Here is a 102,920-nt window from a genome sequence, read left to right as displayed (position 1 = left end):
CCGAGCTGCTTGCCCATGGCGGCCGCGAGGTCGGGGTCGATGCCCGCCGTCTGGCCGGACTTGTCCTTGAACTCGACGGGCGCATACGCGATGTCCGAACCGACCGTGATGACACCCTTGTCGCGGATCTCCTTGGGGAGCTTGTCCGCGAGGGGGGCGCCCTTGGTGGAGTCGGCGGGCGCGCTCTTGTCCTTGGTCTGGTCACCGCAGCCCGACAGCAGCAGAGTGCCGGCGACCGCGATCGCGCCGACCACGGCAATCCGGGACTTCGCGGACTTCGCAGCGGTCGAACGACGGGTGGTGCTTGCGGTCATTTCTGGTTCCTCCGGCAGGGTGAGGGAGTAGCCGATGCAGAGATCGGGCACACACCTTCGAGTGTCGCGACCTCGTGTGATTACGGCATCTTGCCATTCGGACCCGGCCGTTCAGGGTCCCTGCTATGTCAAAATCGGATAACGGGTTACCCCCGTACCGCTCCCGGACCCCGACAGGCCGGTACATCGCGCCAACGGGTGAGCGAACATCTGCGGTGAGGCCGCCGTCCGGCCGGAAGATCTGCGGCTCCATGGGTCATGTCTCACCATGTGAGCGACCCTCCACCGGCTTTGAGCCCGGCTTGAGGTCCGGCCCCTAATATCCGGATCCTCGGCTATGAGTCATGTCACCGCGCTGTGATCGATCACAAATGGACTCGTCCGGGGTGGCGTCCGTCAGGTAAGAAGGTTCTTTACACCCCTCATCCGGGGCCCAGGGCGCGCGTGCGGCGCGCCCGTCGCGTACCGACCCGTGTACGAGTGCAAGACACCCGACATATGGGTCATACGCGGTGCCCGCCCGTTCCTCAACCAGGAGCGGACCCACCCTCAACTGATGATTAAGACCTAAGGGGTAATACAAGTGGCAGCGGAGATCGTCAATCCTCGCAGCGACGCCGGTTCCGGCCAGGCCAGTGCGGGCCCGGCGCATACCGGCAACGAAAGCACCGAAGAGCCCTTCGATCCGGCCTTCGCGCTGCACCGCGGCGGCAAAATGGCCGTGCAGGCCACCGTGCCGGTCCGCAACAAGGACGACCTGTCCCTGGCGTACACGCCGGGCGTCGCGAAGGTGTGCTCCGCGATCGCGGAGAACCCCGAGCTCGTCCACGACTACACGTGGAAGTCGTCCGTCGTGGCCGTCGTCACCGACGGCACCGCGGTGCTCGGCCTCGGAGACATCGGTCCCGAGGCGTCCCTCCCGGTGATGGAGGGCAAAGCGATCCTGTTCAAGCAGTTCGGCGGCGTCGACGCGGTGCCGATCGCGCTCGGCACGACCGACACCGACGAGATCATCGAGACCGTCGTCCGGCTCGCTCCCTCGTTCGGCGGTGTGAACCTCGAGGACATCTCGGCGCCGCGCTGCTTCGAGATCGAGCGCAGGCTCCAGGAGCGGCTCGACATCCCGGTCTTCCACGACGACCAGCACGGCACCGCCGTGGTCACGCTGGCCGCGCTGAAGAACGCGGCCAAGCTCAGCGGGCGCACGCTCGGCGAGCTGCGCGCCGTGATCTCGGGAGCCGGCGCGGCCGGTGTCGCCATCGCCAAGTTCCTCCTCGAGGCGGGGCTCGGCGACGTGGCGGTCGCGGACCGCAAGGGCATCGTCAGCCGGGACCGCGAGGACCTCACGGACGTCAAGCGCGAGCTGGCCGAGCTCACGAACAAGGCCAACATCACCGGCTCGCTGGAGACGGCGCTCGCCGGCGCGGACGTTTTCATCGGCGTCTCCGGCGGTACGGTCCCGGAGCCCGCGGTCGCCTCGATGGCGCCCGGCGCCTTCGTCTTCGCGATGGCCAACCCGAACCCCGAGGTCCACCCCGACGTGGCGCACAAGTACGCGGCGGTCGTCGCGACGGGGCGCTCCGACTACCCGAACCAGATCAACAACGTCCTCGCCTTCCCCGGCATCTTCGCCGGTGCGCTCCAGGTGCGGGCGTCGCGGATCACCGAGGGCATGAAGATCGCGGCGGCCGACGCGCTCGCCGACGTGGTCGGTGACGACCTGGACGCCGGGTACGTCATCCCCTCGCCGTTCGACGAGCGGGTCGCTCCCGCGGTGACCGCGGCCGTCGCCGCCGCCGCGCGGGCCGAGGGCGTCGCCCGACGCTGACCACGCCGCAGGCCCCGACCGCGCCCCGTGCGCCACGGATCGACTCCGTGGGTCACGGGGCGCGGCGCGTGTCACAGCCCTACGGTGTTCCGTGCGGCATCCCGCGGACCTAGGGTCAAGGTCATGTTCGCTGCCTACGCCGCCCGAATCGACCGTGACCAGCCGCTGAACGGCCTTGAGTTGGGGGATCGCCCGGCCCCCGAGGCCCGCCCCGGCTGGACGACCGTGAACGTCAAGGCCGCCTCCCTCAACCACCACGACCTGTGGTCCCTGCGCGGGGTCGGACTCGGTGAGGACAAGCTCCCGATGATCCTCGGCTGCGACGCCGCCGGGATCGACCAGGACGGCAACGAGGTCGTCCTGCACTCCGTCATCGGCCAGGCCGGTTACGGGGTCGGGCCCCGGGAGGGCCGGTCCATCCTCACCGAGAAGTACCAGGGCACCTTCGCCGAGCAGGTGACCGTGCCCGAGTGGAACGTACTGCCCAAGCCGAAGGAGCTCAGCTTCGAGGAGGCGGCCTGCCTGCCGACCGCGTGGCTGACGGCGTACCGCATGCTGTTCACCAACGCCGGTGTGCGGCCCGGTGACTCCGTGCTCGTGCAGGGCGCCGGAGGCGGCGTCGCCACGGCCGCGATCGTCCTCGGCAAGGCGGCCGGTCTCAAGGTCTTCGCGACCAGTCGTGACGAGGCCAAGCGCAAGCGCGCCCTGGAGCTCGGCGCCGTGGAGGCCGTGGAGTCCGGTGCGCGGCTGCCGGAGCGGGTGGACGCCGTCATCGAGACGGTCGGCGCGGCCACCTGGTCGCACTCCATCAAGTCGCTCAAGCCCGGCGGTACGGTCGTCATCTCCGGGGCCACGAGCGGTGACCGCCCCTCACACGCCGAGCTGACCCGCGTCTTCTTCCTGGAGCTGAAGATCGTCGGCTCGACGATGGGCTCGAAGGACGAGCTGGAGGACCTGCTGTCGTTCTGCGCGGCCACCGGTGTGCGCCCCGTGATCGACGAGACCCTCCCGCTGGACCGTGCCCGCGAAGGGTTCGAGCGGATGGAGGCCGGCGGCCAGTTCGGCAAGATCGTGCTGACGGTCTGACCTTGCTTGCCGGACCTCGCCGGACCTTGCCGGGCCCTGCCGCACCGTGGCGGACCTCGCCGGGCCCCTGAGGGTCGAGGGGCGGCGCCCCTCGACCTTCCCCGCCATGGGCCTCGCCGCGGGTCAGACCTTGGGCGCCCGCAGGGACGCCCCGATGTGCGCCGCCGCCTCCGACAACCGGCGCCGGGCCTCCTGGAGTTGATCCTCCGTCACCCCGTGGTCCCTGGCCGCGTCGCGGATGTCGTCGCGGAAGCGGTCGAGGAGGCGGTCCAGATCACGGGCCGGGTCGCCGCTCGGGTCCTCGTGACTCCAGGACGGCAGATATTCCGCGGGGAAGTCGCCATGGGTGACCCGTACCTCGGGTCCGGCGGCGTCCGAACGGGCCGCGCCGCCCGCCTCCTTGCCGAAGTGCTTGCCGAAGTCGCCGAACTCCTTGGCCAGTTCACTCAGGCCCTCGCGGACCCCCGTGGGCCAGTCGCCCTTCGCGAAGTGGTCCTGGACCTGGTCCTGCACCCGCTGTGCCAGACGCTGGACCTGCTCCTGCGCCTGCTCGCGCGCCTGGTCCTGCGCCTCCTTGGCCTGCCGGCGCGCCCGCTGGGCCTCCTCGCGGGCCCGGCGGCTCTCGTCCTTCGCGCGCCGTGCCTGCTCCTTCCACTCCTGCCGGGCGCGGCGCAGCTCCTCCTTGGCCGCGCGCCACGCCTCCTTGTCCCCGAAGTCCTGGAAGTCGCCGAACGGGCCCTGCCGCTCGCTCTTGCGCGTGGTCGTGCCCGACCCGTTCCTGGCCTGTGAGGCGGCCGCCCGCATCTCGCGGCGCAGATCGCCCGCCGCGCCCCGTACGTCGTCCCGGATCTCGGCGGCGAGCTCCGCCACGGACTCGCGGATCTCCAGCTCCAGGTCGGCCAGCTCACCGCTGCGGTCGGCCAGCTCGGCGCGGCCCGCGTCGGTGATCGAGTAGACCTTTCTGCCGCCCTCCGTGGTGTGCGTGACCAGCCCTTCGGCCTCCAGCTTCGCCAGGCGCGGGTACACCGTGCCGGCCGAGGGCGCGTACAGGCCCTGGAAGCGCTCCTCCAGGAGCCGGATCACCTCGTACCCATGGCGCGGGGCCTCGTCGAGCAGCTTCAGGAGATACAGGCGCAGGCGGCCGTGGGCGAAGACGGGGGGCATGTCAGAGCACCTTCTTGTCGGCCGGGCCGCCGGAGGCGGCGGGGGAGTCCTCGACGGGGGAGTGCCCGGCGGGGGGCTGCGCGTCGTCCTCCGCCGGAGGCCTCCGCAGGAGCGCGATCGATCCGGAGACCGTCGTCGCCTTGAGCTTTCCGCGGCCCGTGCCGAGCCTGCCCGTGATGTTCTTGGCGCCCCAGTGGCCGCCGACCCGCAGATCCTCGAAGGCGTTCGACACGGATCCGCTCGCCGTGTTCGCCTCGACCTCCGCGTCCGCGGGGTGCGGGAGGCGGATCGCGATCTCGCCCGAGACGCTCGTCAGATTCACGTCCGTCGCCCGGTCGGCCGGGTCGAGGTCCACGATCATCGAGCCGCTCACCGACTCGGCCCGCACGGAGGGGCCGGCGCCCTCGACGACCGTCAGGTCTCCGGAGACCGAGTGGAAGCGCAGCTCGCCCGTGACCGCCTGGGCCTCGACATTCCCGGACACGGTGTCCGTGCGCACGTCGCCCGCGACACCGACCAGCGTCGTGTCACCGGTGACGCCCTTGACCTCCGTACGCCCCCGTATCCCGGACACGACCGCGCCCGCGCCGACGACTCCGACCTCGACGGCGGTGCCCGCCGGGACCGCCAGGGACACGACCGCGCTGCGGCGCCAGCCCTTGGGGTCGAGCCACTTGAGGAAGCCCTTCCAGGGCAGGTCGTCGTACGCGACCGTCAGCACGCCGTCCTCCAGGGCCACCTGGAGCGGTGGGCCCTCGATCTCGGAGACCTCGAGGCGGGCGGAACCTTCGTCGGTGCCCACGACGTTCACCGTTCCGTTGACGATGCGTACGTGGAGCGTCGTCACGGGCTCCTCGAAGGCGAGCTTGTGGGGCTCTGCCACGGACCACTGGCGCATGGTGCGACCTCCTCGGCGGGACGGTTCGGGAGCGAACGCGTCGTATCGCACCCTCGTGAAACACGATATATCGCGGATACGGAAAGTCAAGACAGTCGCGACTGTGTTCCGTCGTACGTGGTCCCTACGGTTCGTGCGAGGCCCCGATGAACAGGGCGTTCACGGGCTGAACCGCACAAACTGACCTAGCGTTGGATCCATGCCGTCCGACGCCACCGCCGACTCCGCCGGCACCCCCGCCCCGCAGGCCAGGGCCGCGGGAGCGCTGCTGCTCTGCCGCGCGGACCCCGCCACCGTCGGCCCCGCCGCCCAGCTGCTGCGCGAACGCATGGTTCTCGCCCAGGCGGGACCCGGCTGGAGCGTCGTGGTGCCCGAGGGCACGCCCTGGCTGCGCGGCGGCGAACCGGTCGACAGCGTCCTCGCGGGCTGGGCCGCGGCCCTCGCCGTCAGCGTTCCCTGGCCGGTGCTCGCCCTGTGGTGGGACGCCGAACACGGTGGCTACACCCTCGCCTCCGGATTCCGCCGCCCGGTCGGTTACGTATGGCTGGCGAACGGCACGCCCGTCGGCGAGGACGAGGCCATGCGCACGTTCGCCGCGCGCCTCGGCCTCGACCCCGTCCTCGACATGCAGTCCCTGGAGGCCCTCACCCGGCCCGACAGCGGGGCGGACGCCCGCGCCCGCCTGCTCGGCCTGCTCGCGGTCCTCACGCGCGCGGGGCTGAAGCTCCCCGCCGGCCTGACCCCCGGCGAACCCACCGACCGGCTGCGCCAGGTCGCGCGCGTGCAGGCCGGCGCGGAACACATCGAGTGGCCGGGCTGGCGCGACGCGGTCCGTGCGGAACTCGACGTCGTCGAGCGCAGCGCCATGGGGCCCTGGCTGCGCGGCCCCAAGGCGCGCACGGCGGCGGCGGCCCAGCTCGCCGTGGGCATCCCGCTCACCGTGTGGGGCCTGCGGCGGCGAGGCGCCGGCCGGGTGGCCGCGGGCGCCCTGCTCGTCGTACACGGCGCGCTCGCCCTCGCCTACGACCGGCTGCGCGCCTGGGACTGAGTCCCGCCCGGCACGTACTGGGGACCACTTACTCCTCGTCCTCGTCGTCGTCGAGCCGCGCCAGCCAGGTCGCCAGCCGCTCGACCGGCACCTCGAAGTCCGGGTTCAGATCGACGAACGTGCGCAGCTGCTCGGCGAGCCACTCGAAGGTGACCTCCTCCTCGCCGCGCCGCTTCTCCAGTTCCTCGATGCCGCGGTCGGTGAAGTACATGGGCCAGTCGCTCCTGGGGTGATACGGACGTGGGGCCCGGAACGGCGTTCCGGGCCCCACAATCGTACGTACGAGGTCAGGCTGCTCAGGCCTCGAAGACCTCGCGCACCAGCTGCTCCTGCTCCGCCTGGTGACGCTTCGCCGAGCCGACCGCCGGGGACGAGCTGTGCGGCCGCGAGATGCGGCGCAGACGCTCACCGTGCGGGACATCGGCGCCGACCGCCAGGTCCAGGTGGTCGATCAGGTTGAGGGCGATGAAGGGCCACGCGCCTTGGTTCGCCGGCTCCTCCTGCGCCCACAGGTACTTCTCCGCGTTCGGGTACTTGGAGATCTCCGCCTGGAGCTCGGCACCCGGCAGCGGGTACAGGCGCTCGATGCGGATGATCGCCGTGTCCGTCACGCCGCGCTTCTGACGCTCGGCTTCGAGGTCGTAGTAGACCTTGCCCGCGCAGAAGACGACCTTGCGGACCGCGGCCGGGTCCACCGAGCTGTCGCCGATGACGGGGCGGAAGCCGCCCGTCGTGAACTCCTCCGCCTTCGACGCGGCGGCCTTGAGGCGCAGCATCGACTTCGGCGTGAAGACCACCAGCGGCTTGTGGTGCGGGTTGTGCACCTGCCACCGCAGGAGGTGGAAGTAGTTCGACGGGAGCGTCGGCATGGCGACCGTCATGTTGTTCTGCGCGCACAGCTGGAGGAAGCGCTCCGGGCGGGCGGACGAGTGGTCCGGGCCCTGGCCCTCGTAGCCGTGCGGCAGGAGCAGCGTGACGCCGGAGGTCTGGCCCCACTTCTGCTCGGCGGCCGAGATGTACTCGTCCACCACCGTCTGCGCGCCGTTGACGAAGTCGCCGAACTGCGCCTCCCACATCACGAGCGACTCGGGACGGGCCAGCGAGTAGCCGTACTCGAAGCCCATGACCGCGTACTCGGAGAGCAGGGAGTCGTAGACGTTGTAACGCGCCTGGTCGTCCGAGAGGTACAGCAGCGGGGTGAAGTCCTCGCCCGTCTCACGGTCGATCAGGACCGCGTGGCGCTGGCCGAACGTGCCGCGGCGCGAGTCCTGGCCCGAGAGGCGCACCGGGGTGCCCTCCAGGAGCAGGGAGCCGATGGCGAGCGTCTCGCCCATGCCCCAGTCGATCGTGCCGTCCTCGATCATCGCCGCGCGGCGCTGCAGCTGCGGCAGCAGACGCGGGTGGACGGTGACGCGGTCGGGGATGTTGACCTGCGACTCGGCGATCCGCTTCACGGTCTCCTGGGAGATCGCGGTGCTGACGGCGACCGGGAACTCGGCCTGCGGGTCGAGGGCCGGGACCGGGGCCGGGAGCGAGGTGGCCTCGCGGACCTCGGCGAACACCTTCTCCAGCTGACCCTGGAAGTCCTGCAGCGCCTGCTCGGCCTCTTCGAGCGTGATGTCGCCACGGCCGATGAGGGACTCGGTGTACAGCTTGCGCACCGAGCGCTTCTTGTCGATCAGGTCGTACATCAGCGGCTGCGTGAACGCCGGGTTGTCCGACTCGTTGTGACCGCGGCGGCGGTAGCAGATCAGGTCGATGACGACGTCCTTGTTGAACGCCTGGCGGAACTCGAAGGCCAGTCGGGCAACGCGGACGACGGCCTCGGGGTCGTCGCCGTTCACGTGGAAGATCGGCGCCTCGATCATGCGGGCCACGTCCGTGGCGTACATGGAGGAGCGCGAGGACTCCGGGGCGGCGGTGAAGCCGACCTGGTTGTTGATGACGATGTGGACCGTGCCGCCCGTGCGGTAGCCGCGCAGCTGCGACATGTTGAGCGTCTCGGCGACCACACCCTGGCCCGCGAAGGCCGCGTCACCGTGCAGGGCGACCGGCAGGACCGTGAAGTCCGTGCCGCCCTTGTTGATGATGTCCTGCTTGGCGCGGACGATGCCCTCGATGACCGGGTCGACCGTCTCCAGGTGGGACGGGTTCGCGGCCAGCGAGACCTTGATCTGCTCGCCGTCCAGGCCGGTGAAGGTGCCCTGGGCGCCCAGGTGGTACTTCACGTCGCCCGAGCCGTGCATCGACTTCGGGTCGAGGTTGCCCTCGAACTCGCGGAAGATCTGCGCGTACGACTTGCCGACGATGTTCGCCAGGACGTTCAGGCGGCCGCGGTGGGCCATGCCGATGACGACCTCGTCCAGGCGCGACTCGGCGGCGGAGTCGAGGACCGCGTCGAGCAGCGGGATGACGGACTCGCCGCCCTCCAGGGAGAAGCGCTTCTGGCCGACGTACTTCGTCTGCAGGAACGTCTCGAACGCCTCCGCGGCGTTCAGCCGGCGCAGGATGCGCAGCTGCTCCTCGCGCTCCGGCTTGGTGTGTGGGCGCTCGACGCGGTCCTGCAGCCACTTGCGCTGCTTCGGGTCCTGGATGTGCATGTACTCGATGCCGGTGGTGCGGCAGTACGAGTCGCGCAGGACGCCGAGGATGTCGCGCAGCTTCATCATCGACTTGCCGGCGAAGCCGCCGACCGCGAACTCGCGCTCCAGGTCCCACAGGGTGAGGCCGTGCTCGGCGATGTCCAGGTCGGGGTGCTTGCGCTGGCGGTACTCCAGCGGGTCGGTGTCGGCCATGACGTGGCCGCGGACCCGGAAGGAGTGGATCAGCTCGAAGACGCGGGCGGCCTTCGTGACGTCGTCGTCGTGCGAGGCGTCGATGTCCTTGAACCAGCGGACCGGCTCGTAGGGGATGCGCAGCGCCTTGAAGATCTCGTCGTAGAACTCGCCCTCACCGAGGAGGAGGTTCGCGACGACGCGCAGGAACTCGCCGGAGGCGGCGCCCTGGATGACCCGGTGGTCGTAGGTCGACGTGAGCGTCATGACCTTCGAGATGCCGAGCTTGTTCAGGGTGTCCTGGGACGTGCCCTGGAACTCCGCCGGGTAGTCCATCGAGCCGACGCCCATGATGACCGACTGTCCGGGCATCAGGCGCGGCACGGAGTGGACGGTGCCGAGGCCGCCGGGGTTGGTCAGGGAGACCGTGACACCGGTGAAGTCGTCCATGCCGAGCTTGCCGTCGCGGGCACGGCGGACGATGTCCTCGTAGGCCTGCCAGAACTCGAAGAAGTTCAGCGTCTCGGCCTTCTTGATGCCCGCGACGACCAGCTGGCGGTCGCCGTTGGGCTTCACCAGGTCGATGGCGAGGCCGAAGTTCACGTGCTCCGGCTTGACCAGCGTCGGCTTGCCGTCCTTCTGGGCGAAGGAGTAGTTCATCGACGGCATGGCCTTGATGGCCTGCACCATCGCGTAGCCGATGAGGTGGGTGAAGGAGATCTTCCCGCCCCGGGCGCGCTTCAGGTGGTTGTTGATGACGATGCGGTTGTCGAACAGCAGCTTCACCGGGACCGCGCGCACGGACGTCGCCGTGGGGACCTCGATCGAAGCGTTCATGTTCTTCGCGACGGCGGCGCTCGGGCCGCGCAGCGTCACGAACTCGGGGCCGGCAGCGGCCTCGGTCGCGGGCTGCGCCTCGGCGGGAGCCGGGGCCTTCACTGCGGCGGCGGCCGGCTTCGCGGGCGCCGCGGCGGCGGGCTTGGCAACCGGGGCCGCCGGAGCGGCCGCGGCCGGAGCCGGCGGTGCGACCGGGGCCGCCGGAGCGGCGGGCGCCGCGGCAGTGCCCGCAGCCCCCGCGGCTGCGGTACCGGCGGTGCCGGCGGGACCGGAACCCTGTGCGGGGGCTCCGGTCGTCGGCTGGGCCGGGGCACCCGGCTTGTAGTCGGCGAAGAAGTCCCACCAGGCTCGGTCTACCGAATTCGGGTCCTGGAGGTACTGCTGATAGATCTCGTCGACGAGCCACTCATTGGGACCGAAAGCGGCAGCAGGGCTCTTGCCCTGCCCCTCTTGGTCGGTCGAGGTGCTCGAGTTACTGGGGGACTGTGGCGACACGGCGGTAACCGCCCTCTTCCGCTTCTCACAAGGTGATGGACAGCGGGAATAAAGGCTACGCCTCCAACACCGGGACTTGCAGACCGGGCCGGTCATCCGTCGCGTAAGTCACACCGGAAGCCGTGTTTCGGCGCTGGAAATGGCGGGAAACAAGCGGGGTTCCGGTTCACCTTGGGTACGTCGTTGTACGAGTGCGGCCCATCGGCCCGCACCCTGTGACGAATGGCACGGCGATCTTGTGCTTCCGGTTCGAACCCTACGTCAACTTTGGGCCCGCGGCAGGCCTGGAAGAGTGACCTGGATCCGGCAGCCGCGCGCCGATTCGGCCACGCCGATCCTGCCGCCGTGCAGGTCCACGGCCCACCGGGCGATGGCGAGGCCGAGTCCGGTGCCGCCGTCGCTGCCGGGGCCGTGCGCGGCGCCCTTCACATGGCCGCCCCGGTTGAAGCGCTCGAAGACGCGGTGCCACTCGGACCGGGGGATTCCGGGGCCCTCGTCGAGGACCTCCAGATCGAGCGACTCCGGATACAGGCCCCGCCGCGCGAGCACGGTCACCCGGCCGTGCGGAGGGCTGTGTTTCACGGCGTTGTCGATGAGGTTGGCCACGACCTGGTGGATCCGCTCGGGGTCCGCGTGCGCGGTCAGCTCGGGCGGGGACACGTCGAGGTGCAGATGCACGTCCGTACGCGTGTGGGTGCCGGAGCCCGAGGCGATGCCGGCGCGCTGCGAGGCGACCATGTTGGCCTCCTTCAGGACGCCCGACAGATAGGGCCACACCTCGAAGCGGCGGGCCTTGAGCGGGACCACGCCGTTGTCGAGGCGCGAGAGGTCGAGCAGCGTCTCGACCAGCCGGCCAAGACGCTCGGTCTGTTTCAGGGCGGTGCGCATGGTCTCGGGGTCGGCGGCCGAGACCCCGTCCACGACGTTCTCCAGGACGGCGCGCAGGCCCGCGATCGGGGTGCGCAGCTCGTGCGAGACGTTCGCCACGAGCTCCTTGCGCTGCTGGTCCTGGGCCTCCAGGTCGTCCGCCATGCGGTTGATCGTCGCGGCCAGGTCGCCGAGCTCGTCGCGCCGGTCCGCGCCGCGGACCCGGCGCGTGTAGTCGCCGTGCGAGATGGAGCGGGCGACCGTGTTCATCTCGTCGAGCGGCGCGGTCAGCGAGTGCGCCACGAACTGGGTGATGAGGAGGGTCGCGATGACCGAGAAGACCGTGATGAAGCGGAGCTCGGTCTGGGTGCGGACGGCGACCATCAGCAGTCCGGTCGTGATGAACACCGAGACGACGACCAGCGTGCCGAGCTTGGTCTTGATGGAGAACGGCCGCAGACCGCCCTGCACCCAGTGGCCCGCGAGGGGCCGGACGGCCGGTGGAGCACCGGGCGCGAGGCCCGGCGCCACCGGCTCGTACCCGTCCGTGTCGCGTACGTCGGATGCGTCGCCGCTGCCGGTCATGGCGTCGGTGTCTCCAGCGCGTAGCCCACACCGTGGACGGTGCGGATCCGCTCGGCGCCGATCTTCCGGCGCAGCGCCTTGATGTGGCTGTCGACGGTCCGGGTGCCCGAGGCGTCCGCCCAGTCCCACACCTCGGCGAGCAGCTGCTCGCGGGAGAGGACGGCGCGGGGCGTGTTGGCCAGGCAGACCAGGAGGTCGAACTCCGTGGGTGTCAGGTGCACGTCCTCGGAGCGCACCCGCACGCGGCGCTGTGCGTGGTCGATCTCCAGCTCGCCGAGCCGCAGGATGCCGCTCCTGGGCGTGGCCGCCGCGAGCGCCGCGCGCTCGACCCTGCGCAGCAGGACGTGCACACGCGCCGCGAGCTCCCGCATCGAGAAGGGCTTCGTCATGTAGTCGTCGGCACCCACGCCGAGCCCGACGAGCATGTCCGTCTCGTCGTCGCGCGCCGTGAGCATCATCACCGGCACCGGCCGCTGCGCCTGCACGCGGCGGCAGACCTCGAGCCCGTCGAAGCCGGGCAGCATGATGTCGAGGATCAGCAGGTCCGGCTGCCATGCCTCGGCCGTGTCGACCGCCGCCGGACCGTCCTGTGCCGTTTGCACGAGGAATCCCTCGGCACGCAGCCGAGCGGCGATGGCATCGACGATCGTGGGGTCGTCCTCGACCACCAGGACCCGTCGCTGGGCACCCGGCGTCGCCGTGCTGCCGTTGTGGGAGGTGTGTGTCTGCTCCATCGCCCCGCCCCTGAATGCGCACATCCGTGTGCGCTTGACGCTTGAATGATCTGGGTTTCGGCAGTCAGCGTACGGGGAGTTACCGCGAGTCGGCTACGCAGGCCTGACCCCGAGATGTACGACGTCCGGAACGCCCCGGACAACCGGGATCTCTTCGGTGCGGACCGACTGGAATCCGGCATTCCGCAAGGTTCCTTCGAAATTTGCGGAGGGCTGCGCGGACCACACGGCGAGCACGCCACCCGGGGTGAGCCGGGCCAGGCAGGCCGCGAGACCTACCGGTGAGTAGAGGTTGTCGTTACCCTCCGTCACGGTCCAGTCGGGTCCGTTGTCGATATCGAGGCACAGTGCGTCGTACTTCTCGGTCGATTCCTGGACGTACGAGACGAGGTCCGCCTCCACAATCTCCGTGCGCGGATCGGCGAGAGCGGACCGTGACAGCTCGGACAGCGGGCCCTCGCGATGCCAGTCGACGATCGCGGGCTCGCGCTCCACGACGGCGATGCGGCCCCAGCGGGAATTCGCAGCCGCGTGCGTGAGGGAGAATCCGACGCCGAGTCCGCCGATGAGAATTCCTGGCGCCGGGCGGTCGTCGAGAGCGTCGAGCGCCGCGTCGACCAGGAGGCGCTCGGAGCGGCCGTCGGACGTGTCCATCAGGAAGCATCCGTTGGCGATGATCTGGAGCAGCGCGCCGTGGCGCCGCAGTACGACCTCTCCGAAGGGCCCTTCCCGCCGGTCGAGGACGACGGGAGCGGCGGTGTGGTCGGTGTCGTACGGGATGGGGTACGAGGTGGACATGGCGTCCATCCTGCCGTAACCGGCGGGACGCCTGGCCGTCCCTGGAAACGGAGTTGGGGACACTCCTGCGCAGGTCCTGTGCACGTGCCGCACGTGGCGCCGGTCATGGACAGTGCGGGTGCGAGGGGCGGAGGGTTGGGGCCGGCCGAAGGGAAAGGGTGCCGCAGGTGGAGCGTGGCGTGACGGTCGAGGCTGACGAGGCGAGTGTTTCTTCGGGGACTCCGCCCGAGGTTTCGCGAGCTGTGGGCGAGCGCGAGTCTCACCGGCTCCGGCCGGAATCCAAGCCTGCGCTCCCCGGCCGTTCGCCGCAGTTGCTCGACGCGATCCCGGCTCAGGCGGCGGCCGGCGAGCGCACTTCGCCCGAGACCGGCGAGCGCCCCGAGGCCGTCTCCCCGCTTCGGCGGATGCGCCCCTGGCGGCTGCTGCCCACGCCCACGGGGACGCCGTTCACCTTCACCTACGCCGCCGTGCTCGTCGGCACGTCCCTCTTCGCGCTGTTCGCCGACCCCGGTGTCGTCGCGTCCGCGCTGCGGGGCTCCAGTACCGACGTGGCGCACCTCGCGCACACGCCCGTGTTCGTGCTGGTCGCCAGTGCGCTGTGGATCGCCGGCGGGATCACGTCCCCGTTCGCGATCTGCTTCCTCGTCGTCCTCACGGCGCTGGAGCGCCGGATCGGCGGCCGGCGGACCGCGGGTGTCTTCGTCCTCGGCCACATCGTGGCGACGCTCGCGACCGAGGTGCCCGTCGGGCTGTCCGTGATGGCCGGGCATCTGCCCGAGAGCTCGCTGCACCGCCTCGACTACGGCATCAGCTTCGGCGTGGCCGCGAGCATCGGCGCGCTCGCCGGTCTCCTGACGCCCTGGCCGCGCTGGACCGTGCTCGCCGTCTTCGGCGGAATGCTGGTCGAGGACCTCATCGCGTTCACCGACCCGATGACGAGCTGGGGGCACTTCATGGCCCTGGCCATCGGCGTCGGGACCTGGCCGCTGGTGCGCCGGTGGCGTCGCGCGCCGCCGGGACCCTCCGCGGCCTGACGCAGTCCCCCGGACGGCCCAGGGCCGTACACGTCATACATCCCCTCTGAGCTGCGGTTCTCCCCTGCCCATCCGCTGATCGCCGAGAGCGAACAGCGGCGGGGGAACATTCGTGGGCTCACGTGCATTGAGTCTGCATAGCTCAACTTGACTGCTTAAGGGGAGATCATGGCTTCGACGTCCACACCGCTCACCCTGCCCGTGCTGCCGCTCGACGACGAGGTCGTGCTGCCCGGAATGGTGGTGCCTCTCGACCTCAACGACAACGACGTACGCGCCGCGGTGGAGGCTGCCCAGGCGGCGGCCCGTTCCAGCGGTTCCGTGGGCGGCAGCAAGCCGAAGGTGCTTCTTGTTCCCCGGATCGACGGCACGTACGCGAACACCGGCGTGCTCGGCACGGTCGAGCAGGTGGGCCGGCTCGCCGACGGTGACCCCGGCGCCCTGATCCGTGGCCGCAGCCGCGTGCGGATCGGCGCGGGCACGACCGGCCCCGGCGCCGCCCTGTGGGTGGAGGGCCTCGCGGTCGAGGAGACCGTGCCTGACCCGCTGCCCGGCTCCGTGGCCGAGCTGGTCACCGAATACAAGGCACTCGCCACGAACTGGCTGAAGAAGCGCGGCGCCTGGCAGGTCGTGGACCGCGTCCAGCAGATCGACGACGTCTCCGCGCTCGCCGACAACTCCGGTTACTCGCCCTTCCTGAGCACCCCGCAGAAGGTGGAGCTCCTGGAGACGGCCGACCCGGTCGCCCGGCTCAAGCTGGCCACCGAGCAGCTGCGTGAGCACCTCGCCGAGCAGGACGTGGCCGAGTCCATCGCCAAGGACGTGCAGGAAGGCGTCGACAAGCAGCAGCGCGAGTTCCTGCTGCGGCGCCAGCTGGACGCCGTACGCAAGGAGCTGCGCGAGCTGAACGGGGAGTCGGAGGGCGAGGAGTCCGACGACTACCGCACACGGGTCGAGGCCGCCGACCTTCCCGAGAAGGTCCGTGAGGCCGCGCTCAAGGAGGTCGAGAAGCTGGAGCGGTCCAGCGACCAGTCCCCCGAGGGCTCATGGATCCGCACCTGGCTCGACACCGTCCTCGAACTGCCGTGGAACGAGCGCACCGAGGACGAGTACGACATCCAGGGCGCCCAGCGCGTCCTCGACGCCGAGCACTCCGGCCTCGAGGACGTGAAGGAGCGCATCACCGAGTACCTGGCCGTGCGCAAGCGGCGCTCCGAGCGCGGGCTCGGCGTCGTCGGCGGGCGCAGGGGCGGCGCGGTGCTCGCGCTCGTCGGCCCGCCCGGCGTCGGCAAGACCTCGCTCGGCGAGTCCGTGGCGCACGCCATGGGCCGCAAGTTCGTCCGCGTCGCCCTCGGCGGCGTACGGGACGAGGCGGAGATCCGCGGACACCGGCGTACGTACGTGGGCGCCCTGCCCGGCCGCATCGTGCGGGCGATCAAGGAGGCCGGGTCGATGAACCCGGTCGTGCTCCTGGACGAGATCGACAAGGTGGGGTCCGACTTCCGGGGCGACCCGGCGGCCGCCCTGCTCGAAGTCCTCGACCCGGCGCAGAACCACACGTTCCGCGACCACTACCTGGAGGTCGAACTCGACCTCAGCGACGTCGTGTTCCTCGCGACGGCGAACGTCCTGGAAGCCATCCCGGAAGCCCTGCTCGACCGTATGGAGCTGGTCCGCCTCGACGGCTACACCGAGGACGAGAAGGTCGTCATCGCCCGCGACCACCTTCTCCCGCGCCAGCTGGAGCGGGCCGGTCTGGAGAAGGACGAGGTCACCTTCGACGAGAGCGCGCTGCGCAAGCTCGCCGGGGAGTACACGCGGGAAGCCGGCGTGCGCAACCTGGAGCGGTCCGTCGCCCGCCTGCTGCGCAAGGTCGCGGCCCAGCACGAACTGGGCGAGCGCGAGCTGCCGTTCACCGTCGAGGACACCGACCTGCGGAGCCTCATCGGGCGTCCGCACCACGTGCCCGAGGCGGCGCAGGACCCGGCCGAGCGCCGTACGGCGGTGCCGGGTGTGGCCACCGGACTCGCGGTCACCGGAGCGGGCGGCGACGTCCTCTACGTCGAGGCGTCCCTCGCCGACCCGGAGACGGGCGCGGCCGGCCTGACCCTGACCGGTCAGCTCGGTGACGTGATGAAGGAGTCCGCGCAGATCGCGCTCTCCTTCCTGCGCTCGCACGGCGCCGAACTGGAGCTGCCCGTCGCCGACCTGAAGGACCGGGGCGTGCACATCCACTTCCCGGCGGGCGCGGTGCCGAAGGACGGTCCGAGCGCGGGTGTCACCATGACGACCGCTCTCGCGTCGCTGCTGAGCGGGCGCCAGGTCCGTACGGACGTGGCGATGACCGGTGAGGTGTCGCTGACCGGCCGTGTGCTGCCGATCGGTGGCGTCAAGCAGAAGCTGCTCGCCGCGCACCGGGCCGGCCTCACGACGGTCGTCATCCCGAAGCGGAACGAGGCGGACCTGGACGACGTCCCCGCCGAGGTCCTGGAGAAGCTGGACGTGCACCCGGTGACGGACGTGCGGCAGGTGCTCGAACTGGCGCTGGCGCCGGCCGCCGTGGAGGTTCCGGTCGCGGCGTGACGGACGTGACCGGATGACGAAGGCCCGGACCCCTCGCGGGGCCCGGGCCTTCCATATGCCCTTGGTCGCTAGCCGTTGGCCAGCGCCTGCAGCCGGTCGTAGGCGCCGTTGAACTTGCTGTGGTCGCCGACCGTCGGTCCTGACGACGTGTACTGCCACATCGTGTAGAAGCCCCAGCCGGCCGGGAGCGCGCCCGGGTCGGTGTTGTAGCGGGCGATCCAGAGCGGGTTGGTCGCCCCGAAGGCGCTGGAGTTGCCGGTGCACTCGGTCCACCAGCTCGTCGCCGTGTAGATCACGGCGTCGCGGCCGGTGCGGGCCTTGTACTGGTTCACGAAGTCACGGATCCAGCTGACCATTGCGGCCGCGGTCTTGCCGTAACAGGCCGCACCGTACGGGTTCCACTCGATGTCGAGCGCGCCCGGCAGGGTCCTGCCGTCCCTGGACCAGCCGCCGCCGTGGTCCACGAAGTAGTTGGCCTGGGCGGCGCCGGTCGTCGTGTCGGGGGTCGCGAAGTGGTACGCGCCGCGGATCATGCCGACGTCGTAGGAGCCGTTGTACTGCTGGGCGAAGTACGGGTTCGTGTAGTACGTGCCCTCCGTGGCCTTGACGTAGGCCCACTTCACGCCGCTGTTCCAGAGGGTCGCCCAGGCCACGTTGCCGTTGTGGCTGCTGGTGTCCACGCCCTCGGTCTGGACCGCCTTGTTGTCGGTGGGCAGACCGCCCTGACCGTCGTGCTCGACGACGCCCATGCCCATCGTGGCGGAGCCACGGGTGGGGACGTCGGCCGCCTGGGCCGCGGTGGGCAGGGTGAACAGCAGCGAGAGCGCTGCGAGGATGACTCCGGCCGCCGGGATGCGCCTTGGGCGCGGGCGGCGGACGGTTCCGGATCTGTGCACGGGCATTGCGTGCCTCCGAAGGCCTCGTTGAGCTTCTGTGAGCTCGGTGGGGGGATCTGTCGGATGTGCCGGCCATGTCACTGGTGTGGACATGTCACTAAAGAAGCTACGCACGTAGACCGCGGAGAGGGAAGGGGGCCTGGGTGCTGCCGTTGGTCTACTCCTGCGAAATACTGACGGAGCTGCGGCAATGGCCGTGAATGGCAGAAACTTTCAGGAACGGGAAACCCTGGCATGGGCGCTGACGTGCACGAGGACGGGAACGGTGGGCGGCCGGGCGCCGAATTCGATGCGACGGAGAGTGGTGTGGACCAGGAATTCTTGTCCCTGGAAAGGGAGTTGACGGTCTTCCTCCGGCGGGCCCGCGCGTCCTCCGGCGAGATGGCGCGTGCCGTCCACCCGGACCTGGAGCCCGCCGCCTACGGACTTCTCGCCCGCCTGGAGGAGTGCGGCCGGCAGCGGGCCACCGAACTCGCCGCGTACGTAGGCGTCGGCAAGGCCACCATGAGCCGTCAGCTGCGCGCCCTGGAGGAGCTCGGCCTCGTCGCCCGCGAGCCGGACCCCGCCGACGGCCGCGCCTGGCTCGTCCATCTCACCGACGAGGGCCGCGCCAACTTCCGGGAGGTCCGCGACGCCCGCCGGGCCACCTACGTACGCCAGCTCGCCGGCTGGGACCGCAGCGAGGTGGCGGAACTGGCACGGCTGTTGCACCAGTTGAACGCCGGGGCCGAGAGCTAGGGCCTCGTTTGTCGCGCTCTACGGTGTTCTATGGCGCTCTACAGCTCCACGTACACCGCCGTCGCGTCGTCATGGGTCTTGCTGCGGCGCAGGAAGACCCGGTCCCGCTCGTCCGCGTTCTCCAGGGCCCGTACGCGTGAGACCACGGCCTCCGCGCCCTCCTTGCGGACGAGTGCGAGCAGGTCCGCCCAGTCGCCCTCGCGGAACTTCTCGACCCAGCGCGTGATCCCGTCGGTCAGCGCGACGAGCGTGTGCGCCTGCGCGCGGGGGAGTTCGCCCGTGACCGCGCGAGCGGCGACCGACGGATCCGCCGCGGCCGTGAAGAAGCCGCCCTCCTTGTTGCGTGCGGTCGCGTCGGCCACCTCGTCCGAGACGAGGGAGGAGCGCGGTATGCGGTCGAGCCGGTCGTCCACCAGCGCCGTGACCGAACCGGACGCGTCCTCGACCAGCAACACCGAGTCGGACAGCACCAGATACTCGACCCGCTCCGCGTCCCAGCGCGTCAGGACCACGGTTGCCTGAGGAGTACGGGGGTGAGAAAGGTCACAGGTGTCGCGATGGGTGTCGGCGGTGCGGCGGATTGCCTCGTCGAGGACGGCGGTCAACGTCATATCCCGCCGCGAAACGGACAGTTCACCCAATGCGCCGCCGAGCCGGGACGTGAACCAGGGGACCGAATGCAGACAGCCGGTCTCGCCCAGGGGTGGTGTGACCCCGTCCAGGACCACCAGCGATCCGCCCTGTCCGGAGGCGGGAACGGCCACCGAGGCGAAGTCCTCGTTGGGTCGGTCGGGGTTTCCGGGCTCCGTGGCGAGTTCGATGCGCATCCGGCCAGTCTGCACGAGCCCTTCACAAGAGGCCCGTTGAGTCGCGAGTTGAGCCGCATCGGCAGGTCAGGCGCCTGGTTTCGACCGGAATGATCAACTCCGCCGGGGAGTGGCGGGGCATCTTGCCAAAGCCTGTGAGAGACGTCCAACCGGCACTCCGTCCGGGCTCTGTGCCCATGCCACCGGGACTTGCTCCCCAACTCCCGCTCGATGTTCACTCCTTCGGGTGGCTGGCTAGGTGATGCGCGACCGCTGCTCACCGGCACTGGAATGGTCTGGAGCCATACCAGGGGGCGCGCGCGTTGACAGATCGTCACCCGGGCCCATGGGTAGACGAGTCAGGAATGCGAGCACCGGTGCGGAAGATGCGGCCTCGACGCAAGGGCAAGCAAGCGGCCTCCGAAGCGGACGAGGGGCGCACGACGGGCCCCGGAGGAGCCGCCGCGCAGGCCCCGGCGGGCACCCCGGGCGACCCCGGGGGACGACGGAGCGCGCGCGTGCGCAACCGGCTCATCGTCGCCGTGGCGGTCGTCGCCGCGGCGATCGCCGGTGCCGCGGCACCCGCCCTCATGACGGCGTCCGGGCAGGTGAGCGACACCCAGGACCTGGTCGACCTCGCGGCGCGGACCCAGCAGACCGTCACGCTCTCCCACTCCCTGGCCGACGAGCGCGACGAGGTCACCGCCTTCATCGCCGCCGGGCGGCCCAAGGGACACGGGCTCTCCGAGAGCCGCAGCGCCCGCGTCGACCGGCAGCTCGAAGAGCTCCGCACCGACGCACCGGCCCCCCTGCGCCGCGACCTCGCCGGCATCGCGGCCGTCCGCCGGGCCGCGCTCACCGGCAAGGGCAGCGCCCTCGAAGCGCACAAGGCGTACTCCGGCGCGATCGACGAGCTGCACCGCACCGCCGAGCAGCTCGCCGAGAGCACCCCGCCCCGCGCGGGCTCCGGAGCACACGCCTTCGCCGACCTCGACCGGGCCGTCGAGCAGGCCTCCGCAGCCCGCGGACTCCTGCTCGCCGCGCTCGCCGTGCCCCGCTCCGAGCAGACGTCCACGGTCATCGACCAGATCACCGGACTGCCGAAGACCGTCGTCTCCCAGGACTCCGCCGACGGCAAGCAGCGCGACGCCCTGAGCGCCGCCGCCCAGCAGGCCCACGTACGCGAACAGGCCGCGCTCGCCGACTTCGAGGACGCCGCCCCGGCCGCGTCCGTCGCCTCCTACGGCGCGACGGTCACCGGCCCCGACGTCACCAAGGCCGACAAGTACCTCGCCGCCCTCACGGACGAGCCCACGCTCTCCGCCGACGACCTCGCGAGCAGCCCCAAGAGTGTCGACGCCGCGCTGTCCGCCCGTATCGACCTGATGCGCGGCGCCGAGTCGTCCCTCTACGACCGGCGCACCAAGGACCTCGCCCTGCTGCGCGACGACGACGTCACCGCGCTGGAGGTCCGCATCGCGCTGGCCGGCCTGTGCCTGCTCGTCGCCGTCGGTGTCTCGATGGCCATGGCCCGTACGCTGACCAGGCCGCTCGCGGTGCTCCGCCTCGGCTCGGCCCGGCTCGCCGGGGACCCGGCGAGTGAGGAGCCGGTCAAGTTCACCGGCCGCAACGACGAGTTCGCCCAGGTCGTACGGTCCGTCAACACCCTGCACGCGCACGCGTCCGGCCTCCACGAGCGCCTCACCACGCTGGAGGCCGACCGCAAGCACCTGATCGGCCAGCGCTCGACCATGGCCGACGAGCGGGAGAAGCTGCGCGCCGAACTCGCCGCGGCCGCGGCCCACCTGGACCGGGTCCGGCACAGCATCCACGGCACGTTCGTGAACCTCGCACTGCGCACCCTCGGCCTCGTGGAGCGCCAGCTCGGCGTCATCGAGAACCTGGAGGAGCGCGAGCAGGACCCCGAGCGTCTCGCGACCCTCTTCAAGCTCGACCACTTCGCCACGGTCATGCGGCGGCACAGCGAGAACCTCCTCGTCCTCGCCGGTGCCGATCACGGACACGGGAACCCCGGCGCCGTCCCGCTGGTCGATGTCGTGCGCGCCGCGGTCAGCGAGATCGAGCGTTACGAGCGGGTCCGCATCTCCGCGCTCCCGCCGCACGCGCACCTCGCCGGCTTCGCCGCCGACGACCTCAGCCACCTCGTCGCCGAAGTCCTGGAGAACGCCACGTCGTTCTCCCCGCCCGACGCCTCCGTCGAGGTGTCCGGCTGGCTCCTGGAGAGCGGCGAGGTCATGCTCTCCGTCCAGGACGAGGGCATCGGCATGACCGACGAGCGGATGAAGGAACTCAACGCCCGCCTCGCCGCCTTCGCCGACGACGAGATGTTCGACCCCGAGGACGGTGACGGCCTCGGCCTCGGCCTGTACGTCGTGGCCCGCCTCGCCGCGCGCCACGGCGTGCGCGTGCAGCTGCGCGAGCAGAAGCAGGGCGGGATCGCCGTCGTCGTCGTGCTGCCCAGGGCGCTGCTCGCGGCGGCCCCCGCGGCCGCCGTGCCGCCGCGGGTCCCGGTGGCGGGCGCCGCGCCCGCCGTGCGCCTGCCCGGATCCGAGGCCGAGGCCAACTCCAATGTCCTGGGCGGCCGTTCCAAGGACGGCCACGACCCGCTGATCGCCGCGGCGGAGCACGCCGTACGGGAAGCGGAGACAGACGCGGACGAAGTGCCCGAGGCACCCGAGGCGGAGACCGCACCGGAGCCCACGGTCCCGCCCGAGTCGCCCGCCGAGACGACCATGACGCTGACCGCGCCGATCCCGGCCGTCGACCCGGAACCCGTACCCACCGCCGCCCCGGAACCCGTACGGGCGGCGGCCCCCGAGCCCGAGCCACGGACCCTGCACCTCGACGACGAGCCCGCGCACGAGCGGGTCGCCGACGAGACGGGCACCGCACCGACCAGCGGCGTCGTCCCCGGCCTGCCCACCCGCCCCAAGACCGACACGCCTCCCGCCCCCGAGGCGGCGGGCGAGCCCGTGGTCCCCGCGGCCCGCACCCCCCAGGGGGAGCGCGTCACGGACAAGGGCCTGCCCAAGAGGACACCCAAGATCTCGGCCCCCGCGCCCACGGCGGCCCCCCGCTCCGGATCCGTCGACGCGGACGCCCTGCGCCGCAGGCTCGGCGGGTTCCACCAGGGGGCCAACAAGGGCCGGCGGGACGTCGAGGCCGAGATCGGCGGGACGGAACCGACCGCAGAACCCAAGGGGGACACAGTCGAGGAGGCAAGAAGTTGACTGCGCCCAGTCGCACGCCGAGTGCGTCCACCTCTGGATTCGGACTCAGCACCGAAGCCCGCAACCTGCACTGGCTGCTGACCAATCTGGTGGAGGAGGTGCCAGGGCTCCTCTCGGTCGCGGTCGTCTCCTCCGACGGGCTCCTCCTGCTCTCCTCCGACCCCGGCAGGAACAACGAGCGCCCCGCCGACCACAGCGGCGGCCCCAAGGGCTCCAGCGCCGACCTGGCCACGATCGTGTCCGGCGTCGGCAGCCTCACCATCGGCGCCGCCAAGCTGATGGACGGCGGCAGCGTCAAGCAGACCATGGTCGCGATGGAGGAAGGCAGCCTCTTCGTCATGGCCATCAGCGACGGCTCACTGCTCGGCGTGCACGCCACCCCGGACTGCGACATGAGCGTCGTCGCCTACCACATGGCGCTCTTCGTCGGCCGTGCCGGGCACGTCCTCACGCCCGAACTCCGCAGTGAACTGCGCCAGTCGATGGAGAACGCCCAGTGAGCAGCAGCGTCACCAACCTCAGTACCGGCGGCCCGAAACTTCCCACCCGGGGCGGCGACCGCAAGCCGGCCCGGGTGCGCCCCTACTCGCTCACCGGCGGCCGCACCCGCTTCGGCCATGTGCTGCTCGTCGAGACGTTCGTCGCCGCGCTCGAAGCGCCCGAGGAACGCCTCGAGATAGGCCAGGGCACGCTCTCCACGCGGATCATGCCGGAGATGCGCGCGATCGTGGAGCTGTGCCGCCGCATGCGTACGGTCGCCGAGATCGCCGCGCTCCTGAAGATGCCCCTCGGCGTGGTCCGCGTACTGCTCAGCGACCTCGCAGACCAGGGAAAGATCCGCGTTTACGGAACCGGCCACGGACCGGGCCAGCCGGACCGCGCACTGCTTGAAAGGGTGCTGAGTGGACTCCGTCGTCTCTGAAGGCGTCACCGAGGGCGTCACGCCCGCCTTCGTACCTGCCCAGCCGTCGTCCGGCCGCGCTGCCGGCCATGACGCCGGCCGTGATGCCTTCGCCTTCGAGCCCCAGGAGGAGCTCCAGGCCTGGCAGACGGACCGCACCCGCGCCCCGATCGCCACGAAGATCGTGGTGGCCGGCGGCTTCGGCGTCGGCAAGACCACGCTCGTCACCGCCGTCTCGGAGATCCAGCCCCTCCAGACGGAGGCGCTGATGACCCAGGCGAGCGAGGAGACCGACGACCTCACCGCCACCCCCGACAAGACCACGACCACGGTCGCCATGGACTTCGGGCGGATCACCCTCGACGACGACCTGGTGCTCTACCTCTTCGGGACGCCGGGGCAGCAGCGCTTCTGGTTCATGTGGGACGACCTGGTGCGCGGCGCGATCGGCGCGGTCGTGCTGGCCGACACCCGGCGGCTGTCCGACTGCTTCCCGGCCCTCGACTACTTCGAGAGCTGCGGGCTCCCGTACGTCGTCGCCGTCAACCACTTCGACGGCTCCGACGAGTTCGCCGCCGCCGACGTGCGCGAGGCTCTGACGGTGCCGCCGCACATCCCTGTCCTCATCATGGACGCGCGGCAGCGCATCTCGGTCGTCGAGACCCTCCTGGCCCTCGTCGGCCACGCGCTCGACGCCACCCCCGAATAGCCACCACCCCTCAGCAGTAGAAGAGGCACCCGCATGCGGAAGATACTCGTCGTCGGAGCCGGCCAGTCCGGTCTCCAGCTCGCCCTCGGCCTCCAGTCGAACGGGTACGAGGTCACCCTGATGTCCAACCGCACCGCGGACGAGATCCGGTCCGGCCGGGTCATGTCCACGCAGTGCATGTTCGACACCGCGCTCCAGCACGAGCGCGACCTCCAGGTGAACTTCTGGGAGTCCCAGGCCCCGAAGATCGAGGGCCTCGGCGTCTCCGTCGCCGCCCCCGGCTCCTTCGACCCGGGCCCCTCGCAGCGCGCCATCGACTGGGTGGGCAAGCTCGACGGCTACGCGCAGTCCGTCGACCAGCGCGTGAAGATGGCCGGCTGGATGGAGACGTTCGCGCAGCGCGGCGGCCAGCTCGTCATCCACGGCGCCGCGGTCTCCGACCTCGACTACTTCGCCCGCACCTACGACCTGGTGCTCGTCTCCGCCGGCAAGGGCGAGCTGGTCTCGATGTTCGGCCGTGACGCCTCGCGCTCCCCGTACGCCGAGCCGCAGCGCGCCCTGGCTGTCGCGTACGTGCACGGCATGGGCCCCCGCCCCGAGCACCCGGACTTCGACGCGGTGCGCTGCAACCTCGTGCCCGGCGTCGGCGAGCTGTTCGTCATGCCGACCCTCACCACCTCCGGCCGTGCGGACATCCTGTTCTGGGAAGGCATCCCCGGCGGTCCGCTGGACGCCTTCAAGGACGTCAAGGACCCCTCGGAGCACCTGGCCCTCACGCTGGAGCTGATGGAGAAGTTCACGCCCTGGGAGTACGCGCGCGCCACGAAGGTCGAGCTGACCGACGCCAACGCGACCCTCGCCGGCCGTTACGCGCCGACCGTCCGCAACCCGATCGGGCGGCTGCCCGGCGGCGGAGCGGTCCTCGGTGTCGCCGACGTCGTCGTCGCCAACGACCCGATCACGGGCCAGGGTTCGAACTCGGCGTCCAAGTGCGCCGCCTCGTACCTCGACTCGATCACCGAGCACGGCGACAAGCCCTTCGACGAGGAGTGGATGCAGTCCACCTTCGACCGCTACTGGGACACCGCGCAGCACGTCGTGAAGTGGACCAACGCGATGCTGGGCGTCCCGCCGGAGCACGTCCTCAACCTGATCGGCGCCGCCGGCCAGCTCCAGCCGGTCGCCGACCGCTTCGCGAACGGCTTCAACAACCCGGCCGACTTCGAGAACTTCTTCTACGAGCCCGAGAAGACGAACGCCTACCTGGCCTCCGTCTCCGGGGCCTGACAGGGCTTTGACCAGTAACGATGGCATCGTTACTGGTCGTTGCCGGCCGTCGTGGGCCGTTGCGTCACGGCCCACGGACGGCCCAGGCGTCAGTGGGTTGGCATCGAAACCGTCACGGCGGTCCGGAGCACTCGTGCGGTGCCACGGCGCTCCGTCGCCGCCTTGTCAGTCGCGGAGGTCGCCGAGCCAGCGCAGGGCGCTCAGACTCGGCAGGAAGCAGTATTCGCCGCCCCGGGTGATGACGAACCGGGGCAGGGCGGCGAGGCGGCGTCTTACCGGTCGCCGGGGGATGGTGTATCCGGCCGAGTCGTCCGCGGACCCGGCGACGGGGTCTTTGGCGTCGTTTCCTCCGAAGAAGACGCCGTCGTTGATCCATTCGGACTGCACGAACTCGAACTGGCGCCCCAGATGTGCGCCGATGAAGGCGAACATCAGGCCACGGTCCGCTCCGTCGTCCTCCAGGGCTCCGTCCGGCAGAGGCGGCCCGTAGACGGCACCGCGCCTGATCATGCGGTGCAGCCGCACCTCTCCGGCCACCGAGGCGTCGCGTGGGTTGACCCGCCGGATATGGCAGCCGCGGGGCGTGGCGAATCCCGTCGGATCCTCCCGCTCGTAAAGGAAGGTGTTACGGCGGTGCGGGTCGGCTCCGAGTTCGGGGTCGTCACGCCGCGGCGCGAGTGCCAGGGGAGCCCCGCTGCGCCAGCGGCCCATGATCTTGGCGGCGACCAGTTCCTCGTCGGCGGGCCCGGTCGCGTTGTCCTTCAGGTAGCGCCGGAAGTCGGCGACCCGCTGATGCAGCTTGCGGAAGACCGCGTAGCTGCCGTTACGGCCCAGGACGTCCGGCTGGGGCCCTTGGACGCCCCCGAGTTCGTCCGGGTAGCCGAGGACGAACTCGCCCGGTTTGAGAGGGACATCCAGCTCGTTCGATCCGGGGATGCCGCTGCCTTCCACGGCCGGATGGCTGACGCCGTCCCGGTAGCCGAAGTGCTCGGTCTCGGTGGGCAGGGCACAGCAGTCCTGTCGCCAGACGGCCGTCACGCCAGGAAGGCGGTCATAGGCCGGGCGGGCCCGGTCGACGGCCGCTTCCAGGAGCAGAGGGTCGGGAGCGACCGCTGTGATCACCACGTGGACGTCGGAGCTGCCGAGTGGCGCCTCCCAGTGCTCCGGGCTGCTTTCGCCGACATCGCCCAGCGCCTTGGCGCGGGCCGCCATGCCTTGCCGGAATTCCCACGCGAAGGTGTCCAGCGACGAGCGGGGCACGCCGAGGGCCGCCAGGCCGGCGCAGGTGACGCCCACGCTGACCCACGCCGGTCCGAGCGGGCTGACGGAGTCGGCGGCAGAGGTCACCGCCGCGCTCGCCCTGCGCATCAGTTCCCGTCCGTGGGCCCGGTCGTCGATGCGGAAGACGAGATAGGTCGCGGCATAGGGGGTCGGTCGCGGGCTGAGGACCCCGCGCTGGATGTCGTCGAGTTCCAGTTCGACTTCCGGTGGCCCGCTCACGATGCGCCTCCCTGTGGTCCTACTTCGTGACGACGTTGCGCCAGAAATTGCGCAGGCTGTCATCACCGCCGAACAAGGAGCTGAAGATCGTCGAGTCCGCGAGCAGTACGTCGCCGGCCCGCTCACCGCTCGGGGGCATCCACAGGAACATGTTGAACTCGGTGCTGCCGGCCTCGGTGAACGGATGCGGCCTGGACCTGTCGATGGGCTGCCTGGCCAGGACGCGGACGGAGTCCGCGTCGTCGGTCGTCACCTCGTAGTGCGGCAGGTGCATGTGGAAGTTGAAGTTCGTCACCCCGTCCAGCCAACCCTTGGTGTCCAGGTCCGCGACAGTGGACAGGGGGGCGATCCGGTTGTCCTCACCGGTGGCGGGACGCAGGCCGTAGCGGTTCATGACCGGCACGCCCAAGCCCTTCATCAGGTCCCTGACGTAGGTGGCGAACCGCTGCTGGCGAGGCACCAGGGGATCGCCGTGGTGGCGGTATTCCAAGTCCCGTTCGGCCAGGTCGTCCGAGGCTCCCACGTCGTGGTGGGGTCCGAGGACCAGGAGGACGTCCTCACGCGCCAGGAAGCCCCGCAGAGCCTCGATCTCACCGGGCTGCGCATCCTGCCCGGTGATCATGTGGTCCAGTCCGAACACGAACAGGACGTCCGTGTCCGCCAGCACCCGCTCGTCGAGGGGGGTGTGGAAACCGGCCTGGTCGATGCGTTGATACACCGGCACGGGATGTCCCGTGACGTCCTCGACGAACTCCTGGAACGGCACCCAGGCCCAGAAGAACAGCTCCAATGCCCCGGCGATGCCCTGCTGGAACCGATAAGGGTCGGACCACTGGGGGTCCTCGTAAGCAGGCCACGCCACTCGCCTGACCTCGGTCATCGTCGAGAAGCGATTGTCCAGTTCCGTCGCGTACCGGCCCGCCTCGGCCGGATAGCTCCACGAAACGTAGATGCTCACCCGCCGTCCGCCGGGTGTGTACGCCCGCGGGATGTGCCGCTGATTGTATGTGCGTGCGGTTTTGACCTCGCTCATTTCGATCGTCTCCGAACGCGGCGGTGCCCGGGCGCTGCGGTCCGCGGTGCCGAGTCCGCCCTCACTGCATCTGGTCGAGCACCTCGGACAGAGCACTCTTGACTCGCAGGGCCGCCTTGATCTCGTCCGCCGTCACGTACGGATACTCTCCGTACTCGATGAAGCTCGGACAATGGTGCTCCCGCACGAACCTGACGAAGGCGTCGGGATTGGTTCGCCAATCCTCGGGAAACCCCTCCAGGTTCTCGAAGGCCGTGTTCACACCGGACTTCGCGAAAAGCGCGATCGCGTCCTCGGTGTATTTGTCGAAGTCGGTGTCGAAGATCCCCTGGTACATGAAGCGCGTGTCGTCGTCGAAGAGCACCCATCGCAGGTAGTGCAGCTTCAACGGGGCCAGAAGATATGGATCTTGCTCCAGCGCATTGGCCAGTGTGTGGCCGTATTCCCGTATGGTGTCGGCTCGGCCCGGTTTGACCCTCGCCACGATGGTGAATCCGTAACAGGCCGGAGTCCTGGGGAAGATGGGGCCGTACTTCCCCTGTTCGAGGTGGTCGGTGTCCTTGGGGATGACGGCTGCCTGCGGCTTGATCTCCATGTCCGCTCCCTCCCCGTCCGATGGTCGGAACCGGCATCCATCGTCCCATTTGTTCACTTGGTGTGCCTGCTGGGCGGAAGCGGTCGATACAACGCCTACCCGGCCTCCGTCTCCGGCTGATCAGCGGCGGGGCGCGCACCGGTCAGCCGGTGGGCGCCCCCGCGGCGCCGTACCCGGTGTCGTCTCCGCCCGTCGCGCCCTGGGGCAGCTCGGGCGGGGTGTAGCCCTTCATCGACGCGTCGCCCCGATCGGGGCGGACAGCGCCGATCGGCGGGTTGGCCGCGATCGGCGACACCTTGACCTTCGCCCCCGGCCGCGGCGCCTGCACGACCATCCCGTCCCCCAGGTACATCGCCACGTGCGTGGCCTCGGGGAAGTACACGACGAGGTCCCCGGGCCGCAGCTCGTTCAGCGGGACGCGCGGCAGTTTCGCCCACTGCTCCTGGGACGTGCGGGGAATGCCCTCGCCCGCGTGCCGCCACGCCTGCGACGTGAGCCCCGAGCAGTCGAAAGCCGAGGGCCCTTCCGCGCCCCACACGTACGGCTTCCCGATCTGCTTCACGGCGTACGCGAGCGCCCTGTCCCCGGCCCGCGACGGCGCCCGCCGCGAACTGAGCGCGCCCGACGCCATGAACGTCTTCTGGGCCTTCGCCATCCCCGCGTCCTCCAGGCGGGTCAGCTCGGCGAGCCGCTCCGGCCCGAGTGAGGCGAGCAGCTTCTCGACGGCCTTGAGGCGGGCCTGGACCCCGTCCCGGTCCCTCTTCTGCCGCTGGGACAACCGCGCCTGCTCGTCGAGCGCCTTGCGCGCCTGGGCCGCCAGGTAGTCGGCGCGCTTCTGGCCGCCGACGAGCCGGTCCACGGTCGCCATGCGTTCCTGGGCCACGCGCCGGATCACATGGCCCTGGTCGAGGGCGTGCTGCGGGTCGCGGGCGAGGAGCAGGCGAAGGTAGGGGGAGATGTTGCTGCTGCCCTGGTACTGCTCGCGGGCGAGGCGTCCGGCCGCGTCGCGGCTGTCGTGGAGCGAGGTGCGGGCCCTGGCCAGCCTGCGGGTCAGGGCGTCGGCCGCCTTCCGGCGCTTCTTGAGCTTGTCCGCGGTCGCGTTGTACGTCTCGGTGGCCTTCTCGGCCTCCCGGTACAGACGCTGAAGATCCGTCAGAAGTGTGGCGACGGAGGCGCGGCCGGGCGCGGGCAGGGGATCGGGGGCCGGTGTGGGTGCGGCGGCCACGGGTCCCGGTGCCACGAGCACCGAGGCCACCGCCGCCGCACAGGCCCACCGCACAAGGCTTCCTGACACGTCATCACCTCCGGTGCGGGGCGGCCCGTCCGTCCCGCACCGTGAGCATCCGCACGAAGCGGCACCCACGCTCCTCCTGCTGGGCGGTTCGGCCCAAGGACCTCACCCGGCAGGGGGACTGAGCGAGGTGATCCATGCAGCCAGGTGCTATGGGCGCGGCTTGGACCAGGGCCACCTGAGGCCGCTGTCGTCGCGCCCCGAAGGGTCGTACTCGTACTTCCAGCGGCGGGTGAACCGGATCTTGCCGGGGGCCATCGGCACCCGGCGGTAGACGATCACCGTGCCCGGGGAGCCGTCGGGACCCGGCACCGGGATGCGGTACACCTTCGGCGGATGCCCCGTCGGCCCGAGCAGCACGGGCAGCACCCGTCCGTCCATCGGCCCGCCCACGAACGGTGTCTCTTCGCTCTTCACGGCACCAGTGTCACAAGAGGTGTGCCGCGTCGCTCACCACGGGCAGCACCAGACGGGCCAGCCGGCCCACGGGACCGTCCGGCGTCTCCAGGGCCAGCGCGTGGCGGACCGCCTCGGCGGTCTGCGGGTCGCGGCCCGCCGTCGCCGTGAGGACCGCCATGAACTGGTCGACGAGCCCGTCGCGCAGCTCGTCCAGGGCCGGCTTCTTGTCCTCGTCGAGCCAGATCAGCGAGGCGGCCTCCACCGCCGTGATCCACATCCGTACGGTCATCCGCAACCGGGGACCCGGGTCGGCCACGGCGAGATGGCTCAGGATGTGCTCGGCCGCCGCCCGGCGTACGCCGTCCACGATCGATGTCGTGCGCGACGTCTCCACCACGCTGCCGCCCTGGAGCAGCGCCGCGAACCCCGTGTCGTGCTCGTCCACGAATCCGAGGTAGCGGTCGAGCGCCCGCGTGAGCCGTCCGCTCAGCGGACCCTCCTGCGGCTCCGCGAAGCACTTCTCCAGCTCGTCGGCCGCGGAGCGCAGCGCCGCCTCGTACAACTGCTGCTTGCCGCCGGGGAAGTAGCGGTAGACGAGCGGCCGTGAGACGCCCGCTTCTTCCGCCACGTCGTCGAGGGACACCTCCTCGGGTGCCCGGTGCGCGAAGAGGGACAGCGCGGCGACGAGGAGCTGACTGCGACGCTCCTCGACGCTGAGCCGTCGGTACGCGCGGGTGCCGGGTGCCGAGGTCATGTCCCGCAGCGTAACCGGCTTTTCGTGCGGGGGTCCCGTACGGGAGGCGCTCCGCCGGGTCCGGGCGCAGCCCTAGGCGAGCAGCCCGGACGACTTCCACAGCCTGCGTCCGATGCCCCGCATGACCCCGATGTCGTCCAGGAAGTCCGTCAGGCGTTTGGCGCCGGTCTGCATGATCTCGCGGCGGTGGCCGCTGGCCTTGACCTGTGCCAGCGCCTCCTTCGGGTCGAGTCCCGCCCGCTCGTAGGCCGCCGGGTTGTGGAACGCCGTGTAGATGACGCGGGCCGCCTCGCCGCACACGATCCGGGTGTACGCCGCCTCCGTCGGGCCGCACGTCACCATCTGGCGGCGCAGCTCCTCACGGGCGTAGCGCACGTGCCGCGCCTCCTCGATGACGTGGATGCGGGTGACGCCGCGCACCAGCGGCTGGACGCGCTCGTCCGGGAACGTCATCCGCTGCATCCAGTCGATGATCTCCTCGCCGAGCAGCGTGGCCGCGAAGGACCCCGGCGTCGTGGAGATCGTCTTGAGCACGCGCCCCAGATTGTGGTGGACGCGCGGCATGGGGAAGCTCTCGCCGACGCTCCGCTTGATCATGCGGGCGAACATCATGGAGTGCCGGCACTCGTCGGCGATCTCCGTGAGGGCGTAGCGCACATGGCTGCTGGTCAGCGACTTGTCGTAGATGTGGCGTACGAGGAGCTGCATCAGGATGATCTCGAACCAGACCCCCATGGACGCCATGGAGGCGGCCTCGTACTTCGACAGCTCGATGCGCTGCTCCTGCGGCATCCGCTTCCACATCGGGGTGTCGTAGAGCGAGCAGAGCTCCGGGGGCCAGTACCACAGGCCCTCGACGTCGGGGGTGTCCCAGTCCAGCTCCTTGTCCGGGTCGAAGGAGTGTTTGGCGGAGGAGTCGAGCAGGCGCTCGGCCACCTGCTCGCGGTCCTTGAGCAGCCCGAGCGCGTCGCGCAGACCCTCGAACGCGTCGGCTTCCGTCACGGTCGTCATGGCTGTCCCACCTCGTCGTACGGGAAACGGGCGCCGCGGCACAGGAGTTACCGGCGGTCACGTCTTATGAGACTGCTTGTCAGCAAGGCCGTCAATCCCTTGCGCACGACTTGTTGACCCGATGTCCACGAGCGTGTGAGCCTGCCTTCATGTCGACGCATGAGCTGTACACCAGGGCGCCCGAGGAGCTCAACTGGCAAGTACCTGCGGCCGGTTCGGCAAGATTCAGCTGGGAGTACGACGAGGGCAGGGACCGCCTCCTCGCGCTCTACCAGAAGGGCAAGGACAAGCAGTGGGACGGCGCCAAGCGCATCGACTGGAGCCTCGAGGTCGACCCCCACAACCCGCTCGGCACCCCCGACGAGGCGCTCACCCTCTACGGCACTCGGCACTGGGCGAAGATGACGGACCGGGACAAGGGCGAGCTGCGCAAGCACTACGCGTCCTGGCAGTTCAGCCAGTTCCTGCACGGTGAGCAGGGCGCGATGGTGTGCGCCGCCCGCATCGTCGAGTCCGTTCCCGACATGGACGCCAAGTTCTACTCCGCGACCCAGACCATGGACGAGGCCAGGCACGCCGAGATCTTCGGCCGCTTCCTCCACGAGAAGGTCGGGATGCTCTACCCGATCAACGACAACCTCCAGTCGCTCCTCGGCGACACCCTGCGCGACTCCCGCTGGGACATGCCCTACCTCGGCATGCAGGTCCTCATCGAGGGCCTGGCGCTCGCCGCGTTCGGCATGATCCGCGACACCACGGACAAGCCGCTGCCCCAGCAGATCCTCGCGTACGTCATGCAGGACGAGGCCCGGCACGTGGCCTTCGGTCGGATGGCCCTGCGCGACTACTACAAGCAGCTCACCGACGCCGAACTGCGCGAGCGCGAGGAGTTCGTCATCGAGGGCTGCTACCTGATGCGCGACCGGCTGCGCGGCGTCGAGGTCCTGGAGAACTTCGGCATCTCCCAGGCGGAGGCCGAGGAGTACAGCGAGCAGTCCGAGTTCCTGGCCCTCTTCCGCCAGCTGCTGTTCTCCCGGATCGTGCCCTGCGTCAAGGACATCGGCCTGTGGGGCAAGCGCCTCCAGCAGGCGTACGTCGACATGGGCGTCTTCGAGATGGGCAACTCGAACCTCGACCAGCTGATGGCCCAGGACGAGGAGATCGCGGAGAAGCTCGACGCGGAACGCTTCGCGGCGGAGGAGCTGGAGCGCGTCGCGGAGGTGGAGTCGACCATCACGGAGGGCGGGCAGCAGGCCTAGGGGATGCCCGGGGGACTCGTGGTGTCCGGGGCGTGTGGGCTTGTCACCCGCATGCAGTAGTTTGCTGACGTGTCCACGCCTCAGCCGCCTCAGCCCAACCCGTACGGCCAGCAGCCCCCGGCCGCGCCCTACGGCCAGCCCGGCCCCTACGGTCCGCCGCAGCAGCCCGGCCCGTACGGCCAGCCGGGTCAGCCGGGTCCGTACGCCCAGCCGGGCCAGCCCGGTCCGTACGCCCAGCAGCCCTACCCGGGCGGTGCCCCCTACCCCGGATGGGGTGGTGCCCCCATGGGACCGCCGCCCAAGAAGCGGCGGGTCGGCCTGATTCTCGGCATCGTCGGCGGTGTGCTCGGCGTCGTCGTCATCGGGATCGTCGCGCTCGCCATGCTCGGCTCCGAGGTCGACAAGAGCTTCCCGAAGGCCGAGTACAAACTGACCATCCCGAAGACCGTCCTCGACGGGAGGTACACCCTCACCCAGGACCTGTCGGGCACCCAGGGCAAGCAGATCGAGGACGAGGCGGACGGCGCCTGGGACGCGCGCGACACGAAGGCGGCCGTCGGCCAGTACGCCGCGACCGACACCAGCCAGAAGAACTCGGGTGTGGTGATCTCCGGCATGTACGGCCGGTTCAAGAACACCGACCTCGCCCGCAAGAACATGATGCAGGGCGCCGCCAAGAGCGACGGCTCCGAAGTCGCCGTGCCCGCCAAGGACTTCAAGCCGGCCGGTTCCGATGTCACCATCACCTGCCAGGTGCTCACCAAGGCGCAGGCGACCATTCCGATGTGCGCCTGGGCCGACGGGAACACCGGCGCCACCGTCGCCGAGATCACCCCCGAGATCGCCCTCAAGGACCCCTCCGACGTGGACCTCGACGCGGCGGCCGCGACCGCGGCGAAGATCCGCTCGGAGATCAGGAAGCCGATCGGCTGACGAACCTCGGCTCGGGCCCCAGCTGGGGCTCCGGCTCGGCGTCGCCCGCCGGGAACGCCGTACGCAGACTGAACGCGTACGGCGTCGGGCCGCACGTCCGCAGACGGAAAAGGGACATTTCAGGCTGAGGAGAGGCCGAGCCTCCCTACCGGTGGCGCGGGTTCAGCACGGCCTCCATCACCTCCCGCGCGATCGGCGCCGCGCTCCCGCCGCCGCTGATGTCCTCCCGGTCCGCCGACGCGTCCTCGACGACCACCGCGACCGCGACCCCCGGGCTGCCCGGCTGCGAGGATCGCGCCCAGGAGATGAACCACGCGTACGGGGTCCCCTTGTTGCCCACGCCGTGCTGCGCCGTGCCGGTCTTGCCGCCCACGGTCACATGGGGGATCTGCGCGTTCGCGCCCGTACCGTCCTCGACGGCGTCCTGCATCATGTCCTGGAGCTGCATCGCCGTGGCCGGACTCATCGCCTGCCGGTACGTCTTCTCACCGGTCTGCGCGACGGTGTTGCCGTGCTTGTCCGTCGTCCTCTCCACCAGGTGCGGCGCCATCAGCACCCCGCCGTTGGCGACGGCGGCCGACACCATCGCCATCTGCAGCGGCGTCGCCGCCGTGTTGAACTGCCCGATGGACGAGAGCGCCAGCTGCGAACGGTCCATGTCCGTATCGAAGTTGCTCCGCGCGACACTCGACGGAATCCTCACCCCCGCGTCGTCGAAGCCGAACTTCTTCGCCGCCGACACCATCCCCTTCAGGCCGACCTGGACGCCGAGCTTCGCCATCACCGTGTTGCAGGAGACCCGGATCGCGTCCGCGAGCGACGCGTCCTCGCAGCCCCTCGACTCGTTCTCCAGCAGGGTCGACGTGTCCGGCAGGAGCCAGGGGCTGGGCGTCTCGGTCGGCTCGTACACATCCGTCACGAGGCCCGAGTCGAGCGCAGCCGCCGCGGTGACGATCTTGAACGTCGAGCCCGGCGGATACGTCTGCCGGATCGCCCGGTTGAGCATCGGCTGAGCCCGCGCGCCGACCAGTCGCGTCCACGCCGACATCGCCGCCGAATCCGTGCCCGAGATCGCCCCGGGATCGTACGAGGGGCTGCTCACCAGAGCGAGGATCTTCCCGGTCGCCGGATCGAGCGCCGCGACCGCGCCCCGCCGCCCGGCCAGCCCGGAGTACGCGGCCTTCTGCGCCGCAGCGTCGATCGTGGTCGCCACCTTGCCGCCGGGCTGCTTCTCGCGCGTCACGTCGTTGAACAGGGGGAGCGGGGCGAGCAGCGGGTCCGTGCCGGAGAGGATGCCGTCCTCGGCGTTCTCCAGCAGGGAGGTGCCGTACACCTGGGACGCGTACCCGGTCACCGGCGCGTACAACGGACCGTCCCGGTACGTCCGTTCGTAGCGCAGCTGCTGGCCCGTGTCCCTGGACCCGGTGACCGCCCTGCCGCCGACGAGGATGCTGCCGCGCGCCTGGTCGTAACGCGCGATCGTGTTGCGGCGGTTGGCCGGGTCGGCGTCGAGGGAGTTCGCCTCGAAGATCATTACGCGGACCGAGTTGACCAGCAGGGCGGCGAGCAGCACGAGACAGAGGACCGAGGCCCGGCGGATGTAACGAGTCACCGATGCGCCTCCAGGGCGTCGTCGGGCAGGAGCTGGCTCCGCGCGGAGTCACTGATCCGTACGAGCAGCGCCACGATGATCCAGTTCGTGACGACGGAGGAGCCGCCCTGCGCGAGGAACGGCATCGCCATGCCGGTCAGCGGGATCAGGCCCATCACCCCGCCCGCGATCACGAACACCTGGAGCGCGACGATCGACGCGATACCGATCGCGAGGAGCCGGCCGAACGGGTCGCGCAGTGCCAGCCCCGCCCGGTAACCGCGCTCCACGAGCAGCGCGTACAGCACGAAGATCGCCGTCAGTCCGACGAGTCCCAGTTCCTCGCCCGCGGTCGCCAGGATGAAGTCCGACTTGGTGGCGAACCCGATGAGGATCGAGTGCCCCGCTCCGAGCCCCTCGCCGAGCATGCCGCCCGCCGCGAACGCGAACAGCGACTGCGCGAGCTGGCTGGGCCCCTGGCCCGCGTCGATCGAGGCGAACGGGTGCAACCAGTCCTGGACACGGCTGTTCACATGCGGTTCGAGCGCGCCGACGAAGACCGCGCCGCCCGCCGCGAGGAGAAGCCCGATCGCGATCCAGCTGCCGCGGCCCGTCGCCACGTACAGCATCACGATGAAGAGGCCGAAGAAGAGCAGCGACGTCCCGAGGTCCCGCTCCAGGACCAGGACGGCCACGCTGATCAGCCAGAAGACCAGGATCGGCGCGAAGACCCGCATGGTGGGGAGCTGAAGGCGCCAGATCTTCTTGCCCGTGTACGCGAGCGCGTTGCGGTTCGCCGCGAGATAGCTGGCGAAGAAGATCGCGAGCAGGACCTTGGCGAACTCGCCGGGCTGGATGGAGAATCCGCCGATCCTGAGCCAGATGCGGGCGCCGTTCACCGCCGGGAAGAAGATCGGCAGGATCATCAGGACCAGCGCGGCGACGGCCGACAGATACGCGTACCGCTGGAGCACCCGGTGGTCACGGACGAGGACCACGACCGCGATGAACAGGGCCACGCCGAGCGTGGACCAGACGAGCTGGATCGGCGCCGCCTGGTTGTCGGGCGTCTCCAGGTCGAGCCGGTAGATCAGGACCAGGCCGAGGCCGTTGAGCAGTACGCCGATCGGCAGCAGGAGCGGGTCCGCGTACGGGGCGCGCAGGTGGATCGCGCCGTGCGCCACGAGCGCGAGCACGCCGAGCCCGGCGCCGTAACCGGCGGCGCCGGGCGGTACGGAGCCGTTCTTGGCGAGCCCTACGGCGCAGTAGCCGTAGACGCTGAGCAGGACGGCCAGAACGATCAGGACGAACTCGGTGCCTCGGCGCCGGGGGGTGTGGACAGGGGAGACAGGGCGAGGGGGAGGGCTGACGGCGGCTTTCGTGCCTGTGGGGCCCATCGGTCCTGCCGGGCCCTTGGGTCCTGTCGATCCCATCGATCCCGTCGATCCGGTCATGGCGGGAACGTAACAAGGGACGGCCAGGAAATCCCTCTATGTCGCTTTAATCTGACTGGGTGTGTGTCCGGCGGGGGTTCGGGTGTGGGGGTGAGACGGGGTGCCGGAGGGGGCGCGTCAGGGCTGCTGGTCGGGCGACGGCAACGTCAGCGTGGCGATCGCGCCGTCGTCCTCCGCGTTCGTGAATCCGAGCCTCCCGCCGAGCACCTCCGTCTGGCCCAGCGCGATCGTCAGGCCGAGGCCGTGGCCCTTCGCGCCGCCCTCCGTCCTGAACCGCTGCGGACCGCCCTCCAGCAGGTAGTCCGGGAAGCCCTCCCCGTGATCACGCACGGTGATCACTGGGCCGTCCACCGTGAGGACCACCGGCGGGCGGCCGTGCCGATGGGCGTTCGCCACGAGGTTGCCGAGCACCCGCTCCAGACGCCGGCGGTCCGTCAGCACGCAGACGTCCCGCACCACGGTCACTTCCGTCTCCGTGCCGGAACCCCGCACCACCCGCTCGGCCAGCGGGCCGAGCCAGTTGTCGTCCAGGTCCACGCGCTCGCTGCGCGCGTCCAGGCGCGAGATCTCCAGCAGGTCCTCGGTGAGGGTCCGCAATGCGGCGACCCGGTCCCGTACGAGTTCCGTCGGGCGGCCCGGCGGGAGGAGTTCGGCCGCCGCGTGCAGGCCCGTCAGCGGTGTCCGCAACTCGTGCGCCACGTCTGCCGTGAACCGTTGCTCGCTGAGCAGCTTGAGCTGCAACGACGACGCCATGCTGTCCAGCGCGCCGGCGACCGCGGCCACCTCGTCCTGGTGCCTGGCCGGATTTCGCGTCCGCGGATCGCCCACCCTCGCGTCCAGGTCCCCGCGGCTGATCCGCCGGGCCACCCTCGCCGTCGCGTGCAGGCGCCGCGTCACGCGCGTCACCGCGAACGCTCCCACCAGCAGCGTCGCGCCGATCGCCAGCACCGACGAGCCGACGATCGCCCGGTCCAGGCCGTCGATCGTCCGGGCGCCCTGCGCGTAGTCGAGCTCCACGGCCAGGGCGTGGCCCCCGTCGACCGGTCCCGCCGCCCACATCGTGGGGGCCTTCGTGTGGCTGCTCACCATGGTGCCGCGCTCTCCGGCCGCGGCGAGCCGGCGCAGCGAGTCGGGCAGCTCCGGGGGGTCGACGCCTGCGAGCGGGCCGAGCCGGGACCCTGCCTCGTACGCCTTGGTGGCCTCGTCGAGCCGGTCCAGTGCGTGGTCGCGGGCCTGGCCCACGGTCTGGTTGGTGACCGATACGTGGACCAGGGCGCCCAGGAGTGCGGCCAGTGCGCAGCACATCACCGTGATGAAGACCGCGGCCTTCCAGGTGAGGGTGGCTGTCCAGGCGGGGAGGCGGGGTTTGGGGGCGGGGGTCATGGGGTGCTCTTGGTGGGGGACGGGGTTGGGGCTGGTGTCGCGGCCGGGGCCGGGGCCTGGGCTGGGGCGGCGTTCTGCGCCTTCCGTGTGTGGGCGGGTGCGGGGCCGGGCCGGTATGTCCGTCCTCGCTCGGATGGTTCGGCGTCGGATCGCGTAGGCGTCAGGAGTGGGGGCCGGCTCCGGGCGGACGTACCGGCCCGGCCCCTTCCGTTCCGTTGCGGGTGCGGCGGCTCGGGGGCCGGGGTTCCACGGCTCGTGTGCGTGGGGCGGCTCGTGTGCGTCGCCCGGCTTGGGTGTCTCGTCATCGGGTGGGGGCCGATGGGGTTGTGGTCGGGGTCTTCGTGGGGGGTGTCTTGGTGGGGGTGGTGGTTGAGGGGTGGGGCTTGGGGGTGGAGGTGGGGGGTGGCGTTTGGGTTGAGGGTGCGCCCGTGCGGAGGATTTCGTCTCTGGTGGGGAGCATCGCGCGCTGGTGCGGGTCCCAGGACCACGCCGTGCGGTACTCGTAGCCCGGCAGGTCGGCGACCGCGCGCAGGATGACGTCCCGGCCCGCGATCTCCACGCTCACGACCGCGTCCGACGTCCCCATGATCTGCGTCAGCTTGTGGCCCTCGAACGTGTAGCAGCGCACGGCCAGTTGGCCTTTCGGCAGGCGGATCCCCACGATCAGTTGGTCCTTGCCGTCACCCGTCAGATCCCGGTAGTACGCCTTCAGGACCGGGCACTTGGTGCCGTCCTTCCTGCCGCAGTCGTCCAGCCCCACGACCTTGCCCTTGCCGTCGTCCGGGTCCGGGGACGGGCTCGGCGATGCCGCGGCGGCCGCCTCCTGTGCGCGGACCACGTCGACCGGGTTCACGCGGTGAATGTCGTCACCCTTGGCGGTGATGCCCTTCACGACCTCGGTCTTGCCCGAGCCGTAGTCATCGGCCGCGGCGGACGCCGGCGGCAGCGTGGGCCAGAGCCGGGCAGGTTCCACCGCCGTGGACGTCGGCCCCGCGCTGCGCAGCTCGCCCGAGTCTCCGCACCCCGCGAGCAGCAGTGCGGCTGCGGTCATGGCCACGGCCGCGGAACAGGTGCGCCTGGAAATCACTGCACTCCTGCCTGTCCGCGTGCCGGTCGCTCACTCCACTGACACCTTGTCGGCCATATTGACCTTATTGGTGAGGAAGTCCTTTTTATTCAACCGAGCGACCCTGCGCACCTCGAACCCTCAGCCGTCGGTGCGCCCGCGCCGGTACATCGAGAAGGCGAGTCCCCCCGCGCCCGCCGCCGCCATCGCGCCGCCCGCCGCCACGAACAGCGGGTGCGAGTCGGGTGTGCCCTGAGACTCCTCCGCCGCGCTCGCCGGGGCGGGACTCGCCGGCCGGTCGGGCTGGGCGTGCGCGAACGCGGCCGTCGGGACCAGGAGCGCGCCACCGAGAACGGCGGCGACGAAGGTGCCGCGGGCCAGCAGACCTGCTCGACGAGTGGTGCTCACGGAACGTCTCCTCTGCTCTACTCCCGGTGCGGTGCACTCCACCAGGTGGCGTAAACGCTGACGTCATCACCGTAAAGACCCCTCATCACGGCAATTCGGCAGCTGTGTAACAGCGGGCCGAAACTCTGCGGACGGTGCCGTCACGGGGGTCCGGACGGCATATTGCCCTGCGGCTCCGGGACTGCTCCCATGGTCATGGGGTGATGGTGCATGAGCGGTCTGCGCGTCATACCGACCTGGCGACATGGTCGGGAGCGGCTCTATGTCTGCGGCGACGACGGCAGGAACGTCGCGTGGTACGACCGTGAGGCCGGTCGCGTCAATCTGATCAGCGAGGCCCGCCGGGACGCCGTGCTCGACGCCCTCGGGCCCTTCCTGACCGGCCAGGTCACGGTCGGTCCGCCCCCGGTGCCGACCCCCGCCGAACTCGCCAGGCTCGCCCTCCACCCGGACGACGACCTCGCGCCGAACCGGCCGGGCGAGGCCCTCCAGATCGCCGTCGACCGCGACCCGGGTGCGCCCCGGCGGCTGCGGGGGGACCCGCGACGCCGGGCCCTGGAGGCCGAGCAGTCCGTCGGCGGAGCGCTCGACGCGTTCGAGCGGGCGGGCTGGCGCGCGCTGCACTCCGTGCCGCTGCCCGGCGGCGCCCGTATCCACCACCTCCTCATCGGGCCCGGCGGCCTCTACGCGCTGCACACGCTCCCGGCCCGTAGGCAGCGCGTCCGCGTCGCCGACCCGATGGTCGTGACCGGCCGCTCGGAGCCGCACCCGCTCCTGCGACGCGTCCGCGCGGACGCGTCCCGCGCGTCCTTCGCCCTGACCGCCGAGGTCCGCCCGGTCCTGGCTGTCGCGGGCGCCACGACGGTAGAGATGGCAGCACCCCCACGGGACGTACGCATCGTCCTTGACACCGAACTCCAGTCGCTGGCGCGCACGGGCGGCGTCCTGAAACCGGCCGACGTCGAGGCCCTGCACGCGATGGCCCGCGACCGCCACACCTGGCTGCGTGTCTGACGCCGACGGCGGATGCTGCTGCCCGTCTGAGGCCGGTGGCGGTTGCCGCGCGGTGCGCCGGCGGCGACTTCTGTGCGGTGTCCGGTCGCGCGGGCAGTTTTCTACTGCGTCTGCCTGCGCCGCACCATCTCGGTGATCCAGACAGGTGCGAACGGGGACGTGCAGCCCGGGGACGTCGGGTAGTCCTTGAGTACCTGGAGGCGCTCGCCGATGTCGATCGCGCGGGCGCGGTGTTCGGCGTGGTCGATCCCGATCTGGGCCAGGCAGTGGTTCATCGCCCACTGAAGGCGGTCCGGGGCGTCCTTCATCTGCGCCTCGATGACGTCGAGGAGCGCCGAGAGGTCGAGGCCCTCGGGCTTCTTCGCCACGCGTTCGGTGGTCAGCGCCCAGCCGGCACTCGCGACCACCGGATCCGGATCGGCCGACCAGGCCAGACGCAGTTCTTCGGCATGGGGGTTCTTCTTCACCACGTAGTTCACGAGCCAGTCGTGCACCTTGGGCGTGCGCGCCTGGCGCACCATCCGGTCCAGCTCGTCGCGCTCGAACGCCTTCGGGCGGCAGATGAGGAGGGCGAGGAGTCTTGCCGCGGTGTCGTCCGTCTCCCAGAGCCCGGTCGCGAGTTCCTGCTGCGTCTTCAGCCGCTTGGCGAGCGCGCGCAGCTTGCTGAGGTTCACGCCGTGATCGTCGCCGTGCTTCTCGTTCACGGCACGTGCCTTCGGGTCCTCGAGCCCGGCCAGCTCGGCCATCACCTCGGCGACCGTCGTCCCGGTCAGCGTCTTCTCGGTCAGCGTCTTCTCGGCCACCTCGGCCCTCCCGTCCGTCACGCGCGAGATCTCAGCCTACGGCGACGCTACGACACCTCATCCACTCATCCATCGTTCCGCATCCGCACGAAACGGACGGTCTCGTGGCGCCCGGCCGCTTGGCGCAGTTCGATGAGAAGGGGGACTGTCAGCATTCTCACCGGACCGTGTTCCGGGTGGTCCGTCACTTGTCCCAAACGATCGCGTACCAACTCGGCGACCTGCCGTGACTGCGTCGGGGTCAATCGGGGCGACGTCTTGACGCTTCGGTCATCGGGGAGCCGTACGAGAAGTGCCTGCGGTCTGCCCAACGGGCCGAAAACGCCCAGGAGTTCACCGTCCGTCGTATCCGCATGCCTGATCTTTCTCCAGGCCCGGGTTCCGCCTGCCCGGTAGGTCGAGCGCAATTCCTTCGCCACAATTCCTTCGACGCCGGCCGCTCTCATGTCGCGAAACCAGATGTGGGCGGTTTCCTCGTCGAGCGTTGCCAGTACGCGCTGCAGGGGCGGGCCGACGTCTTGCAGTGCGGCGCCCAGCAGCTCCCAGCGTTTCTTCAGGGGCAGTGCCCTGACGTCGCGGCCCGGGACGGCGAGGATGTCGAACGCCACGTAGGACACCGGGATGCCCGATCGCGCTCGATCGGCGTGGGACCGGAGGAGATCGGTGAAGCTCAGGCGACCGTCGCGGTAGGCGCACAGTTCACCGTCCAGTACCGTTCCGGCCGCCAGGTTCTCGCGCAGATATGCGGCAATCTCTGGAAACTCCGGGGAAAGGTCTCTTTTCGAGCGGGACTGCAGGAAGACCCGTCCGTCCTCGAGGACGAAGGCAAGGGCACGGAATCCGTCGAGTTTGAGGGAGTACTGGAGATTCTCGGCCGTGCCTGATTGCTGGGGGATCTCGTCCACAGCCTGGGGACGCATGACATCGACAGGTGGCCGTAGGGCTACCGCCGGCGAATTGTTCTGAGCCATTCCGTCAGCGTCTGCCCGCCCGGCCTTCCGGGTGAGGAGAGGCTCGCCCTTCGCGTCGCACCGTCACCGGGACAGCCCCGGCTCTCCCGCTCAGGGCACATGCCCGGCGCGGTTCAGGTTGATCAGGGGGCCGAGCAGGTCCCCGTAGCGTTCGAGGCGGGGGGCGATGTCGTCGGCCAGGAACGTCAGCTCCCGCGCGTCCGTGCAGGCCTCGACCTCCTCCCACGTCACCGGCGCCGACACGGTCGGCTCCGGGCGGGCGCGCAGCGTGTACGGGGTCGCCGTGGTCTTCGCGGCAGCGTTCTGGCTGAAGTCGACGAAGACCTTGCCGGGGCGCAGGCTGCGGGTCATGCGGTGGACGACCAGTTCCGGATGTTCGGCCTCCGCCTCCACCGCGAGGGTTTTCGCGTAGGCGCTCACCCGATCGGACGGTGTCGGTTCCAGCGGCACGAGCATGTGCAGCCCCTTGGAACCGGAGGTCTTCACGTACGAGTGCAGCCCGTCCGCACGCAGCCGCTCCTGAAGCCAGAGCGCGACCGCGCAGCACTCCACCACGTCCGCCGGCTCTCCCGGATCCAGGTCCAGGATCAGCCGGTCGGCCTGTCCGGGTGCGTCCGCCTGCCACTGCGGCGTATGGAACTCCGTCACCAGATTGGCCGCCCACATGAGTGAGGCCAGATCCTGTACGAGGACCTGGCGGGACGGGGCACTCCGCGAATGCGGCACGTCCGCCGTCCGCACCCACGCAGGCGTGCCCGGCGGCACGTTCTTGGTGAAGAACCGCTGGCCCTCGGGCCCGTCCGGGTAGCGCAGGAAGGACACGGGCCGGTCGTACAGGTGCGCGAGCAGGGACCCGGCGACCGTCGCGTAGTAGTGCAGCAGCTCGCCCTTGGTGAACCCGGTTGCCGGGTACAGCACCTTGTCGAGGTTGCTGAGCGCGAGCCGCCGCCCCTCCACCTCTGTGATGGGCGTCATACGATGAGAATCCCACGGAAATCGTCACGAGCTATCTCAAAGAGCTACGGCGGTGAAGGGGGCGGTCGCACGGCGAGCCGGTTCGGCCACGGCCGGCGACTCGGCTACGGCCGGTCGGCTGGCTGGCTGGTTGGCTCGGCTACGGCCTGCCGGCTTGTCTACGGCAGGGCACACGGCAGGGCAGCACTACGCAGGGCACACGGCAGGGCAGCACCACGCAGGGCACACGGCAGGGCACTACGCAGGGCACACGGCAGGGCACTACGCAGAGAGGGACACCGTGCGATCCATCTGGAACGGCGCCATCTCGTTCGGCCTGGTCAGCATTCCGATCAAGCTGGTCAACGCCACCGAGAGCCACTCGATCTCCTTCCGGCAGATCCATCTGGAGGACGGCGGCCGCATCCGCTACCGCAAGTTCTGCGAGCTGGAGGAGAAGGAGGTCGCGTCGGCGGAGATCGGCAAGGGATACGAGGCGGCGGACGGCGCGATCATCCCGATCACGGAGGAGGACCTGGCCTCCCTGCCGATCCCGACCGCGCGGACCATCGAGATCGTGGCCTTCGTCCCCGGCGACCGGATCGACCCCCTCCAGATGGATGCCGCCTACTACCTCTCCGCGAACGGCGTCCCCGCCGCGAAGCCGTACACCCTGCTGCGCGAGGCGCTCAAGCGGAACAAGAAGGTCGCCATCGCCAAGTTCGCCCTGCGCGGGCGGGAGCGGCTCGGCATGCTGCGCGTCGTCGACGACGTCATCGCGATGCACGGCCTGCTGTGGCCCGACGAGGTGCGCTCCCCGGAGGAGGTGGCCCCCGAGACCCAGGTGACCGTGCGCGAGGCTGAACTCGATCTGGCGGACGCACTGATGGACACCCTCGGCGAGGTCGACATGGAGTCGCTGCACGACGACTACCGCTCCGCGGTCGAGGAGATGATCGAGGCGAAGGCGTCCGGCGAGGGCGTGGTGGAGGCGCCCGCGGTTCCCGAGGGTGCCGGCGGCAAGGTCATCGACCTGATGGCGGCCCTGAAGAGCAGCGTCAAGGCGGCCAAGGAGGCCAGGGGCGACGCGGCCGCTCCGGAGCGGGAGGCGAGAGTGACCCCGCTGAAGTCCCGTACGGCCCCGAAGGATGTCGGCGGGAAGAAGTCGACGTCGACGAAGGCGAAGCCCGCGGCGTCCGGGAGCGGTACGGCGAGGAAGACGACGGCCAAGAAGTCGGCCGCCTCGTCGCGGACGGCGCCGGCTGAGAAGGCGAGCACGTCGAAGGCGGGTGCAGCCAGGGCGAGTACGTCGAAGGCGAGTACAGCCGGGTCGAGCACGTCCAAGGCGAGCACGTCCAAGGCGAGCACGCCTAAGACGAGTGGCTCGAAGGCGAGCGCCTCGAAAGCCACGGCCAAGAAGACGACTGCCAAGAAGTCACCGGCATCGGCATCGGCAAAGAAGAGGGCGTCGCGCAGGCGGGCGTCCTAGCGGGACGGCGGGCGTTCTGGCGGGACGGCGGGCGTTTTGGCGGGACGGCGGGCGTCCTGGTGGGGCCGGCGGCGGCCGTACGCAGATGCGCGCATACGCGCATACGCACGAACGTGCCGCCGCCGGGCCACCTGTCTGTGTGCGCCTACCGGGCCACGAACTGCGTCAGGATCGCCTGCACCTCGTAGATGTCGACGCCCTTGCTGAACGTCTTCTGGACGGGCGCCGCCGTGCCGGAGATCCAGATCTTGAGCTCACCGTCGAGGTCGAAGTGACCGGCGGTCTCGACGGCGAAGTGCGTGATGCTCCGGTAGGGGATGGAGTGGTACTCCACCTTCTTGCCGGTGATTCCCTGCTTGTCGACGAGGATCAGACGCCGGTCGGTGAAGAGGATGGTGTCGCGGATGAGCAGGTACGCGGCCTGCACCTGCTCGCCCTGACCGAACAGTTTGGCGTACTCCTGCTGTGCGCCGACGGGGTCGACGGTGTGAGCGTTTCCGAACAGTGCCATGAGGCCCCCCAGATGATGAACTCCTGCGTAGACACAGGATCTTCACACTGTAGGTGAGGTCTTGGCCAGAGTGCGGTCAACCCCTTCCGGGCTGAATGCGGTGACCAGGAGTCCGACGCTCTTCATCCGTACCTCGCGGGTCCCGGCCGCACCTCCGTCCCCGGCGTGCTCATACGCGTGCAGAGTGTTCGCGAGCGTACGATGCGCCAACTCCCGTGCCTCGCCGCCGACTTGTTCGGTCAGGTGCCGGCCGGGCCCGGAGTCGAGCAGGAACGCGGCGGCGTCACCGGCGTCTCGCCCCCACAGTCCGTACGTCTCCACGCGCCGCACCTCGACGCCCGCGAACCCGGCGTCGGACAGCACACCGCGCGTGACGTCCGCGTCGGCCAGGGAGAACATCCCCGGGCCGCGAGACGTGTCCCGCTCGCCCGGAGCCCCGAAGTCGCCGACCGGCAGGATGCCGCGCAGTTCTGCGATGGCCCGGAGCCAGTCGTTTCCCCCGGGCTCGGCTGCGCAGATGAACGCCAGTCTCCCGCCCGGCCGCAGGGCCCGCCGGATGTTGGCGAAGGCGGCGACGGGGTCGGCGAAGAACATCACCCCGAACCGGCTGATGGCGACATCGAAGTCACCGGCGGGGAAGGGGTGGATCTGGGCGTCGCCCTGCTCGAACCCGGCACCGGCCGCGCCTTCCTGCCGAGCGGTCTCCTCGGCCCGCGCCAGCATGGGGCCGGACAGATCGACGCCCAGCGCCCGCCCGTCCGGGCCTGCCTGCCGGGCGGCGAGACGGGTGGTGGCCCCGGCGCCGCAGCCGACGTCCAGGACGCGCTCACCGGCGCGGACGGCGGCAGCGTCGAGGAGAGGCTGGTTGAACCCTTCGTTCACGGCGTCCCAGCGATCCTGGTTGCGGGCCCAGTGCTCGCCTTCGTACCCGTTCCAGGCCTGGGACTGATCGACGTTCACGATGTGCGGCATGACGGAATCCCCTCGCGGTGGCGGACCGGCCGACGGACGACCTAGAATGGGCACCTGCCCAAACCAGTATGGGCACACGCCCAAACTGACGGCAAGGGAATTGAACGGGCATGGCGTGACTGGGCCGGACGGTGACCGGGCCGGACGACGAACGGTCCTGCCTCATGGCGGACCCCACTGCGCACCTGATGAGAAGAGGAAGAGGCAGCAGCATGTCCCCGCGTGGAGTGGCGATCCCCGACGTAAGAGAGCGGCTTTTCGACGCGGCGGAGCGGATCCTCGCGCGGGAGGGTCCGTCCGGCCTGACGAGCAGGGCGGTCACCACCGAGGCCGGCTGCGCGAAGGGCCTCCTGCACAAGCACTTCGAGGGCCTGGACGAACTCGTCGCGGAACTCGTCCTGTCCCGCTTCGCCCGTACGGCGGGCCTGGCGGAGGAACTTCCGGCGCGCGCGGGCGAGTCCACGGTGGCGGCCAACCTGAAGACGATCGGCTACGCCCTCCTGACATCCCTGAACGCCACGACGGCGGGCCTGGCGGTCTCGACCCCGGCGGCATCGCAACGTATCCGCGAGGCCCTGGAGGCGGGCGCCCCGGGCTTCGACGCGATCCAGGAGTCGATCGCGGCGTACTTGGACGCGGAAGTGGAACGGGGCCGTCTTTCCCCGGCCACGGACACGACGGCGCTGGCGCTGGCGCTGGTCGGTACGGTCCACCACCTGTTGATGACGACGTGGGGAGACGCGGCACGGGACCCGGGGGAGCAGACGGAAAGACTGGTGACGATGCTGCTCGGCCCGACGACCGGAGGATCAATCAGCCATGGACAACTTTGATGACGTGGACAACTTTGACAACGCGGACAACATGGACAACGCGGCCGACGTAGACAACGTTGACGACGTCATCCGGAGTAACCGCCCCGGATCGTTTCCGTACAGCGTGCTGCGCGAGCGCCACCCCGCGCTCATCCAGCGGGTGCGGGACGCGTTCCCTTACGACCCGGAGCGGCAGCGGGCGCTGGACGCGCTCCTGAGGGAGAGCACGGATCCCGCCGGCGTGATGGAACCGCTGCCGGCCGACGCCCGCGACCGTGAACAGTGGGAGGAATGGGGGAGCGGCGAGCACGTGGGCGGGTCATGGTTCGACGCGCCCTTCCTGTGGGCGGAGAGCTACTTCTACCGCAGGCTGCTGGACGCGGTCGGCTACTTCGACCCCGCAGGACCGTGGCAGGGCATCGACCCGTTCCGCCCCTTCAAGCAGGCGGAGCTACGGAGCCCGGAGGCTCAGGCGGAACTGACGGCCCTGGACCGCCTGGCGCAGGAACCGCCGGAAACCCAAGGCCGGGCGCTGCTCCACGGCTCCCTGTGGGGCAACCGGGCAGACCTGGGTTTCCAGCTCACCGCGAACGCCACCGACGCCCCCACCCCCACCGCACCCCTCCTGGCGGACGACTCGAACGTCCTCTGGTCGCTCCTGCCACCCGGGGCCGGGAACACCGTCCACGTGGTGGCGGACAACGCGGGCCGCGAACTGGTCCCCGACCTCCTCCTCATCGACCACTTCCTCCGTCACGCACACGCGGAACAAGTGGTCCTCCACGTAAAGCCACACCCGTACTACGTCTCCGACGCGACCCCCACGGACGTCATCGACGCCCTGCGCCATCTGAAGCAAGCCCCGGGCGAGGCAGGCGATGCGGGCGAACGCCTGTGGCGCGCAACGTCGACAGGGCACCTGCAGCTCCGCACGCACCCCTTCTCCTGCGCCCCTCTGCCGTACGCCGCAATGCCGGACGATCTGAAGAAGTCCTTCGAGACGGCCACACTGACGATCCTGAAGGGCGACCTGAACTACCGTCGCCTGGTGGGCGACCAACTCTGGCCCCCCACAACCCCGTTCCTCACCCGCACGTCCTATTTCCCGTCCCCCGTAGCAGCCCTGCGCACCCTCAAGTCAGACGTCGTAGTGGGGCTGGACGCGCAAACGGAACGCACTCTGAATGCCGCGGAACCCCAAAACTGGCGAACAAAGGGAACGCACGCGGTAATCCAGGTACGCGACGAGTGACGACGATGAAAGCGCTGCCTCCTACTCCGACCGCGGACCCGTCCAATGACCCACTCAATTACCCGTCCGATCAAGCACGCAAGGGCACGTGCTGCGCGGGGACGCAGGATGGGAGATTCAGTGCAGCATGCATCATGAGTCGGCGTATCTGTGTGGCCGAAGGGACAGGGGCATGACCGAGCACGGGCCAGTGGAGCTCATCCACCTTGCCGACAAAGAGAACAGCGTGATCGTTCGAGTGGTGGGGGCGACGAGTGTCGGCCTCCCTGGGGGCGGCTGCCTCATCGCCGAGATCGTGGTGGCCAGTGAGTTCGCGAACGGTCGCCTCGCGGAGGTGTATCTGCTCTCCGACGATCTGGACGACTGGGCTGAGGCGCTGGACCTGCTCGCGGCCGGCCGGCCGGTCAGCTGGATGGACGACGGGCGCAACCCGGAGATCCGGATCGAGTTGAAGGGCCCCTACATCTCTCAGGGCGAGACCCTCAACGCTGTAGAGGTCGAGGTAAGAGACGCCTCAGTCTCCCTCACCTCGGTCCGCGTTCTGGTGCGCCTGCCCGACGACTGGGTCGATGCCCATCGTCGGAGACTCGAGCAGGTCCACATGGCATGGCCAGCGTGAGTCGCCGTGGGTTCAAATCCCATACCCGCCACGTTGGTTGAGAGTCCTAGCCGGCGAAGAACGGTCGGGCCTCTCGTCCTTCATGCCTCAGACACACGAACTCGTGAGCGGGAATGACGGGCTCTCCGGGTGTGGGATCGATGGCGCCGATCCTGATGGCCACCGTCGCCACAGCAATCGGCGTATTCGTCGCCTTCGGACGCCTCAAACGCCAACGGTGCAGGGGAGAGACCTCCTTCGCCGGCAGCTCGAACGTGGCCAGTTCAACCCAACGGCCATAGAGGGTCGGGTAGCAACGCACCAGCGCATCGCAATGCCGACACGCACGAGGCTCGATCCATTGCACGTCGTCCGGGTCGCACTCGGGCTCCGGTGCTGCTGTGGCGCCCTCGCTCAGGGCAAGCGCGTCGGCGACCTTGTTCCAGCACCTGTCGCAGAGTTCGGCTGACAGGCGAATGATCCGTACCCGCTCACGAACGTCGGGCCCGTGCGAGGAGCACAACAGGCACTCAGGCTGGCTGACACTGTGGAGAACCGCCATTTTTTGAGTGTGAGTGCCCGGTACATCATTCAAACAGGGCGTCTTTCGGCCTTATTCGACAAAGCGACACTTCAGTAGCCCGATCGACGCGCAGTCGTCACTACCGCATCAAACCACCACTCACTCCAGCTCCCGTCCTGCCTGACGTCGACCCACGCTCGCTCGTGCTCTGCCTGGGTCGACGGCGGGACGGAATGGGAGCCGCGGCTCGTCGTCCCTACGACACACGACCTACGACCTGCGACATCACCCGTGCACTCGACCTGGCTGAACGCCGGGGTCGATCCGACCGAGGTCGCTGAACGGGCGGGCAACAGTATTGAGGCCCTCCTCGGCCGGTATGCCAAGTGCTTGGACGGAAGACAGTAAGTCGCCGATCGACGCATCGAAGAGATCTGCTCGGGGAGTACGAGTGAGGCCGATAACTTTCACTGTGGTGTCTCATACTCCGACCGTGGACATATCCGATGACGGCCAGAGCCTGGATCCTCAGTGGCTCGACGTGAACAACAACGTCTGTGGCGTTGTACAAGGCTGCCGAGACGCCGCACCCGTTGCTGCCGCCTTCGTCCGCGCCGGCTGGTCGTCGCGCTCGTCGTCCTGGCACGGCTACGAGTTGGAGACCAGCTGGTGGCAAGTGGAGCTGGACCCGATCAAGGAACTGGAGGTCCTGCTCAACGGAGTCATCGACCCCCAGCGCCTCGACGACCTCGCCGGCCTGCTCAGCCGCTTCGGCCTCCGGTTCACCCCGGAGTTGTCTGACGACAGCGGCGCCTTGGCACGAGAGATACGAGCCTGAGCCCCAACGCGTGCGCGTGTCCCGGGATCCGTCCGGGGGCCTTCGTCGTTCCTGGAAGTCCCCCGGATTCCCGGGGCTGACCTGGGGCGATGCCACCAAGATCCTGTCCACGAATAGTCCACAGACGCCGACATGGAGCCACTCGGCGCGGCATACGGCTGCACGCACACGTCCCTGGACACGCAAAGACCCCGTCCTCAGCAATAGCGCTGATGGCGGGGTCTTCAGGCACCTAATCCAAGGTGCCCCCGGCAGGATTCGAACCTGCGCACACGGCTACGGAGGCCCCGTGCGACTTAGTCGTTTCCGCAGCTCAGGGGCTCTCTAGCTGAAGCGGTTCGGCGGCCAGTCCACAAACATAGGCCGCGAGCATGCGGCCTCGGTAGCCAGTGCTACTCAGTGGCCGATCGATTCCCTCGGCCAGGTCCGCCGACCCGTGCCACGTTGCCCGCCAGTTATGACTACAGGAGCGGCCCAAGACGGTTCCTGACGATGATGCATGCCGACCCTCGTGTGTGGGGACGGTTTTCGAGAGCCTGCCCTTCACTTAGGTCCGCGCGCTGCACCGGTTCGCGCCTGGGGAAGGCCGATATCGAAGGGCATCCTTGCAGGATGCCCTCCTTAAGCGGGAGGGATTATGGAGTGGGGAACAATTATCACTGTCCTTATCGGCGGACTTATAGGCTTGAGCGGTGACAGCATAGGAAGAATGGGGGCTCGCCGCCAAGCGCAAAGAGCCCGGCAGGAAGTCTTAGAGGATGCCGAGACGGCTCGAAGTCGGGCCATTGAAGACGGCAGCAGGAAGGAGAAGGGCGATAGAGAGAAGCGGGCCGTAGAAAACATCCTCTCCGCCTATCTTGAGAACCCCATTTCGCTCGTGGGTCAGCCCAGGGAAGAGGTCGTGCTGAGCGTCATCAAGATAGGCACGGTCTTGGGGTTTGAGCAGTCTTTCATCATCAATAGCGATCTGCGTCAACGAGTCGCCGAGATATGCTATTTCCTGGATCTTGCGGCAGTGGGTGACGTGGGCGGATACTCACTTGCGGAGGTGGGTTTCCTTGCCAGGAGCGAGACCCGGATGCTGATGGGGGCGTGGGCTAGGGGAGAGGTCTTGCCGGATTCCATCGAAGGGTGGGGAGAGATTCGGCGTAGCCGTGCACAGATAGAAGCGCGCTGGCAGCAGAAATTGCGCGATGCGGGCTTGAGGGTGGTAATTCCACCCCTATCCATCTATTAACTTGTAGGCCTGGTCTTGGGTGAAGTGGTCGGTGAAGCCTTAATTGGCAAGCCTCCTTGGAGTGTTTTGCCTCCGGTACATAAGTCTGGCGAGGCGCCGAAGGAGAACAGGGAAGCGCTCTGATCTGTGATGCTTCGCACGCCTAGGCACAGTGGACGCGCTAGGGCCTCTCAGGTGATCACTGAGGGGCCCTAGCGTTGTCTGGCGTGATGAGACCTTCTGATCAGTAGCTCTAGTTGCGGGGCTGAAAGACGTACGCAACGGGCGTGTCAGAGCCAGCTTGGCTCGTTGAAGCGGTAGCCGTCATCCGTCCGTGCCTGACGCGTGCCCGATCGGTCGGGGAACCACGGGGAATCACGGTCACCGACGGGCAGCGCGCACGACGAAGGCCCCCGACCAACGTTGCTGGTCAGGGGCCTTCAGCCTGCGCGACGGGTATGGGATTGGAACCCACGGTGACTCGCGCCGCGACGGTTTTCAAGATCGCGCTGGGCGTGACTCGCCGATTGAGACTCCACCAGCCTTACGGCGCCAACCTGGTCTAAGCAGTTGCGAGTGCGTCTCGCTTCTCCGCCCAGTTTGCGCGGCAGTGATTAATTGTCGACCTTGGCACAAATGGCGTAGGCGGTGGCCGTGAACGTGAAGTCCCCGGAGTTAAAGACCTTGACCACCCACCCCGTGTTGTCCGCGGTTGGACCGTTGTCGTGCTCGCCGATGTCCGTACTGGTACCGCTCCAGCGGATTCCTCCGCCCGTGACCTTCTTGCCGGCGGGGCAATCCGCCTCGACTGGAACGCCAAGCGAGTTGGGCAGGACGTCGTAATTCGTCGATACCACCTCGTAGCCCGTAAAGCCCTGCTGGCCCGATGGGTTCGAGTTCTGTTCGGCGTTCTGGCTGCAGTTGATGTTCTGTGTACCGGAGAACGTGTAGCTCTGGCCGACCTGCCCCATGGGGAAGCAGGCGAGGGTGACCGACGGGCTACCCAGGAGAGAGAAGTCCCGGGCTGTCCTGGGCGTGAGCGGTTCCAGAACCGAGGAAGAGCGCGACCGCCGCCACGGCTGTCGACACCGCAGCAAGCTTCTTCTTGAGCTTCATGCCGGAGCCTGTCTGACCACGTACCAAGTTTGAGCGCATGATGGGAAGCCTGCCGATGTCGCCACAGCCAACGAGCGCTCGATAGCGCTTCAGGAGATCAGTGATCTTGTCAGGATCGGACAGGCTGTTCAGCTCTGCCAGAAGATTGTCGGGGCAGAGTTCGTAGAGGTCACCCCACCAGCGTCGCCCCTTGTTGTCCCAGATCCTGTAGCCGCCCGGCACGCCGCGTGCGACGTACTGCCGTTTACTCACGCTGCCCCTCCCGCCATTGTTGCCCTGGTCAGCAAAGCAGGGCAGGTCGCAGAGCACGACTTCATTAACCCATCACTCACCCAGCTCCCATCCCGTACGCCGTCGACCCACACACCGTGGAGCGGGCGTGGTTCATGGCGTCCAGGTGGAGCGCGCCACTGTACGAACGACTGTGAGGATTGGTCATGGCACCGCTCGGCGGCCTGACCCACCGAACGATTGACGCTTCGGGCTGTCTTTTCCAGGAATCGTCGGCGGTCTGGGCGGTGCCGCTATGCACGCGGCCGGTCGAGCGCCTGTGACCTCATAGGAGCCCGGCCAAAGGTCCCATCACAGTCTTGTCCTGACGCCCGACCGGCCCGCGCGATCCCTCGCGCATCGCACGGAAGGACAGCAGTTCCCAGCATGGCAGATCAGATCGCGGTGGTCGGCGGCGTGGACACCCACACCGACTTCCACCAGGCAGCCGTGATTGACACCATTGGCCGGCACCTGGCCACCGCTCCCTTCCCCACCACTCCCGACGGTTACCGCCGCCTGCTGGAGTGGATGCCCTTGCACGGTAACGTGCTCGCCGTCGGGGTTGAGGGGACCGGCGCCTACGGTTCCGAACTCGCCCGGTCCCTTCGGGTGAACGAGGTGACCGTGGTCGACGTCGACCGCCCTGACCAAGGTCCGCCGGGCCAACGGCAAGTCCGACCCCGTCGATGCCTACGCTGCCGCGACCGCCGTCCTGTCCGGCCGTGCCCACGGCCGGCCCAAGACCCGCGACGGCATCGTGGAGGCCATCCGGTCCCTGCGGGTGGTCCGCCGCTCGGCTATCAAGTCCCCTACCCAGACGATCAACCAGATCCGCACGCTCATCGTCTCCGCCCCCGCCGAGGTCCGGGAACGCCTGCGCGGCCTGCCCACATACCAGTTGATTGCGCAGCTTGCCCGCTCTCGCCCCGGCGCGGACCTCGCCAACCCGACCTGCGCAGTCCGAACCGCGCTGCGGCGTCTGGTCCGCCGCTACCAGCACCTCACCGAGGAGATAGCCGAGGCCGACGCCGAACTCGACCCCCTGGTCGCGCAAGCGGCTCCCGGGCTGGTGGATTTGATCGGTGTGGGCACCGAGACGGCCGCCCAACTCCTGATTACCGCAGGCGACAATCCCGACCGGCTGAAGTCCGAAGCTTCCTTCGCCCACCATTGCGGGGCGGCCCCCATCTCCGCCAGTTCCGGCCGGACCAACCGCCACCGGCTCAACCGCGGCGGTGACCGCCAGGCCAACCATGCCCTCCACACGATCGCCCTCGTGCGGATGCGCTACGACCCCCGCACCGGGCTCTACGTCGCGCGACGCACTGCCGAAGGCATGTCCAAGAAGGACATCTTCCGCTGCCTCAAACGCTTCATCGCGCGAGAGGTCTACAAGCATCTGACCAGCATGAATATCCCCCGTCTACACCTCCTACAGGCCGCTTGACGATCTATAGGAGCTTCCTGGACGCCATGGGCCGCGTCCGCTCGGCTCTGCCTGGGTCGACGGTGGACGTGATGGGAGCCCCCACGCTCGCCACGGTGTGCCCGCGGCCGGGCACGGCGCCCCCTCCCACCCGGTGCCGGCCGATCCCCCCACCGGAGGCATGTCCTTGACCGTGGGCCGCCTACGTCGGGTGCTCTACTCATGACCTCCGGGCCTATCCATGTGCGCGGGCGTCGGCGCAGCTGGGGCGGAGCGGGCCGAAGGCAGGAGCGGCACCCCGAGCGGAGCCGGGTGCTTGACCTACTACCGGGCCTGGCAGGAAGCCCGACAGCTTGCCCTGCCGCCGGCCGTCGTCGCCTCCCCGTTCGCCCGGCGCCCGTACGACCTTCGGCATCCCGCGCTCTCCACCTGGCTGAACGCCGGCGTGGACGCCACCGAGGTTGCAGAGCGGGCTGGCAACAGCGTTGAGGTGCTGCTGAGTCGGTACGCCAAGTGCCTCGATGGGCGCCAGGAGGTGGCGAATCGGCGGATCGAGGACCTGCTCCATGAGTACGAGTGAGTGGTGAGTGGGACACTCCGTGAGGCCCTGGGACCTGGTCCCGGGGCCTTCTTCAGTTCTGGCTTCTCACCTGGGGAAACAGCCCCACGGCCCAGGCCGCGAATAGGCCGCAGCCGCTGTCATACGGCGACACACCGCGACACACGCCTGCACATACGCGAAGACCCCGGCCTCAGCGTTTCCGCTGGTGGCGGGGTCTTTGGACACCTAATTCAAGGTGCCCCCGGCAGGATTCGAACCTGCGCACACGGCTCCGGAGGCCGTTGCTCTATCCCCTGAGCTACGGGGGCGTGTTCACCGCGGCTGGCGTGGCGACGGGTAGAACCCTACCAGCTTCGTCGGGGTCCCCATGAACGGTTATTTCGCTGCTGAGGTGGTGTCCTGGGAGGGCCGCGCGCGGGGCGGCGGGAGGGTGGTAGTCCCCTGTACGGGGCGGAAGTGGGGAAAACCCGGACGCGGTTGCGCCGGCGGACCTACTCTCGAGTTGTGCCAGGCGCGTCCGGCCGAGTGCTTGTTGTGGACGACAACAAGGTGATTCGGCAGCTGATCAGGGTCAATCTCGAGCTGGAGGGCTTCGAGGTCGTGACCGCGGCTGATGGTGCCGAGTGTCTGGATGTGGTGCATCAGGTTCGGCCTGATGTGATCACCCTGGACGTCGTGATGCCCCGGCTCGACGGTCTGCGTACCGCCGCGCGGCTGCGCTCCGACACCCATACGCGGAGTGTCCCGATCGTGATCGTCAGTGCCTGTACCCACCAAGAAGTCGACAGTGGACTTGATGTCGGGGTCGACGCCTTCCTCGAGAAGCCCTTCGAGCCCGGTGAACTCGTTCAGGTCGTACGGCAGTTGAGCGAGCGCGGGCGTGAGGGCGGTCGCGGTGCCGAAGAGGCCGAGCGCGCCGGGCGCAGCCGGGGCTGACCGGCACGGGGGAGTGGAGCGTGTCCGTATGGCGGACCGTCCCGTAAACCGGTTCGCTCACCCACCCCCCTCCTCCCATACGCTTGTCCCGTGACCCCCGTCGAGCTCTCCCGTACCGTCCTGCGCGCCGTGCGCCGCGCGGTCGACGACGGTGAGCTGAGTGTGGTCGTGCCGGCACGTGTCGTGGTCGAGCGGCCGCGGCCCGGGGGGTGCGGGGACTACTCCACGAACGTCGCGCTGCAAATCGCCGGGCCCGCCGGGCGCCCGCCCCGGCACGTCGCCGAGCTCCTTTCGCGGCGCCTCGCCGAGAGTCCCGGCATCGCCGGCGTCGAGGTCACCGGCCCCGGATTCCTCAATCTGACCCTCGCCGACGACGACCCCGCAGTCCTCGTCCGCGAGATCCTCGCCCGGGGTGGCAGCTATGGGTTCGGCGATGTTCTCGCAGGTCAGCTGTTTGAGATTCGTGTTCCTCACGAGGTCCGGGCCGAGGTCGTCGCCGATTCGCTCCGGCGGATTCTCGCCACGCAGGGTGCCGAGGCTCGTGTCGTCCAGGGTGAGACGCCCGAGCCTGAGGAGGGGGAGGCGCACGTCGTGAAGGTGCGGCCCGTGCCCGCTCCCTGCGACCCCGCCGCCCTCGGCCGCGACGCGTCCCGATGGGCCCTGCTCCTGCCCGCCGCGCACGACCAGCCCCGTATCGGCGACGAACATCTCGCCCAGCGCGAGGGCAACCCCCTCTTCCGCGTCCGCTACGCCTACGCCCGCACCCGCGCCCTCACCCGCAACGCCGCCGCCCTCGGCTTCACCGCCGAACCCGGCGACGTACGCGACAAGGCGTCCGCCCCCGCCACTCCGGACGCTCCCGCCGGGGCCGCCGCCCTCCACACCGCCCTGTCCGCCCACCCCCGAACCCTCACCCTCGCCGCCACCCACCACGCCCCCGACCGGCTCGCCCGGCACCTCGTGGTGGTCGCCGACGCGTTGCTCGGGTTTCAGCACACCGTGCTGCCGCAGGGGGAGGAGAAACCCTCGGCCGCCCACCGTGCCCGGCTCGCGCTTGCCGAAGCCGCCGGGGCGGTGCTCGCCGGCGGCCTGTCCCTGCTCGGTATCGACGCACCCGAACATCTCTGAGAGAGCGCAGAAGACAGTCATGAGCCGTTCCGCACACCCCGCCGGGCCCCGCCACGCCGATGTCCTGACCGAGGGGCACTACGCCGCCCCGCCCGCCGATCTCAACGCTCTCGACCCGAAGGTGTGGTCGCGGACCGTCACCCGTGAGGGCGACGGGACGGTCCGCGTCGGCGGCATCGAGGTGGCCCGGCTCGCCGAGGAGTTCGGCACCCCCGCCTACTTCCTCGACGAGGACGACTTCCGGGCCCGCTGCCGCGCCTGGCGCGACGCGTTCGGCGCTGACGCCGATGTCTTCTACGCCGGGAAGGCATTCCTCTCCCGCGCCGTCGTGCGCTGGCTGCACGAGGAGGGGCTGAATCTCGATGTCTGCTCCGGCGGGGAGCTGGCCACCGCGCTGTCCGCCGGGATGCCCGCGGAGCGCATCGCCTTCCACGGCAACAACAAGTCCGAGGAAGAGATCGAGCGGGCCGTCGAGGTCGGGGTCGGGCGGATCGTGCTCGACTCGTTCCAGGAGATCGTGCGGGTGTCGCACATCGCCGAGCGGCTCGGCAAGCGCCAGCCCGTGCAGATCCGCGTGACGGTCGGCGTCGAGGCCCACACCCACGAGTTCATCGCCACCGCGCACGAGGACCAGAAGTTCGGGATCGCGCTCGCCGGTGGGCAGGCCGCCGAGGCCGTACGGCGTGCGCTCAAGCTCGACGGTCTCGAACTCATCGGCATCCACAGCCACATCGGTTCGCAGATCTTCGACATGGCGGGCTTCGAGGTCGCCGCGCGGCGCGTCGTGTCGCTGCTGGCCGAGGTGCGCGACGAGCACGGTGTCGAGCTGCCCGAGATCGACCTCGGTGGCGGGCTCGGCATCGCGTACACCTCCGATGACGACCCGCGCGAGCCGCACGAGATCGCCAAGGCGCTCGGCGAGATCGTGACACGCGAGTGCGAGGCGGCCGGTCTGCGTACGCCGCGCATCTCCGTCGAGCCGGGCCGCGCCATCGTCGGCCCGACCGCCTTCACGCTCTACACGGTCGGCACCGTCAAGCCGCTCGAAACCCTCCGTACGTACGTGTCCGTGGACGGCGGCATGTCGGACAACATCCGGACCGCCCTCTACGACGCCGAGTACACGGTCGCCCTCGTCTCGCGGAAGTCCGACGCCGAGCCGATGCTCGTCCGCGTGGTCGGCAAGCACTGTGAGAGTGGCGACATCGTGGTCAAGGACGCCTTCCTGCCCGCCGACCTCGCGCCCGGTGACCTGATCGCCGTGCCGGCGACCGGCGCGTACTGCCGGTCCATGGCCAGCAACTACAACCACGCACTTCGCCCGCCCGTCGTCGCCGTGCGCGACGGTGAGGCGCGGGTGATCGTCCGGCGTGAGACGGAGGAAGATCTCCTGCGTCTCGACGTCGGATAAATGAAATACACGTCTCAGGATTCGGACCGGGGGCAGAAACCCCGGTCCGGTGGGTGAGACTGGTCCACTGAAGCAGTATCAAGCAGGCTGAGCTCTTCGAGCCGGGTTCAATGAAAGGCGTAGGTCGATGATGCGTACGCGTCCGCTGAAGGTGGCGCTCCTTGGCTGTGGGGTAGTCGGCTCAGAGGTGGCGCGCATCATGACGACGCACGCCGACGACCTCGCGGCCCGGATCGGCGCCCCCGTGGAACTGGCCGGGGTCGCCGTGCGGCGCCCGTCGAAGGTGCGCGAGGGCATCGACCCCGCGCTGGTGACGACGGACGCGACCGCGCTGGTCAAACGGGGCGACATCGACGTGGTCGTCGAGGTCATCGGAGGCATCGAGCCCGCCCGCGGCCTCATCATGACGGCGTTCGAACACGGCGCTTCCGTCGTCTCCGCCAACAAGGCGCTCATCGCCCAGGACGGCGCCGCGCTGCACGCCGCCGCCGAGGAGCACGGCAGGGACCTCTACTACGAGGCCGCCGTCGCCGGCGCGATCCCGCTGATCAGGCCGCTGCGCGAGTCCCTCGCCGGCGACAAGATCAACCGCGTGATGGGCATCGTCAACGGCACCACGAACTTCATCCTCGACAAGATGGACTCGACGGGCGCCGGCTACCAGGAGGCCCTCGACGAGGCCACCGCGCTCGGTTACGCCGAGGCCGACCCCACCGCCGACGTCGAGGGCTTCGACGCCGCCGCCAAGGCCGCCATCCTCGCCGGGATCTCCTTCCACACCCGCGTACGTCTCGACGACGTGTACCGCGAGGGCATGACCGAGGTGACCGCCGCCGACTTCGCTTCCGCGAAGGAGATGGGCTGCACCATCAAGCTGCTCGCGATCTGTGAGCGGGCGGCGCACGGCGGGTCCGTCACCGCGCGCGTGCACCCCGCGATGATCCCGCTCGACCACCCCCTCGCCTCCGTGCGCGGCGCCTACAACGCCGTGTTCGTCGAGGCCGAGGCCGCCGGCCAGCTCATGTTCTACGGGCCCGGAGCCGGTGGCGCGCCCACCGCGTCGGCCGTGCTCGGCGACCTCGTGGCGGTGTGCCGCAACAAACTCGGCGAGGCCACCGGACCCGGTGACTCCGCCTACACCCAGCTGCCCGTCTCGCCCATGGGCGAGGTCGTGACGCGGTACCACATCAGCCTCGACGTGGCCGACAAGCCGGGCGTCCTCGCCCAGGTCGCGACGGTCTTCGCCGAGCACGGCGTATCCATTGACACGGTGCGCCAATCGGTCAAGGACGGCGAGGCCTCCCTCGTCGTGGTCACCCACCGTGCGGCGGACGCGGCCCTCACCGGGACCGTCGACGCGCTGCGCAAGCTCGACACCGTGCGTGGTGTCGCCAGCATCATGCGTGTTGAAGGGGAGTAACGAGCAATGACCCACCAGTGGCGCGGAATCATCGAGGAGTACCGCGACCGGCTTCCGGTGTCCGACACCACGCCGGTCGTCACGCTGCGCGAGGGCGGCACGCCGCTCGTGCCCGCCCAGGTGCTCTCCGAGCGCACGGGCTGCGAGGTCCACCTCAAGGTCGAGGGCGCCAACCCGACCGGGTCCTTCAAGGACCGCGGCATGACGATGGCGATCACGAAGGCCAAGGAGGAGGGTGCGCAGGCTGTCATCTGCGCCTCCACCGGCAACACCTCGGCCTCGGCCGCGGCCTACGCCGTGCGCGCCGGCATGGTCTGCGCCGTACTCGTCCCGCAGGGCAAGATCGCGCTCGGCAAGATGGGCCAGGCGCTGGTCTACGGCTCGAAGATCCTCCAGGTCGACGGCAACTTCGACGACTGCCTGAACCTGGCCCGCGCCCTCTCCGAGAACTACCCGGTGGCGCTGGTCAATTCGGTCAACCCGTTCCGTATCGAGGGCCAGAAGACCGCCTCTTTCGAGATCGTCGACGCGCTCGGCGACGCGCCCGACATCCACGTCCTTCCCGTCGGCAACGCCGGCAACATCACGGCCTACTGGAAGGGCTACAAGGAGTACGCGGCGGACGGCATCGCCACGCACACCCCGCGCATGTGGGGTTTCCAGGCCTCCGGTTCCGCGCCCATCGTGCGCGGCGAGATCGTCAAGGACCCGTCGACGATCGCCACCGCGATTCGCATCGGCAACCCCGCGTCCTGGGACTTCGCGCTGGCCGCCCGTGACGAGTCCGGCGGCTTCATCGACGAAGTGACGGACCGTGAAATCCTGCGCGCCTACAAGCTGTTGGCGTCCCAGGAGGGTGTCTTCGTGGAGCCCGCCTCGGCCGCCTCCGTCGCCGGTCTGCTCAAGGCCGCCGAGCAGGGCAAGGTCGACAAGGGGCAGAAGATCGTCTGCACCGTCACGGGCAACGGCCTCAAGGACCCCGACTGGGCCGTCGCGGGCGCCCCGCAGCCCGTCACCGTCCCGGTCGACGCGGCCACCGCGGCCGAGCGCCTCGGCCTGGCGTAACCGGACCGACCGGTCAACTCCGCACCGGGGGTGCACAGGGGGCTTGCGACACGCATCGTGCGCCTCCTGTGCGCCCTATGTCGCCACAGAACCTTCCTTCGATAAGCTGTACCGAACCCACCCCGCCGCACATGCGTATGCCGCGGTGCCGCAGGCGTTGTCGTAGCGTCGTAGCCTCCGCGGCCTTCGGGTTCTCACACGGGCAGCAATCATCGGATCTCTACCGCAGTCACCTCGTTCATCACGCAAGAACCGCAGCTCAAGGAGTGTCATCGAGCGATGGCCGGTCCCGCCTTCCGCGCCGCCGCCGTCAGGGTGCGCGTCCCCGCCTCCAGCGCCAACCTCGGCCCGGGCTTCGATGCCTTCGGCCTGTCGCTGGGTCTCTACGACGACGTGGTCGTCCGGGTCGCCGACTCCGGCCTGAACATCGACATCGCAGGTGAGGGCTCCGACACCCTCCCGCGCGACGAGTCCCATCTGCTCGTACGTTCCCTGCGCACCGCTTTCGACCTGCTCGGCGGACAGCCGCGCGGCCTCGAGGTCGTCTGCGCCAACCGGATCCCCCACGGCCGCGGCCTCGGCTCCTCGTCCGCCGCCATCTGCGCCGGCATCGTCGCCGCGCGCGCCGTGACCATAGGCGGCGACGCCCGGCTCGACGACGCGGCCCTTCTCGAGCTCGCGACCGAGATCGAGGGACACCCGGACAACGTCGCGGCCTGCCTGCTCGGCGGCTTCACGCTCTCCTGGATGGACGGCGGTGCGGCCCGTGCGATCAGGATGGACCCCGCGCGTTCCATCGTTCCGGTGGTTTTCGTACCGGGAAAGCCGGTACTCACCGAGACCGCACGCGGTCTCCTGCCGCGCAGCGTCCCCCATGTGGACGCCGCGGCGAACGCGGGCCGAGCGGCCCTGCTCGTAGAGGCCCTCACGAGGCGCCCCGAGCTGCTGCTGCCCGCCACCGAGGACCGGCTCCACCAGGAGTACCGGGCTCCCGCGATGCCGGAGAGCGTCGCACTCGTGGAGCGGCTGCGGGCCGACGGGGTTCCCGCGGTGATCTCAGGGGCGGGCCCCACAGTCCTCGCCCTTGTGGAGAAGGAGGCGGCCGACAAGGTCGCCCGGCTGGCCGGTGAGGGCTGGGCGGCGAACCGCCTCGACCTCGATGTCGACGGAGCGAGCGTGCTGCCGCTTGCTCACTGACACACGGTTGCCGGAATTCGAGAGGGGGAATATTTGTTGGATCCGGTAGTGTTAACCTCAAGTCTGCACCCGACCCCACCATGGCGAGGTGCTGTGTGTCCCCCTCCGGGACAACCATTCTTCCGGGAGCCCCGCAAATTGCTCTGTGCCGTGCACTGAGCCGTTTCGAGCATGCTCCGGAACCGGTGTGATCGAGCCGGGTGACACAGACATTCCAGTGGAACCCGCGGTTTTCGGGACTCGCCGTCACCAATGAATTCTTCCGCCGCGTTGGCGGACCACCGCCCCGGCACGGTCCATACCGACAGGACCACCGCCGGACAGCACAACCGGTCGCCGAGCCAGACAGGCCGACGTCCGCTCCAGGGAAGGACCCTTCGTGAGCGACACCACCGATCTGATGGGCGTGAACGCCGACAGCTCCGCTGCCGCGCCCTCCGCCGATGCGGATGCCTCTGCTGCGCCTGCCGCCGGTGCTTCGGGCTCCCGTCGGCGCCGCGGTACCGGCCTTGACGGCATGGTGCTGGCCGAGCTCCAGCAGGTCGCATCGGGCCTCGGCATCAGGGGCACCGCGCGCATGCGCAAGAGCCAGCTGATCGAGGTCATCAAGGAGGCGCAGGCCGGCGGAGGCGCTCCGGCGAAGAGCGCCGACACCACCGAGACCAAGCCGAAGCGCCGCGCCACCTCCAAGGCGCGCACCGGTGACGATGCCGTGGCGAACGGCGCCGAGGCTCCGGCGAAGGCCACCAAGGCCGAGGACGCCAAGGCCGCGAAGGCCGCCGCTCAGCAGCAGATCGACATCCCCGGTCAGCCGGCGAGCGACGACAAGGGCGGCGAGCGTCGTCGCCGCCGTGCCACCTCGGAGGCCGGCAGCCCCGAGACCGTCACGGCCGAGGCGAAGACCGAGACCCGGACCGACGCCCAGGGCGAGGCCAAGGGCGACGCCGGTGACGGCGGCGCCGAGGGCCGGCGCGAGCGTCGTGACCGTCGTGACCGCGGTGACCGTGGTGACCGTGGTGACCGTGGCGGCGACCGCGGTGAGCGCGGCGGCCGTGACCGTGGCGACCGCCGTGGCAAGGGCGACGAGCAGGGCAAGGAGCAGGGCGGCAACCGTCAGCCGCAGGGCGGCGGACGCCAGGACCGTCAGCGCGACAACGGTCCGCAGGACGACGACGACTTCGAGGGTGGCCGCCGCGGCCGCCGTGGCCGTTACCGCGACCGTCGTGGCCGTCGTGGCCGCGACGAGGTCGGCTTCGGCAACGAGCCGCAGGTCTCCGAGGACGACGTCCTGATCCCCGTCGCGGGCATCCTGGACATCCTCGACAACTACGCGTTCATCCGGACCTCGGGCTACCTGCCCGGCCCGAACGACGTGTACGTGTCCCTCGCCCAGGTCCGCAAGAACGGCCTGCGCAAGGGTGACCACGTCACCGGCGCGGTCCGCCAGCCCAAGGACGGCGAGCGCCGCGAGAAGTTCAACGCGCTGGTCCGTCTCGACTCGGCCAACGGCATGGCGGCCGAATCCGGGCGCGGGCGGCCGGAGTTCAACAAGCTGACGCCGCTCTACCCGCAGGACAGGCTCCGTCTGGAGACCGACCCGGGCATCCTGACCACCCGCATCATCGACCTCGTGTCGCCGATCGGTAAGGGCCAGCGAGGCCTGATCGTGGCCCCGCCGAAGACCGGCAAGACCATGATCATGCAGGCGGTCGCCAACGCGATCACCACCAACAGCCCCGAGTGCCACCTGATGGTCGTCCTGGTCGACGAGCGTCCGGAAGAGGTCACCGACATGCAGCGGTCGGTCAAGGGCGAGGTCATCTCCTCGACCTTCGACCGTCCGGCCGAGGACCACACCACGGTCGCCGAGCTCGCCATCGAGCGCGCCAAGCGTCTCGTGGAGCTCGGTCACGACGTGGTCGTCCTGCTCGACTCGATCACGCGTCTGGGCCGTGCCTACAACCTGGCGGCGCCGGCCTCCGGCCGCATCCTGTCCGGTGGTGTCGACTCGACCGCGCTCTACCCGCCGAAGCGCTTCTTCGGTGCGGCGCGCAACATCGAGGACGGCGGCTCGCTGACCATTCTCGCCACCGCGCTGGTCGACACCGGCTCGCGCATGGACGAGGTGATCTTCGAGGAGTTCAAGGGCACCGGCAACATGGAGCTCAAGCTCGACCGCAAGCTCTCCGACAAGCGCATCTTCCCGGCGGTGGACGTCGACGCGTCCTCCACCCGTAAGGAAGAGATCCTGCTCAACGCGGAAGAGCTGGCGATCGTCTGGAAGCTGCGCCGGGTGCTGCACGCGCTCGACTCGCAGCAGGCCATCGAGCTGCTTCTCGACAAGATGAAGCAGACGAAGTCGAACGCCGAGTTCCTGATGCAGATCGCGAAGACGACGCCGACGCCGGGCAACGGCAACGACTAAGAGCTTCGCTCAGCGGTAGCACCGCTCAAGGGCCGCCCCCGTCACGGATGTGACGGGGGCGGCCCTTTGTGCGCTCCGGAGCGAGTTGTACGATCGCGCTCTTCATTCAGAGTTCAACTCGTCGCTCCCTGGGGGGAATTGCGTGGACATATCTGTATCCGGCTCCGGCCGGCACCGTCGAAGACTCGGCAAGGTGCTGCCGGCCGCCGCGGCCGGGCTCGCGCTGATCGGCGCGGGTGCGTTCGCCGTCACCTCGTACGCGGGGGAGGCCGACGCCGGCCGGGTCGTGCAGCCGCCGCCCGGCGCGAAGACCGCGGAGCCGGCGGCGTCGTCCCCGTCGCCGAGCGGCGACAAGAAGGTCACGCCCCGCATCATCGGCGGCACGACAAGCGCCGCCTCCTGGATGGTGCAGCTTGTCTACAACGACCCCGCCGGCGGCTCCTACTTCGTCTGCGGCGGCACCCTGGTCGCGCCCAACAAGGTGCTCACCGCCGCGCACTGCCTGCACGACGAGAACGGCAACCGGCAGGACTGGGGCAAGTACGGCGAAGTCGCCGTGGGCACCAGCAAGAGCGTCACCGTCGCCGGCAACGGCGCCACGTACATCGACGTCACCCGCAGCTGGGTGCGCGACGGTTACGACCCCGACGCCATCACGAACGACGTCGCCCTGCTCACCCTCGCCAAGCCGGTCGCCCAGACCACGCTGGAGCTGGCCGGAGCGGACGACAGCGCGCTGTACGCCGCCGGCACGAACGCCACCGTGTACGGCTGGGGCCTCACCAGCTCGAACGAGGACACCGCCGACATCGCGTCCCAGCTGCAGAAGGTCACCCTGCCGCTGAACTCCGACGACGCCTGCACCCAGAACCTCGACCCGTACTTCCAGGCCGGGAAGATGATCTGCGCCGGACAGCTCGGCACCGGCGACGACAGCACCGGAAAGACCACGTGCCCGGGAGACTCGGGCGGCCCGCTCGTCGTGGGCGACAAGGTGGTCGGCATCGTGTCCTGGGGCATCAGCCAGGGCACGCAGGTCTGCAACGTCTCCGGCACGTACGAGGCGTTCACCAAGGTCTCCACGTACCAGTCCAAGGTCCGTCCGCGCATCGACGACACCGACATCAGCCGCAACGGCAAGGCCGACCTCTTCGTCCGTGCGTCCTCCGGCGGCAAGGGGTACGTCAAGGAGTCCACGGGCAGCGGGTTCGCCACGCGCAAGACGCTGAGCGGGTCCTGGAGCGCGTACAACCTCGTCCTCCAGGCCGACATGAACCGCGACGGGTACCAGGACTTCATCATCCGCCGCCGGTCCGACGGGGCCGTCTACTGGCGTCACCGGTCCGCGTCGAGCTCGACGTACACGGACACGAAGATCGCGAGCGACTGGGCGACGCGGAAGTTCCTCGTGGCGCCCGGTGACGTGACCGGCGACCGCTACCCCGACCTCCTGTCGGCGACCTCCGGCGGCACGCTCTACCTGTACCCCGGCAAGGGCGACGGGACGTACGGCACCCGGACCACCGTCGGCAGCGGCTACCAGGTCTTCAACTCCCTGCGCGGCAAGGGCGACTTCACCGGCGACGGCAGGAGCGACCTGATCGCCCGCGGCAGCGGCGGCAAGCTGTACCTCCTCAAGGGCACCGGCAAGGCGGCCGCGCCCTTCGAGTCCGGCGTGCAGGTGCGCACCTGGGACGGGTACAACGCGTTCGCGGCGCCGGGTGACGTGACCGGCGACGGCAAGGCCGACTACGTGGCCCGCACGCCCGGCGGCACGCTCTACCTGTACCCGGGTACGGGGACCGCCTCCTCGGAGATCTTTGCCACACGCGTCAAGATCGGGACCGGCTACACGCAGTACAACGTATTCGGATAAACCTGCAGGTGAGAGCCGGGTGACCGGCTGTCGCCAGCACTCTCTGTGCCCGTCGCGACCTCTGCGGCGGGCACAGCGCGTTGTGCAACTCTTCTTCCCGGTTTCCACGTCCCGCGAAAGAGGCGGACGAAGTGACGGACGAATTGACGTCCATCCCGCCTGGCCCTGCCAACAGGGGGTAACCGGTTAGCCGAGCAGCTGAGGACTGAGGAGCACATGCCTGACGAGAGCAGCCCCGCGACGACCGATCCGAGCCGCCCGGCACGAGGTGCCGGAGGCGGCGGCCGGCGGCGCAAGCCGCGCGCCAGGCGCAGCAAGGCCCTCGTCATCACGGCCTGCACCGCGGCGGGACTCGTCGTCGTTGCGGGCGCCGGCGCCGGCTTCCTGTACTTCAAGCTCAACGGGAACATCAAGGGCGTCGACATCAACGCCGCGCTCGGCACCGACCGCCCAGCGAACGTCGACAACGGCTCGATGGACATCCTGGTCCTCGGCTCGGACTCGCGCTCCGGCGCGAACGCCAAGTACGGCAAGGACGGCGGCGGCGCCCGCTCGGACACCGCGATGGTCGTCCACGTGTACAAGGGCCACCAGAAGGCCAGCGTGGTCTCCATACCGCGCGACACCCTCGTCACCCGCCCGACCTGCACCGACAGCGCCGGCAACACGGTCGCGGGCGGCAGCCAGCAGATGTTCAACACGGCCTACGAGGTCGGCGGCCCGGCCTGCGCCGTCAAGACGGTCGAGAAGATGTCCGGGATCCGCATGGACCACTACGTCGAGGTCGACTTCTCGGGCTTCAAGAAGCTCATCGACACCCTCGGCGGCGTCGACATCACCACCCAGCAGGCCATAAACGACGACAAGAGCCATCTGCACCTGGCAGCCGGCACGCACACGCTCACCGGCGAGCAGGCCCTCGGCCTCGTCCGCACCCGGCACGCCGTCGGCGACGGCAGCGACCTGGGCCGAATACAGCTCCAGCAGGCCTTCATGAAGGCGCTGATCAACCAGATCAAGGACGTCGGCGTCTTCACCAGCCCCAAGAAGCTCTACGACCTCGCGGACACCGCCACCAGCGCCGTCACCACGGACTCCGAGCTCAACTCGGTCAAGGAACTGGCGGGCTTCGCGAGCGGCCTCAAGGGCATCGGCGCCGGCGACATGAAGATGGTGACGCTCCCCGTCCAGTACGACCCCGCCGACCCCAACCGCGTACTCCCGCTGGAGAAGGCGGGCGCGAAGGTCTGGGCGGCCCTCGAGACGGACCAGCCCGTTCCGGCCTCCGCGATCAAGGACTCCGCCGGTGACAAGGGCGCCGCGGGCTCCGTCGTCACCAGCCACTAGAACATCGGCCGCCACTTCCCGGTGACCCTTCGGGAATAGTTCCGCCCCGACCCCGGTTTTGGGGGATACGGCCAGTCCTGGCAGACTGGTACGTCGGCCCCGGTTCACGCCCCCGCAATCCGCGGAAGCGACCCGGAGCCCTCCGAGATCATAGGAGACACCTTGAAGCGCGACATTCACCCCGAGTACGTCGAGACGCAGGTCAGCTGCACCTGTGGCGCGTCGTTCACCACCCGCAGCACGATCTCCAGCGGCACCGTCCGTGCCGAGGTCTGCTCCGAGTGCCACCCGTTCTACACGGGCAAGCAGAAGATCCTCGACACCGGTGGCCGCGTGGCCCGCTTCGAGGCCCGCTTCGGCAAGGCTGCTGCCGCCAACAAGTAGCGAGCCACTTGCGCCGGTCCACGGCCGCCCTCAGGGGCGGGCCGGGACCGGCGTGCTTTTTTGGTTGGCCGGGGACCCGGGGGTCTCCCCGGCCGGCCGGTGGCCGTTCCCTTTCGCTGTACCTCACTTCAGGAGCCGGAGATGTTCGAGGCCGTCGAGGACCTCATCGGTGAGCACGCCGATCTCGAGACGAAGCTCGCGGACCCCGCGGTCCACGCGGACCAGGCGAACGCGCGCAAGCTCAACAAGCGCTACGCCGAGCTGACCCCGATCGTCGCCACCTACCGCTCCTGGAAGCAGACCGGTGACGACATCGAGACCGCGCGCGAATTCGCCGCGGACGACCCGGACTTCGTCGCCGAGGTCAAGGAACTCGAGAAGCAGCGCGAGGAGATCACCGAGAAGCTGCGGCTCCTGCTGGTCCCCCGGGACCCCAACGACGACAAGGACGTCATCCTCGAGGTCAAGGCGGGCGCGGGCGGCGACGAGTCGGCCCTCTTCGCCGGCGACCTGCTGCGCATGTATCTGCGGTACGCGGAGCGCGTCGGCTGGAAGACCGAGATCATCGACGCCACCGAGTCCGAGCTGGGCGGCTACAAGGACGTCCAGGTCGCCGTGAAGACCAAGGGCGGCAACGGCGCGACCGAGCCCGGCCAGGGTGTCTGGGCCCGCCTGAAGTACGAGGGCGGCGTGCACCGCGTGCAGCGCGTGCCGTCGACCGAGTCGCAGGGCCGGATCCACACCTCCGCGGCCGGTGTCCTCGTGACGCCCGAGGCTGAGGACGTCGACGTCGAGATCCACGCGAACGACCTCCGCATCGACGTCTACCGCTCTTCGGGCCCCGGCGGCCAGTCCGTCAACACGACCGACTCCGCGGTGCGCATCACGCACCTGCCCACCGGAGTGGTCGCCTCCTGCCAGAACGAGAAGAGCCAGCTCCAGAACAAGGAGCAGGCGATGCGTATCCTGCGCTCCAGGCTTCTGGCGGCGGCGGTGGAGAAGGCCGAGGCCGAGGCCGCGGACGCCCGCCGCAGCCAGGTCCGCACCGTCGACCGCTCCGAGAAGATCCGTACGTACAACTTCCCGGAGAACCGCATCTCGGACCACCGCGTCGGTTTCAAGGCGTACAACTTGGACCAGGTGCTCGACGGTGAGCTCGACCCGGTGATCCAGGCCTGCGTCGACGCCGACTCGGCCGCCAAGCTCGCCGCAGCCTAAGCCACGCCAAAAAGACCAGCTCAGCCCCGGAGGACCAGCGTGCAGCAACATCTTGGGGGGCGACCCCCAAACCCCCGCAGCGTGCTGCTCGCGGAAGTCGCCCAGGCCACCCAGCGCCTCGCCGACGCGGGCGTACCCTCGCCGCGCAACGACGCGGAGGAGCTCGCCGCCTTCGTACACGGCGTGAAGCGGGGTGCGCTGCACACCGTCAAGGACGCGGACTTCGACGCCCGTTACTGGGAGGTCACCGCGCGCCGCGAGGCCCGCGAGCCGCTCCAGCACATCACCGGGCGCGCCTACTTCCGCTACCTCGAACTCCAGGTGGGGCCGGGCGTGTTCGTGCCGCGGCCCGAGACGGAGTCCGTGGTCGGCTGGGCCATAGACGCCGTACGGGCCATGGACGTCGTCGAGCCGCTCATCGTCGACCTGTGCACGGGCTCAGGAGCCATCGCGCTCGCCCTCGCGCAGGAGGTCCCGCGCTCCCGCGTGCATGCCGTGGAGCTGTCCGAGGACGCCCTCAGGTGGACGCGCAAGAACGTCGAGGGGTCCAGGGTCGACCTGCGCCAGGGAGACGCCCTGGAGGCCTTCCCCGAGCTCGACGGGCAGGTCGACCTGGTGGTCTCCAACCCGCCGTACATCCCGCTCACCGAGTGGGAGTACGTCGCCCCCGAGGCCCGCGACCACGACCCCGAGCTCGCGCTCTTCTCCGGTGAGGACGGGCTCGACCTGATCCGCGGCATCGAGCGCACCGCGCACCGCCTGCTGCGGCCCGGAGGCGTCGTCGTCGTCGAGCACGCCGACACCCAGGGCGGCCAGGTGCCGTGGATCTTCACCGAGGAGCGGGGCTGGGCCGACGCGGCCGACCACCCCGACCTGAACAACCGCCCGCGCTTCGCGACCGCCCGCAAGGCGATGCCGTGACGCGACAGAATCAGCGCAGCATCAGCATCAGCACCAGCAGTTCCCGCATCTCTCGCATGGACTACGTGTACTTCGTGTACGAGGAGGCCCGCTAAATGGCTCGGCGATACGACACCAACGACGCGTCGGACCGTACAACCGGTCTGCGTGAAGCCGCGTCCGCCGTCCGCCGCGGTGAGCTGGTCGTGCTGCCCACCGACACCGTGTACGGCATCGGCGCCGACGCCTTCACCTCCGAGGCGGTCGCCGACCTCCTGGACGCCAAGGGGCGTGGCCGCAACATGCCGACCCCGGTCCTCATCGGCTCCCCGAACACGCTGCACGGCCTCGTCACGGACTTCTCCGAGATGGCCTGGGAACTCGTCGACGCGTTCTGGCCGGGCGCCCTCACGCTCGTCGCCAAGCACCAGCCGTCCCTGGCCTGGGACCTCGGCGACACCCGTGGCACCGTCGCCGTCCGCATGCCCCTGCACCCGGTCGCGATCGAGCTGCTCACCGAGGTCGGCCCCATGGCCGTGTCCTCCGCGAACCTCACCGGGCACCCCGCCCCCGAGGACTGCGACGCCGCGCAGGAGATGCTCGGCGACTCCGTCTCCGTCTACCTCGACGGCGGCCCCACGCCCGGCATCGTCCCGTCCTCGATCGTCGACGTGACCGGGAAGGTTCCGGTGCTCCTGCGCGCGGGTGCCCTGACCGCGGACGAGCTGCGCAAGGTCGTACCCGACCTCGAGGTGGCGAATTGACAGCCCCTGAGACGGGGCGTGGCATAGGCACCGAGGACTCCTTCCGCATCCTCCATGTCAGCACCGGCAACGTGTGCCGCTCGCCGATCACCGAGCGGCTGACCCGGCATGCCCTGGTGGGAAGGCTCGGCGACCCCCTCGTCCGCGGCCTGATCGTGGAGAGCGCGGGCACCTGGGGCCACGAGGGCGCCCCCATGGAGGCCAACGCCGAGACGGTCCTCGCGGACTTCGGGGCGGACGCCTCCGGCTTCGTGGGCCGTGAGCTCCTCGACGACCACGTGATCCGTGCGGACCTGGTCCTCACGGCCACTCGCGACCACCGCGCCCAGGTCATCTCCATGGGCCACAGCGCGGGCCTGCGCACCTTCACGCTGAAGGAGTTCACCCGCCTCGTCCAGGCGATCGATCCGGCCACGCTGCCCGACCCCCTCGACGGGGCGGGCGGCGGCGTGGTGGAACGCGCACGCGCCCTGGTGCGTGCCGCCGCGGCTCTACGCGGGTGGCTTCTCGCGCCGAACGTCGAGGCCGACGAGGTGTACGACCCGTACGGCGCACCCCTGCCCTTCTTCCGCTCGGTCGGCGAGGAGATCAGCGAGGCACTGGAGCCCGTGGTGACGGCACTCACGGGCGTCCCCGCCTGCCGCTGAACGAAGTGACAGCGGCGCGGGAGTACCCGCTCGTACCCGAGTTTCGGGCGCTGCGGGCGGTGCGGGCCTACATTGGTTCTGAGGTCAACCCCGCGAGGCCCGGAGCCCAAGATGCCGGTCACCACTGAACAAGCCACCGCCGGTGCGACGTACGCGCACGCCGGCTTCGACGTGCTGCGTCGCCAGGACCCCGAGATCGCCGAGATCATGCTCGGCGAGGCGGCCCGGCAGGCCACGTCGCTGCAGCTGATCGCCGCCGAGAACTTCACGTCGCCGGCCGTCCTCGCGGCCCTCGGCTCCCCGCTCGCCAACAAGTACGCCGAGGGCTACCCCGGCGCCCGCCACCACGGCGGCTGCGAGCTCGTCGACGTGGCGGAGCAGATCGCCGTCGACCGGGCCAGAGCGCTCTTCGGAGCCGAGCACGCCAACGTGCAGCCCCACTCCGGCTCCTCCGCGGTCCTCGCCGCGTACGCAGCCCTGCTGCGCCCCGGCGACACCGTCCTCGCGATGGGGCTTCCGTACGGCGGCCACCTCACCCATGGGTCGCCCGCGAACTTCTCGGGCCGCTGGTTCGACTTCGTGCCCTACGGCGTCGACCCCGAGTCCGGCCTCATCGACCACGACCAGGTCCGCGCCCAAGCCCGCGTGCACCGCCCCAAGGCGATCGTCTGCGGCTCGATCGCCTATCCGCGGCACATCGACTACGCGGCCTTCCGGGAGATCGCCGACGATGTGGGCGCCTACCTCATCGCCGACGCCGCGCACCCCATCGGCCTGGTCGCCGGGGGAGCGGCGCCGAACCCGGTGCCGTACGCCGACGTCGTCTGCGCCACCACGCACAAGGTCCTGCGCGGCCCCCGCGGCGGCATGATCCTGTGCGGGGCCGAGCTCGCCGCGCGTATCGACCGGGCCGTCTTCCCCTTCACACAGGGCGGCGCCCAGATGCACACCATCGCCGCCAAGGCCGTCGCGTTCGGCGAGGCGGAGACCCCGGCCTTCGCCGCGTACACCCATCAGGTGGTCGCCAACGCGAGGGTGCTCGCGGCCGCGCTCGCCGCCGAGGGCCTCGCGATCACCACCGGCGGCACGGACACCCATCTGCTGACCGCCGACCCCACGTCGCTGGGCGTCGACGGCCCGGCCGCCCGGGGCCGGCTCGCCTCGGCCGGCATGGTCCTCGACACCTGCGCGCTGCCCTTCGGGGACGGGCGTGGCCTGCGCCTCGGCACCGCCGCCGTCACCACCCAGGGCATGGGTGAGGCGGAGATGGCGCGCATCGCGGTGCTCTTCGCGGGGGTGCTGCGGGAAGAGGTCGAGCCGCGTACAGCGCGCGCGGAAGTGCGCGATCTCACCGGAAGATTTCCGCCGTATCCGGCCTAGACAGGGGTAGGCGGGCCAGGGTGGTCCGTCACTCGTGCAACCATCGTCGCTACCCGGCAGTCCTTCACCACATGCGCGCGAAGCTAGGGTGTGGGGCTGAGATGGCCAGCGATATCTGTGGGGAAGCCCGTGCGTGAATACCTGCTGACGCTCTGCATCACGGCCGCGGTGACATACCTGCTGACCGGCCCGGTGCGGAAGTTCGCGATCGTGGCCGGCGCCATGCCGGAGATCCGCGCCCGCGACGTACACCGGGAGCCCACGCCCCGGCTCGGCGGGATCGCCATGTTCTTCGGCCTGTGCGCGGGTCTCCTCGTCGCGGACCACCTGACGAACCTCAGCCCCGTCTTCGAGATGTCGAACGAGCCGCGGGCGCTGCTCTCCGGAGCCGCCCTGATCTGGCTGATCGGTGTCCTGGACGACAAGTTCGAGATCGACGCCCTGATCAAGCTCGGCGGCCAGATGATCGCCGCGGGCGTCATGGTCATGCAGGGTCTGACGATCCTGTGGCTGCCGATCCCGGGTGTGGGCACCGTCTCGCTGACGCAGTGGCAGGGCACGCTCCTCACCGTCGCGCTGGTCGTGATCAGCATCAACGCGGTCAACTTCGTGGACGGTCTCGACGGCCTCGCGTCCGGCATGGTGTGCATCGCCGCCTCCGCGTTCTTCCTGTACTCGTACCGCCTCTGGTACGGCTACGGCATCGAGGCGGCCGCCCCCGCGACGCTGTTCGCCGCGATCCTGATCGGCATGTGTCTGGGCTTCCTGCCGCACAACATGCACCCCGCCCGGATCTTCATGGGCGACTCCGGATCGATGCTCATCGGCCTCGTCCTGTCCGCCGGCGCGATCTCCATCACGGGCCAGGTCGACCCGAGTCTGATGAAGCTGAACTTCGGCGGCACCCGTGACGCCACTCACGCGATGGTCCCGGTCTTCATCCCCCTGCTGATGCCGCTGACGATCATCGCGGTGCCGTTCGCTGACCTGGTCCTCGCGATCGTGCGCCGCACCTGGAAGGGCCAGTCGCCCTTCGCGGCGGACCGCGGGCACCTGCACCACCGGCTCCTGGAGATCGGCCACTCCCACAGCCGCGCGGTCCTGATCATGTATTTCTGGGCGGCACTGCTGTCCTTCGGCGCGGTCGCCTACTCCGTGCACTCGACGTCCATGTGGATCGTCCTGGCGATCGTCGCGCTGAGTTTCGTCGGTCTCGTGCTGCTTCTGCTGCCGCGCTTCACACCGCGCGCCCCGCGCTGGGCTGAGGCCTTCGTGCCGCCGCGCTACCGGCGCAGGCGGGCCGCGCGGACGGCGGCCGAGGGGACCGAGGCGTCGCCGTCGTATACGGCGCGGGACGAGGCAGAGACAGCCGGGGACGCCGGGACGGACGTGGCCGCACAGGTGCCTGAGCGCGAACCCGCGCGCACGCCGATGCCCGCAGGAGTCAACGGGGCAACGGCCATTGGCCCCCGTTCGCGCTTCCTGGATCGGCGCGAGGCGGACTCGTCGCGCTGACGCCTGAGACGAAAGCGCCCCAATACCAGACAAGTTGGCCGCAATCTTGCTCAGACGCGCGGATTAACTCTCACGTGTGACAGTGAGCACACTACACAGGTAAAGACCTCATCAAATAGTTTGTGATACCGTTCACGAGACCCGGGGACAGAGCCGAAGGACCGTAGTGCGACGGCCCATTGGCCCGAATTTCCCTCTCGGCCCCGGACTACGCTCGTCCATGACGACACCCTGCCCCCGTCCAGTTAGCGGAGCTGCCGCCATGCCCTCGAATGACGCACGGATCCTCCTCCAGGCCGTCGTGCCCACTGCCATCGCCGGCGCGATCGCCGCCGTGATCAGTGGTGTGCTCGCCGGCGGTAAGGGGGCGCTCGGCGCTGTCATCGGCACGGTGGTCGTCATCGTCTTCATGGGCCTCGGGCAGGTCGTCCTCCAGCGGACGGCAAAATCGCTTCCGCAGCTCTTCCAGGCGATGGGGCTGATGCTCTACGTCGCCCAGTTGCTGCTGCTTCTGATCTTCGTGGCCGTCTTCAAGGACACGACACTGTTCAACCCCAGGGCCTTCGCCGCTTCACTCGTCGCCGCCACCGTCGTATGGATGGCCGCGCAGGCGCGTGCGCACATGAAGGCCAAGATTTTCTATATCGATCCCGACTCGGGCAAAGACTCCGAGAAGAGCGACAAGCCCGAGAATTCAGGGTCGTCCTCATGAGGGGTAGGGGCGGGATAAGTGCGGGTTCGCGTTACTGCTATCGTCCGGTGCCAACTGCGGCACTGCGGGCGCGGGCATCTGAGCTGACGCCTGCTCGACTGCGAGGCTCACTGCCTGCCTGCCGCCCCCACATCCGAAACACCAGACCGGTGCCGATCCGCGGCTGCGCGCCGCAACGACACAACGAGGTTGCCGTACCTATGCGTCACGCCGAAGGAGCCCGTGGTGAGTGCTGACCAGACTGAGCTCGCCTTTGACTGGAGCTGTCGGATCCTGTCCGACAACGGCTGCGGCTTTCCGGCTCCCGGTCTGCACTCGTTCCTGTTCCAGCCGATCTTCACCGTCGGCGGGTTCGAGTTCAACAAGGTGATGCTGCTTGCCCTGTTGACGACGCTGGTCATCATGAGCCTCTTCTACGCCGCCTTCGGCCGCGCCAAGGTGGTTCCGGGGAAGCTCCAGATGATCGGTGAGGCGGGGTACGACTTCGTACGCCGCAACATCGTCTACGAGACCCTCGGCAAGAAGGAGGGCGAGAAGTACGTCCCCGTCATGGTCTCGATGTTCTTCTTCATCTGGATCATGAACGTGTGGTCCGTGATTCCGCTGGCACAGTTCCCGGTGTCGTCGGTCATCGCGTACCCGATCGTTCTCGCCGTCATCGTCTACCTGATCTGGGTGCCGCTGACCTTCAAGCGCCACGGTTTCGTGGGCGGTTGGAAGAACATCACGGGCTACGACAACTCGCTCGGCCCGATCAAGTGGCTCGTCTCGTTCATCGAGTTCTTCTCGAACCTGCTCGTCCGGCCGTTCACGCACGCGGTGCGACTGTTCGCGAACATGTTCGCCGGTCACCTGATGCTGGTCATGTTCACCGTTGCCTCCTGGTACCTGCTGAACAGCTACATGATCCCGGCCGCGGGCGTCTCGTTCGTCATGACCATCGTCATGATCCTCTTCGAGCTTTTCGTGCAGGCCGTGCAGGCGTACGTCTTCGTGCTCCTCGCCTGCTCGTACATCCAGGGCGCGCTCGCAGAGCACCACTGAGCCAGTCCCGACCCGTCATATTTCAGTCGTCCGGTGGCCAACCCCCACCGGTTCGTTAAAGAGAAGGAAGTAACGGCATGTCCGCGACCATCGAACTCGCCGCTGGCGTCACCGGCTCCCTCGGTTCCATCGGCTACGGTCTCGCTGCCATCGGCCCCGGCATCGGCGTCGGCATCGTCTTCGGTAACGGCACCCAGGCCCTGGCCCGTCAGCCCGAAGCTGCCGGCCTGATCCGCGCCAACCAGATCCTCGGCTTCGCCTTCTGTGAGGCCCTCGCCCTCATCGGCATCGTCATGCCGTTCGTGTTCGGTCGCTAAACCCAGCTACCTGACACTTTTCGACGAAAGGCACTGATGTGATCGCCAACCTGGTTGCACTCGCGGCCGAGGAGGAGCAGAACCCGCTCATCCCGCCGGGTCCCGAGCTGCTCATTGGCACGCTTGCCTTCGCCATCGTCTTCTTCTTCTTCGCCAAGAAGCTCCTCCCGCGCATCAACAAGACGCTGGAAGAGCGCCGCGAGCTGATCGAAGGCGGTATCGAGAAGGCTGAGTCGGCCCAGACCGAGGCCCAGAGCGTGCTCGAGCAGTACAAGGCTCAGCTGGCCGAGGCTCGTCACGAGGCCGCGCGGCTGCGCCAGGAGGCGCAGGAGCAGGGCGCCACGCTCATCGCCGAGATGCGCGCGGAAGGCCAGCGGCAGCGTGAGGAAATCATCGCCGCCGGCCACTCGCAGATCGAGGCCGACCGCAAGGCCGCCGCTCAGGCGCTGCGCCAGGACGTGGGCCAGCTGGCCACCACCCTGGCCGGCAAGCTGGTCGGTGAGTCCCTCGAGGACCACGCCCGGCAGTCGCGCACGATCGACCGCTTCCTCGACGGGCTCGACGAGACCGCGACGAAGGCCGAGGCTGCTCGATGACTGCCCACGGAGCGAGCCGCGAGGCACTCGCCTCCGCACGTGAGCGTCTCGACGCGCTGACCGACAGCACCTCGGTCGACGCGGCACAGCTCGCCGCCGAGCTGGCCGCGGTCACCGCGCTGCTCAACCGCGAGGTGTCGCTGCGTCGGGTCCTGACCGACCCGGCGCAGTCCGGCGAGGCCAAGGCCCAGCTCGCGGAGCGTCTGCTCAGCGGCCAGGTCAGCGGCACGACCGCCGACCTGGTGGCCGGCCTGGTCCGCTCCCGCTGGTCCGCTTCGCGCGACCTGGTCGACTCCGTCGAGGAGCTGTCCAGCATCGCCGAGCTGACCGCGGCGCAGAAGGCCGGCGAGCTGGACGACGTCGAGGACGAGCTGTTCCGGTTCGGCCGGATCGTCTCCTCGAACACCGAGCTGCGCGCCGCGCTCACCGACCGTAACGCCACGGGCACGGCCAAGAGCGAGCTGCTGCGCAGCCTGCTCGGCGGTCGCGCCACGGCCTCCACGGAGCGTCTCGTCGAGCGCCTTGTGACCCAGCCGCGTGGACGTAGCCTGGAGACGGGACTCGAGTCCCTGTCCAAGCTCGCCGCGGAGCGCCGGGACCGCATGGTCGCCGTCGTCACCTCGGCGGTTCCGCTGAGCGATGCGCAGAAGCAGCGCCTGGGCGCCGCCCTGGCAAAGCTCTACGGGCGTCAGATGCACCTGAACCTCGACGTGGACCCCGAGGTCCTCGGCGGGATCAACGTGCAGGTGGGCGACGAGCTCATCAACGGAAGCATCGCGGACCGCATTGAGGACGCCAGCCGCCGTATGGCCGGCTAGCCGACTCGCACAACGTAGTAGTACCTACGGCCCTAGTTGGGCCGTGCAGAGGATTCCTGGGGGCTGACCCCAGACCCCCCAAGAAAACTTTCGGGCCCAACAAGGAGAGCAGGGAACCCAGATGGCGGAGCTCACGATCCGGCCGGAGGAGATCCGGGACGCGCTGGAGAACTTTGTCCAGGCGTACAAGCCGGACGCGGCCTCGCGCGAGGAGGTCGGTACGGTCACTCTTGCCGGCGACGGTATCGCGAAGGTCGAGGGCCTGCCCTCGGCCATGGCCAACGAACTGCTGAAGTTCGAGGACGGCACCCTCGGCCTCGCCCTCAACCTCGAGGAGCGCGAGATCGGTGCCATCGTGCTCGGTGAGTTCACCGGTATCGAGGAGGGCCAGCCGGTGCAGCGCACCGGTGAGGTGCTCTCCGTCGCCGTCGGTGAGGGCTACCTGGGTCGCGTCGTCGACCCGCTCGGCACCCCGATCGACGGCCTCGGCGAGATCGAGACCAGCGGGCGTCGCGCCCTTGAGCTGCAGGCCCCCACGGTCATGCAGCGCAAGTCGGTGCACGAGCCGATGGAGACCGGCTACAAGGCCGTCGACGCGATGACCCCGATCGGCCGCGGTCAGCGTCAGCTGATCATCGGCGACCGCCAGACGGGCAAGACCGCCCTGGCTGTCGACACGATCATCAACCAGCGCGACAACTGGCGCACCGGCGACCCGAAGAAGCAGGTCCGCTGCATCTACGTCGCCATCGGCCAGAAGGGCTCGACCATCGCCTCCGTGCGTGGCGCCCTGGAAGAGGCCGGCGCGCTGGAGTACACGACCATCGTCGCCGCCCCGGCGTCCGACCCGGCCGGCTTCAAGTACCTGGCGCCGTACACCGGTTCGGCCATCGGCCAGCAGTGGATGTACGAGGGCAAGCACGTCCTCATCGTCTTCGACGACCTCTCGAAGCAGGCCGACGCCTACCGCGCCGTGTCCCTGCTGCTCCGCCGCCCGCCGGGGCGCGAGGCCTACCCGGGTGACGTCTTCTACCTGCACTCCCGCCTCCTCGAGCGCTGCGCGAAGCTCTCGGACGAGATGGGTGCCGGCTCGATGACCGGTCTGCCGATCGTCGAGACCAAGGCGAACGACGTGTCGGCGTTCATCCCGACCAACGTCATCTCCATCACCGACGGCCAGTGCTTCCTGGAGTCGGACCTGTTCAACGCCGGTCAGCGCCCCGCGCTGAACGTCGGTATCTCCGTCTCCCGAGTCGGTGGTTCCGCGCAGCACAAGGCGATGAAGCAGGTCTCCGGCCGCCTCCGCGTGGACCTCGCCCAGTTCCGTGAGCTCGAGGCGTTCGCCGCCTTCGGTTCCGACCTGGACGCCGCGTCGAAGGCGCAGCTGGAGCGCGGTCAGCGCATGGTCGAGCTGCTCAAGCAGCCCCAGTACCAGCCGATGGCGACCGAGGACCAGGTTGTCTCCGTCTGGGCCGGCACCACCGGCAAGATGGACGACGTCCCGGTCGTGGACATCCGGCGCTTCGAGCGCGAGCTGCTCGACTACCTGCACCGCAAGGAGCAGGGCCTGATGACCTCCATCAAGGAGGGCGGCAAGATGTCGGACGACACCCTGACCGCCACCGCCGACGCCATCGCGGACTTCAAGAAGCAGTTCGAGACCTCGGACGGGAAGCTTCTCGGCGAGGACGCTCCGGCCGCCGCCGGTAAGTGACGACGGAAGGGACCTGACTCATGGGAGCCCAGCTCCGGGTCTACAAGCGTCGCATCAAATCCGTCACCGCGACCAAGAAGATCACCAAGGCGATGGAGATGATCGCCGCCTCGCGTGTCGTCAAGGCGCAGCGCAAGGTGACGGCCTCCACGCCGTACGCGACCGAGCTCACCCGCGCGGTCACGGCTGTCGGCACCGGTTCGAACACGAACCACCCGCTGACGACGGAGCCGGAGACGGCGACGCGCTCCGCGGTGCTGCTCCTCACGAGCGACCGCGGACTGGCCGGCGCCTTCAACTCGAACGCCATCAAGGCCGCGGAGAAGCTGACCGCGCGTCTCGAGGCCGAGGGCAGGGAGGTCGAGATCTACATCGTCGGCCGCCGTGGTGTCGCCCACTACAACTTCCGTGAGCGCAAGATCGCGGAGCAGTGGACGGGCTTCACCGACGAGCCCACGTACGCGGACGCCAAGAAGGTCGCGGGCCCGCTGATCGAGGCCATCGAGAAGGACTCGGCGGAGGGCGGCGTGGACGAACTCCACATCGTCTACACGGAGTTCATCTCGATGATGACGCAGTCGGCCATCGACGGCCGTCTGCTTCCGCTCAGCCTCGAAGAGGTGGCGGAGGAGTCGAAGTCCAAGGGCGAGATCCTTCCGCTGTACGACTTCGAACCGTCGGCGGAGGACGTCCTCGACGCCCTGCTGCCGCGCTACGTCGAGAGCCGTATCTACAACGCGCTGCTCCAGTCGGCTGCTTCCAAGCACGCCGCCACGCGCCGCGCGATGAAGTCGGCGACCGACAACGCGGGAGACTTGATCAACTCGCTCTCCCGACTTGCCAACGCGGCCCGCCAGGCCGAAATCACCCAGGAAATCAGCGAGATCGTCGGCGGCACTGCAGCCCTGTCCGACGCGACCGCGGGGAGTGACAAGTAATGACGACCACTGTTGAGACGGCCGTTGCCACGGGCCGCGTCGCCCGGGTCATCGGCCCGGTCGTCGACGTGGAGTTCCCCGTCGACGCGATGCCGGAGATCTACAACGCCCTGCACGTCCAGGTCGACGACCCGGCCACCGCGGGCGAGAAGAAGACGCTGACCCTCGAGGTCGCCCAGCACCTGGGTGACGGACTGGTCCGTACGGTCTCGATGCAGCCCACGGACGGCCTGGTCCGCCAGGCTCCCGTGACCGACACCGGCGCCGGCATCTCGGTGCCCGTCGGTGACCTGACCAAGGGCCGTGTGTTCAACACCCTCGGCGAGGTCCTGAACGACGACGCGTCGTCGGTCGCCGAGGCCCCGCGCTGGACGATCCACCGCAAGGCCCCGGCCTTCGACCAGCTCGAGTCGAAGACCGAGATGTTCGAGACCGGCCTGAAGGTCGTCGACCTTCTCACCCCGTACGTCAAGGGTGGAAAGATCGGTCTGTTCGGTGGTGCCGGTGTCGGCAAGACCGTTCTGATCCAGGAAATGATCGTCCGTGTGGCCAAGCTGCACGACGGTGTCTCCGTCTTCGCCGGTGTCGGCGAGCGCACCCGTGAGGGCAACGACCTCATGGTCGAGATGGAGGAAGCCGGCGTTCTGGACAAGACCGCGCTGGTCTTCGGCCAGATGGACGAGCCGCCGGGCACGCGTCTTCGCGTCGCCCTGGCCGGTCTGACCATGGCGGAGTACTTCCGCGATGTGCAGAAGCAGGACGTGCTGTTCTTCATCGACAACATCTTCCGCTTCACGCAGGCCGGTTCCGAGGTCTCGACCCTGCTCGGCCGCATGCCCTCCGCGGTGGGTTACCAGCCGACCCTCGCCGACGAGATGGGTCTCCTCCAGGAGCGCATCACGTCGACCCGTGGTCACTCGATCACCTCGATGCAGGCGATCTACGTCCCCGCGGACGACCTGACCGACCCGGCCCCGGCCACCACGTTCGCCCACCTCGACGCGACGACGGTTCTCTCCCGTCCGATCTCCGAGAAGGGCATCTACCCGGCCGTGGACCCGCTGGACTCCACGTCCCGCATCCTGGACCCGCGTTACATCGCGCAGGATCACTACGACTGCGCCATGCGCGTCAAGACGATCCTGCAGAAGAACAAGGACCTCCAGGACATCATCGCGATCCTCGGTATCGACGAGCTGGGCGAGGAGGACAAGCTCATCGTCCACCGTGCCCGTCGCGTCGAGCGCTTCCTGTCGCAGAACACCCACGCCGCCAAGCAGTTCACCGGCGTGGACGGTTCGGACGTGTCGCTCGAGGAGTCCATCACCGCGTTCAACGCGATCTGCGACGGCGAGTACGACCACTTCCCCGAGCAGGCGTTCTTCATGTGCGGTGGCATCGAGGACCTGAAGGCCAACGCCAAGGAGCTCGGCGTCTCCTGATTCTGGCTTCTCCGGAAGCACAGACTCGTGGGAGAGGGGCGGGGGATACCCGCAGGGTGTGTCCCGCCCCTCTCCGTACGCCGACTAGACTTTGACCCAACACCCGGCAGCAACGGCCGGGTGGTGACCCGAGGAGCCCACCTTGGCTGCTGAGCTGCATGTCGAGCTCGTCGCCGCGGACCGCAGTGTCTGGTCCGGCGAGGCCACCCTGGTCGTCGCGCGCACCGCGTCCGGCGACATCGGCGTCATGCCCGGTCACCAGCCGCTTCTCGGTGTGCTGGAGTCGGGCCCGGTGATGATCCGCACGAGCGACGGCGGGACGGTTGTCGCCGCTGTGCACGGCGGTTTCGTCTCGTTCGCCGACAACAAGCTGTCCCTGCTCGCCGAGATCGCCGAGCTGTCGGACGAGATCGATGTCCAGCGTGCGGAGCGGGCGCTCGAGCGTGCTCAGTCGGATGCGGACGCATCCGCCGAGCGTCGAGCGGACGTCCGACTGCGTGCGGTGGCGACGCGCTGAGCCCTGGGGGCACCTCCCAGGCCCTTTAGGCTATGGGGGAGCGCGGAGTGACATGACTCAGCCGCGGCCAGGACCGGAGAACCTCTCCGGACCGGGTCGCGGCTGAGGCGATCCTTGGTCAATTTTGCAGTTCCGTTATCGGATCCGCTGTCGGGCCCGTTATCAGATGAGGCGAGGAGGTCGGTACGAATGGTCCTCGTTCTTGTGCTGTGCGTGGTCGCGGTCGTCGTACTCGTATTGCTGGGGCTGTTCGTCTTCGGACTGAGGCGCCGGCTGATCCAGCGCTCGGGGGGCACCTTCGACTGCTCCCTGCGGTGGGACATCGCCGAGGGCGGCGACACCTCCGGCAAGGGCTGGGGCTATGGCGTGGCCCGCTACAACGGCGACCGGATCGAGTGGTTCCGGGTCTTCTCCTATTCGGTCAGGCCCCGTCGCACCCTTGAGCGCTCGGCGATCGAGGTGACGGGGCGGCGTGCTCCGGAGGGCGAGGAGGAGCTGGCTCTGCTCTCGGACGCGATCGTCCTCGCGTGCTCGCACCGGGGTTCGCGCCTTGAGCTGGCGATGAGCGAGGACGCGCTGACCGGCTTCCTGGCGTGGCTGGAGGCGGCGCCTCCCGGCCAGAGAGTCAACGTGGCCTGAGCTTTCGCAGCGAATACGGCCTGAGCTTTCACATGGAGAAGCCGGGGGAACAGGGGGCGGCCCCGTTCACCCGGCTTCCGTCATGTGCGGCCCGGCGCTGCTACTTCAGGCCGCCGTCGATCGCCGTCACCAGCTCGCCGCCCGCGGTGTCACCGCTGAACTCCCAGAAGAAGGCGCCGCCCAGGTTCTGGCTCTTGGCCCAGGCCATCTTGGAGTTGATGGTCGCGGGGGTGTCGTACGACCACCAGTCGGAGCCGCAATACGCGTACGCGGTACCGGCCACCGTCCCGTTCGCGGGGCATTTCGTCTTCAGGACCTTGTAGTCCTCGATGCCCTGCTCGTAGGTGCCGGCGGCGGGCCCCGTCGCGGTGCCGCCCGGCTCCTTCTGTGTGACGCCGGTCCAGCCGCGGCCGTAGAAGCCGATACCGAGCAGGAGCTTGCTCGACGGGACGCCCTGGGCCTTCAGCTTGGCAATGGCGTCAGCGGAGTTGAAGCCCTGCTGCGGGATGCCGGGGTACGAGGTGAGTGGGGAGTGCGGGGCCGTCGGGCCCTGCGCGTTGAACGCGCCGAAGAAGTCGTAGGTCATGACGTTGTACCAGTCGAAGGACTGGGAAGCGCCCGCGTAGTCGTTCTTCTCGATCTTGCCGCCGGTGGAGGCGTCGGCCGTGATCGCCGCCGTGACCAGGTTGCTGGAGCCGAACCTGGCGCGCAGTGCGGAGGACAGCTTCTTCAGGGCGTCCTGGCCCGAGGTGTCGCAGGACAGGCCGCAGGCGTTGGGGTACTCCCAGTCGATGTCGATGCCGTCGAAGACGTCGGCCCAGCGCGGGTCCTCGACCAGCTTGTAGCAGGAGTCGGCGAACGCTGCCGGGTTCTGCGCCGCCTGTGGGAAGCCGCCGGACCAGGTCCAGCCGCCGAAGGACCAGATGATCTTGAGGTTCGGGTGCTTGGCCTTCAGCTGCCGCAGCTGGTTGAACGCGCCGCGCAGCGGCTGGTCCCAGGTGTCGGCGACGCCGGAGACGGAGTTGGCCGCGGTGTACGCCATGTCCGTGTCGGCGTAGGAGTCACCCATGGTGCACTGGCCGTTCTGCACGTTGCCGAAGGCGTAGTTGATGTGGGTGACCTTCGCGGCGGAGCCGGAGGTCTCCAGGTTCTTCGGGAAGTATTGGCGGCCGTAGACGCCCCAGTCGGTGAAGTACCCCATCTTGACCTTGCCGCCGGGGCCCGGGTCGGTGCCGCCGCCGGTCGTGTGCACCCGGACCGAGCCCGAGGCGGGGCCGCTCTGGTCCGCGGTGTCGCGGGCCTGGACGGTGTACGAGTAGTCGGTGCCCGCGGTGAGCCCGGTGTCGGAGTACGAAGTCCCGGTCACCGTCGCGACCTTGGCGCCGTCGCGCAGGACGTCGTAGTTCTTGACGCCCTTGTCGTCGGTGGCCGCGGTCCAGTCGAGCTTGACCGAGGTGTTCGTGACGGAGGATGCGGTGGGGGTGCCGGGCGCGGAGGGGGCCGCGTCGCCGGGGACGTCACCGCCGTCGCAGGAGGCGCCGTTGAGCTTGCAGCCGGAGGGGGCGCCGGGGCCCGAGCCGTTGAACCCGAAGGAGACCGAGGCGCCGGGGGCGAGCGATCCGTTCCAGGAGACGTTCTTGGCGGTCCAGTGGTCGGCGGAGTTGGTGACGGTGGCGTCCCAGGCCGAGGTCACCTTGGTGCCGGCGGGGAAGTCCCACTCGACGGTCCATGAACTGAGCGCCGTGGTACCGGTGTTCTTGACGGTCCACTTGCCTTCGAAGCCGGTGCCCCAGTCCTGGGTCTTGGCGTAGGTCGCGGTGGCGGTGCTCGCGGCGGCGGCCGCGTGGGAGGGGGTGGCGAGGCCGACGAGGGCGGCGGCCGGGAGCAGCAGGGTGGTGAGGCCTGCGACGGCTCTCTGTCTGAGTCTCAAGCGCAAGGGGTGCTCCTCGGGTGATATCCGGGGGACATGACGGGGGTGGAACCCTGCGCCGCCCGTGAGCATCGCCGTGCCGGCCGTGAGGCTCATGTGCATGGCTGCGCTCACCGCAGTGCCGTGAGAATAGAAAGGTCTGGACCAGCGGTCAAGGTCTAAACCAATTACAGGAATTGGCCCCTCACAGCCCCAACTCCTGTGCCAGCACGGCCGCTTGCACCCTGCTGCGCAGCTCCAGCTTCCCGAGCAGCCTGCTGACGTGCGTCTTCACCGTCGCCTCCGCCATCCCCAGCCGCACCGCGATCTCCGCGTTCGACAAGCCGTCGCCGAGGCAGGAAAGCACCTCCCGCTCCCGGCGGGTGAGGGCGTCGAGCCCCGCGGGCGCGGGTCCCGGCTCCGGGCGAACGGGCTTCGCCGCGAACTCGGCGATGAGCTTGCGGGTGACCGCCGCGGCGATCAGCCCCTCACCGCGCGCGACTGTACGGACACCCTCGATCAGGTCCTTCGCCTCGGTGTTCTTCAGCAGGAAGCCGCCCGCGCCCGCGCGCAGCGCCCCGAAGACGTACTCGTCGAGGTCGAACGTCGTCAGGACCAGCACGTCCGCGAGCCCCTCGGCGACCACCTGGCGGGTCGCCGAGACGCCGTCGAGGCGCGGCATCTGGATGTCCATGAGGACGAGATCCGGCCGAAGTTCGCGCGCCATCGCCACCGCCTGCTCGCCGTCCGCCGCCTCCCCGACGACCTCGATGTCGGGGGCGCTGCCCAGGATCAGGACGAGCCCCGCCCGCACGGCGGACTGGTCCTCGGCGACGAGTACGCGGATCACCCGGTTCATTCGGACACTCCTTCGTCGGCCCGGTCGACGGGCAGCTCGGCCCTGACCTGCCAGATCTTGCCGCCGGGCCCGCTCTCGGGACCCGTCTCGAACGTGCCGTGCAGCAGAGCGGTGCGCTCACGCATCCCGATGAGCCCGGCGCCCGAGCCAGGAGCGCGCGGGCCGTCCAGATCCCCGTACGGGCTGGTCACCCGCACAGCCAGGGCGCCGTCGCTGCGGTGGACGGCCACGGAGACGGTGCCGGGCGAGGCGTGCTTGAGGGCGTTCGTGAGGGATTCCTGCACGATGCGGTACGCGGCCAGCTCGATCGGCGCGGGCAGGCCGCCGACGCCGTCGCCGACGGTGAGCGCGACGTCGAGGCCGTTGGCGCGGGACTGCTCGACGAGGGCTCCGAGTCCGTCCAGCGTGGGCGCGGCGACGGGCTCGCCCTGGGAGTCCCCGCTGTCGTCCCGCAGGATGCCGATGAGGCGGCGCATCTCGGCGAGGCCCTCCACGCTGTTCTCGCGGATGACCGTGAGCGCCTGCTGCGTGGTCCTCGGATCGTCGAGCGAGAGCGCCGCCGTCGAGTGGATGGCGATCGCCGACAGATGGTTGGCGACCATGTCGTGCAGCTCGCGGGCCATCCTCGCCCGCTCGGCGACGACCGCCTGGTTGCGGTCCATCTCCGCGAGCAGTGCGGTCTGTTCGGCGCGCAGCCGCGCGGAGTCGGCGGCCTCGCGGTGGTTGCGTACGAGGACTCCGGTGGCCGCGGGCCCGAACGAGACGAGGCCGGTGACGACCCCGATCAGGAACGCCTCCGGCCGCCGGAACCAGGCCAGGAACCCCAGGGTCACCGCGATGGTGATCAGCGCCGTGGTCACCGGGATGCGGCGGGCGGCGGCCGGGGTGCCGTACAGGACGGCCGCGTAGACGAGGTCCGTGAACATCAGCGTCGTCGCGAGGCTGCCGAGCGTGAACTGGTCCGCGATCAGGACGAACGTGCCGAGGACCAGCGCGGTCCGCGGCGCGGTCCTGCGCAGCAGCTCCAGGCCCGCCATCGCGCAGAGCGGCAGCAGCAGCCAGCCACCGTCGAGGACCCGCCAGCCCTGGCTGTTGGTCAGGCCGAGCGCCCACAGCAGGAGTCCGCCGAGCAGCCCGATCGCCGCGATACGGACGTCGTCGCGGTGCGGGCGGGACAGAGGCAGGGGCATGCCCCCCATTCAATACGGCCGGACGGGGCCGCGCGTGCACCTGTCGGGCGGGCCCGCGCAGCCCGCGTACATCGAAGGATGCAGTCGCGTTTCGTCACCGGCGACGACGATCGGCGGGCGCGGCGCCCCGAGGATGGAAGGAGTCCACGAGCCGGACCCCAAGTCAGACCACAAGCCCCGACCCGAGGAGCCCGCCGTGATCGTCACGCTGATCGTCGCCTGCGAGATCGGCTTCTGGGTGCTGCTCGCCGCGGGACTCGCCCTGCGCTACGTGGCGAAGATGCCGCGCACGAGCGTCGGCGTCCTGCTGTGTGAGCCGCTCCTGGAGGTCGTCCTGTTCGTCGTCACCGCGATGGACCTCAAGAACGGGGCCGAACCGGACTGGAAACACGGTCTCGCCGCCGTCTACATCGGCTTCTCGGTGGGGCTCGGCCACTCCACCGTCAAGTGGGTGGACGCCCGGGTCGCCCACCGGTTCGCCGGGGGACCGCCGCCGGTGAAGCCGCCGAGGTACGGGGCCGCGCGCGCCGCCCACGAGTGGCGGACGGCCGCGCGCTGGATCCTCGCCTGCGCCGTCGCGCTCGCCCTGCTCCAGGGCGCGATCTGGTACGTGGGCGGCGACGGGAACATCGGTTCGCTGCGGATGTGGCAGCAGAAGATGGTCTTCGTGATCGGCATCAACCTCGTGATCGCGCTGAGCTACACGCTGTTCCCGAAGAAGGCGCCGGCCGTGGAGCGTTAGGGACTCAGCGCTCGCCGCCCGGGACCCACAGCACGTCCCCGACCTCCTTGTTCGCCGTGCGCGCCAGGATGAACAGGAGGTCGGAGAGGCGGTTCAGATACGTCGCCGTCAGCGGGTTCATCGACTCGCCGTGCACTTCGAGCGCCGCCCACGTGGAGCGCTCGGCCCTGCGGACCACGGTGCACGCCTGGTGCAGCAGCGCCGCGCCCGCAGTGCCCCCGGGCAGGATGAAGGACCGGAGCTTCTCCAGCTGCTCGTTGAAGTGGTCGCAGTCCGCCTCCAGCTTGTCGACGTAGAACTGCTCGACGCGCAGCGGTGGGTACTTGGGGTCCTCGACCACGGGCGTCGACAGGTCGGCGCCCACGTCGAACAGGTCGTTCTGGACCCGTACGAGGACCTTCACGACCTCCTCGTCGAGCCCGCCGAGCGCGACCGCCGTGCCGATGACGGCATTGGCCTCGTTGGCGTCGGCGTAGGCGGAGATCCGCAGATCGGTCTTGGCGGTCCGGCTCATGTCGCCGAGGGCGGTCGTGCCCTGGTCGCCGGTCCTGGTGTAGATGCGCGTCAGATTGACCATGGGGTCAGCGTAGTTACGCGGCCGCCCTGCGGAAGCCACGTGTGCCGACCGTCACGGCGAGCGCCGCCAGGGCGAGGGCGACCAGGACCCCGTACAGCATGTGCGCCGTCGCGTAGTGGCCGACGTACGCGTCACGCATCGCGTCGACCGCATAGCGGATCGGCATGAAGTGCGACAGGACGTCGAGCCAGCCGGGCGCGAGCGCCATCGGCAGCATCAGCCCGGACAGGAGCATCGACGGCATCGAGACGGCGTTGACGATCGGGCCGAACTCCTGTGGCCGGTCGACCTTCATGGCCACCGTGTACGACAGCGACCCGAGGGCGACGGTCAGGAGCGCCACGAACGCGAACCCGATGAGGACGCCGGCCAGCGGCGCCCGCAGCCCCATCACCAGTGCGGCGAGGACGAGGAGGAAGGCCTGGAGGACGAAGAGCACGGCGTCGCGCAGCACTCTCCCGAGCAGCAGCGCGAGACGGCTGACGGGGGTGACGCGCATGCGCTCCACCACGCCGTAGTTCTTCTCGACGATCACCGCGAAACCGGAGAACAGGCCGCCGAAAAGGGCGAGTTGGAGCAGCAGCCCCGGTACGAGCACCTGCCAGGAGCTGCCGGCCGAGCCCAGGGGCACATCGGTGAGCAGCGGCCCGAAGAACAGCAGGTACAGCAGCGGCATCAGGACGCCGAAGAGCATCTGGAACTTGGAGTTGAGGGTCTGGCGGGCATAGCGCCCGAAGATCAGCGCGGTGTCGGAGAGCAGGGTCCTCATGCCGGTCCCGGTCTTCATGAGGTCACACCGCCACGGGAGCCGTCGGTGCGGTCGCCGGGCCGCGCCCGGTGATCGCGAGGAAGGTGTCCTGGAGTGTCGCGTCGAGCGACCCGCCGTACGCCAGCTTGAGCGCGCCCGGGGTGCCTTCCGCGGCCACAACTCCCTTGTCCACGACGGCGATCCGGTCGGCGAGCGCGTCGGCCTCGTCGAGGTGGTGGGTGGTGAGGAAGACGGTCGTGCCGTGCTCGTCGCGCAGTCGCCGTACGAGATCCCACAGGTCGGCGCGGCCGGCCGGGTCGAGTCCGGTCGTCGGCTCGTCGAGGAAGAGCACCTTCGGGCGGTGCACGATTCCCATCGCGATGTCGAGGCGGCGCCGCTGTCCGCCGGAGAGCGCTGCGGTCCTGCGGTCGAGGAGGTCCGTGAGGCCGAGGTCCTCGGCCAGTTCGCCGGCGCGCGCCACGGCCCGTGCTTTGGGCAGCCGGTACAGCCGCCCCTGGGTGACCAGTTCCTCCCGTACGGAGATGTTCGGGTCGACGCCGCCGGACTGGGCGACGTAACCGACCGCGCGGCGCACGCCCGCCGGATCCGTCGCGAGGTCGCAGCCCGCGACGGTGGCGGCGCCCCCGGTGGGCGGCAGGAGCGTCGTGAGCATGCGCAGGGTCGTCGTCTTGCCCGCGCCGTTCGGACCGAGGAGGCCGAGGATCTCGCCGGGCCGCACGGTCAGGTCGATGCCGCGCACCGCCTCGACGGGGCCGCGTGGGGTGGTGAAGGTCCGGGCCAGGCCGGACGTGCTGATGACTGCCATGCGTCCAGAAAAACAGAGTCACTTAAATTTTGCAATGTCCCCAAAATTTAAGTGAGCGCAACGAAAGCTAGACTGGCCGCATGGCAGAGGGACTGCGTGAGCGTAAGAAACGGCTGGCCAGGCAGCACATCTCCGATGTGGCCACGGGCCTTTTCCTGGAGCGCGGCTTCGACGAGGTGACGATCGCCGAGGTCGCCGAAGCGGCCGACGTCTCCGTCAACACCGTCTACAACTACTTCCAGGCGAAGGAAGACCTGTTCCTCGACCGCGCCAAGGGCAGCGTGGCCCGGCTCTCCCGCTTCGTGCGCGCCCGTGACCGGGGCGAGTCCGCGGCCGAAGCCGTCCTGCGCGAGCTGCGCCGCGAGGTCGTCGCCGTGTCGCCCGAGGTCGGCCTGATCGAGGGCTACGACCGCTTCATGAAGGTCATCGAGGGAGCGGCCGGACTGCGGGCCAGGCTCTGGTACATGCAGCAGGAGTCGCTCACGCTGCTGGAGGCGACGCTGCGCGAGGAGACCGGGGCGGGTGAGGACGACCCGCTGCCCGCCCTCATGGCCGGACAGATCAACTGGATCCACACGACGCTGCTTTCCCGCATCGCCGCCGGGATGATCAAGGCAAGGCCGGCCGGGGAGGTGTCCCGCGAAGCGCTCGGCCTGCTCGACGAGATGGAGGGCCTCCTGGGCGAGCCGGTGCTCAACTACGCCGTACGCGACGCCTGATGGCCCGTCCGGTGTGATGTCCGTCATTCGAGACGTGACGCGCATTACTTCGCGGCCCCACGACCCCTCACGGACGCTAATGTCCGCCGGAGGGACACGTGAACAGCGGTCAGCGGTCAGTTGCAAGTGGTACGCGGTCAGCGGATAAGGGGAGTCGCACAGTGGCAGGGAAGCTCGCCGTCATCGGAGCCGGACTCATGGGGTCCGGCATCGCCCAGGTCTCGGCGCAGGCGGGCTGGGACGTCGTCCTGCGCGACGTCACCGACGCCGCCCTGGCCCGTGGCACCGACGGCATCAAGGCCTCATACGACAAGTTCGTGAGCAAGGGCAAGCTGTCCGCGCGGGACGCCGAGGCCGCGCTCGGGCGCATCACGACGACCACCGATCTGGACGCGGTGGCCGACGCCGACATCGTCGTCGAGGCCGTCTTCGAGAAGCTCGAGGTCAAGCACGAGATCTTCCGGACGCTCGACAAGCTCGTCCGTGACGACGCCGTGCTCGCCTCGAACACCTCCGCCATCCCGATCACCAAGATCGCCGCCGTCACGGAGCGCCCGGAGCGCGTCGTCGGCGCCCACTTCTTCTCGCCGGTGCCGATGATGCAGCTGTGCGAGCTGGTCCGCGGCTACAAGACGAGTGACGAAACGCTCGCCACCACGCGGGAGTTCGCCGAGTCGGTCGGCAAGACCTGCATCGTCGTCAACCGCGACGTCGCCGGCTTCGTGACCACGCGGCTCATCTCGGCCCTCGTGGTCGAGGCCGCCAAGCTGTACGAGTCGGGCGTCGCCACCGCCGAGGACATCGACATCGCCTGCAAGCTCGGCTTCGGCCACGCGATGGGGCCGCTCGCCACAGCCGACCTCACGGGCGTCGACATCCTGCTGCACGCCACAAGCAACATCTACACCGAGTCTCAGGACGAGAAGTTCGCTCCGCCCGAGCTGATGCGCCGGATGGTTGACGCGGGTGACATCGGGCGCAAGAGCGGGCAGGGGTTCTATAAGCACTGATCCCTCGGCACTCCATGGGTAACCCCACGGGGTGAATTCGGTATCGGTTCGCTTACAGACGGCAACTTCTGCGCCCCCGCGCCAGTCAGTTGCAGTGACATACCAAGAATCGCCGTACGACACAGAGACCACTGGAATCACGGCACACCAGCACTCTCGGGGAGCGCATATGCACATCAGGGGCGACCACGCCGAGCTGGTCGTCGGGGGCCGCCTCGACGTCCGCAGCGCGGCGGACGCCCGTACGGTCCTGCACACGGCCCTCGACGACGGCGTCGGCGACCTGGTGCTCGATCTGTCAGAGCTGGACTCGTGGGACGCGACCGGTCTCGGCGTCATCATGGGCGCCCACCGGCGGGCCGGACGCTGCGGCCGCAGGCTCGTGCTGCGGGGTGTGCCGCCCCAGATGCAGCGCCTCCTCGTGGCGACGCGGCTGCACCGCATCCTCGCCATCGAAGGCGGCATCGGGGTCGAATCGCTGCCCAGGGTGTGAATCGGTCGTTCCGGTACGCAGCACCCACAATCCTCACGAGACTGTGACGTCTCGGACGGGGCGGTACCCCGGCCGTTCGTAGATACTGACCCAGGTCTAGGGTTCGGTCGCCCGCGGATTGACGGACCCTCTCGCGGGCACCGGACCAGAAGCGACAGCGCAGTGTGCACAGGCCGGGAGGGGCAGTGGCACACGACGCTTTTGGGGGGCTTTGACCATGGACCCGATGAACCGGGGACCGGAAGACTTCGGGCACGATCCGTACGGCGGGGATCCCTACGACCGCGCGGACCGTGGCCACCACGACGACGAGAGCGACGCCCAGGCGAGCCGCCCGCGCCCGCCCAGGGATCCCCTCACTCCTGACTTCGGCCAGCCCTCACAAGGGCTCGCCCGCACCGTGCAGCTCGTGTCCGGCGACTCCCTGCTCACCGTCAACCCCGTCGACGGCAGCGAGATCGAGCCGTGCCCGCCGGGGGAGCGGCCGGGACGGCCCGTCAAGTACGCACCGGCGGAACGCGCCGAGATGGCCCGCGCCGCACGTCCGCCGCTGCCGGCCGGCCCCCCGCTGCCCCGGCTGCCGCTCCTGGAGCGCCAGGAGGAGCGCGAGCGGCTCGTCCGGCTCCTGGCGCGCGGGCGTTCCGTGCGGCTCACCGGACCCTCGGGCTCCGGGCGCACCGCGCTGCTCGACACCGTCGCCGGGGACTGCGCGGACATCGCGCCCGACGGCGTCGTCCGGCTCTCCGGGCACCGCCGCTCGTCGAACGATCTGCTGTACGACCTCTTCGCGGCCGTGTACAACGCGCCGCTGCACCGCCCCGACCGCGCCCTGCTCCTCGAACTCGTCCACGACATCGGCGCCGTCGTCGTCCTCGACGACCTCGAGTTCGGCGGCGCCGCGCTCGACGAGCTCCTCGAAGCGACGCCGGAGTGCGCCTTCCTGGTCGCGGCCACGCCCGACGTCGCCGCGCCGTCCGCCGACTCGCACCTCGAAGAGGTCTTCCTCGGCGGCCTCGGCCGCGGCGGCGGCCTCGAACTCCTGGAGCGGTCCGTCGGCCGCGTCCTCACGGACGAGGAGGCGAACTGGGCCGGCGACCTCTGGTTCGAGTCGGAGGGGCTCCCGCTGCGCTTCGTGCAGGCCGGCGCCCTCCTGCGTCAGCGCGACCAGCTGCGCGCCGACCCGAACGCCTTCGACGAGTTCGGCTACTTCGGAGGCCCCGGCGCCCCTCCCGTCGACGCGCCCTTCGACACCGAGGACGGCCACGACGTACCGCTGCCCTCGCTCGCCGACGGCGCCGCGCCCGGCGCCCTGCTCGCGTCCCGGCTCAGCGAGTCGGCCCGCGCCACCCTGCGGTTCGCGGTCGCGCTCGGCGGCGAAATACCGCACCAGGCCCACCTCCCCGCCCTCGTGGGTGACACCCACGCCGACGCGGCCCTCGCCGAACTCGTCGGCTGTGCTCTCGTCACCCCGGTCGGCGGCCGCTACCGCCTGGCCTCCGGCGTGTACGACCAACTGGCGGCCGCGGGATACGCCGACGACAGCGACGGCCACGCGCACACCGCCGCCCAGCACTACGCGTGGTGGGCCGGGCACCCCTCGGTCGGGCCCGAGCGGGTCGCGGCCGAGGCCGACGCGCTGCTCGCCGCGCTGACCGTACTCGTCCCGGCCACGCTGCCGTCCGCGCCGTCCGCGCCGGACGAGACGACGGGCAGCGTCGCGGTGCTGCTCGCCCGCACCGCCGCGCCCGCGTTCGCCGCCGGGCTCAGCTGGACCGTGTGGGAGCGGTGCCTGCGCGCCGGTCAGGAGGCCGCGCGGCTCTCCGGCGAAGTGGCCGAAGAGGCCTATTTCCACCACGAGTTGGGCATCCTCGCGCTCCTGGGCGGGCAGCTCGACCGGGCCCGCGCCGAGCTGGAGGCCTCCATCGCCCTGCGCGGCGCGCTGGCCGACAAGCGCGGCACCATCGCGGGCCGCCGCGCCCTCGCCCTGGTCGCGGACCGCTCCGGCGGCGCCCTGTCCGGCGGGCGTACGGCGGCGGGCGAAGAGGTTCCCGCGGCGCGCTACGAGGAGTCGGCGTCGCCCCCCGGCGGGGTGCCGGCCGCGTTCGCGCCGCCCACGCCGCCGGAACCCGACACGCTGGTCTCCCGGCAGGCCGGGGCCGGCCCCGGAGGCAAGGCCGGCGGAGCCCGTCGTGCCGTCGTCACCGGCACCCGGCGCAACCTCGTGGCCGTGGGCGCCGGAGCGCTCCTCGCGGCCGTCCTCGGCACCGTCGTGACGCTCGGTGCCACGTCGAGCAACGAGACCCCGTCCGACAACGTCAACGTGAACCCGTCGGCCTCGCAGGGCGAGGACGGCGGCGACATCGGCGCCGACGAGGCGGACCAGGGCGGCGGCGACGCGGGCTCCACGCAGCGGCCCGGCGACCCGGGCAAGGACGGCATCCCGAACACGTCGGACGACCCGACGCCCAGCAACGGGCCGTCGTCCGGCGAGAGCGGCAAGCCGTCGGACAAGCCGAGCGACAAGCCCTCCGGCAAGCCGTCGGACAAGCCGACCACGTCGAAGCCGCCGTCGTCGAAGCCGCCCACGTCCAAGCCCCCGACGTCGAAGCCGCCGACGTCCAAGCCCCCGACGAGCTCTCCGCCCCCGTCGTCCGAGCCGCCGACCACCCCGCCGTCGTCCCCGGACACGTCCGACTCGGCGAGTGGCCCGGCACCGAGCGGCAGCTCGGCGATGAGCAGCCCGGCGGACAGTGGTCCGGACGCCTCGCCGACGATCTGACGGGGCGTACGTACACAGCACATGACGAAGGGCCGGGTTCGCGTGAGCCCGGCCCTTCGTCATGCTGTCCTGCCCGACCGGTCAGAACAGGCGGAGCTTGTCGTCCTCGATGCCGCGCAGCGCGTCGTAGTCGAGGACCGTGCAGCCGATGCCGCGGTCCGTGGCCAGGACGCGGGCCTGCGGCTTGATCTCCTGGGCGGCGAAGACGCCGCGCACCGGGGCGAGGTGCGGGTCGCGGTTCAACAGCTCCAGATAGCGCGTGAGTTGCTCCACACCGTCGATCTCGCCGCGCCGCTTGATCTCGATGGCCACGGTCGCGCCGTCACCGTCCCGGCACAGGATGTCGACGGGCCCGATCGCTGTCGGGTACTCGCGGCGGATGAGCGTGTAGCCCTCGCCGAGCGTGTCGATCCTGTCGGCGAGGAGCTCCTGGAGGTGCGCTTCCACGCCGTCCTTGATGAGCCCCGGGTCCACGCCCAGTTCGTGCGAGGAGTCGTGGAGGACTTCCTCCATGGTGATGATGAGTTTCTCGCCCGCCTTGTTGATGACGGTCCAGATGCCGCTGTCGTCGCCCGTGCCCTCCTTGAGGGTGCAGGGCGGGGACATCCAGTTGAGAGGTTTGTAGGCCCTGTCGTCCGCGTGGATCGAGACGCTGCCGTCCGCCTTCACGAGGATCAGGCGGGGAGCCGACGGGAGATGGGCTGTGAGCCTGCCCGCGTAGTCCACGGAGCAGCGGGCGATGACGAGACGCATGGTCGGCAACGCTACTCGACGACCAGTGGTCCACGCGATTCGCCCTGGAACTACCGAGTTCGTTATTGGCCGGTTGTGGACCGACTGTGCCCGCGATCCCCTGTTGCGGGCCCCGGCAGTTGCTTAACGTATAAGCGGGAGGTCGCGACGCCTGTACGCAGCGTGTTCGTGGTCGTACGTCGTCGCGCGCTCCTTACCTGCCCGTCAGCCCCCGCTCCCCGTGGGGGTGCGAGAGGAGAACCCATGTCGCTCGACGTCTCACCGGCACTGTTGGAACAGGCCGAGCGAGGCGAGGTCGACGAAGCTGACTTCGTCGACTGCGTCCGGACCTCCCTGCCTTACGCATGGGAGATGATCAGCTCCCTGGTGGCCCAGCTGAAGGTCGACGGCGGAGACTTCGCCGACAACCAGACGCCTCCGCCGGACGAGCAGGCACGTGGGCAGCTGCTGCGTGCGCTCGCGAGTGACGCGATTCGTGGCGCGCTGCAGCGGCACTTCGGTGTGCGGCTGGCCTTCCAGAACTGTCACCGTGTGGCGGTGTTCCCGCAGGACCCGTCGGTGGACGGCACGCTGTCCCGCTTCACCTCGGCCCGCAACCAGCTGTTGAACCAGTCCCCGGAACTCAGGGACTGCTGACGGCAGGTTGACGGCGGAATCTCATGGTCTGCCGCTCCGTACGCGGGAGGTGCACAAGTACGGAGCGGTGGACTACGGGCCGCACGGTCGTTACGCGTCTCACCGGAGCCGGGGGAGTACCTCGGCGCCCAGCCTGCGCACGTTCTCCTCGGTGGCCGCGAGATCTCCGGAGCCCTCGACGAGCAGCGCGAAGCGCGTGATGCCCGTGCGCTCCGAGGTCGCCGCGAGCCGGTCGGCGCACTGCCCGGGAGTCCCCACCGGGTGCTGCCCGCACAGCAGTTCCGTGTACGCGACCGGGTCCCGCATGGACCGCGTGCGGCCGTCCACCGTCACATGGGCGTCGAGCCCCTGCTTCAGCCAGCCCGGCATCGCCTTGAGAAGCGTCTCCCGCGCCTGCGCCGCGCGGTCGCCGATCTGGGCCACCCCGGCCGAGACGTGCGCCGCCGTGTGGATCTCCTGCGGGCTGCGGCCGGCGGCCCGCGCGTGCGAGCGCCACAGGGAGACCATGTCGGCCTTCTCCTCGTCCCCCGCGTGCATGCCGAGCAGCATCGGAAGGCCGCGCTCCGCCGCAAGCCGCACGCTGTTCGGTGAGGTGCAGGCGACCACCACCTCGGGGCCCTCGGAGGAGTCGAGCGCTTCGTCGGGGCGCGGGACCACGGCGACCTCGCGGAAGGCGAACCGTTCCCCCTCGGCCTCGACGCGGGGCTCGCGCAGCCAGCGCAGGAGCAGGTCCAGGGACTCCGGGAACCCCTCCTCGTACGCCTCGATGCCCGAGCCGAAGACCTCCAGGTCCACCCAGGGGCCGCCGCGGCCGACGCCGAGCGAGAAGCGGCCGCCGGACGTCAGGTGCAGCAGCGCCGCCTGCTCGCCGAGGGCGACCGGGTGGGCGGTCGGCAGCACGCTGACCGCCGTGCCGACGCGGATGCGCCGGGTGCGGCCGAGCAGTAACGCGGCGAGCGTCACCGCGGACGGACAGGTGCCGTACGGCACGAAGTGGTGCTCCGCCAGCCAGACCGAGTCGAGCCCGGCCTCCTCGGCCGCCTCGGCGGACCGCACTGCCCGGTGCAGCGCCTCCCCCTGTCCCTGGCCGGGGAACTGGGCCGCCAGCACAAAAGTTCCTACGCGCATCGCACTCCTGCCTTTCTTGGCGCCGACGCGACACTCCCCCACGGGCAATAACGGCTGACAAGTGCCAAGGGCACGGCTTGCCATGGAGATTGACAGATTTTCCGGAGAACTCATGGGGGTGACGTTGTGCGGGTACCCGAGAGGCGTCCGCGTACGCTGGACGTGACCCCCAGTCCCTGTGCAGGCACCTGTACAAGTCCTAGAGGAGAGCCGGTGTCCCCCCGCCGAAACCAGACGTCGCCCCGTCGCGGCGGCCGACCGTCCAGCAAGGCACCGGACGAGGAGCAGGGCAGCCGCTACGGCGGATTCGAGCGCACGGAGAGCTGGCAGGGCGAGGAGTGGAGCGTGCGCCAGGTGGCGGGCGCGAGCGCCGCCGGCAAGACGTACCGGTGCCCCGGCTGCGACCAGGAGATCCCCTCCGGCGTCGCGCACGTGGTGGCCTGGCCCGAGCACTCGGGCGTGGACGAGCGCCGGCACTGGCACAAGGCCTGCTGGAACGCGAAGGACCGCCGCACCACACGGGTGCAGCGGTCCAGGAACGCGCCTCGCTACTAGCGACCGACGCCGCTACACGTCGCGCCGCTCCAGCAGCACGAACGCGCCGACCACGGCCGCGGCCGTGACGCCGGCGAGCAGCCACACCTGGGAGCCGCCCGAGCTCCCGGTGTCCGCGCCGAAGATCTTGGCGAGGGCGTTGATGGCGTTGTACTCCTGCATCTTCTCGCCGAGCGTCCGCGTGCTGCGCGAGATCATCAGGAAGACCGGCAGGATCGCCGGCAGCAGCACGATGCCGAGCATCGCGGTGATCGCGCCCGCCGAGTGCCGCAGCATGGAGCCCACGGCGAGGCCGAGGACGCCGAGCAGGGACACGTAGAGCCCGCCCTTGAGGACCGTGCCGCCCCAGCTCAGGTCGCCCGCGTCGGGGCCGCTGTGCATCGACGACGTGAGCAGGCCCACCAGGAGGATGGAGCCCGCGGAGACGGCGAACGAGACCGCGAAGAACACCAGGATCTTGGCGGCGAAGACGCGGTAGCGCTGCGGCGACGCGGTGAACGTCGTGCGGATCATGCCGGTGCCGTACTCCGACGACGTCACGAGGACGCCCAGCGTGATCAGGCAGATCTGGCCGAGCAGCAGGCCGATGAAGGCCGGGAACGTGAACGGGACGTCCTGGTAGTTGAGGTCCTCGGTCTGCGCGGAGACGAACAGGCCGCCGCCGAGGACCAGGAACAGGAAGATGCCGAGCGTCCAGAGCGTGGAGCGCACGGACTTGATCTTCGTCCACTCCGAGGCGAGCGCGTGCCCCAGGTGGGTGCGCGTGACCGGGATGGGCGAGGTGTACGAAGTGCCGGGCGCGCCCTGCCAGTTGGGCACACTCTGCTGGGCGTAGGCCTGCGGAGCCGGCTGCGGGGGCGGCGTCGTCATCGGTGGTCCTCGGGCTTGTTCAGGTCGGCGGGGGCAGGGGCGGCGGGCGCCGGGGCAGCGGGCGCGGCGGGCGGCTGCTGCGGCGGCGCGGCGTACGGGTTCGGCCCGCCGGGGGCGGCCTGCGGCGGGGCGAACGGCTGACCGCCCTGCTGGGGCGGCGGCGGCGCGTACCAGTCCGGCTGGCCCTGGCCGGGCGCGGGGAGCTGCTGCTGGGGCATCGCGCCCGGCGGGAGCTGCTGCTGAAGGCCGGCCCGCTGGTCGACGGTCGAGCGGTAGTCGACGGCGCCCTGCGTCATCCGCATGTACGCCTCCTCCAGCGAGGCCTGGTGCGGCGAGAGCTCCCACAGCCGTACGTCGGCGCCGTGCGCCAGGTCGCTGATGCGGGGGAGCGGCAGGCCCATGACGCGCAGCGCGCCGTCCTGCTCGGGCAGGACCTGGCCGCCGGCCTCGGTCAGCGCGGCCGTCAGCTTCTCGCGCTGCTGCGGCTCCGTCTCCGGCGTGCGCACCCGCGCGAAGTCGGCAGAGTTGTGCGAGATGAAGTCCCGCACGCTCATGTCGGCGAGGAGCTGGCCGCGGCCGATGACGATCAGGTGCTCGGCTGTCAGCGCCATCTCGCTCATCAGGTGCGAGGAGACGAAGACGGTGCGGCCCTCGGCGGCGAGCGACTTCATCAGGTTCCTGACCCAGAGGATGCCCTCCGGGTCGAGGCCGTTGACCGGCTCGTCGAAGAGGAGCACCTGCGGGTCGCCGAGCAGCGCGGCCGCGATGCCCAGGCGCTGGCCCATGCCGAGCGAGAAGCCCTTGGAGCGCTTCTTCGCCACGTCCTGGAGGCCGACGACGCCGAGGACCTCGTCCACGCGGCGGGCCGGGATGCCGGACAGCTGCGCGAGGCAGAGCAGGTGGTTACGGGCATGCCGGCCGCCGTGCACCGCCTTGGCGTCGAGCAGGGCGCCGACCTGGCGCGGGGCGTTGGGGAGCTTGCGGTACGGGTAGCCGCCGATGGTCACCTGGCCCGTGGTCGGCTGGTCGAGACCGAGGATCATGCGCATGGTCGTCGACTTGCCGGACCCGTTCGGACCCAGGAAGCCGGTCACCGTACCCGGCCGGACCTGGAAGGAAAGGTTGTACACGGCTGTCTTGGCGCCGTAGCGCTTCGTCAGGCCGACTGCCTCGATCATTCTCCGCACCCATCGAAAGGTTCAGGACATCGGGGCACACGCCCCCGTAAGGGTTAGGAGGATATCGGGGCGCTGACGGTTCCGGCCAAGACGAGGCAAAGGCCCTGGAGCCCGCCCGGGCCCCCCTACGCGTCCCGCTTCTTGAGGAGCACATATCCGAAGATCAGGGCCAGGACCACCCAGATCACCATGATCCCCAGGCCGCCCCACGGCCCGTACGGGGTGTCGTCGTCGAGCGGCGTCACCACCTGCATGATCTTGCTGCCGGCCTGGTCGGGCAGGAACCGGCCGATCTTCTTCGTCGCCGAGACGTTGCCCAGGATGTTCGAGATCAGGAAGAAGAACGGCATCAGGATGCCGAGCGACAGCATCGGGCTGCGCAGCATCGACGCGACGCCCATCGAGAACATGGCGATGAGGGTCATGTAGAGCCCGCCGCCGATGACCGCGCGCAGGACGCCCGGGTCGCTGATCTGCGCCCGGTGCACGCCGAGGACCGCCTGCCCGAGGAAGAACGCGATGAAGCTCGTGGCGAGGCCCACGACGAACGCCAGGACGGTGGCCACGGCGACCTTGCTGAACAGGAACGTTCCCCGCTGGGGCACCGCGGCGAGCGAGGTGCGGATCATCCCGGTGCTGTACTCGTTCGAGACGACGAGGACGCCGAAGACGATCATCGCGAGCTGTCCGAGACTCATCCCGGCGAAGCTGATGAACGTGGGGTCGAAGGACAGCCGCTCCCTCGCGGGCATGTTGTTGAACTCGTTCCTGGACAGGATCGAGATCAGTACGCCGAGCACGATCGTCAGGACGGCGGCGAGGCCGAGCGTCCACACCGTCGAAGCGACGGATCTGATCTTGGTCCACTCGGACCGGAGAACCTGGGTCGCGGCCATCTATCGGGCTCCCTTGCTCTGCGTACGGTCCCAGCTCTCGCCCCAGCCCTGCTGCTGGGGCGGTGGCGGTGGCGGCAGCTGGACGGGCGGCGACATCCCGGGCTCGTCGGTGTGCGCGTGGTACTCCACCGACTCCGCGGTGAGCTGCATGAACGCCTCCTCGAGCGAGGCCTGCTGGGGGCTCAGTTCATGCAGGACGAGATGGTGGGCGGCCGCGAGGTCACCGAGCTGCTCGGGGCTCCGGCCGTCCACCTCGAGCGTGCCGTTGCCCGCCTCCACGACCGTGATCCCGGCCTCGTGCAGGACATCGAGGAGCCGCTCCTGCTGCGGCGAGCGCAGCCGCACGTAACTGCGGGAGTTCTGCTGGATGAAGTCGGACATCGAGGTGTCGGCGAGGAGATGGCCCTGGCCGATGACGACGAGGTGGTCCGCGGTCAGCGCCATCTCGCTCATCAGGTGCGAGGAGACGAAGACGGTACGGCCCTGGCCGGCGAGCGACTTCATCAGATTGCGGATCCAGTGGATGCCCTCGGGGTCGAGCCCGTTGACCGGCTCGTCGAACATCAGGATCCGCGGGTCGCCGAGGAGCGCGCCCGCGATGCCGAGGCGCTGGCCCATACCCAGCGAGAAGCCCTTCGCCTTCTTCCTGGCGACGGGCGTCAGACCCACCGTGTCGAGGACCTCGGCGACGCGGGCGCGCGGGATGCCGTTGCTCTGCGCCAGGCACAGCAGGTGGTTGTACGCGCTGCGGCCGCCGTGCATGGCCTTCGCGTCGAGGAGGGCGCCGATGTACGTCAGCGGGTCCTTGAGCTGCGCGTAGTGCTTCCCGTCGATGCGTACGTCGCCTGCTGACGGGTTGTCGAGCCCGAGCATCATCCGCATCGTCGTGGACTTGCCGGCGCCGTTGGGGCCGAGGAACCCCGTGACGATGCCCGGCCTGACGGTGAACGTGAGGTTGTTGACGGCCAGCTTCTCGCCGTAATGCTTGGTCAGCCCCTCGAGCTCGATCATGCGGCAACGCTAGAACGGGACAAAGCCCCCTGCCACTGGAGCGGCAGA

95 protein-coding genes, 2 tRNA genes and 2 pseudogenes are annotated in these 102,920 nt (G+C 69.6%); 55 read left to right on the top strand and 44 right to left on the bottom strand.

The genetic code is table 11. The features are described 5' to 3' along the window. Positions 1-314: transporter substrate-binding domain-containing protein (locus tag ACIPWY_RS35560; RefSeq protein ID WP_362908277.1), on the bottom strand; the 314-nt coding region annotated here is incomplete at its 3' end. 583 nt (positions 315-897) lie between these two features. Between ACIPWY_RS35560 and ACIPWY_RS35555 the strand changes: the two genes are divergently transcribed. Together ACIPWY_RS35555 and ACIPWY_RS35550 are read left to right on the top strand one after the other, a co-directional pair. Next, entirely contained in the window at positions 898-2,142 is a 1,245-nt protein-coding gene (locus ACIPWY_RS35555) for an NADP-dependent malic enzyme (RefSeq protein WP_100595911.1), read from the top strand. Between the two features lie 123 nt (positions 2,143-2,265). Next, a complete protein-coding gene (locus ACIPWY_RS35550; protein ID WP_362908276.1) occupies positions 2,266-3,228 on the top strand; it encodes a zinc-binding dehydrogenase in 963 nt (320 codons plus the stop codon). A 123-nt stretch (positions 3,229-3,351) separates the two neighbouring features. Here the strand turns inward: ACIPWY_RS35550 and ACIPWY_RS35545 are convergent, their stop codons facing one another. Both ACIPWY_RS35545 and ACIPWY_RS35540 read right to left on the bottom strand, forming a co-directional pair. After that, entirely contained in the window at positions 3,352-4,392 is a 1,041-nt protein-coding gene (locus ACIPWY_RS35545) for a helix-turn-helix transcriptional regulator (protein WP_393704865.1), read from the bottom strand. Between the two features lies 1 nt (position 4,393). After that, positions 4,394-5,290 carry a DUF4097 domain-containing protein gene (locus ACIPWY_RS35540; protein ID WP_393704867.1) on the bottom strand — a complete coding sequence of 299 codons (897 nt, stop codon included), beginning with the start codon at positions 5,288-5,290 and terminating at the stop codon, positions 4,394-4,396. 199 nt (positions 5,291-5,489) lie between these two features. On the opposite strand from ACIPWY_RS35540, the gene ACIPWY_RS35535 reads away from it, so the two are divergent. Beyond that, the gene (locus ACIPWY_RS35535; RefSeq protein WP_393704869.1) at positions 5,490-6,338 is read left to right on the top strand and encodes a hypothetical protein; all 849 of its coding nucleotides are present in this window, start codon (positions 5,490-5,492) and stop codon (positions 6,336-6,338) included. A gap of 28 nt (positions 6,339-6,366) precedes the next feature. Here ACIPWY_RS35535 and ACIPWY_RS35530 read toward each other — a convergent pair whose 3' ends face one another. The 5 genes from ACIPWY_RS35530 to ACIPWY_RS35510 all read right to left on the bottom strand — a co-directional run bounded on the left by ACIPWY_RS35530 (position 6,367) and on the right by ACIPWY_RS35510 (position 13,428). Beyond that, positions 6,367-6,549, bottom strand: a complete 183-nt coding sequence (locus tag ACIPWY_RS35530) for a DUF6104 family protein (protein WP_018571400.1) — start codon at positions 6,547-6,549, stop codon at positions 6,367-6,369. 85 nt (positions 6,550-6,634) lie between these two features. Further along, positions 6,635-10,444, bottom strand: a complete 3,810-nt coding sequence (locus tag ACIPWY_RS35525) for a multifunctional oxoglutarate decarboxylase/oxoglutarate dehydrogenase thiamine pyrophosphate-binding subunit/dihydrolipoyllysine-residue succinyltransferase subunit (protein ID WP_362908272.1) — start codon at positions 10,442-10,444, stop codon at positions 6,635-6,637. 261 nt (positions 10,445-10,705) lie between these two features. Continuing rightward, positions 10,706-11,896: a HAMP domain-containing sensor histidine kinase gene (locus tag ACIPWY_RS35520; RefSeq protein WP_362908271.1), complete on the bottom strand. Its 1,191-nt coding sequence runs from the start codon at positions 11,894-11,896 to the stop codon at positions 10,706-10,708. Next, the gene (locus ACIPWY_RS35515; RefSeq protein WP_116510033.1) at positions 11,893-12,630 is read right to left on the bottom strand and encodes a response regulator transcription factor; all 738 of its coding nucleotides are present in this window, start codon (positions 12,628-12,630) and stop codon (positions 11,893-11,895) included. Before ACIPWY_RS35515 ends, ACIPWY_RS35520 begins: the two co-directional genes overlap by 4 nt. A 93-nt stretch (positions 12,631-12,723) precedes the next feature. Next, positions 12,724-13,428 (bottom strand): spermidine synthase, encoded by a 705-nt coding sequence (locus ACIPWY_RS35510; protein ID WP_390016471.1) that lies wholly within the window; start codon positions 13,426-13,428, stop codon positions 12,724-12,726. Between the two features lie 179 nt (positions 13,429-13,607). Between ACIPWY_RS35510 and ACIPWY_RS35505 the strand changes: the two genes are divergently transcribed. Together ACIPWY_RS35505 and lon are read left to right on the top strand one after the other, a co-directional pair. Beyond that, complete coding sequence (locus ACIPWY_RS35505) at positions 13,608-14,462, top strand: rhomboid-like protein (RefSeq protein ID WP_393704872.1); 855 nt, start codon at positions 13,608-13,610, stop codon at positions 14,460-14,462. Positions 14,463-14,630: 168 nt separating this feature from the next. Then, positions 14,631-17,045, top strand: coding sequence for an endopeptidase La (gene lon, locus ACIPWY_RS35500; RefSeq protein ID WP_362908268.1), 2,415 nt, complete (start codon positions 14,631-14,633; stop codon positions 17,043-17,045). Positions 17,046-17,113: 68 nt separating this feature from the next. Here the strand turns inward: lon and ACIPWY_RS35495 are convergent, their stop codons facing one another. After that, positions 17,114-17,947, bottom strand: coding sequence for a lysozyme (locus tag ACIPWY_RS35495; protein ID WP_401536542.1), 834 nt, complete (start codon positions 17,945-17,947; stop codon positions 17,114-17,116). Between the two features lie 228 nt (positions 17,948-18,175). Here ACIPWY_RS35495 and ACIPWY_RS35490 point away from each other — a divergent pair, with 228 nt between their 5' ends. Next, positions 18,176-18,679, top strand: a complete 504-nt coding sequence (locus ACIPWY_RS35490; protein ID WP_362908266.1) for a MarR family transcriptional regulator — start codon at positions 18,176-18,178, stop codon at positions 18,677-18,679. A 38-nt stretch (positions 18,680-18,717) separates the two neighbouring features. Here ACIPWY_RS35490 and ACIPWY_RS35485 read toward each other — a convergent pair whose 3' ends face one another. After that, a complete protein-coding gene (locus ACIPWY_RS35485; protein ID WP_393704875.1) occupies positions 18,718-19,506 on the bottom strand; it encodes a protein phosphatase 2C domain-containing protein in 789 nt (262 codons plus the stop codon). Between the two features lie 344 nt (positions 19,507-19,850). On the opposite strand from ACIPWY_RS35485, the gene ACIPWY_RS35480 reads away from it, so the two are divergent. Genes ACIPWY_RS35480 through ACIPWY_RS35460 form a run of 5 tightly spaced genes read left to right on the top strand, consistent with a single transcriptional unit; the run spans position 19,851 to position 25,633 of the window. Beyond that, positions 19,851-22,736 carry a nitrate- and nitrite sensing domain-containing protein gene (locus ACIPWY_RS35480; protein WP_401536539.1) on the top strand — a complete coding sequence of 962 codons (2,886 nt, stop codon included), beginning with the start codon at positions 19,851-19,853 and terminating at the stop codon, positions 22,734-22,736. Further along, positions 22,733-23,236 carry a roadblock/LC7 domain-containing protein gene (locus ACIPWY_RS35475; RefSeq protein WP_362908263.1) on the top strand — a complete coding sequence of 168 codons (504 nt, stop codon included), beginning with the start codon at positions 22,733-22,735 and terminating at the stop codon, positions 23,234-23,236. Before ACIPWY_RS35480 ends, ACIPWY_RS35475 begins: the two co-directional genes overlap by 4 nt. Then, the gene (locus ACIPWY_RS35470; protein ID WP_362908262.1) at positions 23,233-23,658 is read left to right on the top strand and encodes a DUF742 domain-containing protein; all 426 of its coding nucleotides are present in this window, start codon (positions 23,233-23,235) and stop codon (positions 23,656-23,658) included. Before ACIPWY_RS35475 ends, ACIPWY_RS35470 begins: the two co-directional genes overlap by 4 nt. Beyond that, positions 23,639-24,346 (top strand): ATP/GTP-binding protein, encoded by a 708-nt coding sequence (locus ACIPWY_RS35465; protein ID WP_362908261.1) that lies wholly within the window; start codon positions 23,639-23,641, stop codon positions 24,344-24,346. Before ACIPWY_RS35470 ends, ACIPWY_RS35465 begins: the two co-directional genes overlap by 20 nt. Before the next feature lie 33 nt (positions 24,347-24,379). Continuing rightward, positions 24,380-25,633 carry a styrene monooxygenase/indole monooxygenase family protein gene (locus tag ACIPWY_RS35460; protein WP_362908260.1) on the top strand — a complete coding sequence of 418 codons (1,254 nt, stop codon included), beginning with the start codon at positions 24,380-24,382 and terminating at the stop codon, positions 25,631-25,633. Between the two features lie 165 nt (positions 25,634-25,798). Here the strand turns inward: ACIPWY_RS35460 and ACIPWY_RS35455 are convergent, their stop codons facing one another. The 7 genes from ACIPWY_RS35455 to ACIPWY_RS35425 all read right to left on the bottom strand — a co-directional run bounded on the left by ACIPWY_RS35455 (position 25,799) and on the right by ACIPWY_RS35425 (position 32,216). Beyond that, complete coding sequence (locus tag ACIPWY_RS35455; protein WP_393704880.1) at positions 25,799-27,133, bottom strand: Dyp-type peroxidase; 1,335 nt, start codon at positions 27,131-27,133, stop codon at positions 25,799-25,801. A 19-nt stretch (positions 27,134-27,152) separates the two neighbouring features. After that, positions 27,153-28,091, bottom strand: a complete 939-nt coding sequence (locus tag ACIPWY_RS35450) for a hypothetical protein (RefSeq protein WP_393704882.1) — start codon at positions 28,089-28,091, stop codon at positions 27,153-27,155. A 136-nt stretch (positions 28,092-28,227) separates the two neighbouring features. Continuing rightward, positions 28,228-28,761: a hypothetical protein gene (locus tag ACIPWY_RS35445; protein WP_362908257.1), complete on the bottom strand. Its 534-nt coding sequence runs from the start codon at positions 28,759-28,761 to the stop codon at positions 28,228-28,230. A 142-nt stretch (positions 28,762-28,903) separates the two neighbouring features. Next, positions 28,904-30,055: an NlpC/P60 family protein gene (locus ACIPWY_RS35440; RefSeq protein WP_401536535.1), complete on the bottom strand. Its 1,152-nt coding sequence runs from the start codon at positions 30,053-30,055 to the stop codon at positions 28,904-28,906. Between the two features lie 147 nt (positions 30,056-30,202). Continuing rightward, positions 30,203-30,469 (bottom strand): hypothetical protein, encoded by a 267-nt coding sequence (locus ACIPWY_RS35435; RefSeq protein WP_362908255.1) that lies wholly within the window; start codon positions 30,467-30,469, stop codon positions 30,203-30,205. A 10-nt stretch (positions 30,470-30,479) separates the two neighbouring features. Continuing rightward, on the bottom strand, positions 30,480-31,205 hold the full coding sequence (locus ACIPWY_RS35430; protein ID WP_362908254.1) for a TetR/AcrR family transcriptional regulator: 726 nt from the start codon (positions 31,203-31,205) through the stop codon (positions 30,480-30,482). Positions 31,206-31,277: 72 nt separating this feature from the next. Further along, positions 31,278-32,216: a diiron oxygenase gene (locus tag ACIPWY_RS35425; protein ID WP_362908253.1), complete on the bottom strand. Its 939-nt coding sequence runs from the start codon at positions 32,214-32,216 to the stop codon at positions 31,278-31,280. Positions 32,217-32,365: 149 nt separating this feature from the next. Between ACIPWY_RS35425 and ACIPWY_RS35420 the strand changes: the two genes are divergently transcribed. Continuing rightward, positions 32,366-33,475: a ferritin-like domain-containing protein gene (locus tag ACIPWY_RS35420; protein WP_362908252.1), complete on the top strand. Its 1,110-nt coding sequence runs from the start codon at positions 32,366-32,368 to the stop codon at positions 33,473-33,475. A 69-nt stretch (positions 33,476-33,544) separates the two neighbouring features. After that, positions 33,545-34,408 (top strand): hypothetical protein, encoded by an 864-nt coding sequence (locus ACIPWY_RS35415; RefSeq protein ID WP_362908251.1) that lies wholly within the window; start codon positions 33,545-33,547, stop codon positions 34,406-34,408. Between the two features lie 145 nt (positions 34,409-34,553). Here ACIPWY_RS35415 and ACIPWY_RS35410 read toward each other — a convergent pair whose 3' ends face one another. The 5 genes from ACIPWY_RS35410 to ACIPWY_RS35390 all read right to left on the bottom strand — a co-directional run bounded on the left by ACIPWY_RS35410 (position 34,554) and on the right by ACIPWY_RS35390 (position 40,310). Further along, positions 34,554-36,020, bottom strand: a complete 1,467-nt coding sequence (locus tag ACIPWY_RS35410) for a penicillin-binding protein 2 (protein ID WP_362908250.1) — start codon at positions 36,018-36,020, stop codon at positions 34,554-34,556. After that, entirely contained in the window at positions 36,017-37,396 is a 1,380-nt protein-coding gene (locus ACIPWY_RS35405; protein WP_401536554.1) for an FtsW/RodA/SpoVE family cell cycle protein, read from the bottom strand. Before ACIPWY_RS35405 ends, ACIPWY_RS35410 begins: the two co-directional genes overlap by 4 nt. Before the next feature lie 174 nt (positions 37,397-37,570). After that, entirely contained in the window at positions 37,571-38,836 is a 1,266-nt protein-coding gene (locus ACIPWY_RS35400) for an ATP-binding protein (RefSeq protein WP_393704889.1), read from the bottom strand. 301 nt (positions 38,837-39,137) lie between these two features. Beyond that, entirely contained in the window at positions 39,138-39,887 is a 750-nt protein-coding gene (locus ACIPWY_RS35395; protein WP_362908247.1) for a hypothetical protein, read from the bottom strand. Between the two features lie 156 nt (positions 39,888-40,043). Continuing rightward, the gene (locus ACIPWY_RS35390) at positions 40,044-40,310 is read right to left on the bottom strand and encodes a hypothetical protein (protein WP_362908246.1); all 267 of its coding nucleotides are present in this window, start codon (positions 40,308-40,310) and stop codon (positions 40,044-40,046) included. A 210-nt stretch (positions 40,311-40,520) separates the two neighbouring features. Here ACIPWY_RS35390 and ACIPWY_RS35385 point away from each other — a divergent pair, with 210 nt between their 5' ends. After that, positions 40,521-41,324, top strand: coding sequence for a nuclease-related domain-containing protein (locus ACIPWY_RS35385; protein WP_362908245.1), 804 nt, complete (start codon positions 40,521-40,523; stop codon positions 41,322-41,324). Between the two features lie 101 nt (positions 41,325-41,425). Here the strand turns inward: ACIPWY_RS35385 and ACIPWY_RS35380 are convergent, their stop codons facing one another. The 3 genes from ACIPWY_RS35380 to ligD all read right to left on the bottom strand — a co-directional run bounded on the left by ACIPWY_RS35380 (position 41,426) and on the right by ligD (position 44,073). Continuing rightward, positions 41,426-42,070 carry a DNA alkylation repair protein gene (locus ACIPWY_RS35380; RefSeq protein WP_362908284.1) on the bottom strand — a complete coding sequence of 215 codons (645 nt, stop codon included), beginning with the start codon at positions 42,068-42,070 and terminating at the stop codon, positions 41,426-41,428. 122 nt (positions 42,071-42,192) lie between these two features. Beyond that, entirely contained in the window at positions 42,193-43,098 is a 906-nt protein-coding gene (locus tag ACIPWY_RS35375; protein WP_401536528.1) for a DNA ligase, read from the bottom strand. A gap of 90 nt (positions 43,099-43,188) precedes the next feature. Then, positions 43,189-44,073 (bottom strand): non-homologous end-joining DNA ligase, encoded by an 885-nt coding sequence (gene ligD, locus ACIPWY_RS35370; RefSeq protein WP_362908243.1) that lies wholly within the window; start codon positions 44,071-44,073, stop codon positions 43,189-43,191. A 280-nt stretch (positions 44,074-44,353) separates the two neighbouring features. Here ligD and ACIPWY_RS35365 point away from each other — a divergent pair, with 280 nt between their 5' ends. Further along, the gene (locus ACIPWY_RS35365) at positions 44,354-45,541 is read left to right on the top strand and encodes a Ku protein (RefSeq protein WP_401536526.1); all 1,188 of its coding nucleotides are present in this window, start codon (positions 44,354-44,356) and stop codon (positions 45,539-45,541) included. Positions 45,542-45,686: 145 nt separating this feature from the next. Here the strand turns inward: ACIPWY_RS35365 and ACIPWY_RS35360 are convergent, their stop codons facing one another. Both ACIPWY_RS35360 and ACIPWY_RS35355 read right to left on the bottom strand, forming a co-directional pair. Then, entirely contained in the window at positions 45,687-46,052 is a 366-nt protein-coding gene (locus ACIPWY_RS35360) for a PH domain-containing protein (RefSeq protein WP_362908241.1), read from the bottom strand. A 42-nt stretch (positions 46,053-46,094) separates the two neighbouring features. After that, positions 46,095-47,024 (bottom strand): class I SAM-dependent methyltransferase, encoded by a 930-nt coding sequence (locus ACIPWY_RS35355; protein WP_393704895.1) that lies wholly within the window; start codon positions 47,022-47,024, stop codon positions 46,095-46,097. A gap of 212 nt (positions 47,025-47,236) precedes the next feature. Here ACIPWY_RS35355 and ACIPWY_RS35350 point away from each other — a divergent pair, with 212 nt between their 5' ends. The 3 genes from ACIPWY_RS35350 (at position 47,237) to ACIPWY_RS35340 (ending at position 49,710) form a co-directional block, all read left to right on the top strand. Then, a complete protein-coding gene (locus tag ACIPWY_RS35350; RefSeq protein WP_362908239.1) occupies positions 47,237-47,857 on the top strand; it encodes a TetR/AcrR family transcriptional regulator in 621 nt (206 codons plus the stop codon). A gap of 31 nt (positions 47,858-47,888) precedes the next feature. Beyond that, positions 47,889-49,091 carry a damage-control phosphatase ARMT1 family protein gene (locus ACIPWY_RS35345; RefSeq protein WP_401536552.1) on the top strand — a complete coding sequence of 401 codons (1,203 nt, stop codon included), beginning with the start codon at positions 47,889-47,891 and terminating at the stop codon, positions 49,089-49,091. A gap of 172 nt (positions 49,092-49,263) precedes the next feature. Further along, positions 49,264-49,710 carry a DUF5959 family protein gene (locus ACIPWY_RS35340; protein ID WP_362908238.1) on the top strand — a complete coding sequence of 149 codons (447 nt, stop codon included), beginning with the start codon at positions 49,264-49,266 and terminating at the stop codon, positions 49,708-49,710. A gap of 46 nt (positions 49,711-49,756) precedes the next feature. On the opposite strand, the gene ACIPWY_RS35335 is transcribed toward ACIPWY_RS35340, so the two are convergent. Next, positions 49,757-50,251: a DUF6083 domain-containing protein gene (locus tag ACIPWY_RS35335; protein ID WP_393704899.1), complete on the bottom strand. Its 495-nt coding sequence runs from the start codon at positions 50,249-50,251 to the stop codon at positions 49,757-49,759. 454 nt (positions 50,252-50,705) lie between these two features. Here ACIPWY_RS35335 and ACIPWY_RS35330 point away from each other — a divergent pair, with 454 nt between their 5' ends. After that, positions 50,706-51,050, top strand: a complete 345-nt coding sequence (locus ACIPWY_RS35330; protein ID WP_393704901.1) for a hypothetical protein — start codon at positions 50,706-50,708, stop codon at positions 51,048-51,050. 243 nt (positions 51,051-51,293) lie between these two features. Here the strand turns inward: ACIPWY_RS35330 and ACIPWY_RS35325 are convergent. After that, a tRNA-Arg gene (locus tag ACIPWY_RS35325) sits at positions 51,294-51,371 on the bottom strand. Positions 51,372-51,687: 316 nt separating this feature from the next. Between ACIPWY_RS35325 and ACIPWY_RS35320 the strand changes: the two genes are divergently transcribed. Beyond that, positions 51,688-52,287 carry a hypothetical protein gene (locus ACIPWY_RS35320; protein ID WP_393704903.1) on the top strand — a complete coding sequence of 200 codons (600 nt, stop codon included), beginning with the start codon at positions 51,688-51,690 and terminating at the stop codon, positions 52,285-52,287. Between the two features lie 593 nt (positions 52,288-52,880). Here the strand turns inward: ACIPWY_RS35320 and ACIPWY_RS35315 are convergent. Next, positions 52,881-53,237, bottom strand: a complete 357-nt coding sequence (locus ACIPWY_RS35315) for a hypothetical protein (protein ID WP_393704905.1) — start codon at positions 53,235-53,237, stop codon at positions 52,881-52,883. Positions 53,238-53,265: 28 nt separating this feature from the next. Beyond that, a complete protein-coding gene (locus ACIPWY_RS35310; RefSeq protein WP_393704999.1) occupies positions 53,266-53,634 on the bottom strand; it encodes a hypothetical protein in 369 nt (122 codons plus the stop codon). Positions 53,635-54,039: 405 nt separating this feature from the next. Between ACIPWY_RS35310 and ACIPWY_RS35305 the strand changes: the two are divergent. Together ACIPWY_RS35305 and ACIPWY_RS35300 are read left to right on the top strand one after the other, a co-directional pair. Continuing rightward, a pseudogene (locus ACIPWY_RS35305) lies at positions 54,040-55,102 on the top strand (IS110 family transposase). Positions 55,103-55,400: 298 nt separating this feature from the next. Then, positions 55,401-55,661: pseudogene (locus ACIPWY_RS35300) on the top strand (site-specific integrase); the annotation flags it as partial. 218 nt (positions 55,662-55,879) lie between these two features. Here ACIPWY_RS35300 and ACIPWY_RS35295 read toward each other — a convergent pair. Then, a tRNA-Arg gene (locus tag ACIPWY_RS35295) sits at positions 55,880-55,951 on the bottom strand. Between the two features lie 148 nt (positions 55,952-56,099). On the opposite strand from ACIPWY_RS35295, the gene ACIPWY_RS35290 reads away from it, so the two are divergent. The 26 genes from ACIPWY_RS35290 (at position 56,100) to ACIPWY_RS35165 (ending at position 83,993) form a co-directional block, all read left to right on the top strand. Then, positions 56,100-56,579: a response regulator gene (locus ACIPWY_RS35290; RefSeq protein ID WP_362908235.1), complete on the top strand. Its 480-nt coding sequence runs from the start codon at positions 56,100-56,102 to the stop codon at positions 56,577-56,579. 90 nt (positions 56,580-56,669) lie between these two features. After that, on the top strand, positions 56,670-57,707 hold the full coding sequence (gene nrtL / locus ACIPWY_RS35285) for an ArgS-related anticodon-binding protein NrtL (RefSeq protein WP_393704907.1): 1,038 nt from the start codon (positions 56,670-56,672) through the stop codon (positions 57,705-57,707). A 19-nt stretch (positions 57,708-57,726) separates the two neighbouring features. Beyond that, complete coding sequence (lysA, locus tag ACIPWY_RS35280; RefSeq protein WP_362908233.1) at positions 57,727-59,118, top strand: diaminopimelate decarboxylase; 1,392 nt, start codon at positions 57,727-57,729, stop codon at positions 59,116-59,118. Between the two features lie 130 nt (positions 59,119-59,248). Next, positions 59,249-60,538, top strand: a complete 1,290-nt coding sequence (locus ACIPWY_RS35275) for a homoserine dehydrogenase (protein WP_362908282.1) — start codon at positions 59,249-59,251, stop codon at positions 60,536-60,538. 6 nt (positions 60,539-60,544) lie between these two features. Then, positions 60,545-61,603, top strand: a complete 1,059-nt coding sequence (gene thrC, locus ACIPWY_RS35270; RefSeq protein ID WP_100595869.1) for a threonine synthase — start codon at positions 60,545-60,547, stop codon at positions 61,601-61,603. Positions 61,604-61,882: 279 nt separating this feature from the next. Then, positions 61,883-62,800: a homoserine kinase gene (gene thrB / locus ACIPWY_RS35265; protein ID WP_362908232.1), complete on the top strand. Its 918-nt coding sequence runs from the start codon at positions 61,883-61,885 to the stop codon at positions 62,798-62,800. 379 nt (positions 62,801-63,179) lie between these two features. Continuing rightward, complete coding sequence (gene rho / locus ACIPWY_RS35260) at positions 63,180-65,225, top strand: transcription termination factor Rho (RefSeq protein ID WP_393704910.1); 2,046 nt, start codon at positions 63,180-63,182, stop codon at positions 65,223-65,225. 142 nt (positions 65,226-65,367) lie between these two features. Then, positions 65,368-67,101 (top strand): trypsin-like serine protease, encoded by a 1,734-nt coding sequence (locus tag ACIPWY_RS35255; RefSeq protein WP_393704912.1) that lies wholly within the window; start codon positions 65,368-65,370, stop codon positions 67,099-67,101. Positions 67,102-67,317: 216 nt separating this feature from the next. Continuing rightward, the gene (locus ACIPWY_RS35250) at positions 67,318-68,448 is read left to right on the top strand and encodes an LCP family protein (RefSeq protein ID WP_362908229.1); all 1,131 of its coding nucleotides are present in this window, start codon (positions 67,318-67,320) and stop codon (positions 68,446-68,448) included. A gap of 162 nt (positions 68,449-68,610) precedes the next feature. Next, positions 68,611-68,832 carry a 50S ribosomal protein L31 gene (gene rpmE, locus ACIPWY_RS35245; RefSeq protein WP_100595864.1) on the top strand — a complete coding sequence of 74 codons (222 nt, stop codon included), beginning with the start codon at positions 68,611-68,613 and terminating at the stop codon, positions 68,830-68,832. Positions 68,833-68,973: 141 nt separating this feature from the next. Further along, positions 68,974-70,050, top strand: a complete 1,077-nt coding sequence (prfA, locus tag ACIPWY_RS35240) for a peptide chain release factor 1 (protein ID WP_362908228.1) — start codon at positions 68,974-68,976, stop codon at positions 70,048-70,050. Positions 70,051-70,131: 81 nt separating this feature from the next. Then, the gene (prmC, locus tag ACIPWY_RS35235; protein WP_362908227.1) at positions 70,132-70,971 is read left to right on the top strand and encodes a peptide chain release factor N(5)-glutamine methyltransferase; all 840 of its coding nucleotides are present in this window, start codon (positions 70,132-70,134) and stop codon (positions 70,969-70,971) included. Positions 70,972-71,066: 95 nt separating this feature from the next. Then, positions 71,067-71,714, top strand: coding sequence for an L-threonylcarbamoyladenylate synthase (locus ACIPWY_RS35230; protein ID WP_362908226.1), 648 nt, complete (start codon positions 71,067-71,069; stop codon positions 71,712-71,714). After that, positions 71,711-72,361 (top strand): protein-tyrosine-phosphatase, encoded by a 651-nt coding sequence (locus ACIPWY_RS35225; protein ID WP_362908225.1) that lies wholly within the window; start codon positions 71,711-71,713, stop codon positions 72,359-72,361. Before ACIPWY_RS35230 ends, ACIPWY_RS35225 begins: the two co-directional genes overlap by 4 nt. 111 nt (positions 72,362-72,472) lie before the next feature. Next, on the top strand, positions 72,473-73,741 hold the full coding sequence (gene glyA, locus ACIPWY_RS35220) for a serine hydroxymethyltransferase (RefSeq protein WP_362908224.1): 1,269 nt from the start codon (positions 72,473-72,475) through the stop codon (positions 73,739-73,741). 129 nt (positions 73,742-73,870) lie between these two features. Beyond that, on the top strand, positions 73,871-75,256 hold the full coding sequence (locus ACIPWY_RS35215) for an MraY family glycosyltransferase (protein ID WP_393704916.1): 1,386 nt from the start codon (positions 73,871-73,873) through the stop codon (positions 75,254-75,256). A gap of 262 nt (positions 75,257-75,518) precedes the next feature. Beyond that, the gene (locus ACIPWY_RS35210; RefSeq protein WP_362908222.1) at positions 75,519-75,968 is read left to right on the top strand and encodes a hypothetical protein; all 450 of its coding nucleotides are present in this window, start codon (positions 75,519-75,521) and stop codon (positions 75,966-75,968) included. 273 nt (positions 75,969-76,241) lie between these two features. After that, the gene (gene atpB / locus ACIPWY_RS35205; protein WP_100595988.1) at positions 76,242-77,012 is read left to right on the top strand and encodes a F0F1 ATP synthase subunit A; all 771 of its coding nucleotides are present in this window, start codon (positions 76,242-76,244) and stop codon (positions 77,010-77,012) included. A gap of 77 nt (positions 77,013-77,089) precedes the next feature. Then, entirely contained in the window at positions 77,090-77,329 is a 240-nt protein-coding gene (gene atpE / locus ACIPWY_RS35200) for an ATP synthase F0 subunit C (protein WP_100595856.1), read from the top strand. A gap of 38 nt (positions 77,330-77,367) precedes the next feature. Continuing rightward, entirely contained in the window at positions 77,368-77,925 is a 558-nt protein-coding gene (locus ACIPWY_RS35195) for a F0F1 ATP synthase subunit B (RefSeq protein WP_362908221.1), read from the top strand. Further along, the gene (locus tag ACIPWY_RS35190) at positions 77,922-78,743 is read left to right on the top strand and encodes a F0F1 ATP synthase subunit delta (protein ID WP_362908220.1); all 822 of its coding nucleotides are present in this window, start codon (positions 77,922-77,924) and stop codon (positions 78,741-78,743) included. The genes ACIPWY_RS35195 and ACIPWY_RS35190 overlap by 4 nt, the downstream gene beginning before the upstream one ends. A gap of 121 nt (positions 78,744-78,864) precedes the next feature. Further along, a complete protein-coding gene (atpA, locus tag ACIPWY_RS35185; protein ID WP_362908219.1) occupies positions 78,865-80,457 on the top strand; it encodes a F0F1 ATP synthase subunit alpha in 1,593 nt (530 codons plus the stop codon). Positions 80,458-80,477: 20 nt separating this feature from the next. Further along, positions 80,478-81,395 (top strand): F0F1 ATP synthase subunit gamma, encoded by a 918-nt coding sequence (locus ACIPWY_RS35180; RefSeq protein ID WP_362908218.1) that lies wholly within the window; start codon positions 80,478-80,480, stop codon positions 81,393-81,395. Continuing rightward, positions 81,395-82,837, top strand: coding sequence for a F0F1 ATP synthase subunit beta (gene atpD / locus ACIPWY_RS35175; protein ID WP_362908217.1), 1,443 nt, complete (start codon positions 81,395-81,397; stop codon positions 82,835-82,837). The genes ACIPWY_RS35180 and atpD overlap by 1 nt, the downstream gene beginning before the upstream one ends. A 142-nt stretch (positions 82,838-82,979) precedes the next feature. Next, the gene (locus ACIPWY_RS35170; protein WP_362908216.1) at positions 82,980-83,354 is read left to right on the top strand and encodes a F0F1 ATP synthase subunit epsilon; all 375 of its coding nucleotides are present in this window, start codon (positions 82,980-82,982) and stop codon (positions 83,352-83,354) included. 189 nt (positions 83,355-83,543) lie between these two features. Then, a complete protein-coding gene (locus tag ACIPWY_RS35165) occupies positions 83,544-83,993 on the top strand; it encodes a DUF2550 domain-containing protein (protein WP_362908215.1) in 450 nt (149 codons plus the stop codon). Positions 83,994-84,093: 100 nt separating this feature from the next. On the opposite strand, the gene ACIPWY_RS35160 is transcribed toward ACIPWY_RS35165, so the two are convergent. The 3 genes from ACIPWY_RS35160 to ACIPWY_RS35150 all read right to left on the bottom strand — a co-directional run bounded on the left by ACIPWY_RS35160 (position 84,094) and on the right by ACIPWY_RS35150 (position 87,951). Continuing rightward, positions 84,094-85,923, bottom strand: a complete 1,830-nt coding sequence (locus tag ACIPWY_RS35160) for a glycosyl hydrolase family 18 protein (protein WP_393704921.1) — start codon at positions 85,921-85,923, stop codon at positions 84,094-84,096. Between the two features lie 184 nt (positions 85,924-86,107). Further along, positions 86,108-86,761 (bottom strand): response regulator transcription factor, encoded by a 654-nt coding sequence (locus ACIPWY_RS35155; RefSeq protein ID WP_362908213.1) that lies wholly within the window; start codon positions 86,759-86,761, stop codon positions 86,108-86,110. Next, positions 86,758-87,951: a sensor histidine kinase gene (locus ACIPWY_RS35150; RefSeq protein ID WP_393704923.1), complete on the bottom strand. Its 1,194-nt coding sequence runs from the start codon at positions 87,949-87,951 to the stop codon at positions 86,758-86,760. Before ACIPWY_RS35150 ends, ACIPWY_RS35155 begins: the two co-directional genes overlap by 4 nt. Positions 87,952-88,147: 196 nt before the next feature. On the opposite strand from ACIPWY_RS35150, the gene ACIPWY_RS35145 reads away from it, so the two are divergent. Further along, positions 88,148-88,693, top strand: coding sequence for a hypothetical protein (locus ACIPWY_RS35145; protein WP_362908211.1), 546 nt, complete (start codon positions 88,148-88,150; stop codon positions 88,691-88,693). Between the two features lie 4 nt (positions 88,694-88,697). Here the strand turns inward: ACIPWY_RS35145 and ACIPWY_RS35140 are convergent, their stop codons facing one another. From ACIPWY_RS35140 to ACIPWY_RS35130, 3 genes are read right to left on the bottom strand one after another with little or no spacing between them, the layout of a single operon-like run. Continuing rightward, positions 88,698-89,270 (bottom strand): cob(I)yrinic acid a,c-diamide adenosyltransferase, encoded by a 573-nt coding sequence (locus tag ACIPWY_RS35140; protein WP_362908210.1) that lies wholly within the window; start codon positions 89,268-89,270, stop codon positions 88,698-88,700. Positions 89,271-89,283: 13 nt separating this feature from the next. Continuing rightward, entirely contained in the window at positions 89,284-90,039 is a 756-nt protein-coding gene (locus ACIPWY_RS35135; protein ID WP_393704993.1) for an ABC transporter permease, read from the bottom strand. Positions 90,040-90,061: 22 nt separating this feature from the next. Then, positions 90,062-90,844, bottom strand: a complete 783-nt coding sequence (locus ACIPWY_RS35130) for an ABC transporter ATP-binding protein (protein ID WP_393704926.1) — start codon at positions 90,842-90,844, stop codon at positions 90,062-90,064. Between the two features lie 80 nt (positions 90,845-90,924). On the opposite strand from ACIPWY_RS35130, the gene ACIPWY_RS35125 reads away from it, so the two are divergent. From ACIPWY_RS35125 to ACIPWY_RS35110, 4 genes are all read left to right on the top strand, one after another. Then, positions 90,925-91,563 carry a TetR/AcrR family transcriptional regulator gene (locus ACIPWY_RS35125; protein WP_362908208.1) on the top strand — a complete coding sequence of 213 codons (639 nt, stop codon included), beginning with the start codon at positions 90,925-90,927 and terminating at the stop codon, positions 91,561-91,563. A gap of 161 nt (positions 91,564-91,724) precedes the next feature. Continuing rightward, positions 91,725-92,573, top strand: coding sequence for a 3-hydroxyacyl-CoA dehydrogenase family protein (locus ACIPWY_RS35120; protein WP_362908207.1), 849 nt, complete (start codon positions 91,725-91,727; stop codon positions 92,571-92,573). Between the two features lie 169 nt (positions 92,574-92,742). Continuing rightward, the gene (locus tag ACIPWY_RS35115; RefSeq protein ID WP_362908206.1) at positions 92,743-93,066 is read left to right on the top strand and encodes an STAS domain-containing protein; all 324 of its coding nucleotides are present in this window, start codon (positions 92,743-92,745) and stop codon (positions 93,064-93,066) included. 217 nt (positions 93,067-93,283) lie between these two features. Then, a complete protein-coding gene (locus tag ACIPWY_RS35110) occupies positions 93,284-95,845 on the top strand; it encodes an ATP-binding protein (protein ID WP_393704929.1) in 2,562 nt (853 codons plus the stop codon). 81 nt (positions 95,846-95,926) lie between these two features. Here the strand turns inward: ACIPWY_RS35110 and nucS are convergent, their stop codons facing one another. Continuing rightward, positions 95,927-96,598, bottom strand: a complete 672-nt coding sequence (gene nucS, locus ACIPWY_RS35105) for an endonuclease NucS (RefSeq protein ID WP_199841896.1) — start codon at positions 96,596-96,598, stop codon at positions 95,927-95,929. 243 nt (positions 96,599-96,841) lie between these two features. Between nucS and ACIPWY_RS35100 the strand changes: the two genes are divergently transcribed. Continuing rightward, positions 96,842-97,234, top strand: coding sequence for an SCO5389 family protein (locus tag ACIPWY_RS35100; RefSeq protein WP_362908204.1), 393 nt, complete (start codon positions 96,842-96,844; stop codon positions 97,232-97,234). A 99-nt stretch (positions 97,235-97,333) separates the two neighbouring features. Here the strand turns inward: ACIPWY_RS35100 and ACIPWY_RS35095 are convergent, their stop codons facing one another. Beyond that, positions 97,334-98,362 (bottom strand): LLM class flavin-dependent oxidoreductase, encoded by a 1,029-nt coding sequence (locus ACIPWY_RS35095; RefSeq protein ID WP_362908203.1) that lies wholly within the window; start codon positions 98,360-98,362, stop codon positions 97,334-97,336. Between the two features lie 213 nt (positions 98,363-98,575). Between ACIPWY_RS35095 and ACIPWY_RS35090 the strand changes: the two genes are divergently transcribed. Further along, positions 98,576-98,917, top strand: a complete 342-nt coding sequence (locus ACIPWY_RS35090) for an ATP/GTP-binding protein (protein WP_116509832.1) — start codon at positions 98,576-98,578, stop codon at positions 98,915-98,917. 12 nt (positions 98,918-98,929) lie between these two features. Here ACIPWY_RS35090 and ACIPWY_RS35085 read toward each other — a convergent pair whose 3' ends face one another. From ACIPWY_RS35085 to ACIPWY_RS35070, 4 genes are all read right to left on the bottom strand, one after another. Further along, positions 98,930-99,787: an ABC transporter permease gene (locus ACIPWY_RS35085; protein ID WP_393704932.1), complete on the bottom strand. Its 858-nt coding sequence runs from the start codon at positions 99,785-99,787 to the stop codon at positions 98,930-98,932. Then, complete coding sequence (locus ACIPWY_RS35080; protein ID WP_393704934.1) at positions 99,784-100,965, bottom strand: ABC transporter ATP-binding protein; 1,182 nt, start codon at positions 100,963-100,965, stop codon at positions 99,784-99,786. The genes ACIPWY_RS35085 and ACIPWY_RS35080 overlap by 4 nt, the downstream gene beginning before the upstream one ends. 125 nt (positions 100,966-101,090) lie before the next feature. Next, entirely contained in the window at positions 101,091-101,861 is a 771-nt protein-coding gene (locus ACIPWY_RS35075) for an ABC transporter permease (RefSeq protein ID WP_362908200.1), read from the bottom strand. Next, positions 101,862-102,872, bottom strand: a complete 1,011-nt coding sequence (locus ACIPWY_RS35070; RefSeq protein WP_393704936.1) for an ABC transporter ATP-binding protein — start codon at positions 102,870-102,872, stop codon at positions 101,862-101,864. Positions 102,873-102,920: the final 48 nt, after the last annotated feature.

The sequence above is a fragment of the Streptomyces sp. NPDC090032 genome (genome assembly GCF_044748025.1).
In the GTDB taxonomy this organism is placed as follows: domain Bacteria; phylum Actinomycetota; class Actinomycetes; order Streptomycetales; family Streptomycetaceae; genus Streptomyces.
Note: the sequence above shows the minus strand (reverse complement) of the source record. Positions and strands in the feature narration are given on the sequence as shown.

Bases quoted from the DNA above. Each gene is read 5' to 3' on its own strand.
- ACIPWY_RS35420 (WP_362908252.1), top strand. From the start codon at position 32,366: ATGTCGACGCATGAGCTGTACACCAGGGCGCCCGAGGAGCTCAACTGG.
- ACIPWY_RS35485 (WP_393704875.1), bottom strand. From the start codon at position 19,506: ATGCGCATCGAACTCGCCACGGAGCCCGGAAACCCCGACCGACCCAAC.
- ACIPWY_RS35385 (WP_362908245.1), top strand. From the start codon at position 40,521: ATGAGCGGTCTGCGCGTCATACCGACCTGGCGACATGGTCGGGAGCGG.
- ACIPWY_RS35395 (WP_362908247.1), bottom strand. From the start codon at position 39,887: ATGACCGCAGCCGCACTGCTGCTCGCGGGGTGCGGAGACTCGGGCGAG.
- thrC (WP_100595869.1), top strand. From the start codon at position 60,545: ATGACCCACCAGTGGCGCGGAATCATCGAGGAGTACCGCGACCGGCTT.
- ACIPWY_RS35110 (WP_393704929.1), top strand. From the start codon at position 93,284: ATGGACCCGATGAACCGGGGACCGGAAGACTTCGGGCACGATCCGTAC.
- atpD (WP_362908217.1), top strand. From the start codon at position 81,395: ATGACGACCACTGTTGAGACGGCCGTTGCCACGGGCCGCGTCGCCCGG.
- ACIPWY_RS35460 (WP_362908260.1), top strand. From the start codon at position 24,380: ATGCGGAAGATACTCGTCGTCGGAGCCGGCCAGTCCGGTCTCCAGCTC.
- atpE (WP_100595856.1), top strand. From the start codon at position 77,090: ATGTCCGCGACCATCGAACTCGCCGCTGGCGTCACCGGCTCCCTCGGT.
- ACIPWY_RS35140 (WP_362908210.1), bottom strand. From the start codon at position 89,270: ATGGTCAATCTGACGCGCATCTACACCAGGACCGGCGACCAGGGCACG.
- ACIPWY_RS35190 (WP_362908220.1), top strand. From the start codon at position 77,922: ATGACTGCCCACGGAGCGAGCCGCGAGGCACTCGCCTCCGCACGTGAG.
- ACIPWY_RS35360 (WP_362908241.1), bottom strand. From the start codon at position 46,052: ATGGCACTGTTCGGAAACGCTCACACCGTCGACCCCGTCGGCGCACAG.
- ACIPWY_RS35530 (WP_018571400.1), bottom strand. From the start codon at position 6,549: ATGTACTTCACCGACCGCGGCATCGAGGAACTGGAGAAGCGGCGCGGC.
- ACIPWY_RS35150 (WP_393704923.1), bottom strand. From the start codon at position 87,951: ATGCCCCTGCCTCTGTCCCGCCCGCACCGCGACGACGTCCGTATCGCG.
- ACIPWY_RS35355 (WP_393704895.1), bottom strand. From the start codon at position 47,024: ATGCCGCACATCGTGAACGTCGATCAGTCCCAGGCCTGGAACGGGTAC.
- ACIPWY_RS35375 (WP_401536528.1), bottom strand. From the start codon at position 43,098: ATGGCTCAGAACAATTCGCCGGCGGTAGCCCTACGGCCACCTGTCGAT.
- ACIPWY_RS35085 (WP_393704932.1), bottom strand. From the start codon at position 99,787: ATGACGACGCCGCCCCCGCAGCCGGCTCCGCAGGCCTACGCCCAGCAG.
- ACIPWY_RS35495 (WP_401536542.1), bottom strand. From the start codon at position 17,947: ATGCCCGTGCACAGATCCGGAACCGTCCGCCGCCCGCGCCCAAGGCGC.
- ACIPWY_RS35250 (WP_362908229.1), top strand. From the start codon at position 67,318: ATGCCTGACGAGAGCAGCCCCGCGACGACCGATCCGAGCCGCCCGGCA.
- glyA (WP_362908224.1), top strand. From the start codon at position 72,473: ATGCCGGTCACCACTGAACAAGCCACCGCCGGTGCGACGTACGCGCAC.
- lysA (WP_362908233.1), top strand. From the start codon at position 57,727: ATGAGCCGTTCCGCACACCCCGCCGGGCCCCGCCACGCCGATGTCCTG.
- ACIPWY_RS35350 (WP_362908239.1), top strand. From the start codon at position 47,237: ATGTCCCCGCGTGGAGTGGCGATCCCCGACGTAAGAGAGCGGCTTTTC.
- prfA (WP_362908228.1), top strand. From the start codon at position 68,974: ATGTTCGAGGCCGTCGAGGACCTCATCGGTGAGCACGCCGATCTCGAG.
- ACIPWY_RS35540 (WP_393704867.1), bottom strand. From the start codon at position 5,290: ATGCGCCAGTGGTCCGTGGCAGAGCCCCACAAGCTCGCCTTCGAGGAG.
- ACIPWY_RS35115 (WP_362908206.1), top strand. From the start codon at position 92,743: ATGCACATCAGGGGCGACCACGCCGAGCTGGTCGTCGGGGGCCGCCTC.
- ligD (WP_362908243.1), bottom strand. From the start codon at position 44,073: ATGACGCCCATCACAGAGGTGGAGGGGCGGCGGCTCGCGCTCAGCAAC.
- ACIPWY_RS35405 (WP_401536554.1), bottom strand. From the start codon at position 37,396: ATGGGCCCCACAGGCACGAAAGCCGCCGTCAGCCCTCCCCCTCGCCCT.
- ACIPWY_RS35315 (WP_393704905.1), bottom strand. From the start codon at position 53,237: ATGGGGCAGGTCGGCCAGAGCTACACGTTCTCCGGTACACAGAACATC.
- ACIPWY_RS35445 (WP_362908257.1), bottom strand. From the start codon at position 28,761: ATGGAGATCAAGCCGCAGGCAGCCGTCATCCCCAAGGACACCGACCAC.
- ACIPWY_RS35425 (WP_362908253.1), bottom strand. From the start codon at position 32,216: ATGACGACCGTGACGGAAGCCGACGCGTTCGAGGGTCTGCGCGACGCG.
- lon (WP_362908268.1), top strand. From the start codon at position 14,631: ATGGCTTCGACGTCCACACCGCTCACCCTGCCCGTGCTGCCGCTCGAC.
- ACIPWY_RS35135 (WP_393704993.1), bottom strand. From the start codon at position 90,039: ATGAGGACCCTGCTCTCCGACACCGCGCTGATCTTCGGGCGCTATGCC.
- thrB (WP_362908232.1), top strand. From the start codon at position 61,883: ATGGCCGGTCCCGCCTTCCGCGCCGCCGCCGTCAGGGTGCGCGTCCCC.
- ACIPWY_RS35230 (WP_362908226.1), top strand. From the start codon at position 71,067: ATGGCTCGGCGATACGACACCAACGACGCGTCGGACCGTACAACCGGT.
- ACIPWY_RS35550 (WP_362908276.1), top strand. From the start codon at position 2,266: ATGTTCGCTGCCTACGCCGCCCGAATCGACCGTGACCAGCCGCTGAAC.
- ACIPWY_RS35210 (WP_362908222.1), top strand. From the start codon at position 75,519: ATGCCCTCGAATGACGCACGGATCCTCCTCCAGGCCGTCGTGCCCACT.
- ACIPWY_RS35080 (WP_393704934.1), bottom strand. From the start codon at position 100,965: ATGATCGAGGCAGTCGGCCTGACGAAGCGCTACGGCGCCAAGACAGCC.
- ACIPWY_RS35380 (WP_362908284.1), bottom strand. From the start codon at position 42,070: ATGGCCGAGCTGGCCGGGCTCGAGGACCCGAAGGCACGTGCCGTGAAC.
- ACIPWY_RS35095 (WP_362908203.1), bottom strand. From the start codon at position 98,362: ATGCGCGTAGGAACTTTTGTGCTGGCGGCCCAGTTCCCCGGCCAGGGA.
- ACIPWY_RS35400 (WP_393704889.1), bottom strand. From the start codon at position 38,836: ATGACCCCCGCCCCCAAACCCCGCCTCCCCGCCTGGACAGCCACCCTC.
- ACIPWY_RS35320 (WP_393704903.1), top strand. From the start codon at position 51,688: ATGGAGTGGGGAACAATTATCACTGTCCTTATCGGCGGACTTATAGGC.
- ACIPWY_RS35430 (WP_362908254.1), bottom strand. From the start codon at position 31,205: ATGACCTCGGCACCCGGCACCCGCGCGTACCGACGGCTCAGCGTCGAG.
- ACIPWY_RS35490 (WP_362908266.1), top strand. From the start codon at position 18,176: ATGGGCGCTGACGTGCACGAGGACGGGAACGGTGGGCGGCCGGGCGCC.
- ACIPWY_RS35510 (WP_390016471.1), bottom strand. From the start codon at position 13,428: ATGTCCACCTCGTACCCCATCCCGTACGACACCGACCACACCGCCGCT.
- ACIPWY_RS35545 (WP_393704865.1), bottom strand. From the start codon at position 4,392: ATGCCCCCCGTCTTCGCCCACGGCCGCCTGCGCCTGTATCTCCTGAAG.
- ACIPWY_RS35520 (WP_362908271.1), bottom strand. From the start codon at position 11,896: ATGACCGGCAGCGGCGACGCATCCGACGTACGCGACACGGACGGGTAC.
- ACIPWY_RS35335 (WP_393704899.1), bottom strand. From the start codon at position 50,251: ATGGCGGTTCTCCACAGTGTCAGCCAGCCTGAGTGCCTGTTGTGCTCC.
- ACIPWY_RS35180 (WP_362908218.1), top strand. From the start codon at position 80,478: ATGGGAGCCCAGCTCCGGGTCTACAAGCGTCGCATCAAATCCGTCACC.
- ACIPWY_RS35275 (WP_362908282.1), top strand. From the start codon at position 59,249: ATGCGTACGCGTCCGCTGAAGGTGGCGCTCCTTGGCTGTGGGGTAGTC.
- ACIPWY_RS35535 (WP_393704869.1), top strand. From the start codon at position 5,490: ATGCCGTCCGACGCCACCGCCGACTCCGCCGGCACCCCCGCCCCGCAG.
- atpA (WP_362908219.1), top strand. From the start codon at position 78,865: ATGGCGGAGCTCACGATCCGGCCGGAGGAGATCCGGGACGCGCTGGAG.
- ACIPWY_RS35075 (WP_362908200.1), bottom strand. From the start codon at position 101,861: ATGGCCGCGACCCAGGTTCTCCGGTCCGAGTGGACCAAGATCAGATCC.
- ACIPWY_RS35340 (WP_362908238.1), top strand. From the start codon at position 49,264: ATGACCGAGCACGGGCCAGTGGAGCTCATCCACCTTGCCGACAAAGAG.
- ACIPWY_RS35345 (WP_401536552.1), top strand. From the start codon at position 47,889: ATGGACAACGCGGCCGACGTAGACAACGTTGACGACGTCATCCGGAGT.
- ACIPWY_RS35165 (WP_362908215.1), top strand. From the start codon at position 83,544: ATGGTCCTCGTTCTTGTGCTGTGCGTGGTCGCGGTCGTCGTACTCGTA.
- ACIPWY_RS35130 (WP_393704926.1), bottom strand. From the start codon at position 90,844: ATGGCAGTCATCAGCACGTCCGGCCTGGCCCGGACCTTCACCACCCCA.
- nucS (WP_199841896.1), bottom strand. From the start codon at position 96,598: ATGCGTCTCGTCATCGCCCGCTGCTCCGTGGACTACGCGGGCAGGCTC.
- ACIPWY_RS35100 (WP_362908204.1), top strand. From the start codon at position 96,842: ATGTCGCTCGACGTCTCACCGGCACTGTTGGAACAGGCCGAGCGAGGC.
- ACIPWY_RS35155 (WP_362908213.1), bottom strand. From the start codon at position 86,761: ATGAACCGGGTGATCCGCGTACTCGTCGCCGAGGACCAGTCCGCCGTG.
- ACIPWY_RS35070 (WP_393704936.1), bottom strand. From the start codon at position 102,872: ATGATCGAGCTCGAGGGGCTGACCAAGCATTACGGCGAGAAGCTGGCC.
- ACIPWY_RS35515 (WP_116510033.1), bottom strand. From the start codon at position 12,630: ATGGAGCAGACACACACCTCCCACAACGGCAGCACGGCGACGCCGGGT.
- ACIPWY_RS35125 (WP_362908208.1), top strand. From the start codon at position 90,925: ATGGCAGAGGGACTGCGTGAGCGTAAGAAACGGCTGGCCAGGCAGCAC.
- ACIPWY_RS35480 (WP_401536539.1), top strand. From the start codon at position 19,851: ATGCGAGCACCGGTGCGGAAGATGCGGCCTCGACGCAAGGGCAAGCAA.